Source organism: Nocardia sienata NBRC 100364 (assembly GCF_001613205.1).
Lineage (GTDB): Bacteria > Actinomycetota > Actinomycetes > Mycobacteriales > Mycobacteriaceae > Nocardia > Nocardia sienata.
On record NZ_BDBX01000035.1, the window covers coordinates 56938 to 169890 of the forward strand.

Here is a 112953-nt window from a genome sequence, read left to right on the forward strand (position 1 = left end):
CCGATCCCCGGTCTCGTGGAAGTCACCAGCGCGGTGCTGTCCGCGAGCGACCGGGAGACAGGAATCGAACCTGCTGTTCCCGCTGGTGACGCCGTAGAATTACGGTATCGAACCGCGCACCCGGACCGGCCACTCGGAAGGCAGGTGCACCAATGACGCATCACAATGATCCCCTCGCCGCCGGCATGCATACCGCCCACACCTGGCTGCGGACCGTCGCCGACGCTCTGGGTACCGAAGATCTCGCGTTCGCGCTGCGTGCGCTGCGCGCATGGATGCACACCGTCCGGGACCGGATAGGTGTGCCCAATTCCGCCCATCTCACCGCCCAACTACCCGATTTCCTGCGCGGGATCTGGTACGAGGGGTGGGTCCCGAGCCGGACACCGGGCCACCACGGCGTCGCGGAGTTCGTCGACGAGTTCGCGGAGCGCGCCGGGATCCCGGCGGGTGATGTCGCGTTCACCGCCGGCTGTGTCACCTCCGCACTGGACCGGATGATGTCGCCCGGCCAGCTGGATCACGTCTTCGCCGTATTCCCGGATCGCCTCGGCATCGTGCTGCGCGGCGAGAGGCCGATGGCCGAGGCCTGACGCGTCGCCGCCTGCCCCGAACCCCCGGGTTCAGCGAGCCGAAGGGACGGATATGCGCACCACTTCGAACGAAGTCTGGCCGGCCCTGCGGGTGGACGACTGGGCCGATACCCGCGACACATTGCATATGTGGATGCAGATCGTCGGCAAACTCCGCCTGGCCCGCGCCCCGATGGTCAATCACTGGTGGCAGGTGACCCTTTATGTCTCCGCACGCGGTCTGACCACCTCGGCGATCCCCTACGACCGGGGGACCTTCGATATCGAATTCGATTTCATCGACCACCAGCTGGTGATCCGATCGTGCACCGGCGCGCGGCACCGGATCAATCTGGAGCCCCAGACCGTGGCCGCGTTCTACGAAGAAGTGATGGCCGCGCTGCACGCTCTGGGCATCGACATCACGATCCTGGCCAGACCGGTCGAGGTGGAATGCGCGATTCCGTTCGCCGAGGACACCACGCATGCCGCCTACGACCGGGACCACGCCAATACGTTCTGGCGCCAGCTGGTGGCCGCCGATCGGGTCCTGAACCGGTTCCGCGGGGAGTTCGTCGGCAAGGCCAGCCCCGTGCACTTCTTCTGGGGTGCGATGGACCTGGCCTATACCCGCTTCTCCGGGCGCACCGCCCCACCCCATCCGGGTGGCGCCCCGAACTGCGCCGACTGGGTCATGGTCGAAGGCTACTCACACGAACTGGCCAGTACCGGCTTCTGGCCCGGCGGCTCGGCCGAGGGCAGTTTCTACGCCTACGCCTATCCCGAGCCCGACGGATACGCGCAGACACCGATCCGGCCGCAGGCCGGCTACTACGACGCCTCCCTCCACGAGTTCCTGCTTCCCTACGAGGCCGTGCGCACCGCCGACGACCCCGAGTCCACCGTGCTGGAGTTCCTCCGATCCACCTACGATGCCGCCGCCGACACCGCCGGCTGGGACCGGGAGATCGCTCCGCTGCGCGGCGCCCCGGCCACCACCACTACACCGACTCGGACACCTTGATCGGGGGACGGTCCCGGGATATCGAGCGCGCACTCGGCAAGGCTTTCCCTTTCGGGTGGCACTTCCCTCCCGTTGCGGCCGTCGCCGCCGAGAGGTCGTGGGGCTCAGGGGCATGCCGGTCGGCGGTTCACCGCATCTCCCCGCTCCGACACCAATCCACGATCGACCGTGCCGCCTCGCGGGCCTCGGTGTCGGCGACCAGAACGAGGTACGAGGTGCCGAGATCGTGCAGGCCGTTGATCGCGCATTCGTAGCCGATGCGGTGTGCCACCTCGCGAACCCACCGGATCGCGCGTGTTCGCTCGGCCCGGGTCGTCCGCCCGGCATCACACACGATGAGCAGGCGGCGGGCGGCGAGGGCGGTCGCGGTCGCGGTCGTCGTCTCGCACAACTGGTTCTCGCAGGACCGAGCCTTGGTCGCGCGCAGAAGCAGCCGGAGGCGTGCTCGACCGCCGCCGCACTCGCCGAACAGGGAATTCACCGTCGGCCGATCGATGACGACGACAATCGCTTCGGAGCCGCCCCCGATCCCGGCGGTGATCGGTTGCGCGAGGACCGGGGCCCTACCGCACGGCCACGACCGCGCGGTAGGCGGGCCGACGCGACCCGCCGGGACCCCACAGCGGTGGAACTCCGCGAAGATCGCGTCGAGAAGGCGGGTCGGCGGGCCGGCGACAACCGCCGCCCCGCCGGCTTCCCGATCCGTGGACGGCAGCAACGTGCTGCGCCGAGGCCGCGCATACGTCCTGCCCCTAGGGTTCTTTCTCGTGGCGATCACGGCTGTCGTACCTGTCTGTGTGTGCGAAGGGTGTGCGGGCGTCGAACATCGCCTCGATCCGGGACTTGATCTCGGCGGTGCTGAATCGCGACTCACGGTCGTTTTTTCGGTCCGCGATTCCCGGGGCAGTCATGGTTACTCCTCGAATATAAAAATTGCACGGCTCATCGCCGTGAACTGGGATGCATCGGTTCGGTGCGAAAATATCGCAAGAGAATCCGTAAATAAGCGATAACGGAGGAATTTTCCTTCTCGCCTCACTATTCCCGGCGGCAGACGGCCCTCCGGGACTTCACTCGAATCCTACCCGCCACGAGGGCGGGCAACCGCCAGGCGAGAGGTCGAGAACCGACTCAGCGCTTCCTCTTTCGAACGATCACCCTGGACTGCTCCTGCCGTTCACGCTTCGCTGCCCGGCGTTGCTCCAAGGTCGACGAGGGTTTCTTCAACGATTTCCCACGCGATTTATCAGCCACTGTCGCTCCTTTTCCGAAGTTCCATCCGACCGACCTCGACCATACGTCAGAAAAAATAAAAAGCCAGTCCGGCGGAGCCGGCCGGTGCGACCCACTGCCCGCCGGACTCTCCGGTCGCCGATCTTGCCGCCGCCCCGGCCGGCTCGCGGACCACCGGCGGCGGGCCGGGGCGGCCCGCACCGACGACTACGGCGGCACGCTCGAGGCCCGCGTCCACTTCCTGGCCGCGGCGGTCGCAGCGATCCGCGAAGCCATCGGTCCCGACCCGGCGATCGCGTGCCGGTACTCGCAGTGGAAATCCAGTGACTACAACGCACATATCGCCGCAACACCCGACGAACTCGCCCGCGTGTTCACCCCGCTCGTAGAACACGGCCACGGCCGAAAGGGCCTGCATCCGTCGGATACAGACCCTTCTCGTCCGCGTATGTCACCCTGCGAGCAGCGTGCGGCGCAGGCCCTCGGTGGCGACGACCAGGGCCGGGACCAGTGTCAGGTGCGTGATCGACAGCGCGATCGTGGAGGCGGTGTCGAAGTCGGCGCCGACGGTCATACCGATAGTGGCGACCGCGAGCACCGAACCGGTCACCGCGGCGACGCGCAGCACACCGATCCACCGGTAGGACAACAGCACGGCGGCACCGAGACCGATCAGCATCGGGACCACGGTCATCACGATGATGCCGCCGGGAGCCACACTCTGGACCCGGCCCGCCTCGGTCGTTTCGAAGGTGCCACCGGCGGCCGCCCCGATCAGCCAGACGACGAGGTTGGCCAGGAGCGCGGCGCCGATCGCGCCGAACAGGGCGACGGGACGATTCAGTGCGGGGATGCGGGCGGCGGTATGGGCCGTGGTGGTCGCGGTGCTCATGATGATCTCCTGAAGCTGTGCGGGTCGTGTGGAACCATCCTGAAACCTGAACAAATATTGAGGTCAATACCGCCGGTTCACAGCATGACGTAGATCACTTCTGATACTTCGGTGCCCCCGCAGGTATCCCAGGGCCCGGCGCAGTGGGTGACTAATATTGCGCAGATGTCGTTGCCGAGTGATATGCGTGCGTTCAACCGGTCCGTGGTCGAGAATTTCCGCGCAGGTGGCGGGGAGATCACCATGGACGGGATGCTGAAGGGGGCCGACCTCGTTCTGCTGACCACTGTCGGCAGAAGCAGCGGGCGCCAGCATATCGTTCCGCTCGCGTACCTGACCGACGGTGACGATCGAATCGTGCTGTGGGCCTCCAATATGGCCGCGGCCGAACATCCGATGTGGTACCGGAACCTGGTCGCCGAGCCGCAGGTCATCGTCGAGCTGCCCACCCCGGCGGGTATCGACCTGTTCACCGGCACCGCGCACACTGCCACCGGGTCCGAACGTGAGCGACTGTTCGCGATGCTGGAGAGCCGATTTCCGCATATGGCCGCACATCAGCAGCAGACCGGACGGGAGATTCCGCTCGTGGTGGTGCAACGAGTATCGGGACTGGCCGATCAGGGTGCCGCGTCGGCACCCGCTGTCGATGCGTAGCGGAGTCCGCGCAGCGATGTGGTTTCGCGGATCGCGCCGATACGGCTCGCCGACGACGCGCGAAGTGTCGTAATCAGGCGCCGGTAATCCCTTGTCGTAGCGCAGTTCACGACGGAGGCATGACCTTTCGACTACTCGAGTGGCCGGCCGGCCGCGCCGAGCCGCCGAGAAATGCTCGCCATGATTCTGGACCTGGGTATCCGACCGTTCATGCCATACGGTTCGGTCGCCCTTGCCTGCTACCGGACGCCGGAATCGAATGACCCTCTCGCCCAGACGTTTCCGGGTCGTCGCCGGGGGCCGGTGCAAGCGCAACCCTGAATCGTCGCCGACACCGCGCCGCACATCGCAGGTCGGCCGAGCCCAGAAGGAGTGCGATGTCATCCGCGCGTGGCCCCGCGATGATCGGGTTATCCGTCTTCGGTGTTGTCGCCGTGTGTTGTCTGAGCCTGGTCCTGACCACCGCGCGCGGACCCGCCGCCGAAGTCGGCACCGAGTACGGGGCGGTCTTCACCGAGGTCTCCGGACTCAGCACCGGAAGCGGTGTCCGGCTGGCCGGAAATCGGATCGGAACCGTCACCGCGATCGACGTATCCGACAATGCCACGGCCCGGGTGCGATTCAGCGTCGGTCACGATCGGCCGGTCCTGGACACGACCCACGCCGCAGTCCGCTATCAGAGCGTGCTCGGGCAGTACTACCTGGAACTGTCCGAGTCCGGCCCCGGAGGAGGCGAACTCGCCCCGGGGGCAACCATCCCGCGGGAGCGGACCGCGCCGGGTTTCGATGTATCGCGGCTGTTCGACGGCTTCCGGCCATTGTTCACCGCGCTGGACGTCGAGGAGCTGGGACGGGTGGCGGAGAACGTGGGCCGGGTCCTCCAGGGCGACAGCTCGGGTATCGGACCGGTACTGACGGCTCTGGGTGACCTACTCCAGTACGCGACGAACGAGCATGCCGCTGTCGCGGTGTTCATTCACAATCTGGGCAAGATCGCCACCGAGCTCGGCGGTATCGCCGAACAGGTCGGCGTACTGATCGAGCGGATCGCAGCACTGGTAGGTCTGTTCGACAACGCCGTGGAACTGGTCGACTCGCTCTTCTCGCAGGATTCGAGCCTCGCATCGGAGGGCGGACTTCTCGCCGAACCGGGATCTCCCTCCGAAGACGCCTATCCGGCTCTGCACGAGCAGTTGCGCATCCTCGCTTCTCGCCCCGACCAGCTCGTGGAAGTCCTGTCGCTGAAGCCGGAACTGATCAATGGGTTGAACTCCGACCATCCGGCGGCAAGCTCCGCATCCGCGTCCCCCTGTTCTTCCTGGCCGTTCGCCCCGGCCGTCCTCGCCGGAGCGCAGCATGAGGCGGTGTGCCGATGACGCGCGACCCACGCGAGGTCGATGAACAGCGCGCATCCGGTTCGGTGGCCACCGTATCGGCGTGGGGACTCGCCGCGGCCGCGTTCGTCGTCCTGGCGGTACTTCTCTGCTGGCGCTGGATCTCCGCCCAGGATCAGCTGGACGACCTACACGGCCGCATCACCGATCGCGACCGGGTGGCCGCCGTCGCCGCCGACTACGCGAAACGCTCGCTGACCTATGACTTCCGTAGTCTCGACGCCTTCTTCGCCGGGGTCCGGCAGGGAACGACCGCCGGGTTCTCCAACCGCTACGACGCCGTCGGCGACTCACTCGCGAAGATCATGATCGAAGCCGAGGTCGTCGCCCAAGGTGAGGTCGTGAGCACCGCGGTCGACGCCGTCGACGGTGACAACTACAGCGTCACTGTCTTCGCGACCCAGCAGACCCGTAACGTCCGGCACCCGGAACCGGTCGGCACGTCCACCCTGGTGACAGTGGATGTGCAGCGTGTCGGTGACGAATGGCTCGTCGCCGACTACCGCCCGCACTGAGACACTCGCGCGATTTCCTCGTATCGCGCGGACAGCGCAGGAGTTCGGGCGGCACAGCATCCGGTTCGGGCGTAATTTCCCTCGTCGGTGCCGTCACCGTCTGCCTCGGGGACCCGTACCTGATCCGGTTGCTCATCCGCGATGCTCGGAGGTGGGGAGTGAGGGCTGAATCCTCCGCAGGGCGAACGCGCCGACGACCGCGGCGACCAACCCGATGAGGGAGGCGAGAAAACCGCCGACGATCCCGTATCCGGTGCCGGGTCCGCCCTCGGCGGCGAGCACGACCAGCCCACCGAGCACCAGGCCGGCCATCCCGGCCGCCAGTGCGGCGACCGCCGAGCGGCGTCCGGTGCGGCGCAGGAGTGCGCGGGTGCCGACGACCACACCGACGAGTGCCACCGCGACACCCACCAGGGACCAGAAACGTCCGGCGGTCAATCCGGAGGCCTCCGACTGGGCCAGGATCTGCGAGGTGGCGAACAGGTGACGGACGGGCATGGCGTGCTCCTTCTCCAACGACTGGAATGCGTATCCATCGTCGCCGCCGGACCGGCCTCCGGTCGTCGTGCGCACGCAGGCGTTCCAGGCTGCCGCCGGAGGCGTGGAAACCCGGCCGGAATACTGCGTACGCAGTAGGTGGGATCATCCTGGTGCCCGACTTCCCCCGGTGGATATCGGGATAGGGTGCACCCATGGAAAGGCTCCGGAACTGGGCGATCGCCGGGGGCGTCGCGGTGTTCCAGCTCCTCTCCGGCTTGTCCGGGCCCCCGCTGGGCTGGGTGCTGCTGGTCCTGGGCGGGCTGGCGCCGGCCGCCGCCGGCCGGGCGCCGATCGCCGTGCTGGCCGTCACGGGGTCGACCGCGCTGGCGTACCAGGCTCTCGGGGTGGACGTACCCGCGGTCGCGTTCCTGGTCGCCGTATACGCGGCTGTCCGCGCCGGGCGCTGGCCGGCAGCCGTGGCGGGGTCGGTGGTCATGGTGGCGGCCATGCCCGTGGCGCTGCTGGTTTCGCCGCGCGAACTACTCCTGAACGAGGCCCTCATGGAGTCCCGGGACGTGCTGCAGTTGGCGTGGCTGGTCGCCGCGGGCGCGGCGGGCGAAGCGTTGCGGCAGGCCGAGCGGCGTGCCGACGAGGCCGAACGTACCCGGGAGGAGACCGCGCGGCGCCGGGCCGACGAAGAGCGATTACATATCGCGCGGGAGCTGCACGACTCGCTGACACACCAGATTTCGGTGATCAAGGTGCAGGCCGAGGTAGCCGTCCACTCGGCCCGCCGGCGCGGCGAACAGGTGCCCGAGGCGCTGTCGGCGATCCTGGAAGCCGGGCGCGAGGCATCCCGGGAGCTGCGGGCCACCCTTGCGGTCCTGCGCGACGACCGCCCACCGTCGTACGGACTCGATCATGTCGCGGAGCTGGTGGACCGGGTCCGCACCACCGGACTGGAGGCGACATTGACGGTTGCCGGGCGGCGCACGGCCCTGCCGGTGGCCGTGGACCGGACCGCGTACCGGATCGTCCAGGAGTCACTGACCAATATCACCCGGCACTCCGCCGCCGGGGCCGCCACGGTCCGTATCGATTACCACCCCGGCTCTTTGGTGATCCGGGTCGACGATGACGGTCGAGCCACGCCGGACACCACTTCCGAGCCGGGTGTGGGACTGTTGGGGATGCGGGAACGGGTCACCGCCCTCGGCGGCCGATTGCACGCCGCGCCCCGGAGTGAGGGCGGGTTCACCGTCCGAGCCGAGCTGCCCGTGGAGCGGACGTCGTGATCCGTGTCCTGCTGGTCGACGACCAGCCGCTGATCCGCAGCGGTTTCCGCGCACTGCTGGAGTTGGAGGACGATATCGAGGTCGTGGCCGAGGCGGCCGACGGCGCACGGGGCGTCGAGCTGGCTCGCGAACATCGGCCCGATATCGCACTGGTGGACATCCAGATGCCGCTCGTGGACGGTATCGAGGCGACCCGGCGTATCGCCGCGGACCCGGCCCTGAGCGGGGTGCACGTGGTGATCCTCACCAACTATGGTCTCGACGAGCACGTCTTCGACGCCCTGCGTTCGGGCGCGGCCGGATTCCTGGTCAAGGACATCGAACCGGAGGACTTCCTGCACGCCGTCCGGGTCGCTGCCCGCGGTGACGCGCTGCTGGCGCCGTCGATCACGCGCAAGCTGATCGACCGGTACGTCAGCCGGCCGCTCGGCCCGGACCGGGCTGCGATGACCGAGCTGACCAACCGCGAGCGGGAGGTGGTCGCCCTCGTTGCGCGGGGTCTTTCGAACGACGAGATAGCCGCCCATCTGGTGATCAGTCCACTGACCGCCAAAACCCACGTCAACCGGGCCATGACCAAACTCCACGCCCGCGACCGCGCCCAACTCGTGGTCCTGGCCTACGAATCCGGCCTGGTGATACCGCGCCGGGCGTGATCTCACCCGCTCTCGCGCGCCTCGGACGCCGCTGCCCACACCGCGGCATCCTCGATGCGGCGGTGCGGGCAAAGCGCCGGCCACCGACGGTCGGCGACCCGGAGAACCGTCAGACCCCGCCGCGCACCGCGATGGTGGCGTCGAGTTCCACCAGTGCGCCCTGGGGCAGTACCGGGGCGGGCAGGGCGGTCCGCGCGTGCCGCCCGGCATCGCCCAGTACCGTGCGTAACAACTGGGAGGCGCCCTCGGCGACCGTCGGCTGGTCGATGAAATCGCCGGTACCGGCGATCCAGACATCGAGTTTCAGCACCTTTTCGACATTCGCGAGACCCACCGCGTCGTCTATCCGGGCCAGCAGGTTGAGTGCCGAGATTTCGGCGGCCCGGCGCCCGTCCTCGAGGGTGGCGTCCTCGCCCATGCGGCCCCGCAGGATCTCCCCCGCGGCGGTGCGCGAGATCTGGCCGGAGACCCACAGCAGGTTTCCGCAGCGGGTGGTCGGCTCGTAGGAGTACTTGGGGGCTCCGAGCACGGGGAGCTCGAGGGAGAGCGCCCGGAGGCGTTCGTGCGGGTCAGTCACGGTGGAGCCCTTCGACTACCGGGTAGGCGGCGATCGCCGCCCCCGGGGTTGGTGCCATGGTCATCGCTTGCTCACGATGTAGGTGCGGTCCCGGCCGATGTACCACAGGTCCTCGGTACCGATCGCCGCGTTCTCGTAGCGCCACGGGATTTCGGCGGCGCCGTAGGACCCGATGTCGAGCACATGCTTGTATCCGGGCCGCAGTTCGTTGGCGAAGGATTCCTGTTTGCCCATGAGATGGCCGACATTGCGCTTCCGGTATTCGGTGTTGAAATCCACCTCGGTGCCCAGCATCCCGATCTCGACCATCCGATCCAGATGCGGCGCCAGGTAGTTCAAGGTCCCCTCGTGCACATCCTCGCAGATCACGCCGGGTTTCAGCTGTCCGATGATGCCCTCGCGCACCACATCGAAGAAGAAAGCGTAGGCCTCCTTCGCCGCGGGTGTGCGGGGCAGCGAGCGGGCCATATCGGAGGTGGCGACGACCACCCCGTCGATGACGACGCGCACTCCGGCGTCGAGCTGGATGCAGGTGGTCTCCGAATTGATCGGGAAGTCGACCGGGGGTCCCGGGAACAGCATCCGGTTGGAGGAGTGCAGGTTTGTGAAGTAGGGCTCTATCCCGAAAGGTATCTCGTGGGCCGTCCGGAACTCGACGATCTTGTCGAGGTACACGGCATTGATATCGAGTTCGGTGAACGAGCGGCCCGCGTCGAGTCCCGCCTCGGCCCAGGCCAGCGCCTCCTCGATGGCGAAAACGCTGGCTCGGGCGGCCACCACCTGGAACGCGAGGTCCTCGTGATCGCGAATATCGCGCCAGTGCGCGAGTTCGCGCGACACCGGGACCAGTTCGGCATTGTCGCGCTCGAGCTCGCGGGCCAGTCCGATGCCGATCCACTCGTCCTCGACGCCGGTGCGCGGACCGCGGGCGAGTTCGCGGACGGCGGCACCCACCGACGCGAATCGGCCCACCGGCACCCCGGGGACCTCGGCAGTGTCCTCGGGCGCCAGGATCAGCAACTTCTCCGCACCGGCGAGCCACAGGGCCACCGCTCCGTCCGGTTGCGCGATCCCGGTCACTTCGGTGAAGTTCGGCGGCGCGGCGATCAGCAGCGCGTCGAGGGAGCGGTCGGCGACCAGCGCTCGCAGCGCCGCGAACCGGCTGTCGGTGGTGGCCGAGAACTCGTCGGCCAGACCCGCGAGATGTTCGACGTCGGCGATCAGCCGGCGCGCGGTCTCGACCCCGGTTTCACGCCAGGCGGCGAATCGGGCGAGTACCTCGTCGAGGTCGAGCTCACGAGCGAGGACCGGGGTCGGCTCGCGATCGTCGGCGGTGACGTCCAGGGCGGCGGAGAGCGCGCGGTAGTGGCTGTAGACCACATCGGCTGTGAGATGCACGGGCCCGCCGTCGGCGAGTTCACGCACCAGGACGGTCAACGATTCCGCGGCCGGAGTATCGGCGACCACCCGGGGGTCGATGGTCACCCAGGGGGCGTAGAACTTGATCTGCTCCTTCGGTACCCCGGCCGAGAGCGCGTTGCCCTGCTCCTGCTGGCGGACGAGCAGATACTGCTCCGCGTCGGTCCGCGCGATCAGCGGTGCCACCAGCGGATGGGAGTCGAGGCGGATCGCGGAAAAGAGGAGACTCTTGCGCGCGTCGAGGCCGTAGATATCGGCGACCTGCGCGGTGTCAGCGGTGATGGTGAGCATTTCTTCCCTTCGACTATCTGTTTCGGGTGTCTGCCGGATGCGCACGCGCAGGCCTCAGCTGATCCCGGTGGTGACTCCGATATGGGATTCGATTTCGGTGGTGTAGTCGGAGAACGCGGCCGAGAACCGGTGTTCCTTTCCCCGGGGCCGGGGCAGGTCGATGGTGATATCGGCGACGATCCGGCCCGGGCGGCCGCCGACGACGACCACCCGGTCACCGAGCCAGACCGCTTCGGGAATGCTGTGCGTCACGAACAGGACGCTGCATCCCGTGGTCTGCCAGATGCGCTGGATCTCGAAGTTCATCGAATCGCGGGTCATGGCGTCCAGCGCACCGAAAGGCTCGTCCATGAGCAGCAGTTCGGGATGTGAGACCAGGGCGCGGCAGATGGCGACCCGCTGCTGCATACCACCACTGAGCTCGTAGGAGTAGCGGGTGGCACGGTCGCCCAGGCCGACCATTTCGAGCAGCTCCTGAGCGTAGCGACGCGACTCCTCGGTGCGGGTGCCGCGGAATTCCAGCGGCAGCAGCACATTGTCGATGTTGTTGCGCCAGGGCAGCAGCACCGGGCTCTGGAACACCATCGCGATATCCTCGACGCCGTCGCTGATCGGCCTGCCCTTGACCAGGATCTCGCCCGCGGTCGGTTGCTGCAGGCCGGAGATCGTTTTGAGCAGCGTGGTCTTCCCGCTCCCGGACTGCCCGACGATCGAGACGAACTGCCCGGGTTCGACCTTGAAATCCAGGCCCTCGAGCACGGTGTTGTCGTGACCGTCCCGGGAACGATAGGTCACACCGACATTGTCGACCGAGATGGCGTATTCGTTGTTCATGTGGTTCTCCGGCTGTTACGGGGCTTGGATGGTCTCGCCGCGACGCACCGGCGCGAGATAGTCATTGCTGTAGATGTCTTCGGGGGTCAGGCCGCTGTTCGCCGGCAGGCCCAGGAATTCTTTCGAGATATCGAGCATCTCCTGGATACCGGTATCGCTCATCAGGCCGAACTGATCCGCCGACTCCCCGTCGCCCCAGTTGAGCGAGCACTGCGCGCGGATGGCGAGTGCGATGGTGGAGGTCTCGTAACCACTCACATGCCGCTGGAAATCCGTCGCCGCGTCCTCCGGGTGATCGCACGACCACAGGAAACCGCGTTGCATCGCCCGATTGAACCGGCGCACCTGGTCGGGGTTGTCACGGAGCTTGTCATCGGAGACGACGATCCCGTTGCCGTAGAGATCGATGCCGATATCGGACCATTTCAGCACCACGGCCTCCCGGCCCAGCTCCACGATGGTGGGCTCATCGGAGATGTACAGCGCGAGGTTGGCGTCCCACTGGCCCGCCAGCAACCCGGGCAGTTTCGAACCGCTCGACGCGTGCACGACGTTGACGTCGCCTTCGGCCAACCCCAACCGGCTCAGCGCGTACGGCCACATCGCGGTCATCGCGCCCGCGCCTTCGGTCGCGAGCGTTTTACCCCGCAAGTCCTCCCATCCCTTGATGCCGTGGTCGGCCAAGCCGACGACCGCATAGGCGGACCTGGCCTGCAGCAGGTTGACCTGCTTCACCGCGGCGCCGCGCCCCTGGCTGATCACGGTGCTGCCGAAGTCGGCGAAGCCGGCATCGACCTTTCCGGTGTCGACGGAGGTCACGGTATTGGTCGAACCCGACCCCGGCATCACCGTCAGGTCGATGCCTTCCGCGGCGAAGAAGCCCCGATCGACCGCGGCGAAGAACGGCGCGTGTTTGGGCAGATATCCCACATCGAGCATCAGGGTCATCGAGTTCTCCCCGCCACCGGCGGCGCAGGCCGGTAGCGCGGCGAGCATCATCGCGCCGATGATCGCGGCGATCTTGCGTCTCGGTTTCCGCATCACAGTCTCCGGTTCCGTGATCACTTCGCGTGGTTCTTCCACGGGACCAGCTTGCGTCCCGCGAAATCGACCAGGAAGAACAGGGCCAACGCGATGGCGGCGAGCACGATGAAGGCCGCGAACATCGAGGGGAGATCGACCTGGCTGTTGGCCAGCAGGATCACATATCCCAGCCCTTTCGAGCCGGCGATGAATTCACCGACCACCGCACCACCCACGGCAAGGGAGATGGAAATCTTGGCACCGGAGAAAATGGAGGGAACCGCGTAGATCAGCTCGATCTTCGTCATTTTCTTCCAGGCGGAGGCCTTGTTGATCCGCGCGAGCTCCTGGAGTTCGTGGGGTACCGAACTCAAGCCGTCGTAGGTATTGATGACCAACGGAAAGAAGGCGATGGCCATTGCCACGAACGCCTTCGATTCGAAGCCGAAGCCGAACCAGACGATGAACAGCGGAGCGAGTGCGACCTTGGGAATGGTGTCGATCGCGACCAGCGCGGGATACAGGAAACTGCGTATCGTGGCCGAATAGTGCAGTGCCGCGCCGCACAGCACGCCCAGCGCGGTGCCGAGCGCGAAACCGGCGAGCGCCTCCTGCAGGGTGACGAAGGTATTGGAGGCGAAGTATTCGGGGCGCTCGATCAATTCCTGGATGGCCGAAATCGGGCCGACGAGCAAGAATTCCGGCGGATCGAAAACGATTACCAGCAGCTCCCAGACGACGAAGAGCCCGAGAATACCGGCGACAGCCTTGACGCCGGTCGCCAGCGAATCACGGCCGGGCATTTTCGGCCAGGACACTGTTCGCCTGCGAGCCGGCACTTCGGGAGTACGCGGGCGGTGCCGGTCCGAACCGATTTCAGAAATTGCCATGGCGGCGGCTCCCCTCAACAGGTCCGCTGGGGAGAGATATCGGGAACGAGCGAGCTGTCATTGGATCCTCATCACACTAGAAGGGACGCGACGAACGATTCCACGCGACCGATTCGGTCGCGCGGGCCTGCGCGACCGGCCGGAGGGCGCCGGCAGCGGACGGCGGCCCGCGAACGGGTCCGCCGCCGGCCGACGCCATCCGCCGAGCGCGGTGTCGTCGCATACCTCGGCCGGCAACCAGGTAGCCGGCACGTCTTTATGGGCCACCGGGCGCCGGAAGCGCTCGATCGCCGGGGTCCCGGCCGAGGTGGGCCGGGAATTCGTCGCGGCCGGGAAGAGGCCGCTGTCCACCGTCGCGCGACCGATCCCGGCCCCGGTGGGCCATCCGTCGAACACAATACGACCTGTCTGTTCCCCCGGAATCGGCAGCAGCGCCGCGGTAGGAGGCCCGGAATCCGCCCCGGCCCTGCCCGGGCCGGATTCCGGTCCGGTCCCCGGATCGCCCGCCGGGCGGATCCGATAGCGAGGGGTCACGGGCGTCTCCTTCGGAGTCGACACGGGCGGTGTCTCGGTGGCGGTATTCCGGATAGCAAACCGTTCGCTAGTGGTTTGGACCACAGTAAAAACCCGATGCGATTCCTGTCCAACACTGTTTTCGCATCTATTGATACCTATCTTGGATCTGGATTCCTTTCGAATCCGCCTGCCCTCCCTTGCGCCACCGGCTCTGACCGGACGCAGCGCAGCCGGCCCGGCCCCTGGGGTGCGGCTGGACCGACACGGGCACCCATCTCCCGGTCCGCCCGGAGCAGTCGGTGAGAGCTCACAAACCCCGACAACTACGACGAGCCGCGGCCGCCGGGTACGGTGACATCCGCGCGCCGAGCACGGTGCGGTATTCCTGCTGAGAGATAGGGATGTGCCCGATGACCTCTACCGCCGAGAAACTGGCCGACCTGCGTAAGAAGCTCGAGCTCGCGCAGGAGCCGGCCGGAGAGGCGGGGGCCGCCAAACGCGCACGTAAAGGCATACCGTCTGCCCGCGACCGCATCGAAATGCTGCTGGACCCGGGCACCTTCGTGGAGATCGGCGCGCTCGTGCGGAATCCGGCGGACAAGGACGCCCTCTACGGCGACGGGGTGGTCACCGGACGAGGTCTGGTGGACGGCCGGCCTGTCGCCGTGTTCTCCCACGACCAGACCGTGTACGGCGGCACCATCGGCGAGATGTTCGGCCGGAAGGTCGCCGCGATCATGGACCTGGCGGGGCGGATGGGTTGCCCGCTGATCGGTATCAACGACTCCGGCGGCGCGCGCGTCCAGGAGGCCGTGACGTCGCTGCGCTGGTACGGCGAGTTGGCGACCAAGATGGAACCGCTCTCGGGGGCGGTACCGATGGTCTCGCTGATCCTGGGCAACTGCGCGGCCGGTGCGGTCTACCAGCCGATCTGCACCGATGTCGTGGTTGCCACGAAGAGCGCGCACATGTTCGTCACCGGCCCCAAGATCATCGAGGACGCCATCGGCGAAAAGGTGGACATGGAGGAGCTGGGTGGTGCCTACAACCAGGCCGCGTACGGCAATATCCATCATGTGGCCGAGGACGAGGAGGCCGCTTTCGCGTGGGTCCGCAACTACCTGAGCTACCTGCCGTCGAGCGCTGTCGAACTGCCGCCGATCGTGAACCCCGGGCTGGAGCCGGAGGTCACCGAATCCGATCTGACGCTGAACACGCTGGTCCCCGACTCGGACAACGCGGTCTACGATATGCACGACGTGCTGTTGCGCATCTTCGACGACGGTGAGTTCCACGAGATCGGCGCGGCCGCCACCAAGAACCTGATCACCGGTTTCGCCCGCGTCGACGGCCGCCCGGTGGGTGTGGTGGCCAATCAGCCGACCGTACTGGCGGGCGCGCTCGACGCCAAGGCCGGCGACAAGGCCGCGCATTTCATCCACATCTGCAACGCCTTCGAGATCCCGCTGGTGCTGGTGGTCGACACCCCCGGCTTCCTGCCCGGCGTGGAACAGGAGAAAGTGGGTGTCATCAAGCGCGGTGGCCGGTTCCTGTTCGCCTACGTGGAGGCGACCGTCCCCAAGGTGACCGTGGTGGTCCGTAAGGCCTACGGCGGCGGGTGGGCGGTTATGGGCGCCAAGGCCCTCGGCTGCGATATCTACCTGGCGTGGCCCACCGCGCGCATCGCGGTCATGGGAGCCGAGAGCGCGGTGGGTCTGACCCAGCGCAAGGTCCTCGACGCGACCCCCGAGGACCAGCGCGGCGCACTGCGGCAGCAGATGATCGACTTCTACAACGCGACCGTCGCGACCCCGTGGATCGCGGCCGAACGCGGCTACATCGACAGCGTGATCGAGCCGTCGGCCACTCGCCTGGAGCTGCGGCGGGCGCTGCATCTGCTCCGCGACAAAAAGGTCATCCGCTACCCGCGCAAGCATCACCTGCTTCCGCTGTGAAGCGGTTCCGGGCCGGCACCGGCCCGGAACCGGTCGAACCTCGACGCGCACCGCGCTGCCGTCCGAGCGCCGGATCCGGGACGTGGCGCTGGTGGCGTGTTCGCCCGGCCGGCCTTCGATCGAGCCGGTGACCGACATCGAGGGCGAGCAGGGCAAAGTAACGAACGCGCATCGGCGAGCGAAAGACGCAGTAGCGCACGCATTCCAGAGCGGCGCATGGGATTCGGAAGGCGATCCGTACGTGGATGCCGTTCGAAGACCAGGACCGACAACTGAGAAAGATCGATATGCCTGGCTTCCTGAAATACATTTTGTGGCTGAACATGCTGGGCATGCTCTCCGGTTGGTATCACTGATCCAGCTGCGGCGAAGCGGTATCCGATGGTGAATTCCATCGACGGCGAGTAGATGACGCTCTCTCGGGCCGGTCGGCCGCCGCGGATCACCACCGCCCCGCCGGCCGGCCCGCGCCGGGCCGGGCATCGCGAAACCCGATGACACGAAAGGCGGCCGGTTCGAACCGGCCGAGAAGGTCCGCGACCGGCGTCCGGGTGTCAGCCGGCGGCACGCAGTGGTGCGCCGACACGGTGCAGGTGACCCAGCGCCTCCCGGTACGACGCGAACAACCCCGTCTCGTGGTAGGGCACGCCGATTTCGCCGCAATAATCGCGGACGATCGATTGTGCGCGAGGTAGGTTCGGGGTCGGCATGCTCGGGAACAGATGGTGTTCGATCTGATAGTTGAGCCCGCCGAGAGCGAGGTCGGTCAGGACGCCACCCCGCACATTACGTGAGGTCAGCACCTGCCGGCGCAGGTAGTCGGGGCGGTCGTCACCGGTCAGGGTCGGCATGCCCTTGTGGTTCGGGGCGAAGACGCAGCCCATGTACAGGCCGAACAGCGCCTTGTGGACGATGAGGAACGCGACAGCCTTGTCCGCGGGCAGGACCGCGAAGACCGCGGCGAGGTAGGCGGCGAAGTGACCGACGAGCAAGGCTCCCTCCAGGGCACGCTGCTTCATCGATCGATTGCCGAGCGCTCGTAGCCCCGCCACATGGAGGTTCAGGCCCTCCAGCAGCAGAAGCGGGAAGAACAGATACGACTGCGCCCTACCGATGAGACGGGGTAGCCCTCGGCTCGCCCTGGCCTGCCGTTGGGACCAGAGCAGGATGTCGGGAGCGACATCGGGGTCGAGTTCCTCATGGTTCGGGTTCGCGTGATGGCGGGTGTGTTTGTCCTGCCACCAGCCGTAGGCCAGGCCTACCCCGGCGTTGCCGACGACTCGGCCCACGATTTCTGTGGGCCGCCGTAGCCGGAAGACCTGGCGGTGTGCGATATCGTGCATGACGAGTGCGACCTGGGCGCACGTCACGGCCATGAACGCCGCGACCCCGAGCGTCCACCACGAGTCGCCGACGAGGACGAACGCCACCCAGCCGGCCACGAACGCGGCCCCGACGAGACCGAGCCGGATCGTGTAGTAGAAGGGGCGCGGGTTCATCAGTCCGGCGTCGGAGATCCGGCGCAGCAGGCGAGCGTAATCACCGCCGTCGCCGCGCCGCGATGATCGGGAAGATGATGCTGGAGTCAGGGCCGGGGTCGTCATGCAGAAGCTTTCTGGTAGATGAGCCGGAGACGCCACCTGCCCGACTTCGATACCCGCCGGTCGACTCATGTGCAGAGATCCGGCCGGCATCGCCCGATCTGCGGGTGACGTTTGCGTTCCAACCGAAGCTATCGACCGTTTTCTCGTCGCAGGTAGACCCGTGGTATGACAGTCGATCGCACTGCGGTGTGAGATCTTCTGTTCCGGGCACACCCGCCGAGCGCCGCGCGGGTGTCCGTGGTCGATGAATACGCGCCGGGCGTGCGGCTCGACGCGCGCCGACCATCGCAGCCGGCCGAGCCGGTCCCCCGATCAGATGGGAATGGTCGCGTCACCGGATTGGTCACCCGGCGACCCCGGGTCGGCAACACCGGTGCTCCCCTCCGCCGACCGGGGCGGTTCGATACCGGGCGGACGTCGGAAACCGGCGAAATTGCCGAGTTCGCCTGCGCCGTCGGCCATCACCTCCGCGATCGGCGTCAACTGCCCCTTGATGATGACATCCACGATGCCCCCTTCCGGATTGCCTTCCTCGGGTTGCACGCGTACCACGGCCGATCCGTTGTCGAAGGTGATGAGGTCACCGCTGGTCAGGTCACTCGGGGCGACCGTTTCCAATGCCCGCTCGTCGAGCCACTCGGAGTCCGTACCGGCGTAGGCTGCCTTCCCATCGGTACCATCCTTGTTGTTGTACGCCGCTTCGTAAGCCTCGGTGACGCTCGGCCACACCCACTCGGTGACGCGGTCCCCCTTCTCATGGGTGTACTGGATACGTCCGTCCTCGTCTCGCGCCTTTTCGCCGGCCGGAGCCACCGTCCGCGGTGCGTTCGTGTCATCCTGCGGTCCGGGATCCGCCGTCGCTGTCGCCTCACCCGGCAATTGCTGGACCGCAGGCGTGGCGACCGCCCGTTGAGCGGGCTGCGAGGCCGCCGGTGGACCTCCCCGTGGCTGACCGGAATCGTGATACCGGTCGCGATCGAGTTCCCGGTCCGCCTCCGAACCGGTATCACCGAAGCCGGGATCCTGCAGATTCGACAGCATCGAGTGCATCAGCAGACTGGAAGGATCGAATTGTGGCCCCCCGCCGAGCGGAGCCGCCGCAGCGAGCCGGTCCGGCCCGATGCTGTTCTGGGCCGGTACGTTGTCCTGCGCGCGGGAGATCTCGGCTACGGAGTCGTCCGACGGGTCGCCGCGGGAACCGAGGTCCGAGACGAGGCCTGTGTCGGAGCCGAGGCCGGGATCGGCACCGGTAGAACCTGTGGCTGCCACATCCGCAGGAGTCGAACCCGCCGCGGCACCCCACGAAAGGGAATCCGACACGGGCGCTTGGAAACCCGTATTCGCGGCAGCAACTTGCGTACCTGCGGCCGGGGCCGCAGCAGCAACTTGCGAACCCGAACGCTCCGAGCCCGAACCCTTCGAACCCGTATCCTTCGAACCCGGGTCCTCCGGGGCCGAACCCTCTTCCTTCGAACCTGAATCCTTCGAACCCGCACCGTTCGAGCCCGTATCCTTCGAACCCGGGTCCTCCGAGGCCGAACCCTCCTCCATCGAACTCGAATCCTCCGAACTCGCGTTCGAGTCCGAGTCCGAGTCCGAGTAAGCGTCGATGGCGTACAGGCCGGCGCCCACTGCGACTGCGCCGACAGCAACGGCACCAACAGTCTTGGCGGTCCGGCCGGCACCCGAACCATTGCCGGCTCCCGACCCTGAGCCAGCCCCCGCACCCGCACCCGAACCAGCCCCCGCACCCGAACCAGCCCCCGCACCCGAACCAGCCCCCGCACCCGAACCAGCCCCCGCACCCGAACCAGCCCCCGCACCCGAACCAGCCCCCGCACCCGAACCAGCCCCCGCACCCGAACCACTGCCACGGGCAGGCTCATCGCGGCGCCGACCGGCATCCGGATCCGCACCACCACGCCCACCAGCAGCCGGCTCGCCCCCACGCCGACCGACATCCGGATCCGCACGATTGCGGTCAGGGAGGCCCGGCTCCTGCATGGCCACTTGTCGCTCCGACTCCCTATCCCGGCGTGCCTGTTCCGCCTCCTCCCTGGCCAGACGTTCCCGCTCCAGGCGTGCCTGTTCCCTCGCCTCCCGATCCAGGCGTTGCTGCCGCTCTTCCTCGAGGCGTGCCTGTTCCCTCGCCTCTCTCTCCACGCGTTCCCGCTCCTCCGCGTGCGCATGGGTGTGCGCCGTTTCCCGTGCCGTGTCCAGGCGTGTCTGCTCTCTCGTCACGTCGCGCTCCAGCCCCTGGATCTCTCGCGCCACCCTTTGCTGTTCGTTCGTCAGCTGTTCCGCCATCCAGTGCGCGTTGTTGCGCGCCCCGGCCAGATCCGGCAGCACCCTTGCTTGCTGGTCGCTGTATCGGCCTTCCAAAGGCTGCCATCGCGGCTGGGCTCTCACACCGCTCCCGTCGGCAACGGCCGGGGTGGTGTCATTCCACTCCCTTTGCTGTTGTCTGCGCAGCTCATCCCGTCGTGCCCGGAGTTCGTCCCGTTGTGCCCTCAGCTCCTCCAGGCCTTGTCTTCTTTCGTGCACCCTGTTCTGCGCGACTCGCAATTCCGCGATATCGCGCTCGCTGTGGTTCGGCACCCAGTCCCGGTCAGCGATGAGCCTGTTCATCGCGGCCGTGAGCGCCGAGCATTCCCGCTCGACTCGCGCCAGCTTCGCCCTGAGCCCCCGCGCCTCCGGGAAATCACTCAGCCGCTGCGCGAGCGTCCACCGTTGCCGCTCCAGCTCTCGCAGCGAATCCCGAATCCTCAACTCGTCGTGCAGGTCGGCGAACGGCGTTGACACCGAATTCGCGTCGGCCAGGTCCGGACGTCGACCGAGTGCTGCTCGAACCTGCGCTGCGTCGTCGGCGTTTTCCAATCGTGAGATACGCCTGTCCAACAGGCCGCGCCAAGGGCGTGTCAGCCCCTCCGCCAGATCGCTGGTCACAACAGTCAGCCGTACCGGCAGTTGTGCCAACCTGCTTCCTATCGACACAGGCTGCCCACCGATCCAGCAGACCTCGCTTCCGGCAGCGTGGTTCGGCGGCGTATCCGCTCACGCGATCTACGCGATGCCCCGCCGTGGTCCACACCGATTTCGTCCGATCCGGCAGCTGGACTCGGGATCGAACAGCGATCGTCCGAAATACGGTTCATATCAACACTTCCTGTACTGATATCGCTGTTCTCTGGTCGTGCCGGAACCTGTCAGGTGCCGAGAGTACCGACGTGCTCGACAACGGGGATGCCATACGGCGCAATCGCACACCACCTGTAGTGTCGACCGATACAGCTTTCCCCTGGTTGTCGACCGAACAACGCTAGCCGAATCGCGGCCCGCTCCTCAACAATGGGAATGTGAAGCCGGGTTGACCTGCCCTGCGACCGGTCCCTGAGCGACCAGTCCGTTCGATCCGGCCGCGTACCTGTGCCATGCTGGGATACGGACGAAAGGGATCGACCGTGGTCATGGGAATGGTGTTGGGCAATAGCCGCTTCCGCGCTTCGACGTGGGAGCGATCCGGCCTGTCGACTTGCTGATCAGCGGCTGATCCCTGCCGTACTCCCACGTCGAAGCGTTGCCGCCCGCAGGCACCTTCGCATCCCCAGGAGTACATCATGTCCACGATCACTTGGACCGAGCACGGATCGTCCTTCACCGCCCGGTGGCATTCCGAGAATTCCACACCCGCACCCGAACACGTCGTTGCAGTGGACGATCGGGTCACCGCGAAGACCGCGTACGGTCTGGCGAGATCAGGTACGGGTCTGCTCTGGCGAGGCGATTTCCACAATGCCCGCCGCCTCATGCGGGCCGTGGATCGCCGCCGGCAACGCATTCCTCGTTCCACGTCTTCGGGAAGCGACCCGGCCGCTCTCTTCTACGGGCACCGCGCCGAACGAGCCGAACGAGCCGGACTGCTCGGCAGGCTGTTGGTGGTGCTGGAACACGACCACTCGCTGCTGTTACGGCGCGCACCGGACGTACGGCCGGCTTGCGACCACGCGTACGGTGGCGCCCCGGGTGACCCGGTGAGCAGCGAGCGGATCTGTGTGGCGCTGTCCGAACTCCTCGGCGTCCTCAGCGCCCACCAATGGCATCGCCGGGGTGTCGACATTCCCGCGCTCGGCGCGCGCATCCACCCGGACTACGGCGTCTTCTCGCCGGTTCGCGGCGAGTACATCGATCTGGTCGACCGCGCGGCGTTCCCGGCGGGAGCCGCACAGCCGCTGGTGTTCGACATCGGGACCGGCACCGGGGTGCTCGCCGCCGTCCTCGCCCGCCGGGGCGCCCGGGTGGTGGCCACCGATATCAATCCCCGCGCGGTGACCTGCGCACGCGCGAACATGCGCCGGCTCGGCCTCACCGACCGCGTGCGGATCGCCGAGGCCGATCTGTGGCCGAGCGGGCGAGCCGATCTGATCGTGTGCAACCCACCCTGGCTCCCCGCGGAGCCGACCTCCGCCCTGGAGCTGGGCATCTACGATCGCGGATCCGATATGCTCCATCGCTTCCTGGAGGGCCTCCCGGCCCATCTGACCCGGACCGGCGAGGCGTGGCTCGTCCTGTCGGATCTCGCCGAGCGGCTCGGACTACGGACGCGCGAGGAGCTTCTCGCCCGCATCGCGGCCGCCGGGCTTCGGGTGGCGGGCCGCCACGACATCGCGCCGCGGCATCCCCGGGCCTCGGATACCACCGACCCGCTGCACGAGGCGCGGCGGTCCGAGGTCACGTCGCTGTGGCGGCTGGTGCAGAAATTCCGAACCCCGCCGCCGGCCCATGGCTCCTACCTGCACACTGAGTGCGGAGCTGTGCGGGATTCCGGTCACCGCGCACTCCGTGTACAGGTGAACGAGAGGGATCACTTATGTCCGAAACCATGACCTCGGGTCCGGCCGTCCCCGACGGCCGGCCACCGACCACCGAATCGACGTCGCCGGCGGCGACGCGCCGCGCGGTCTGGAACACATTGCGCGGATCGTCGGGCAATCTCGTCGAGTGGTACGACGTCTACGTCTACACGGTGTTCGCCTCGTACTTCGAGAGCCACTTCTTCGATTCCGCGGACAAGAACTCCACCGTCTACGTGTACGCGATCTTCGCCGTCACCTTCCTCATGCGTCCGGTCGGCTCGTGGTTCTTCGGCCGCTACGCCGACCGGCGCGGCCGGCGTGCGGCGCTCACCTTCAGTATCTCGCTGATGGCGGCGTGTTCGCTGGTGATCGCGCTCGTGCCGGGACGCGAGACGATCGGCGTGGGCGCGGCCGTGATCCTGATCCTGTGCCGGCTGGTGCAGGGGTTCGCGACCGGCGGCGAGTACGGTGCGTCGGCCACCTATATGTCCGAGGCGGCCACCCGGGAACGCCGCGGCTTCTTCTCGTCGTTCCAGTACGTCACCCTCATCGGTGGTCATGTGCTCGCCCAGCTCACCCTGCTGGTGCTCCAGGTGTTCCTGGACAAAGCGGAGATCTCCGATTACGGGTGGCGTATCGCCTTCTTCATCGGCGGTGTGGCCGCGGTCGTGGTGTTCTGGTTGCGCCGGAGCATGGACGAATCGCTGACCACCGAACAGCTCGACGCGGTCCGGCGCGGTGAGGATTCCGAATCGGGCTCCCTGCGCGTACTGCTGGCCGAGTACTGGCGGCCGCTGCTGGTGTGCTTCCTGGTCACCATGGGTGGCACCCTCGCGTTCTACACCTACAGCGTGAACGCCCCGGCCATGGTCAAGACGGCCTTCGAAGGTCAGGGCATGACCGCCACCTGGATCAACCTCACCGGGCTGGTCTTCCTCATGCTGTTGCAACCGGTCGGCGGGCTGATCAGCGACAAGGTGGGCCGCAAACCCGTCCTGGTGTTCTTCGGTATCGGCGGCGTCCTTTACACCTGGTTCCTCATCACCTTCCTCCAGGACGCCACCTCGGTGGCGGCCACACTGGTGGTGACCTGTGTCGGCTATGTGCTGCTCACCGGCTACACGTCGATCAATGCCATTGTCAAAGCCGAATTGTTCCCCTCGCATATCCGGGCCCTGGGTGTCGGTGTCGGATACGCCCTGGCCAATTCGGTGTTCGGCGGTACCGCCCCGATGATCTACCAGGCCGCGAAGAACGGCGGGCAGGTGCCGTGGTTCATCGGGTACGTGACGGTCGTCATCGGGATCTCGCTGGTCGTCTATCTCTTCGTACTGAAGAACAAGACCGAGACCGCGCTGGACAGAGAACAAGGGCGCGCATTTCGGTAATCCCGCCACACCCGCGCACGAGGCGCGCACGCCGGTGGTAATCCGCCTCGGCCGCGTAACCGAGCGGCTCCCGTCGTCGACGGGGGCCGCTCGGGGTACCGGCGCGCGAGCGGTCACCCGGCCCGGTTCTTCCTGTTCAGAGAGGCAGTCCGTTCTCGAGGAACTCCAGTGCCTCGTCGACGACGGCGTAGATGTCCTCATTGTTGTCGATCGCGCGCAGGTAGGCCATCACTGCTACCCCGGCTATCGCTCCGGTCCAGTACCGGATGCGCGGATCGTCCGGTTCCCGGCCGGTCCGCCGGGCGACGGCTTCGATGAACGGCGGCAGATCCGTCTCCACCTTGTGCGCCACGGCGGCACGCAGTTCGGGCACGGTGGCGATGAGTCTCATCCGAGTGGTCTCCACCGCGGCCAGGTCTACCTGTGCGCCGGCGAGTACCGCGAGCAGCGCGTTGCGCGCGGCCTCGAGTGGCGACAGATCGGCGGGCTCGGCGAGGAACTTCTCCAGGAAGAGGGGGTCCACGCGGTCGAAGAGCACCGTATCCGGTTTGGTGGGGAAATAGCGGAACAGCGTGCTCGGCGAGACCTCGGCGGCCGCGGCCACCTCCTCGAGCGTGGTGTTGGCGTACCCCTTCTCCCGGTAGAGGCGCAGTGCGTGATCCTGGATGGCTTCACGCGTCCGCTTCTTCTTGAGTTCTCGCAGCCCGCCGGTACTCATGGCTTCATCCTGCCGAACCTTCCGCCGGCACAACAACGCGGTGGTGCGCGTCGGCGTGGTCGGGCACCACCGCTACGCGCAGCTTCTCCCCTTCGACGTCCGGATTCGGCAGTATCCGGTCCAGCCACGCCGGCAACCACCAGGCCTTGTCCCCGGCGAGCGCGAGAACCGCCGGCACGATGGTCATCCGCACCACGAAGGCGTCGACCGCGACCGCCGCCGCCAGTGCCACGCCGATCTGCACGATATCGCTCGCCTCACCGGTGGCGAACCCGGCGAACACACTCACCATGATGATCGCCGCCGCGGATACCACGCGCGCGCCGTGGCCGAAACCGGCACGGATCGACGAGGTCGCCGAGGCGCCGTGGACGTACTCCTCGCGCATCCGGGTCACCAGGAACACCTCGTAGTCCATGGCCAGCCCGAATACGACGCCGATGATGAAGATCGGCAGCATGCTCACCACGACGTCGGTATCGCGGATGCCCAGCCATTCCAGATGACCCCACTGGAAGGTAGCCACCAGGACCCCGAAGGTCGCCGCCACGGTGAGCAGGAAACCCATCGTGGCCTTCAGCGGTACGACGATCGAGCGGAAAACCGTCATCAGCAGCAGGAACGAGAGACCGACCACCACCAGCAGGTAGATCCACAGAGCGTCCGCCATCCGGTCGCTGAAGTCGATGATGACGGCGGCCGTTCCGGTGACCGCGATCCGGGCGCCGAACGCGGCGACGCTGTCGGCGACACCGCCGCGCAGCCGCTGAACCAGTTGTTCGGTCTGCTCGCTGTCGGGACCGCTGCGCGGGACGACTCCGATGATGACCGTGTCGCCGGCCGGGTTGAATTCCGGCGGTGCGGCCATGGCGACCCCTTCGGTTCCGGCCAGGGCCGCGTGCACCCGTCGCGCGGCGTCCTCGGGCTGCGGCACGCCGGTGAGATCGGCGACCACCAGCAGCGGGCCGTTGAATCCCGGGCCGAACCCTTCCGCCACCGCGTCGTAGGCCTGCCGCTGCGTCGAATGCTCGGGGTAGGTCCCCTGGTCCGGAACGCCGAGGCGCAGGTCCAGCGCTGGAAGAGTGAGGACACCGAGTCCGAGAAGCGCGACGATCAGTGTGGTCACCGGCCGCCGGGTGGTCAGCGTCGCCCAGCGCTGCGCGAGTGTCCGCCGGCCGGTCGCGGCGGGCGGGGCACCGTCGCTCGATTGCCGGCGCCGGCCGCGCGGCAGTACCCGCCGCCCGGCGAACCCGAGCAGCGCCGGCAGCAGAGTGAGGGCCACCAGCACCGCGACGACCACGGTCACCGCGGCGGCGACCCCCATTTCGGTGAGCAGTCCGATACCCACGACGCCGAGCCCGAGGAGCGCGATCACCACGGTCAGGCCGGCGAAGAGAACGGCGGATCCGGCGGTGCCCACCGCCCGGCCGATCGCCTCCGCGGGGTCGGCGTCCCGGGTCAGCTCATGGGTGTAGCGGGAGACGATGAACAGCGCGTAGTCGATGCCGACGGCGAGACCGAGCATGAGCGCGAGGATCGGGGTCGTGACGCCGAGGTCGAGAAAGGCGGTGGCCGCGAGGATTCCCAGCAGGCCTACCGCCACACCGGTGAGCCCGGTGACCAGCGACATCCCCGCGGCGGCCAGCGATCCCAGGGTCAGCACGAGAACCACCGCGGCGATGAGCAACCCGATGAGCTCCTTGCTCACATCCGGCATCAACTCCATCACATCGCCGCCCACCGCGACCCGCAGGTCGGCCGAACCACTCCGTTCGACCAGCTCCATGAGCTCCTGACGGCTCGAATCACGCACTGCCTCGAAGGACACCGCATAGGTCACCTCGGCGACGGCGATCCGCCGATCCGCCGAGATCAGACCGCTGTCGAACGGGGACCGCACCGCCGCCACCTCGGCGGCCCCGGCGGCGGCGTGGACCACCTCGGTGATCTGCCGGCGCGAGGCGGGATCGGTCACCGTGCCGTTCTCGGCGACGAAGACGATCTGGGCGGACCCACCGTCCAGTGGAACCTCGGCGAAACGCTCCGCCAGCAGATCGAGAGCTTCCTGGGATTGCGTGCCGGGCAGGCTGAAGGATGTCGCGGACGGGGAGGCCAGGGTGGCGGCCCCCACCCCCAGGACGGCCACGAGTAGCACCCAGAACAGGAGCACGAGTCGTCGAGCGCGAAAACTGAACCGCCCGATCCGATACAGCAGGGTCGACATGACAGCCTCTCAAAAGTGATAGATACTTTCTTTTGAGAGTAACTATCACTTTCTGATGAGGCAACGCCGCTCCGGGCCGAACCCGCCGTCCGGCCTCCCGCGGCCTTCACTCCCGGTGAGAGCGCCGTGCGCGAGGCCGGGCGTGTACTCGACGCACTCGACAAGGCCCGGATTCATCGCAACGGAGCCGTCCGGTTGGAAGGACAGGTGCTCGATGAAGCGGTCGCCGTCGCGGCCCGCGCGTTCTCGCGCAGGTGAGTGAGCTTCGGCCGGACGGTCCCCACCTCTGGTAGGACTCCCGGACACACCCCGGCGACGGCGGCGATTTCTCGTCGCCGGGGTCGGCTCGCACCCGGCGACGGCCGCACGGGATTCGCCATACGGAGCGGTACATCGAAGGCCGCCGACCTGGTCCGCGAGGACGTGCACGATGTCGGGGTGGACAGCCACCAGGTGGCCCGGATCGACAGTGATGGTCCTACACAGCGCCGACCGGCCGACGAGAACAGACCACCTTCGAAGCACCCGGTCGAGCGTGTGCTACCTCACCTATGGGGCGCGGCGGCCGGTTCTGTGGCATGCTCGAAGGCGAGTACGGGTTGTTGCAGTGATCGCTCGGCTCACAACAGGAAGTAAAACAAAAGTATGTCGCAAGGCAGTGTGAAGTGGTTCAACGGCGAAAAGGGCTTCGGGTTCATCGCGCAAGACGGTGGCGGGCCTGACGTTTTCGTCCACTACTCCGCAATTTCCGGCTCCGGCTTCAAGTCCCTCGACGAGGGACAGCGTGTCGAGTTCGAGATCGAGCAGGGCCAGAAGGGCCCGCAGGCTCAGAGCGTCCGCGCCATCTAGGAGCCGACAAACACAGAAACCCGCGCCACGGCGCGGGTTTCTTGCTTTCCGGGCACCCACACCGAAGCCGACCGCGGCGAACCGAGCCCGGACCGCGACTGCGACCGGATGGTTTCCGCCGGTCGATGCCGATCTCGAGACAACGCCGGCAGCGCACCGAGGTACGCCGCCCGGTAAACGGGTGCGCCGGTATCCGATCCAGCGACAACCGGCCCCTGTGGCCGGGCGTCTTCGCCGGCCGGGACGGCGACCGTGCGAATGTGGTCAATCCTCTTCGGTGAGCTTGGCGTTGAGTTCGCGGGCCTCGGCGAGCTGGTCTTCGAGGGTGATGATCCGGCACGCCGCTTCCAGGGGCGTGCCCTGGTCGATGAGTTCGCGGGCGCGGGCTGCGATGCGCAGCTGGTAGCGGGAGTAACGGCGATGCCCGCCCGCGGAGCGTTGCGGGGTGATCAGTTTCGCCTCGTCCAGGCTGCGCAGGAATGCTTGGGTGGTGCCGAGCAGGTCCGCCGCCCGGCCCATGGTGTAGGCGGGATAGTCGTCGTCGTCGAATTTCTCGTCAGCGGTGGGGGGTTCAGAAATTGTGCGATCTCCAGACGCCGAATGGCCCCGGCGCCAGCGGCGCCGGGGCACTGAAAGGGGGAATTACTTCGTCTTCCGACATGTAACCGATACGTCGGCGATCACCCGGACCACAGATCCTCATGGGTGACCCGATGGGTGACCCGACGGGCAACGCCTCCCTTCTCCTCATTTTCTCTTTCCGGGCAACTTCATCGTGCTGCCCGGCGGGCGGTAGGACCGTCGTACTTCCCGGTCCCTTGGCCGCGCCCGCCGGTCTTACCTCACGGGCAGTTCCATTACCTCCCGTGCCGTTCGGACACTTCCTTCGCTACCAACGACAAACAAGTTACCCCACATACTCATGAATGTCTACTATGGCCGCTGCAGATTTTCTGAATAGTCGAACGCGCCCGACCCGCCGCACATGGTCGTTGCCGAGCATCCGGTCGGAGTCCGGCGGGTTGCACCGGTCCCTTGATGGAATCTGCCAGGCAGTCACCCCACCCAGAGCTGGTTGGAGGCTCCGCCACTGCCCTCACGGCCGACACCGACGCGCCGACCGGATGCTCCATCGCCACGCCGCCGCACCCTCCCGCATCAAGTGCTGCGACGACAGGGTGAACTCGAACCCATCCTCGGCCCATATCAGGACAACGGACAAGATGTCCTTTTCGGGGCCCACCGTTGCCGATCATCCGATGCGCACTCGGCAGCGCACCCCACGACGTGTGCCGGGCAGGTGGGCGCGGTTCGGACTCCTACGATGCGGGATCGGTGGCCGCATCCCACAGGCGCGGGCATAGCGTAGGTCACCGCGCAGCTCCTCTCGGGTGGGTTGTTCGGGTCGGAGGGCGGAAGCCGATCCGGCCGGGAGCCTATTGCGCCGTCGGCATCTCCGGCGCCGGATCTTGTCGACCCACCCGCGGACTTCGATCATCCGATATACGCTGCGCAGCCCCGCTCCACGGTGTGGGCCGCGCCGGGATACGAGGTTGGGGCGCCGTCGATGCGCCACCGTGGTGGGGCGGTGTCTCCGGGTTGCCATGTGCGACGTGATTCTCGACGATGTGGGTCCGGTCGTCCGATGGCCGCCGATCGTTCGGGGCCCCGCCGTTCCGGCTCGCAGTCGGTTTGGCACCGATCCGGCCGGAATCGGGGCCTGTAGCCGTGGCCGATCGTCCGCCGACTTCGGCGATATCGGAATTCGCCGGTTGCCGGTCCAGGTCGGTCGCACTGAGCCCGAGCAGGACCGCCGTGTCACGGTCCACGAGGTCCACGGTGAGCCCCAGAGCCTCGGTCAGCTGACGGCGCATCGCTTGCACCTGCACCGTGCCGACCGGCGCCACCGGTCCGGCGGCCGCCGAGCGCTTCAAGAATTCTGCGGCTGTGTCGATGAGACGACCGAGCCGCAGCGAACCACTCTTCTGGGCGACCTCGCGCAAGATGCCCAGCGGATCGTCCTCGAGCAGGTGAGCGAGTGGACCCGGAGAAAGCCCACCGAAGAGCCGGGTGAGTTGATCGGACAGTTCTTCGTCTCGCTCGGCCAGTTCCTCCCGGACTGCAGCCAGGCTCTGGTTCTCCGCCCGGGCCGGGACAGCGTCACCGAGCAGAGCCGCGGTGTAGTGATCCAGCCAGAGCCGTGCTCCGATCCACTGCACGATCTCTTCGACCACCGTAACGACCAAATAGGGTGCCAGTACCCCGCCGGGGATCAGCTGCTGGACGGCGGATAGCGCCGCCAGCAGGGGGCCCGGAACCACCGCATCCGGTTCCACATCCAACAACTGTGCCATTTCGGCGCGCGCTCGCCCCGTCTGCAATCCGGCCCGCAGCTCTCGCAGTACAGCAGCGTTGGGCGAGTGGGAGGAATCCCCGGTGCGCCCGCCGGATGCTGCTGGACCGGTCCCCTGGGGAGCACGGGCAGCCGACTGCTGGACCGAACCTGTCTCGGTACCGTCGAGGAGTCCTCGGCGGTGGGCCTCCAAGACCAGTGCCAGTCTGCTGCCGACCTCGAACTTGCCGTACAACTCGGCCATGAGCCGTCGCCTCGCGCGAACACCCAGCCCCAGGTCCGCTGCGATGGTCTCGTTCGACCTGCCTTCTGCCACAAGCCGGAGAGCATGGATTTCGATCTCGGACAGCTCGACCGTACCGTGAGGTTCACCGTCGTTGTCGAGCACACCGGCGCGCACTGCTGCCAGAACTGTCGACACCAGCCCTCGGGTGCGGAGTCCGCGCTCTGCACGAGCGAAGCAGCCGCTGACCGTGCTGGGCCGGACATCGAGAACTGCCGCGGTCGATTCGACGGAGTGGCCCAGCATGAACAGATGCAGAACTGCGGTCTCGAGTTGCCCCAATCCGGCGCCGGGATGATTCGCCATATGTCGGAAGACTTGCAGAGCGCTCGGCGACACCGCTGTCGTACCGTCGAGACCGACGCCCGGTAGGTCCTCGACCAGCAAGCCCAGCATCTCGACCTGGGTAGGTGACAACTGCAATTGCCCGGCGGATCGGCCCGGCCGCGCCGTATTCACGCCGGTCGCACCGTCGAGCTTCGAGTTCAGCCGCACGAGTAGCCGGTTGACCTGTTCCGAGGTGAGCTCGAGCAGGGCGCCGAGCGAGCGGGTCGGTGCGCCCTCGGCCACTGAGGCCAGGCCGGCAACCAGGCGCACGATATGCACCTCGACCTCGGACAACTCCGGATCGGTATTCGCCATGTCGTGGCCTGTGTACCGGACTGCCGCCTGCCCGGGCTCGGACCGGTGGGCAAGATCCGGGCCGACAGCCGCGTCATCGGATGATTCGGCCCCCGGCATCGCGGAAGCCTCCGGCGCCGACATCGTGGATGGTCGAGTCGTAGCGGCCGCAGCGGCAAGCGCCGGGTTGAATGCCGAGGGCGGGCGACGCACCTGCGCCTCTTGTTCATAGGCGTAGGCCATGGCCAACAATGATGCCTCGGAGAACGCGGTGCCGACCAGGGTCATACCGTAGGGCTGGCGACCGGCAGGGTCGTATCCGATCGGCACCGTGACGGCCGGGTACCCGGCTCTGGGCGCGATCACATAAGAGTAGAAGTGGGGATACAGTACGGCGTCCAGCCGGTTTCCGGTGAGCGTGGCATCGAACACGGCTCGGTAGGTGGCCACCTGGAGATCACGCCGGGTCAGGTACTCGGCGTATGCCGCCGGGTCACCCAGATCGATCGCTGCGGCCTGCTCGAACAGTGTTTGACCGTATCGGATCGCCCCTTCGTCGGCGTGTTCGATGTTGACTCGGATCAAGTCGTGGAGTGTCCGAATCGGTGCATCGGCCGGGAGCCGGGCGAAATAGCCCTCCAATGCCGGCTTGAACTCGTCCAGCAGAATTCCCGTGCCCAGCGCGGCGACATTGCCGACCGGCACGAGGGTCGCGCCTCGCGCGCGCAGAACGGTCTGGGCTTCAGCGAACAGGGCGAGCACATCGGCCGGTGAGGCCACCCCGGACAAACCTCCGGGAATGTGGGTCACCACCCCGATGCGCTTGCCGCGCAGAGCCTCCACGGAAAGTCCGGCCACATAATCGTAGCCCGCGACGGCGGCACCGGCCGCGGTTGCCGGGTCTTCCGGGTCCACGCCGGCCAGCACGGTCAGCATGGCCGCCGCGTCGGAGACTGTGCGCGCCATAGGACCGGCGCTGTCCTGGGTGACCGAAATCGGGATGGCACCGGTGCGGCTCGTCAAACCAACCGTCGGTTTGACACCGACCAGCGAGTTGAACACGGCCGGACTGATAATGGAGCCGAACGTCTCGGTGCCCACCGCCACCACCGCGAGCCCCGCCGCGACCGCGACAGCCGAGCCGCTGCTCGAGCCGAACGGATCCAACTCGGGGCCGTAGGGGTTGCGCACCTGTCCACCGAGCGCGCTGTAACCGTTCGGCATTCCGTCGGTCACGAAGTTCGCGAATTCCGTCAGATTCGTCTTTCCGAGGATTACCGCTCCCGCTTCGCGTAACCGAGCCACCAGAAACGCATCACGGGTGGGATAGGAATCACGCAGTGCCAGCGCACCTGCCGTCGTCGGCATACCCGCGACGTCGATATTGTCCTTGACCAGTACAGGAATACCGTGCAGCGGCCCACGCACACGGCCCGCCGCCCGCTCGGCATCCAACCGCGCCGCGTCCTGCAATGCTTGCGGGTTCACCGCCCGGATCGCGTTGAGCCGGGGCCCGCTCTTGTCCAAGGCCTCGATCCGGCGCAGGTATTCCTGGACCAACGCGACCGAGGTCGTTCGCCCGTCCTCCATCGCCTGCCGCAGCATCGCCACATCGGCGATCTCCAAGTCGAGAACAAACGATCCGCCGGGGCGACTGCCGATAGCGCGCTTGCGGTCCCCGCTCGCCTCGTCACTCATCGCGGCTGCCAGTACTCGACCATCCAATCCCTCGGACGCCTGCAGTGCGGCACCGTTGTCGGGCGGGGTCTCGACGTATGTGTCGGAAACCGGCCTCTCCGTCGGTTTGCTACCGATCCGGTCGGTCTCCCGCACCGTCGGCATACTGCGTTCGGCGCGCACCTCACTCTCTCCGGGCGGGCCGTCGAATTTACGGGGGAGGCCGGGGGTCTGGGCGGTGTCGAGGGTGTGTCCGGGCCGGGCGGTCAGGCTTCCGGTCTCGGCGGTGAAGTAGGCGGCGAAGAATTTATCGATGGCGGGGTTGTAGGCGGGTTCCCAGTCGTCGATGTGGAGGGTGCGGGGAATGCCGGGCTCCTGTTCGATGAGCGGGTCGGTGACGAACAGGTGGCCGGCGATGTTCGTGATGACCCACAGGTGCGCCTCGACAGTGTCGACAGCGGCGACAACGGCGGTATTGCCGTCCCGGGCCAGCAGCTTGTTCTTGATTGCCGCGATCGGGTCGGTATCGCCGACCGGACGCAGACGGCCCTGGATGGCCTCTTCCGCGGTGTCGGGGTCGGTGAGGTGGTCGGCGGGAATGACGGTGTTGTCGCTACCGTAAGCCCACAGGGTGGCGGCGGCATGAGCGACGCAACCGATAACGCGCAGCGTGATCAGTGCGTCGGCGATCGCATGATGTACCGGTGTGTTCCCGGTCAGCTGCGCCGCCAGTTCACCGATCCGTGCCGCATCCGCGGCCGTCAGTTGCTCGTGGAAGCGGCCGAGTGCCGCCGCGGCTTCGGCGAGTGGGGGATGATCCGGCCGTCGCTCGGCCGCATACCTGAGCGCCTCGGCCGCCGCGGCGAGCTGATCGAAACCGGTTGCTGTGCCTTCACTGCCGGTCAGGTTCCGCCGGCCGGCCGTGACCAGTTCTTCGACATAGTCGGCGGTGGCGGCGGCGAGGTTGTGAGTGGCACCCTGGCGCGCTCTTTCGTAGCTGATAGTGCGGCGATGCAGTCGCCGCAAAGCTTCGGTGGCGGCGCCGGCGGCGACGATGTAGTCGTCACCGTCCGGGCCTACCACATTCTCCTCACCAGGGTCCCGCGGACCGATATCCTGCACTTCGGCCACGATGAAGCTCGGCTCGTGGAACTCGCCGTTGTGTAGGTTCTGGTAGGCGAGGGGAAGCTGTTCGCGCGCCGCGGCCGGACTCCACTGTGGTGGCGAGGGGTCGTCGACATGTGCCAGTTCGAACAGTGCTGTGCTGAGGAGACCACGGTATCTGCTCAAGGACAGTTCGCGAAGCAGGCGGCGGAGTTTATCGGCGGTTGCGGACTCGCGACCGTCCGCCCAGCGGATTGACCTGGTCAGCTGAACCGATGCATCGGCCACTGCGGCAAGATCGGGCAATCGCGGGGCGATCTTCGTGAGCGTCTCGGCGATGTGCCCGAAAAGCATCCACGCTGTGTCGGCATGGAAGCTGAAACTGCAGAGTTCTGCCGCGGTATCCAGGGCCGCCCAAAGCTGCTCTCGGACTCCGGTGGCCAGATCACGGTCGGTCATGGGTTCCGCGGCGGTGGTGATTGCGTCCAGCCCGGTGGTTATCCGGTTCGCGGAGCGGAGCAGTTCGAAGGACTCCGGCGCGATGTGGCGATGTGCGCGCAGCATCTCGTCGGTATCTGCGCCGCCGGGTACCCACAATTCGTCGAGGTGGCGAAGTAGATCTTTTGCGCTCGAAAGATGGTGGTCGGCCGGTCGGCCGTCGAGCGTCGGCTCCCCGGGGTCGGCATTCGACAGCAGGCTGAGGGCGCGGATCGACTGCCCAGTTCCGCCGATCCGGATTGCGATATCGCTGACCTGTGTGGTGAACGCGGTAAGGGCTCTGAGGTCGGCCTGCCCTTCGGTAAGGATGGCGACACCGCTGAACAACGTATCGGTCGCGGCGGCGAGCGCGGTGGCTGCTGCAGACCAAGCCCGCAGCTCCTCGCCGAAGTCGAAAAGAGCGACGTAATCATGGATTTGGCGGCGGAGGCGGCGGATCCGGTGACTCAGGGAGCGTGCGACCGCGAACAGCAAGCGAGTCGAGTCGGTTATCTCGGTGACCGGTACTGCTTCCCCACGGCGCAGGCGTAGGAGCTGTCCGTCGAGCCGGGTGCGGACCGGATCGAGCAGGGCGATGGCTTCCGCGTCGGTCAGGCGTTCCAGCCGGTTCGACAGCTGGTCCGAGGTCGACTCCGGTAGATCGACAACTATCGGATGGGTGTCGATCAATTGATCGCCGCCGGCCGACTCGTCCGGGGAAGCCGGGCCGGAACCGGAATCCGATCCAGAAGGAAGCAGCCCGCCCTGCGCACGCAGGTCGGTCAGTATCCGGTCCAGCTCGTCGCCGACGTCACCGCCCGTCCTCATCTGGACCAGGGTCGTTTCCGCAATACGTTGGGCTCGAAGGTAACCGGCTCCCACTTCCAACTCGTCGGCCAGCATCGTGTGTAGCTTTCCGACGAATTCCACGGCCTCTCCGAGGTTCCGGTGCGGCAAACGCTCGGCGACGGTGCGCAGATCGTCGCGCAGCCGGCCGATCAGTTCGACACCGGCGCCGACATCGCGGGTTCGAGTCAGGTAGTACCTCGCGACGCTGATCATTCCGGCCAAGTGGGTTGCCGCCGCGGCGGCGAATTCCGCATCGGTGCCGTTGCGGGCCCGGTCGAAGGACGCCGTCCGGGCTGCGTGGGTGCGGACGGCCGCCGCGAGATCTTCTCCCGGCCGCTGGGCTGCCCGGAGCCAGTCATCGATGTACTGGGCTCGGCCGGTCAAGGAGGTCGCGCGCGTTTCGGGCATCGCGAGCTGGTGACCGGCCGCTTGCACAGGTGCGTGATGCGTGGCGGACGGTTCGGCATCACCGGGAGCACTGTCCTCGATACCCCAGGGCACCTCGGCGAACAACCGTTGTGTCATCTCGGCGGCCCGGTGTGCCCGTACGACGAAATCGTCCAAGGACCTGGGCCAACCGGTGTACCGGTCCGGATCATCGAGAGTCCCCAGACCGTTGACCACTGCGTCCGCGGCGGCGGCCATGGACCGGAAGAGGGGGAGGCGGTCCAGCAGGTAGCGGGCGGTGCGGAAGAGAGTCGCGTAATCGGTGCCGGAGTCCGTTTCGTCGAACCGGAACCAGAGCTGATGGTTGAGCGCAGACAATGAGCGCAGCGCCGTCACGAGATCGCGGCCCGGGCCGGGGTCGCCGGCGCGCAGCCTCTGAACATACCCGTTGACGGTGGCAGTCAAACCGTCGAGCAAGCGGTGCGCCTGGTCTTCGGGCAGGTCACGGACCCGGGCCAGCAGGTCCGCGATCGAGGCGTCGCGGGAATCGGCAATCCATCGACTCACCTCGGGGGAGGCCGAAGCGGGCCGAATGTGCTGTGCGGTAGGCGGTTCGACGGCGAGACCACTGTCCGCGAGCGAGAGTTCTGCCGGTGGTGCGTTGGTGGCAGTGCGCGGTGCGGGTCTGAACGGTGGGGTACTCCATTGGGCAGCAGGCGGTGTTGTCGGAGAGATAGCCGCCAGCGGCCGACGCCTCACATCGACAGTGTGCCCTGGTTCGAACCTCCCGCCAGGCCCGGTATGCCTCCAGACCAACATGGATAGCGCATAGGCAGCCCACCATCCGTTGTCGGCGAATCTGATCTGCCCCACGGTCAGGCGCCCGACTGCGGCCGCCCGCGCCAATCGCACCGTATCGTGCACAACCCGCTGGACCTCGAAGAACTCGGTGAGTACCAATCCCCCGGGCAGCGCCTCGGCCAGCGGTTTGCCGACGATGTGGTTGATCCACTCATTGTCATAGGCACGGATCCCGAACCGCGCCATCTCCCAGTCCACCGCCCGCATCTCGGTTTCGGAGATAACCAGCCGGCCGTCGACGAGCGTGAACAACAGATTCCCGGCGTGTGGATCGCCGTGGATGATCTGGAACTGATCCCGATCCAGATACCAGGACTTCGCCACGATCGCCTCGAACGGATCCTCCGGCACCTCCAACCGGTCGAAGATCGGCCCGAACTCTGCCCGCAGCGACTCCCAGAGTGTGCGCTTCTCCGCCACGAGCCGGCGGATGAACCGCCCGGGGTCGCCCTCACCGGCCGGGACGCGACGCAGCTCGCGCTGAATCTCCGCGATGCCCGCTCGCAGCTGGTCGATGGGGATTCCGGACAGGTCCGCGACGTTGGTCGTTTCGTCGAGAAAGCTGTGAATCTGCACGGTGGCCCGGCTGCCGTCGGGAAGTTCCACATCGTGCAACACCCGGTACACGCGTGGAACGTTCTGCACACCGTGCCGCGCCAGCAGTTCGAGGATCTTCCATTCGGCGGCCACGCGTGCATCCATACCGTCCCCACCGGATTTCGCGATCCGAACCATGAACCGGCCGGTTTCGCGGTCGCCGACCGGAATATTGAGGTTCCAGCTGCCCGCCATTGCCGCGGGCACATCAGCGAATGCGGCGTCGATCATGCGCCGCGCCGTGCCCTCGTCGAGTTCGACTCCGTCCTCGCCACCGAGGAAGCGATACTCCTCTCTCGGAAGCAGCCCTGAAATCTGCGGCACGGCACCGGCCTCCGTAACCGGCGCTTCGATGCCGACGACATCGGTCTTGCCGCTCGATTCGGACGAGCGTGCCGCGGCGATTGCGCCCGCAAAGCGCGTGAGTGCCTCCTTCAGGTGGCCGTGGTCCGGAGTGGAGGGCTCCTCTCCATGCCAATAGGTGCGCGTCAGCAACTCGGCCTGTTCTGGTTCGAGGGTGGCCAATGCGCTATCCCACTGTTCGCGAGTCGCCTGCTCTACGGCCTCGAGCCAAGCATCGGGAATATGTAGGCCCCGGTCCGCGGCGGTTGTCGGGTAATCGGCCAGCTCGACGAGCTTGATCAGGACCGCCTGCCGCCACCGGGCGAAGCGAACATGCTGTACCGCGGCCACTTCGGCGTCAGCGCGTAGCCGCTCCGGCGTGGCGGTCGGCTGTCCGGCCACGGCCGCGACGATAGTACGTGCGGTAGGGAGGTCGCCGACAATCCGATAGATCTCGTCGACCAGCTGTTCGTCCGGTTCGAGCAAGGCCCGCGCGCGTGATCCGGCCCGCCCGTTGGCGCGTGCAGATCCTGTACCCCGCTGATCGTCGGCGAAGAACTCCGAGGGGTCGTCCGGCCGACCGGGCCGGGCACCGATCGTGCCCGGTGACCGGCGGCCCGGCCCGTCCTGTGCGGGGGCAGCGGACGGCCGGGTGAGTGGTGCGCCTACGCCGTGACCGTCCGACCCATCGTCGGGGTCGTTCCCGGTTGGTCGGCCAGTGATTTTGCTGCCGCGTTGCGGCCGTGGCGCTTTGGGATCTTCGGGGGAATCCTTGTTCAGGTCCTCGCGTGTTCCATCGGGATTATCGATCAGCTGGTAGACGAAAATCTTCTTCGCATCGGCGAAGTCCTCATCGAATTTCTCGGCGGTCCGGACGCGGGGGATTTCATCGTCCTTGTCCACTTGGTTTATATCGTAGAAGACGGTGGTATCACCAGCGATTTCGGCAAGAATCAGATGCATCTTCTTCTTGCCGTAGTCGACGAGAATGTAAGTCTTGCCGTCGGCATTCTTATCGGCGATATCGACGACCTCTTTTTTGACATCATCAATCTTCTTGGCGTCGATTACGATGGGCCGGGCGCCGTCCACCAGTTTCTCGAATCTGGACAGGTCGTCCTCTTTGCCGATTTTTGCTCGCAGATCGAGAAAATCTCGGAGCTTTTCGAGTTTGTTCCGGTCGTCATATGAGTTGCGGTTCGGGTCGGGAATCAGGGTAGCGATTTCCGCTGTGCGGTCGAGGCACTCGTCGTCGCGTCGTTGGTTGACACGGGGAGACATACGGCGTGGGCCGAGGATTTCGAGGTCGTCAAGTGGTACCGACAGGTTGCGGTCGGGCAGGGCGAGGGGTGAGAGCTTGCCGTCGACGCGTTCGAAGCAGGCGATATAGGCTTCGGCCCCGTCGATGTCCTCGATCGCGCGGAAAGACGGTTTCCATCGTTCGCGGGTGCGAACCCGCGGTACGCGCTGGTCGTCGGCATTACGCTTGTTCGGCTTCCGGAGGTCACGGTTGTCCGGTTCGGGGACCGTGACGTCGAAGATTGTGGCGCCTTCGCCACCTGTGTCGGTGATGAGGGAGGGCCGGACATCGTCGCCGTCGACGACGAGGAGAAAGACGGTATCGACCCGGTTGTTCGGATCTTCGACGAGGTCGAGGACGTGAGCGAGAGGGTCGACGGTGTCGGGATCGAGGTGGGTTTTGGTGAATTGGGTCAGGGCGGCGTTCTCGTTGGTCGCGGAGTCGGGCGTGATGGCCGCTCGGAAATCTCGTACAGTATTTCGACCTTGTTTCGGTTCGGTCGCATTGTCGAGGCCGAGCGCGGTGGCGACTGCGGCGACCTGGTGGATGCCGTCCAACATTTTCGACCGTCTGCGTCGTCGAGAGTAGGAATCGGTGGCGCTCGCGATGGTATATGCACCGAGTGCCGAGCTGACGGCAATGCCCATGGATTGGCCCCCCATCAGCGCAACTGCGGCACCGCTGAGCCCCCAACCCAACTTATGTGCAGCCTGCGTCTGCACCTGGCTGACGCCGCTCGCCGCTGCGAAATGTTTTGCCGGGATAGATTTTCTGGTGTAGGCATTGAGCGGTATCCCGGCAGCACCTTGGACTATCCATCCGGCCGCAAGTGCTGCCGACGACAGAAAGACGCTATCCGACGCGGCCAATACGACCGAGGCTCCGGTCAAGGCCGTCATTCTCGTGAGGCGAAATGTGTTCAAGCTGAATTTTTGCAGCCATCCATCCGGCACTCGGTTTCCGAGCAGGGCAGCGCTGGGAACCAGTGCAAAAGCCGCACCCTGCTGGAATCCGCTGAGACCGGAACTGAGAACCAGGTCCGTGAATTGTATTCCTTGTATTCCCAAGTACAGATTGGTGACCATATAATGCACGCTGATTCGCCGCTGTTCACGGGGGCGGTAACGTTCTCGAATGCCGTTGGATACCGAATTGCGCAGTGCGCGCGCGATCGTCTCGTCGCTATTTCGAGTGGGCGCATTATCCGGCATATGCTTCAGTGAAGCCAAATTCTGGATACTGAATGCCAACCCCAGGGCCGCGGCCGGCCAAGTGTCGGCAATCAGCAATAACGGTGCGGCGCTTTGCGATATAATTCTGGGGACGTTCATTTTGAGGTTGTTGAAGCGGGCCACCGCGTCTTGTGAGCCTTCGAACGCCACTTTGAAGTACTTATTGGAGGCGGCGTTGTACACAATGCCGCCAGCCATTGTCAAGGCAATCGATCCGGCAACTACAGGGACGGTGTACGAAGTGTCGGCGGCCAGGGCGCCGGTCGCGGCCAGCCACCCCAATGCAGATGTGATACCACCACCGGCCATCAGCTTCTTCCGTGAGTAGTTGTCGGCCATATATCCCGCGATCAGTGGACCGACAAACGCCGGTGCACTCGCGCCCATCATGATCCAGCTGCCGGATTCCGCTCCCATTTCATTCACCATGTACAACATGAATGTCGCGCTGCCCACATCGGCACCGACCGCGTTCAGGAACTCGGCGCTCATACGACGTCGAGCATCGGCGTCGGTGCGAAACAACTGTGATAGCGATTTGCTTTTTGTATCGTCCTCCTTGGTTCCGGTGGGTTCGGCATTCGAGAGATTCGCCTCGGCGGCGGGTACCGAAGTGCTCGGCGATATCGCCGAATTCCCCGATTGTTCGGGATTCTGTGCTTGCTCGTCCGGTTGTTCGGGTTTCGGGGTGGCGGCCTGCTCTGCTTCCTGATCCGGGGACGGCTTCTGGTTTTCGGGTTCCTCTTGTCCGCCCAGGGGGCCGCCGCCACCGGTGGCATGCAGGACCGCGAGCTCTCTGATGTCGGTGGTCAGTTCCGCTGGGCGGATCCTGTCGTCCAAGGGACGGTCTTCCCCGGTGGGGTTGCGACCCCACTGCGTCTCGCGATTGTTTGCCCCGGGGCCCGGTTCCTCGGACCGTGGCCTCGCACCGATGCTGTCGGAGCGCGGACGCCCTGTGGACTCGTCGGGCAATGATGCGGTACGTGCGTCGCCAGGCGTGCCGGTCTTCGCTCGGCTCCAGGGCGACTGTGCCGCCGGATCGGGTGTTTGTACCCGATTCATCGTCCGCGGCCGGTCCGCTGCCGGCCGGGAGGTATTGCCGCCCTGCCGCGGTGCCGGTGCCGAGGTCTGCTCGGCTCGCGTTGGCGCGGCGGCGTTCTTGCTCTTGCGGGCACGCTCCTCGGCATGCAGTGCGGCCAGGCGGCCTCGGTCGGAATCCCCGACCTTGCGCCGCGCATCGGCCAGCACTCGTCGTACCTCGTGCTCGGACATGCCGGAATCGGCGGCGATCTCGGTATGGGTTCGCCCTTGCCGCACCTGTCGCAGGACAGCTGCCTCCGTCGGGGACAAGCGCTGTGCGAGCGTCTCGTCGCGGCTACGTCCGGCGGTCGTATCGGATATCGATGCGGCGAGCCGGGCGAGAGCTTTCTCGTCGAACGTATCGAGCACGCCCACGATTCGCGGCATGGCCGTGACCAGAGTGGGCGACCCGATATCGGGCAGCGCACGGTTGACATGCTCATCGACCGTGCGGGGTGAGAGACCGAACATCCTCGCGATTTCGCCTCTGGTGCGTCCGCGCGACAAATGCGCGAGCACGACGATCTGGCGCGGCGTCAGCCGCTTGCCGAGGTCGGCCAATGGCGATCGTGGCTGCACCAAACCGCGCCGCGCGGCTTCGGCGGCGATCAGATAGCGCTTGTTCGCGATGCCGAGCGCCGCGGCCACCTCCCCGACATACTTCGATGCCTGCTGCCCACCCAGTGCCTCGGTGATCCGCGCGTTGTCCCACCCATCGGTGATCCACCGCAGTACCCGCAGGTGGTCCCCGCTCAGTTGCGGTTCATCAGCGGCATTTCGGCTCGGCGTGGACGCGCCGGTCACATCGTCGGGGTTCACAGTCTGGACCGATGCCCGCTCGGTGGCCTCCGCATCGAAGTATTCGGCCGGCTGGGCGGTGGGGCGGGGATCCTCGGTCGACGGGCCGGTCGTGGGCTCCGCCTGCCCGGGTCTACCCGTGGTCTGCGCATCCGCCGCCCGCCGCTTGGTTCGCGACCACGGAGAGTGTGTGGGCCTCGCGCCGATGGCAGGATCGGTGGGCTCGTCGGACAACTCTTCGACCAAGATCCGCCCGGACAGATCGATGTGCACCCGGCGCACCGCGGCGAGGCCTCCCTGCCGACGGACATCCGCCGCCCCCTCGGTCGCGTCCAGGTAATCCTCGGCACGGGTGAAGAAAACGACAACATCGCCGCGGCGTTGCACGCCGTTCGACGACTGGGCGATCTCGGCGATCGCCAACTGTTCCGCCGAAGCCAGGGCCTGCCGCAGTTCTGCGGCTATCGACGCCTCTGCCTCGTTGATCCGCCGCATATCCGATGCGGCGACCTCGGTCCCGGCATTCCTCGGCTCGACGAGACCCAGCACAGCCGCGCCGCCCTCGGTGCTCAGCTCGTCGCGAACCGCCTCCAGTCGCCGCATGCGCTCGTGGGCCAAATCGCCCACGTTCTGAATCTGTCGTGCCAGTTCGCCGGTCGGGACATGAGCATATTCGGTGAAAAACACCCCTGACGGACTGTCGGCCGGGCCGGTGGAGTCGGGGTCGATGCCGAAGGACAGGCCGCGCTGCCGATCGACCAGGCGCGCGAACTCGTCCATCGCGAAAGCCACACCGTCGGGGACCTTGGATGATTCCGGCCGGGCGCGCGCCGCATGCGGGGCGGCGTCCGGCTGGGAGCGCCAGGCTCGCGCGAGCTTTGCGGCCGGGCCGTCGACGGCAATCGACGGACGCGGCCGCGACGGTGCCGGAATCGGGCCGCGATCTGCGGCTCGCCGCCGCGCAACCTCGTTGCGGCGGTGGGCGTCACGCCAGACCTCGACCGGTGAAAGTCCCCGCAGCAGCGCCTGCAGGGCATACGCGGGATGGGTGAAGTCCGCAGGTGCGGCGGCGCCGAAAGCGAGGCCGGCCTCGGCGATCGCTTCGGCCGGGTAGAGTACGCCGCGGTCACCCAGGCCCGGCATCGGCCAGCCGTCGGGTCCGAGTGCGGTCTGCTTGTGATGGGCCATATCGCGCAGGATTGGGGCATGCCGCCTCGGGTCCCGAGTGATCTGTTCCGACCACGTTGCGAATAGTGCCGACAACGGATACTTTCCGTTCGGATACGCGCGCTCGAGCCCGGACAGGTCGATGTCGAATCCAGGCTTGTCCTTCGGTTGGTTCAGCCAGTGCTGGAACGCTTCGTAGATGTCATCGTCACGGTTTCGCTTCTTCTTTGCTCTGCTGTAGCCGGGCAGCTGGTCCAGCCAGTCTTCGAAACTGGTATCGGCGGATATTGCCGGGAAATCGCCGAGGTTCGCCGAATCCTCATCCGTCCACGTCCCGAACTCGGCGTTACGGCGGGCACTCCCGGGGTGCTTCAGGCCCTCGAAATATGTCTGCAGGAACCCGAATGCCCTGGCTCGTCGTGTCTTCAACTCGTCGGAGGGAACCGCACTCGACACCGTACCGTCTCGATGATGTGCAATTTCATGCCGGACCGTCGCGTAGGTTCGGTCGCCGATCGGATCGAGCAGGTAATTCTCCCGCTTCACCCTGGCGGGTTTCTCCCCGGCTCTCGTGTTGCCGGTGACACTCCGCTCGTTGACGAAGATCGTACGTACATCGGGAGCGAATGACGGCCGGAAGGCCCTGCCGTCGACGGCCAACGGCACAATGGCGATCACATCGAAGCCGACATCCCGTCCGGGGGACAGCGACGCCAACAATGCTTTTCGTTCGGCAAGTGACGAATCGATCGTGATTCCGTGCTTGTACAGCTCGAACATCTCGTCGTACTCGTCGATGATCGCGTTGCGGATCGACAGTGCGGAAGCAACCGGCACTTTCTCCAGGCCGACCACGTCGATGCCGTAGGTGTCGAAGATCTCGTGCGCGATGGCGCGGGTGATGCCACGTGCCGTCAGCGGGTCGTAGTCCGGCAGCCGGGTCTCGTGCGCAGCGTGGCTCGCCTCGTCGTCGGGTACGCCGTTTGTACGGGGGGTCGCCGGTGAGGCCGCTTCGGCGCCGTCGGTGATTTGTGGGCGATCCAGTCGAACCTGATGCCAGACCCGTCCATCCGGCAGCGGCTCGGCGGTGTCGAGATCGATGCGGCCGTCCACAGCGGACAGGCCGCGGCGCAGCTCATCGACGGTCAGGCCGGGATCGGAATCGGCAGCATCGAGGCGGGTGTATTCCAGCTGGGCGAACAGCCGGTGCCGACCGTCGGGGTCCTGGGTGGAGGTGAGGACGAAAAGACGGTCCTGGCCGGCGACTGTCATGGTCAGTTCGGCCAGACGCGCGGCCGCGGCGACAATGTTCTCGGGTGCCGGTTTCGAGTCCTCCGCGGGGAGCCCGGCCGCGACCGCGGCGGCCAGTGCGGCAGGGCTCGCTACATCGGCGCCGGAAACGACCAGCTGCCAGCGGAAGCCGCCGTATTCATCGCGCATCTCCAAGGCATGCAACCGAGCATCACGCTCAGCATCCTGCAGGCCGTAGCCCGGGTCGGCCTGCAATCGCCCGGCAATCTCCAGCGCCTTCGCCGCGTGGTCGCGACGCATGTCCCGGTTGTCCGTCGACCGCCCCTCCGGCGCCCGGTCTCCGGTGTGGGGGTGGGTGACCGCGGCGCGCTCGCGCAGGTGATCGATGAGCGCCCGGCGATCGGGAATATCGTCCGCGCCGGACCGTTCGGAGTGCAACCAGCGCAGCACCGCGTCCGGCTCCGACAACGCCTGCATGCCGCGCGGTCCTGCGGGCTCGTGCGCCGGCCTGCTGCCGATCCGGTCGGCGGTGCGTTCCGGCGCGTCGACGGGCCCAACGAGGTAGGCGGATTCCGCGACCTGGTAGCCGTTGAATGTCGTATCCGCCGGATCGACTCGGACCGGGGCCAGGTGCGGGCGGATTCCGTCGAGGTGGTCGAAAAGAGCGGGTCGATTGGTCGCCGCCATACCGCTGCGCTGGTCTATGACGATTGCGAGGCGACGTCCGAGGGCGGCGGCGACGCCGTGTGCCCAGTCGGTGAACGTGCGGTAGAAGTCATCGACGGAGACCTGGTTGATGTAGTTTTCCAACGGATTGAGCCCGCGCACCAAGAGCAACGGCTCACCGGATGTGCTGGTGGTCTCGATGAGAAGGACCGCACCCACCATTCTGGCACGGTCGGGGTCGTCAGGGTTGCGCACCATGATGACGGCCGTCATATTCGGCATCGTCTCGGCAATCGAGCCGTATCCGCCGCCCCAGCAGGCATTGGCAATCTGCCCTGACAGCTCGAGCAGCGGCCCCCGTGTCGGGACGAATCGCAGTGGCGTGGTGTCGCTCGCGACGCCCACTCCCTGCGCGCGGGCTATCGCCTGCTCGAGCGCGATCGCGCTGGTCATCCGGCGGAAGGTGCGGGCGTGTTCGCGTTCCGAGAAATACTGCGAGAACACGTCCTGGTTGGTGATGTGTTCGACGAATTCCCGGACGAGGACGATATCCTCCAGGACAGGCTCGTCCGGATTCAGGTCCCGTAGTCGGTCGATCCATCCCGGATGCTGTTGCATCGCCCAGGCGAAACAGATCGTCCGCAGGTGGTCGTGCAATTCACCGATTCCGGCCAATCGCGCGAAGTTCTGCTCGAAGTCCCGGAGTGAACGTAGTGACGGATATCGATTCGCACTGTGTGCGTCCGCTGCGACGAGCCCCCGCAACTCCTGTGCCAGGGCTCCCATCTTCCGGCGTGCCACCTCGTTCAGTGGAGCGCCATTGGTCAGAGTGCCCGAAGCCAGCGAACGTTCCAGCGTCGTCACGTACTCGGCGATGCCGTCTCCGAGCTCATCGAGCAGATGGGTGATCGGCCGCCGCACGCTGGTCATCGCCGACTGAGCGTCCCGCACATTCTTTGCCAGGCGCGCGTAACGCGCCCGCAGGTCCTCTGTCCATTGCGGAGCCGACGCGGTGCGCAGTTTGGCGACTTCGACCACATCGCTCGGTTGGTAGGCCGTGGGCATCGCAGCGACCCGCCCGTTGGCTTGTGCCCGCTCGTGGTCGGCGAGCAGCCGACGCAGCGAGGGTATATCACCTGGGTTCCACTCGGATATCTCGTAGTGGGTGACGCCCATCAGCAGACCGGCGAGAAAGTCGGAGGAATGAATTTTCGCCAAGGTCTCGCTCGGCAAGCGCGCCCTCGTCACGTCGGCGAGAAAGTCGCGAACGACGGTTTTCAGTTCGGGCAGCACAGTTTCGCCGGTACCGTGCAAGCCGAGTGCTGCTCGCTCTCGACGTCCGTGCTCGCTATCGCTCATGATGGCACGCAGGGAACGCACGAGCTCCTGCGTTACCTCCGGGATCAGATCCATTGCTGTGCGCAGCACCGGCGGTCGCCGTTTCGGGGACAGTGCCGATATCAACTCGATATATCTTGCGAAGGCGAAACTATTGGGATGCTCGATGTAGATATCTTCCACATCCTGCAATTGCTGCGCGGTGAACTTCGCACCGTCGAGGAATCTCGTCGGAATATGGCCGAGTCGTCCCGACCGCAGAGCGGCATCCGCCAGGATTTGCTGGATGGCATCGCGAGAACAGTCCTCCTGCGTGGCCAGGAACTTCCACGCCTGTTGGGAGGACGCCAGCATCGCGCCGCGGACTTCCTCGGCAGTGGGCGCGCCGGATTCCGAATTCCACGCCACATAATCGAGAATCGCCTTCAACAGCAGAGCGTCCAGAGCACCCGCGGGTATATCGGCGATCCGCTGCAGCTCCCGGCGCAACCCGTCGAGATCATCGATGCGCGGATGCTCCAGCCTGCCGCGCGCATGAATCGCGAAATCGCCGTTGTTCGCATCGACCTTCCGCAATGCGGCGCGGGTCTCGGCCCTCGCCAGGAACTCCACCCTCGCGTCGAGTCTGTCGACAGTCCAACCAGGAGTGTGCACGACATCGGACAGGACCTCGGTGCCGATCGCGGTCGTGAGCGCGTCCAGGATCCGGGGATGGGTAGCGAGAGTGAGGCATAGCTGCTGGGTGTGCAGCGGGTCAGCGAACAGATTGGTGCCGCGGGAATCGGTGAAATCTTCGGACATGCGCATGAACTCGGCCCACTTGGCGAGTTGATCGAAGAACTCGACAATATCGTCGTGCTCGGTCGCTGGCCGTGCGGCCACGTCGCGAACCAGACGTTCTACGGCGTCCGTGCCGAGCGATAGCCGGGATCCGAATCGCGCGATTTCCCCGACCGCGTCCGCAGGCTCGGGCACCTCGTCATACGTGCGATAGGCGGGCAGGAAGGTATCGACGAACCTCGGATGCAACCGATCCTTGGTTTCCTCGAACTCGAGTTCACCCTTCGTCAGCCACCGGGCGTCGGTTATCCGCCCCTCCCCGACACCCGCGGCGAAACGCACCGACGCCTCGATTGTCGCGACGCCGTCATCGGTGAGTCTCGCCGAGCCCGTCGTACGCACATTCAACGCCACCGTTTCCGCCGCCGACGGGGACCGCCACTGTCCCGGTAGGCCGTCGTCACCGACGGGTTCCTTGACCACCAGGAACCGCTCGACACCCGTTGCGTCGACATGTCTGACCAGCACACTCCGGGCGTCGAGCCCACCGACGTTCTCGGCCGCGGCGGCCCCGTGCGGAAAGGTCACCCCCAAGGAGCTCGGTGGTGTACCGAAAATCTGCGCCAGATTCCGGTCCAATTGTGCTGTGGCAGCGGCGGTGTCGCTGCCGCCGAGTAGCGGCACGGTGATCTCTGCGAGGCGCTGTGCCGCCCTCATCTCGTCGAGGCATTGCATTCGCCAGGCAAGGCGTACGAGCCGGTCGGCGTCGACGAGTACCCCCGCCTCGGTCAATCCATCCAGCACGGCCGGTAGTTCCGGCCGCAAGGCCGACGACAACGGTTGGCCTGTGACATCACTCAGCCGTTGCGCAAGATCGCGGTACTGCCCCCCGAGCCGGTCTCGATAGCGCCGGTACGCCCCCGCGCCCGTATTGTCCGCCGGTCTGCTGCCGATGCTGTCATTCCCGGCTCCGGTCGGATCTCCCGCATCGGCATGCCCCAGATCCAGCTCTTGGTGGTCACGACCATCGGTGCTCTGGGGCGTCGCGGCCGGAACGGCGGTGGGCATTTCCTGTCCATGCACCGCGGCCAGTGCGAACTCGCTGAAACTCGGTCCCGCCTCGTCGAATTCGAACCACATCGTGGTCGTGCCGTCCGAGCGGCGATCGATACCGAAGCGGTGGGCCATGTAGCGGAGCCGCTCCATGACAACGCTTTCGGAGTATTCGATGAGGGGGGTCGGCGTCACCGGGCCGACGTCGGATACGTCGAAGCGAAGTATTCGAGCCCCCCTGGTTCCCGACTTCGTCGCCGAAACCATCCCGCCATGCCGCGCATGTGTGTACATCGACACCAAGTTCGAACCGAGAGTCTCGGCGGAACGCGCTTGGTCCGCGTTGGCCCAATCGGCGACGAACTGGCGGATATCCGCGTGAGCGGCGCCGATGGCGTGCTGCCGGCCGGTCGAGTCCTGATCAGCGGCCGTGGTCAGCTGCAGTTGGTTTGTGCCGACCGGAGCGGTGCGGTCGGTGGGCGAGTGCGGCCCGCCGGGTTCCTGGTACCCGAGTTTTGTGGGCTGCGCCGGGGAGCGAGGGTCTTTCTGTGCCGCGTAGGTTTCCGGCGTGCCGAGGTGAAGAAGCACATCGGATTCCCACGAGCCGAATCCTCGGTCCGCGCCATACACCTCCGCCAGATCGGTGACGAAGGTTTCGCCCCCGAGGCCGAGGCGGCGTGCGACGTCGTCGACGACCTCCCGTATATCTGGTCGGCCACCCCACATCGCCACGGTGCGGGTGGCGAATCCCGCGTCGGTCAGTCGTTCCGCCAGTGAAATGCCATAGGCGCCGGTGACGCGCGACCACATCCGCTGGTGCCTGGTGAGGTGATCCAGGCCGACCAAGATCGCCATTTTCGCGCCCGGCACCCGCATGGTATCGGTGATGACCTGCGCCATGTGCGATTCGCGTACGTCACGCAGGGGCGACCCCTCCGGGGAGGATGGTTGTTCCACATCGAATGGAACGATGGTGATCCCGGCGGCGGCCATGGCCTTGACCGCGTCGGCCCAGTTGCCGAAGCCCGGACCGCATTGGATCTCGGTCAGGTCGACCTGCTCTCCCGCGTTCAGTGCGTCGAAGACCGGATTCGGAGGTGCTTCGATGCCGTAGTGGGTAACGCCGGCGGCCCGCAATGCAGCCGCCTGCTGCTCGAGGAATTCCCGTCCCGCCGGGTTGGTGTGGGTCTCGCCGAACAGCACGATCTGTGCGTCGGCGACCAATTGGGCCATATTCGCCGGCTGCCGGGCGAGCATGGTGTGTGCCAGCGATTGGATGAGCGGAGGATCCTCGGCGAACTGGTCGGCGAGCGTCGACTCTGCAGCGGCGGTGGACGACGCCTGCGCATCCGTTGTGGTGCCGGGTTGTGCCACGCCGACCGGCCCGCGAGGATCGGTGGGGATCAGAAGCCGGTCGAGTTCACCGACAGCGGCTACAGCGGCTCGATGGCGTTGTTCGGCGGCTGCGGCCCGCTGTTCCAGCTCGGTCGATCGGTCTGCGCTACCGGTCGCCTCCCGCATCAGCGAGGATTGCAGGGGTGACGGATCGAGGGCGCGTGGGTCCGGGTCGTAGGGGATGGTGTCGATCAGCGATCGGTACTGCTGGGAGTAATCCTTCGGTGACGTGTGCTCCAGCACGGTGATCAGCGCATCGAGCCAATCGATCTGTTTCACCAGCGATTCGTACTGCCGGGCCGCCCGCTCGAATTCGCGTTCGTCGGTGTCGTCGACCTCGTCCACATATTGGCCCGCGTCCCGCATGCGCTCGAACAATGCGGCGTACACCAGGTGTACCTGACCGACGACCGCGCCGTCGAGACGGGCGAGCATGCGGACGGCTTCTTCGTGGCGGCCGGTGTCGCGGGCCGCGGCCTCCACCGTGGCCGCGATCGAGCTGACGGTGGAAAGTGCCGATTGCCAGCGGGCTCCGGCTTCGGCATCGGCGCGGGTGCGCGCCATCGCGGCGGCGGCGTCCTCCATTTCCTTGACCGCGTTCGCGAATTCGATCAACTGCCGGGTCCGCTCGGTGGCGGGCGTATTCGCCTGCTCGGCCGCCCGCAGTTCCGCGAGGCGTGTTCGGATATTGGCGACCGGAATCGCGGCGGCCGACGGACCGTGGTTCGGTGACGGTCGACGTGCCGAGTCCTCCGATGGCCTGCTGCCGATGCGGTCGACACCGCTGTCTGCCGGGTTCGCCCGTTCCCGGCTCGTTGCGCCGGAATCCCGGTCGCTCGGTAGTCCGCGGACCGGCGCGTTCGTGCCGTCGAGCGCGGCGCCGGGCTCGTGTGTCAAGGGAGCGAGAACGCCTGCGGCGCGTTCGAAGTGGGCGAAGAACGCGCGGTCCACCCGGGGAAACGACTCTCGGAAGAATTGCTGCCAGGTTTCGCGGTCGCGGATTCGGGCAATGGTTTTGCCGCCCAGGGCGGGATCGGTTATGCGGGGGACATTGGTGTCGTGGACGAAGATGACGCCGTCCAGTTGGGTGACATAGAAGGCGTGCGCGATTCCGTCGCGCTCGACGACGAAGACCGAGCTGTGCCGCGGATTGCCGGGCTCGAGCAGGCTGTCGATTTCACGGTCCAGGCGCTCGGCAAGCGTCCTGTCGGCATCGACGAATTCGGCGAGACCGGTGGTGAGGCCGGTGACGAGGTCGTTCCAGCTCTCCGAGTCCTGATGCGGGATGAGCGCATCGTCGAGTCCATCGGCCCACGCGGCCCGGATGGTCGACCCGGCGCATGCGACGACGTGATCGGGTACGGCATCGGCCGGCTCGTGTGTGGCGGGGCGCAGGAATCGGCCCGTTGTGGTGTAGCGGGTGGTAGCGGGCTTGCGTGTCGTGCTGCGGCTGTGCGTGACGGCGACATCACCGGCAGGAGGTGTCGCATGGAATTCGACCGAATGCTCGATGGTGTTCTTGCCGTTGGCGAAGATGATGCGGCGGACCGCGACCGTACTCTCGGCGATCACGAGCTGCGTGCCGCGGCCGCCCTCCCGGTCCACAGCTTGCTCGTCGGCTGTCCACTTCGGCAGTTTCGCGGCGACGCCCGATGCGATGTCATTGGTGACCGTGAGGTGCACCTGGCGGTCATCTCCGAGACCTCTGATCGCCAGATCGAGGACTTCCTCCGGGGCCAGACCCGCCGACGAGGCGTTGCTGTACAGGTGCTTCTTCGCGTTGGTGACCAGTTCGCTCACCGCGCGCATGATGCTGTCGACTAGATCGCCGGAGATGTCCACATCGTATTCCAGCAACCGTGCCTCGACGGCATTGCGAATCCGGCGCACCTCCCGCTGGTACGGCGGTATCTCTTCGGGCTCGGATTCGCCGAACATCTCCATCAAGCGGTCGAGGTCGATCTCCTCCGAGCTTCGTTCGACCGCCGGCTCGGCGGCCCGCTCCACCGCAACCGGAGTGCGCCCCAGCCGCCACTCGACCCGCACATAGCTGTGGTCCCCCGTGATGTCGACAAGCTCAACGTGCACCGCGTCCGCATCCATCTCGGCCCGGAGAGATATCCGCCCCTGCCCCCACCGAATCGACGCACCGACAGCCGTGGCGATCTCCCGCACGTACGCCGGATCCGACCAACCCTCCAGCAACTCGACGATCTGCCGTTCCACCAGGTCGGCCTGTGCCTCGTTACCGGCAGTGAGGTCGTCGAACCGCAGGCCTGGATCATCCGTGAGCGCCGAAGCAAAGAAGTGGTCCTCGGCGGCATCCAGGTCGATCGGGCCGATCCCCAGTTCCCGGCCGAGGAGCCGGAAAGCGCGTCGGCTCGGGGTGCGTTCCCCGCGTTCGATCTGGCCGATATATTTCTCGGTCAGGCCCGTACGGTCTGCCACATCGGACCGTTGCAGGCGATCGTGATACCTCAGTGCCCTGAACCACAGTCCCTGCTCCGCGGAAGTATAGGCGGCCCGGTCGAGATCGAACCTCGCATCCGGGTAGAACCGTCCGGCAGCCCGAGCTGTCACGTCTGCTTCGATATTCAGTGCGTCGCACAGCGAAAGGAAGACAACTACTCCGGGGGCTCGTTCACCTGCTTCGATCGAGCGAAGGTGGATGGTGCTGATCCCCGCGGCCTCCGCCACCTCCTCGGGTGATTTGCCACGGTCGTAACGGAGCGCTCGGAGCCAGAGGCGTTTCTCCTCCGGAGCGTACGCATCCGGGTCGAGGCCGACCCGCACACCCGGGAAGAACCGGTCGGCGGCCGTATCGATGGCTTCGCGCTCGAGGCCCAACGCCTTACACAACGACAGGAAATCAACTACACCGAGGTCACGCTCCGCCCGTTCGACCGATCGAAGATGTTCGCTGTCGATCCCTGCGGCCTGCGCCAGTTCTTCGCCTGATATGCCATGGTCGTTGCGGTGCGCTCGGAGCCAGAGTCCGCGTTCACCTGCGGCGTATGCGGTTGGGGCGAGATCGGCTGTCGCTCCCGGGAAGAATCGGTCGGCGGCCGTGTCGATGGCTGCGCGTCCGAGGTTCAACGCCTTACACAGCGACAGGAACACAGCGGCCCCAGGGACGGTCGCGCCCTTACCGATCGAGTTCAGATATTTCGCGCCGATCCCGCCGGCCTCCGCCAACTCCTCCCACGACATGTCCCGGTCGTGAAGCATCGCCGAGAGCCAACGCCCCGGCGCGTCGAGGGGGTATGCGGTCGGTGCCAGATCGAAGTCGGCGTCCGGGTAGAAATTATGTGCAGCATCCACGAGTTCGGATCTCGGCACACCCAGCGCCCGGCCGATCTTCACGAAGAGTCCGGGCCGCGGACGCGTGCTTCCCTGCTCGATCCGGCTCATGGTGCTGCGATTGACTCCCACAGCTCTGGCCAGGTCGGCCGCGGTCATAGTCCTGCCGTCACGCCGGCCTTTGTCGTCACGTCGCGCAGTGATCCACGCGCCCCGCGCACGGTTCAACGCATTCGCGGTATTCGGTGACGACGGATCGGCCGAGCTCTCCGACGGCCGACTGCCGATGCTGTCCGGTGTGGATGTGCGTGCCCGGCTGGCCAACCGCTCCGCTCGTTTCGGATGCCAGTAATAGCCGAGCTCCGCGGCCGCCGCGAGAACTCTGCGGCCGCGCGGGGTATCCGCGCCGATCCGGCCGCGAAGTACGGCGCTCACCACCGGTTTGTGCAGGCCGGTACGTTCCGCGATGGCTGCTTGTGTCGGTTGCGCAGCAAACTGTCCGGGGACAAAACGATCGCCTGCGAATCGACCCGGAGTGAATCTGGTCGCGATGAAATACGGGTCGATGGCCTGTTGCAGTGCTGGTGCGAGCGGTTCCCCGTGGGGCGTGTAGCCCAGCCATTGCGCCGCGGCGAGAACTCGTTGCTCCTCCTCCGAATATGTGGGGTCGGTACGGCTGAGGGTGACGTTGACCGTATCCCGATGAACTCCGGCAATTTTCGCGACGTCGGCCTGAGTGGCCGGTTTGGCCAATTCTCGACTGGTGCACTCGAGGAACAGTTCCGCCGATCGTGCGACATGGCGGTGGGGTGGGTGGTTCGAGTCGAATCGCTGGAGGTAGGCGGTCACCTTCTCCCGCGTCAGATCCGCTGGATGCACGTCCATTGCACTGGCCAGGATGGTGCGGAGCGCATGCACATACTCGACGTCGACCTCGCGGCGGATATGCCGCCAGTAGCCGATACGCTCGGCGGCTTCGTGGACCCGGAGCGCGACCTCCGAGTCTGCCCGGATCTCTCCCCGGAATACCTCGCTCACCGTCGACGCCGCCACGCCCGCTGCCTCGGCCACCGCACGCTGGCTGGGTTGTGTCGCGAACCTCGACGGTGTGAATCGGCCCGCGGAGTAGTTGCCGGGGACGAATCTGCGGGCGAAGAACATCGGGTCGACCGCGTACAGCAGTGCGGTCGCAACCGGATAGCCCAGCCACAGTGCTGCAGCCAGGAGACGTTGTTCTTCCTCCGTATACGCAGGTTCGTCCTGGTCGAGGAGCATGGCTGTCCCCCGGTCCACTCCGGCCAGCCGGGCCACGTCCGACCGCGACGGCGTCGCGCTTGCCTCCGACTCGCCGAGTTCGAGGAACAGTTCTGCCAGCTCGACAAATCGGACGAGGTTCGGTTCTGTCGCCATTTCGCCGGCCAGTCGCAGCTCGGTCAGCGGATCTTCCGCGGACGGTATCGCGATCCGATCGTCCTCCCGCAGCGTGAGCAGGCTCTGTAGTCGAGCCATGACGGCCTCGGCCGGGCCCTGCTCCACGCATCGGCCGATCCACCGCATCAACGCTGTCGGATTCCCGTCGGCAAGAAGTCGCTGCCAGCCGCGCCCGTCGAGGAGTTCGAGTGCGGCCTGCGCGGTGCGGACCGCGGTCCGCAGTGAGTCCTGTTGTAGGGCATCCGGGTCGATTCCCAGGATTTCGGACAGCCGGGTGCGCAGGATCTGCACCTGCAGTACATCGAGCGGCCGATCGGGACGGACTGGGTCGGCGTTGTCGGTGACCGATTCGTCCGGCGCAGCGGTGCCCGCGGCAGGCTGTGATTCGAGCGCCCGGGTGGCGTCCCACCACCAGTAGCCGAGTTGGGCGGCGGCAGCGTGGACCTTGCGTCCCCGCGCGCTGTCCGCCGGAATCCGTCCGTTGAGAACCCGGGTGACAGCCGCCCGATCGACACCGGACAGCTCACTGATCTGTGCCTGCGTCGGCTGAGGTGTGAAACGTGCCGAAACGTTTCCGCCTGCCCGGTATGTCGGGGGCGTGAACCGCTGTGCGACGAACTCGGGGTCGATGGCATCCCGCAGCGCGGCCGGAAGCGGCACATCCAGCCACTGGGCGGCAACAAGGACTCGCTGTTCCTCTTCCGTATGGGTGGGTTCCTCACGAGCCAGAACCTTGTTCACGGTTCGGCGGTTCACACCGGCGAGCCGTGCAATATCCTGGTGCGTCAACTGCTGATCCAGCTCCCACCCCGCGAGATCCAGAAAACGATCGGCGAGCTCGGTCAGCCGCACGGTGTCCGGTTCGGCAGCTGCCATTGCCCGTCTACGCAACCCCGCCAGGACCGTCGCACGATCCACAGCGCTCGGCTCCAGACCGAGTATCCTGGCCAGTTCGACACGTAGGGTATGGATCTGGACGAAGTCCGCCGTGTGGGCGCGTGCGTGCCAGAACCCGAGCCGGTCTGCCGCTTCGAGAACCCTTCGTCCGCGATCGGAGTCCGCATCGATCTCGCCCGCGAAGACTGCGCTGACCGTCTTGGTGTCGACCCCGGCCATGCGAGCCACCCGCGCGGTAGAGGGTTGCACCGCAAAGCTTCCGGGAATGAAATCGCGACCGTCGAACCGCGGTGGTTTGCACCGCGTCTGGACGAATTCGGGGTCAATGGCTTTGCGGTAGTCCGCCGGTATCGGGTATCCGAGCCACTGTGCCGAGATGAGCACACGTTGCTCTTCCTCGGTATGGGCCGGTTTGCCGCGGCGTGCATAGCTGCCGAACACATTCGAGACCGTGGCTTCGTCGACGCCGGCCAATCGCGCGACATCGACAGCCCGTGGCCGCCGGTGGGCCTGCGACACGTCGAGGCCGAGGAACAGCTCCGTCAGCGACAACAGGCCCCGGAGTGCCGTTTCGCCGGTGGCTTCCGCGATCACCCGCAGTACCGACAGCGGATCGCCGGCCTCGAACGGTTGCGTCGCACCCCATCCGGCGGGCTCCAGCAGCTGAGACAGCTCGTGCTCCAGGGCATCGCTCGCAACGTCGGGGTTATGCGCCATTCGGCGATGGATCCACGCCATGACATCGCCGAACTGCCCTGTTCGTGCGATTCGGCGCCAGCCCTCGCGGTCCAGAGCGCGCAAGCTTCGTTGCACGACCTCGAGGCGCTCACGGAGTGCGTTTTGCTCCATCGACTTCGGGTCGACGCCCCAGCCGTCGGACAGGACGGAACGCAGGGTGGCAATGCCTTCGATGCCGAGGTCGGCTCGGAAATCTCTGGCCGACGGAGCCGGATCGACGGATGGCGTCCCGAGCGGATCGTGGTCGGTAGCCGTGCCTGCACCCGTGAGGCGGGATAGCAGAAAGACGTGGTGTGCCGGGCGACTGTCCTCGTCCCAGAACTGGAGCAGTCGCTCGCTGTCGGTGGTACCGAAGAACAGGTCGAGCGCCGCGACCAGCGCGGACAGGTCCGACACGGTGGACAACTCGGCCAATCGGCGGAGCTCGCTGGTGGAGTGTCCCGTCCCGCTGTCCGAAACCGCCTGCAAATGCGAAATACTCAGCAGCTGCCGCAGCTCGGCGTCCAGGCGTTCACCCGTGCTGAAAAGCTGATCCCGGAGGTCCGTCGGCACTGAACCGTCGTTTATGGTTCGAGCTGTCGCGGCTTGAATATCGTTGTCCAGCTGGACGCGCTGCCCGATCCAGAGCCCGAGACGGGAGGCAGCTCCCGAACGAACAGCTGTCGCGAGCGCGTCCGGACTCATCGCCCGTAGCTGTGCCTGGACGATATCGAGCGCCTGGCGCACTGATCCGATACGGATCACGCTGGGATCGACGGCAAGCAGTGTGGCGAGGTTCGCCCGGGCATCATCATAGGTGACTCGCAGCTCCTCCATAATCGCAGGAGTTTCCGAAACCCACCCGGCCGGGCTCGGACCGAGCCGCGCGGCGATCGCGTCGCGGGTATTCGCCGCCGAGGTGGCCGCGCGGTGACGCGTGTCATCACGGTTCAGTTCGACCAGCAGCCGCGATGTGGCTTTGATCAGTACCTGTGCCGTCTCCCGGTGGGAGCGCAGGCTCAAAATCTGTGTCATCTCGGTCGGGCGGGCGCCTCCGAAGAACGCCTTTTCACAGTAGATACGCTCCTGGTGCGGAAGCGCCGCGATTGCCCGGATCAACGCCCCGAGGTCGCCGTTCATCGCAGCGGCTACTTGGTCCGGCACTCGCCCGCGGACGGCCTCCAAGAGCTCTGTGTACCGTAGCGAACCCGGAAGCGGGAGTTCATAGCCGACGTCGAATATCGGGCCGCGGGCGAGATATTCGGTCAACTGGCGCGGTACGTGCTGCCGCAGCACGCCGCGGACATTCCCCATCGACTCCCAGACCTCAGGGAGTGCCAGACCCTTCAGGTAGGCAAGCTCGGCATATTGCCGGGAGGCCTCGGGCAGCCCAGCGACCGCCTCGAGTAGTGCAGTCAGATCGCCATCCGCGGCCGACCACACCTCGGCGGGAAGGCGCCACTGCACCGCTCGGGACAACCGGGTGTACTCATCGGATCCGGCAGGCGGAAGCCTATCGGCATCGGGGTGTAGCTCGATCGGGTCTGCCATCCGGGTTGCCAGCATTCGGGGGACGTCGCGGCGCAGCGCCCGAACGGCGACCCGGTCGACCTCGAGTTCGGTCGCAACCCGCCCGAAAGGGAGGTTGTTCAGGTAGAACAGCTGCGCGAAGTGTCGCTGCTGCTCGGTCGGGAGTTGAGCGATCGCGTAGAGCAGCGCCTCGAGATCGCCGGTCATCACCTCTCTCAGTTCCGGGGGCATCTGCTGCTGTACTGCTTCGCGCAGTTGCGCGTACTGAGCCGAATCCGGCGACGGCAGGCCATCGAGCCCGAGCCATTCGTAGGCGATTTCGTCGACCAGGTCGGCGACGGTGAAGTCTTCGTCATCCGCGAGGTCGTTCGGCTCGTAGTCATGGCCGAACTCCGGACCGTCGTGGGGGCGGCTGCCTACCAGCCGGTATTCGTCACGGCGCGGATTGTTCGATACATCCCCAGCGGCACCCGATCGAACCGGTATCGCCTCTGCCGGGCCCGGTCGTCCAACGGGTATCGCATTGGTTTCATCCTGCATGGCCGACGGAACGTCGACTTGCTGGTTTTGTGGCGGAGTCTCGGCGTCGGAGACTTCTGTGCCGGAGCGGGGGACGGGGTTGCCGTCCCGGTCGAATTCGATGGTTTCGAACCGCCGCTTGTCCGGGGGAATCTTGAAGAATACTTCCTGTTCGCGGCGCCATTCATCGAATCCGACGGCCTTGTTCAGCAACGTGCGGCGGTTGCGTAGATCGCGTGGACCGTAGTCGTTGTCGGTGTTGCGGTCGCGTGATGCGGCCAGGTCGACGACGACCAGGTTGGGTTTGTCGACCGAGGTGCTGTCGTTGACCAGCAGCACCATATGGTCGTCGGCCTCGGTGCTGGTGCCGTTGGCTCGGGTGTCTTTCCATTTGTAGACCAGGACGGTGATTCCACCGGGCCGTGTTTTCAGCGATTCGGCGACCTGGTCCAGCGATCCGGCCTGCTGCAGTTCGGCGCCGAATATGTCGCGCACATCGTCGTGGCCGTATCCTTTGGTCCTGGTCCGAGGCACCTGGAAGCGGTCGGCGTTGTCGGGACACAACACTCGCATTCCGGTCACGGCATTGTTGACACAACTGTTGGGACTGCGCCGATGGAACTGCACAACCAAATCGAACAGCGCCGAAAGTGCCAAATAGCGTGACGCGGCAGCAACGATATCGTCGGCTGTCCCGTGATCGACGTCGCTGTCCTGCGTGTCGGACTTCTGAGCAGCGGCATCCCGGGATGTCGCATCCTGGAGGCCGTCACCCGCTGGCTCGGAATGTGCGGTAGCCGCGGCAGTATCGGCGCGCGCAGCCGATTCTGCGGTGTTCGCGGCGGGCAGGTGATCGCCTACCGCTTCACCGAGGATGTCGCGGGCGATACCGGGATTGATGCCGGCGGCGGGATAACCCAGCGCTGCGGCGAGCGCGTCCCTCGCCTCGGTGACTTCGGGATCGAGCATGCGCATACCTTCGGCGCCGTCGATATCCGAGAGCTGTTTACCGAGTTGTTCGGCGAGCTCCCCCCTTAACCGGCCTATATGGATCAATGCGTCTTCGTTGCCGAGAGTTTCTCTGTCCCGCGCCGCCGCGGGAGCGGTCTCGTCGACATGTTGTTTCAGTGCCTCGGCCGCTGCCGGCGCGATACCGGCCTGGTGCAGCAACTCGCGCATCGGGTCGTCGACACCGGCGCGTTCGAGTGCGGTGATCTGATTCGCGACCTCGGGAGCCGGGATACCCAGCAGCCCGGCCAGGCGCGCGGCCCGGTCTGCCGGCCCGTCAGGGCGGGTGAAATCGCGGTCGTTGTCGTACTGCCCGGTGTCGGCCTCGGCGAGGGTGACCAAGCGCATGTTGGGGTCGGTGTAGTGGACGTGGTGCCGGACGAAATCCGCGGTGGAGTGCCGCAGCGCCCGCTGCTGTAGTTCGGGCACCAGCTCGCGGACGGATTGGCGTGCCTCGACCAGCGCGTCGTGGGTCCGGAAGGTGGGATCGGCGGCGTGCGCGGACGCCGTCTGTTCGTAGTGGATAACCGCCTCACGGACCTCGCGCAGGTGCATGGCATTGCGAATCAGCGCGTCCTGGGGCGACATCACCACCTGCGCGCTGCCGAGCTGACCGTTACGTGCCGTGCGATTCTTGGCCTGCTCGTGGATGTAGGATTGCTCCGGCGCCTCGGTCATCCAGACATGCATGCCGCCGATGGCCTTCACCGCATCCGACACCGAGATGTCGACGCCGCGCTGACCCTGCTTGTTGATCACCAGGATGTTGCCCTGCTCGCCGGCCTCGTCGAAAACTCTCTGCAGCTGGGCTTCCCAGTCCGCACCCCAGCCGACGATCCGCTTGGCGTCGACCGCTTCGATCGCCTCGCGCGGCACCCCCGCGCGCACCAGCGCCTCCACCTGCCGGGCGACCAGGTCGTTGCGGTGACACAGGATCTCCTGGAACCGTCCCGCACCCCCGTTCCGCATCTCGTTCGCGTATTCGGCGATCGTGCTCAGCTTGACATGGGTGCTGTCGGCCACATCGGGCTGGCCTTCCACCAGCCGATGCGTCTGTGACCGTCCGACCTCGTGCGCCGGTTCCAGACCGTAGATCTTCTTCAGCACCGGGTTCAGGTCGGTGAGCGTGCCGGACGCACCGGTTACCTCATCGAAGAAGGATCCCTCTCCGACACGGTAGATTTCGACCGAATCGAGGCGTTTGGCGGATTCCGCATCCGCGCGCACCACGATCTGATGGTCCCCGGCCTTCTCCCCTCGGGCCTCGGCCGCGCGGATCTCCTTCGCCTCGATGGCCTGCGCGAGGCTCGCCTTACCCGGCTCCGCGCTCCACCGGGATTCGCTCGAGGTCTTCGGGTTCCGTTGCAACCCGTGCTCGGCCTGATCGATGATGACGATCTTGCCCGCGTCCATTTCGTAGTGGACACCTGCCCGGACGAGAAATTCGGCGTGGGCGGCGGTCTCGAGCCGAGAGGCGCCCATTCCCTCCAGCCAGTTCTGGCCGTTCGGCAGCGCCTCGACCTTTGCCCGCCCCCCGGCAGTGAGCTCGGGCTGACCGTCGTACCAGTACATGATCTCCGGTGTGCCGTCGGCCTGCACGCCGATTTCCTCGGCGATTCGCCGGAGGCCGAAATCTTCGTGCGACAGCGACCCGTCCGCCAGCGCCTCGGTGAGGAATTTGTGCGCGCCGAACACCTGCCGGGCCGTTTCCTCCGGAGCCTTCTGCTCGGGACCTTCGGACAGCAGGAACTGCCGCTCACCGCGGTCGATGATGCCGTCCATCTCGTCGATCAGCACATGCCGCGGTGGCTCTTTACCGGCATTGCACAAATGGCCGACGGTTTCGCCGGTCGCGACCACGATCGTCGGCCGGCCTTCCTTGAACGGCCCGAAGCCGTTCTCCTGATCGGCGCGGAACACGTCGATCCCGAAGTCGGTCATCAACTTCTGATGCCCGGAGTCGCTCAACAACTTCTCATACGTGACGACTTCGCGATTGGCCAGCCCATCGGTCGTTGTCACGAGCAGAACCGAGCCGTGGTGCACCGCGCGTTGTATGGCGGTCGCCATGAATACCAGCGATTTGCCCTCGCCGGGTTTCATCTCCACCGGGCGCGATTTCATCGCGTAGACAGCTTCCGCCTGCTCGACCCGCAACACCATGCCGCCCGGCACCGCGTCACTGACCGTGCCGCGCCGGATGAGCTCCACTGTCGCGAGCATCGACTGGTGCTCATCGCCGCCGTGCAGTCCGGCCTTCAGTACGTCGTCCGGAAGGTTGGACAGACGCTGACTTTCCGGTACATGCTCGGCGGAGGCCTGGTGGAAGTCGATCAGCAGATCGACCGCCCGGTCGCGGTCACTGCGTGGCAGACCGGCGGCTTCGGCGAGACTGTCATGATCGGTGGCCGCAACATTCTGTTCGTCGCGCACGGATGCCGAATGTTCGTCCGCAGCATGGGTGTCAGTGCCGTCCGTCTCGGGCCGGGCCGAGCTCTCAGGTCTTTCCTGGCCGGACTGCTCGGCGGTCGAATCCCGCTGCGCGGTCGCAGGCTCGTCGCCAACCGGCGGCCCATGTTCGGCGCGGGCATCCGGCGATCCCGCATCGCCCTCGGCGACCGGATGGGGGCGCGCCGATGCCTCGTTGCCGGCACCGTCGGCGACCGCGGCGTGTGCTGCGGCCGGAGCACCGGCCTTTTCGGGAACCCCGTCGGCCGGACGCGCGTCCGTCGGGATCTTCGGCGGCGGCGCGGTTTCGCCTGCCGCCTCGACCGAGCGCGGCGCGGACGCTCGGCCGGCAGCGCCCTGCTTGTCCGCCGGTGGCCGCTCGACCGTTGTGGTCGCTTCCGAACGCGGCCGAGCCGCGGCGGCGTCGGACGAGGCAGCGGCCTGCGACCCCGACGATCGACCACCCGCTCCCTCCGACGCTCTACCGGCGGCTCCCTCGGGCGCTCTACCGGCGGCTCCCTCGGGCGCTCGACCACCGGTCGCGGTGGGTGTTCCACCACCCGCGCCGTCGGCCGAAGCCGATGGCTGTTGCCCACTCCGTGATTGTGATTGCGCGGCCGCTGCGTTCCCCGCGACCTCGGCGGGAGCACCGCCACGCTCACCAGCGGTATTCGCGGTCTCCGCAGCCGGTTTCCAGGTCTGCCTTGCGGCCTCCCACGCCCGTTTCGATTCCACCGATATCTCGATCGGTTGCCGAGGCGCCGCGGTATTCGCGTCGTGCCCCGCCGAGATCGCATCGGGCGGCGTGAATGGTGCGCCACCGTCGATCGCCGGCGGACGGGCGCTCTGGGCATATACGCCTCCCGAGAAAGCACCGTTGAGCAGTGGCCCCAGCACCTCCGTGTAATGCTGCGGCCAACCAGCGACCAAGGCCGCCGCACCCAGGCCCGAGATCGCCCCCGCTGTACCATGCACCAAGCCCATGGCCAGACGACTGGTCCCGATTTGGGGGAACACCATCGGAGCGAACCGGCCCGCGAGCATGCCGCCGACCGCTCCGCCCGCGCCGGACACGGCGGCCACCTCGATCGACTTCAGATCGATGCCCGTGGGGTTGGAACCATCCTCCCCGATGATCTCGAGCGCTCTGTCCCCGGTGGCGACCTGTAGCGCCTGCACGCCCACTTCGACACCGACGGGCAGCGCGACCGCCGTGCCCATCCACTTGGCGAACTGCGCCGGCCCCATACCGCTCAGCTGGGCGGCCGCCTTGGCGCCACCCGCCTGAATGGCCCGCTGTAGGTTCGCGCGCATCACGGCGACCTCGGCGCGCCCCTGGACCAGCGTGGATTCGACCGTCGGCGCGGCCGCCACCTGGCCGGCCGGGCCCGACGCCGTGGCGGCGGCCAGCAAACCGTAGATCTTCCACGCCAGGTGGATGCCGAACGTGAACATCACGCACAGCCATTTCTCCGCGTCGTTGGCCGCCGCCTGTCCCTGATCGGCCAGGGCGTTCACATCCTTGCCGAGCTGAGCCGCGCCCTGTCGATAGGAACTCAACGCCTCACGCAACTGCTCGGCCGTCTCGCCTACCGAATCCTCCCGCGCCAAAAGGCTGTCGATATCGGCTGAATGGCCCTCTAGTTCCAGACTGCGGGCACGCAGCTCGGCCACCATCCGGCGCATCCCGGAAATGTCGGCGCCGGGAAGCTCCCCACCGAACACCACCATCTCGATCGGAGTACGCAGGAATCCGGGCAGACATTCGAAGGCGTTGCGTAGCTGCACGACCGGGCTGAACAGCGAACCGTCCATCGCCTCGCCCTACCCCGGTCGGATTGCCGCGGCGACCAGCACCGCATGCAGCAGTCGTGCCTGAATACCGGCCTTCTCGCCGTGCTGGACCACCTCGGCGAACGCGACGCCGAGCGCCTCGTCCACATCGAATCCGCCTCGTTCCGTGGCATTCCCGGTCAACTCGGCACGCCACTCCCGGTAGCCGCGCACCATTTCGGACAGCGCAGGGCGCGGGCGCGGCTGGGTGTCCAGGTACTCCGAGATCAGGACGCGTTGTGCCCGCCGGTGTGCGACACCGCCACCGGCAGCGTCGAAAGCCCGGCCGAATGCCCGCAAGGTGGCTGTGTAGATATCCGGCTGTGTCGTCTCCCCCGTTTCCTCGGTATCGGCGGTGGGGTCCTGCGGGTGTCCGGATGGCCGGGATGATCGGGCAGGTGGCTGCGGCTGTTGTGCGGCGCGCCGGTCGAGGGTTATCGACCGGGCACCGCCTTCGCTGTCCGTCGGCGCCCCGGCCCACCGCACCGTGCCGAGCTCGTCCTCGAGCTCGGCGACCGCAACGGTCTCCAGCACGATCATCGGGTAGTCGGTGAGGACCCGGTCCACCGCGGTCACGAACTCCTGTACCGGCGCGAGCTGAAGATCGGGGGCATCGAAACCCGTCACCTCGACGCCGTGCCGCTCGGCCAATGCGCGTGCCAGCCGTTCGATTGCCGGATCGGCCGGCGACCGCTCGCGGCCGCCGCGCCGATCACGGTCGCGGCCATTGTCGCCGGCCGGTGAGTTCGGTCGTGGTGGGGGACCTTGCTGCGGAGCCTGCCCGGTGTTCGCGGGCCTTCCAGCGTTTCCAGGGGAACCCGGCGTTCCGGGTTGGCCGGGCGTGCGGGGCGGCGTCTCGGTCCCCGGGGCTGCGGCCCGTCCCGCGGGCCCTGCCACGGGGCTGCCGGACGGTCTTCCCGACGTCTGAGGCGTATTACGCGATGGGGCTGCTACCGGCGGGGGTGAGACCGCGGAGGACGGTGGCGGCACCGCCGGTCCGGAACGCCGGCCGGGGCCGGGGGTGCCGGTCGCCTCGTTGCTCACCGGACCGGATTCGGGGCGGGAACGACTCCACGGCGACTCGGACCGTGGTCCGTTGTCCGCAGCGGCACGCCCCGGGGATCCGTCCGGTGCCGGTGCGCTACCGGGCCGGTTGTGCCCACCGGCCGGGAGTTGGTCGGTGCTCCGTGGCCCGCCGACGGGAGAGACCGGCGAATTCTGCTCCGGCGTCACCACGGCCTGATCGGATGGGTTCGGCCAGGGTCCCTCGGCCGGCGATTGTGGGCCGACCGTACCCGCCGGGGGCGACTCGGCGATGCCGGCCGGTCCCGGACCCGGATCCTGGGCGGCCCCGGCCACGCGCGCGGCGCTGTCTATGTCCTGTGCGCCGAAGTCGTTGGCGGCGCTGATGATTCCGGCCGCGTTACTGCGCATTCCTTCCGCCATGGCCTGCACGGTCGAAACCACTTGTTCGGCGCGCGGCGTGAACTGCTCGGCGAAGGTGCGCCCCATATAGTCGTCGCCGAAGCTGCCTTCCGCCTGCTGCAAGCAGTACCGCAGCCCGGCGTGTGTTTGCTGCACCCGATCAGCGATATCGGCCAGCCGCGCGCCACGCTCGCGCAGGTCATCCAAGTCCAGTCGTAGTTCGCCGCTCATCTCCCACCTCGGGCAGATGACATCGGTCCGCCGGTCCGCAGCCGGAACCGGTGCTCGAAATCGGTGATGAACGCCGACAGCGGTACCGACGAGCTCGACCGCTCCACGGCACCATCGTCTGCGACATAGAAGACCGCCCGGTCGAGCGCGATCTCTCCATCCGGCACCGGTGATCGCACCATCCAGCCCACGCTGATCCGCTCGGCCCGCAAGGTCGAGAGCGGGAATCCGGTCGTGTCGTAACCCCGGCTGCGGATGTGATCACGAACCAGGTTGAGTGCCTCCGCCTGCTGAATCCCCACGATGTCACCGGCGACCAGATCGGCGAGCACGAACTGGAACAGGGCGCCGTCGATATCGACCTCGGCGTCCTCGCCCACAACCTGCACGATCGCCGCACGGGTCACCGCCGCGGCCTGCGCAGCCGACACCAGCACTTCGGCGGCATCCGGCGACGGGCGATCCAGTACGCCTGCCACTACTTTCGCCACCGCATCGGCCGTCCACACGGCGGGCAACGCAGGTGCGCATTCCGCCATCGGAGCGGATTCGCCGCGGTACCACTGTCCCTGATCCCACCAGTAACAAAACGACAGCATGCCGGTCATCACGCGGGGGTTGAGCACCGGGTCGGTCACCCAATCCGGCGCTCCGGAAAACAATTTCGGCATCGCGCCGTGCCCGTTGTAGGCGGCTTCCAGAACCGGCGCGTCCCAGACACCGCCCGACAGCACCGCCCGGTCACCGGGCAGCAGTGTCAACGTCGAACCGCTGCGTCCCGAACTTTCGAAGATGCCGACCGATGGGCCGATCCGCGGGCCTCGTTCCGATCCGGCCGCCACGAAGGCCGCGGCCAGCACCGCCCACCGGGCCCACACCACCGCCAGATCCGGCAACTCGCCGATCACCGGGGTTGCCTGCACGCCCGCACTCCGATCAGCGCGCACGCCGTCCGCGGCCGCGCGCGGTGACCTCGATTGGGGTTCACCGCGTCCGAGGTAGGCGGCCAGCCACACGGGGAGCCTGCTACGGGGATACCGTTCCAGATCCGCCAGATACGCCTGCGGCGCGAACAATTGCTCACCGGGAAACGGCTCCGCGCCCCGATCGGCGACGACCTCGGCCCCCTGGGTATCGACGTGCACCACCAGCCGCCACCACGGCCCGTCCTCGTCGGCGGCAAACAGGTCCCGATGCCGGCGCACCAACTCCCACGCCGCATCCGACACCTGACACCTGACCGGGTGGTCGCCGTCATCGGCGAGGAACAGCGCCGATTCGGCGACAACGGTCATCGCGAACGCGGCCTCCAACCTGCGGCACCCGTCCGGCGCGAGCTCACGCAGCTCAGCGACGATCTGATCGGCCAGCTCCGCGAGTTCCGGACTCCCGGACCTGATCACAGCACACTCCCACCTCAGCGGATCTCTGCCCTGCAAGCCGGTATGCGAACCTCGACCCGGAGAGCGTTGTTCGGCCGTCAGGATCACACTCGGGTGGTAGATTCCCGCAACCCGGGCGCGAGCGCAACCGACCTCTCTTGCCAGCCATGGCAAGGGCGCCGATGTGCAACTTATCGCCGAACCGCTTACACCCCCTGAACGGCAAGAGATACGTATCCAGCCCGACCAATAGCCGTCCGGAATGGTCGGGCGCTACCGCGTGGGTCCTCACGGCATGACACCGGCCGCCCGTGTCGACTCGGTATCGGTCGCCACGTTGTGGGCATACAGCGCGCGGTATGCGTAGTAGTAGACGAACCATTGTGCGCCCCAAGTGGCGAGTGCGGCTGTGTAGAAGATCGTGCGGTTCTCGTCGTCGAAGGAGAATGGGAAAAAGTCGTAGGTGATGGCGATGGTGGACGCCGCTGCGGTGACCGCGCCTGCCCGGATGGCCGGCAGGGAACTGAAGGACCCGGCCAAATTCGCGCAGATCCTCGCCGATCGGTTGACGCATACGCTCTGACCGGGCCGGAGGCCGCGGCACGCCCCGCGGCCTCCTCCGGGCTCCGTCAGTGACGATCGCAGAACGCCTGAATCTCGATGGGGCCAATGGGATGCGGTGGCCTCGAGCACCGGCAACGATTGCGCTCCGCCGGGGCGGCCCGGCGGAGCTGACCGGCGCAGAATCCGAACTCCCTCGGACGCGAAAGATTTCGCCAGGACGCTCATCTGCGGTTTGTAACCCGTCAAAGGGTAAAGGCGATGGATCATCCGGAATACGCGAACCGTGTTCTGGATAGGAGATCGATCATGTCGACTACCATTGCGGCGCACCGTGGATTGCGCTACACCTCGCTTCGGATCGCGCTGCTCGGCGCGCTGTTCGCTGCCCCCGCCCTGGCAGTGGCACCGGCATCGGCGGAACCAGGGATCGGTTCGATCACGACGCACCTCGCCCCCGTCTCCGATGACTATGACTCCTCCGGCTACGACCGGTGGGGGTATGACCGCCACGGCTACGACCGGTGGGGTTATGACCGCGATGGCTATGACCGATTCGGTCGCGATAACCGCGGTTACGACAAGGAAGGTTTCGACCGGTGGGGTTATGACCGCGATGGCTATGACCGCGCCGGCTTCGACACGTGGGGTTACGACGAGGACGGTTACGACGAGGACGGTTACGACCGGTGGGACTACACGCGCGACGGATGCCGTATCGACGGCAACGATCAGAAGTGGGCAATCCGCCGGATCTGCGATGCCTGGCGGGCACGCGTGGCGGCTGCCGGCCCCGGCGCCGACCGAACCGGCCTCCTGTAGTAGCCGCACCTGGAAGGCGAAAGCCCGCCGCCCGGCTTACCGGCCGGGACGGGCGCTGCCCCGGGGAGGATCCCCGAACTCACCGAACGCGTATACGGCATCACGGCTTCGGCCGACGGGAAACTGAAGGGTCCGGCGAGGTGTCCGCTATCGGAATCGTCTGTGTGACAGTCGGTTCCGCTCCGATTCGGGCTGTAGACGGCCGACCCTCGACTGGTTGGACCTGCTGCTTGTATAGGAAATCCGCAGAGCGGACCACCGCGATATAGCGCGACAGACCCCAAAGAGTGCGACAGAATCACGACCACAGCTCAGTCCGAGTCCGACCAGCCAAGCCGCTGGCCTCGCGGTGACGGCAGAGGGATGTCCGAGCAGACACATTCGACGCGCGTAGCGATACTTCAGCCTTGCCACGTACATCAGCGGGCGGCAACTGTCATGTACACCGAGCACAGCCAGCCCACTCCGGCACGAATAGCCATTCAGTGATCGGAAACACAATCTGTATATTTTGCTAGCCTGACCAGGCCCTCTACGCCAATACACCCCATTTTCCACTCCGAACGAGGAGCGGCTTGCCTGCCGGACGGGATGACCTCAGTGTCGAATCCATGAGTAGCGCGATTGCAGCTGGCCTGCTGTCCTTCCTGGTTGGTGTCCCCGCCTCCGTCGCGGTATTGGTGGCTACCGTCGGAGCTGTGTTCCATCGCGACCGCGAGCATCGAAAAACCGCAGTGGCAGTTCTTCGAATCCTTCTGCGACGGAGCCGTTGATGGAATCGGGGGTTCCTCGCGGAATGGGCCTCACCACAAAACTCCGGCGCCGCGAGCGGCTCCACTGGCTTCTGTCGGTTATCGCCGCGTGCGGTCAAATCGAGGTGCCACGACTAATACGCGGTTCAGCGCCCTCCGATGCGCCCGCCACCCTTCAGCGCTACGAACGTTACCTTGACGAACTAGTCCAGCTCGACCTGGTGTGGATACACCGAGAACGACGAGGAGTCCGCATCGCCAGCGCAACCACCCGGGGCCGCCGCGCGCTCGCACGAATCCAGGCCATCGAGTACCCGCCTCAACGCCCGCATGTCGGCTAGCTGCCGAGACGCTCGCCGGTGCATGACACACGACTCCGAACTCGCAGCTGGTTCACGAGTTCGAGATTGCGCCGAACCCACCTCTCTTACGGCAGCTCCTTCCCTTACCCGTTCCTGCTTCGGGACAACCGGATGCTGCAGTATCTGATCCACAAGGCCCAGTAGATGGAAACCGTGGAAGGACGACCGCCCTATCTCTGGCTGGCTGTACACGCCTGGTACGAAGGCGCACTACAGACACTGGCGGACCTACCCGACCTGCCACAATGACACCCGGTCCCGGACATACACCCGGATCAGGTCACACTACTTCACTAACAGGATGACGGCAGAACCATCGTCAACACCATTTCGGGACCAAGTCCGGGGATAAACGGGGGGTTGGTCAGAATAAAACAAGTCAGGCCCGGTACTAGACCGGGCCTGACTTGGGGTTTCAAGTGGAGCTAAGGGGACTCGAACCCCTGACCCCCACACTGCCAGTGTGGTGCGCTACCAGCTGCGCCATAGCCCCGGATGTCTGCCGCCGGTTCCCCGGCTGCCTGAACGAAGTTACACCACGGGGAGGCCGGGCACCAAATCGCCTGGATTCCGGGTGAACGTCGAGGTCACGGCGCCAGCCGCTGGACCCACTCGGGCTCGTTGACATCGATCTTGGTGGTGCCGTCGAACACACTCGGGGTGGCCGCGGCGCCGTCGAGTGCCGCGGACAGGTCGTCGAGGGTGGCGGCGGCCTGATCGGTCACCTGGCCGCGGCGGGCGCCGCCGGTGATGCAGTCGCGGGCGGGTTGGGTGGCGCCGGATTCGGTCGCGATGGTGAGCAGTTCCTCATCGGTGAGCTCGGAGCCCTCGTCGGGCTGACGGGTGGTGAACAGGGTGTCGTGAAATTCGGAGTAGGCGACGCCGGAACCGGTGTCGGCGACGCACTGGAGGGCGGCGATGGCCCGGGTCGAGTAGTCGCCGCTGGAGGATTTGGGGTCGAGGAAGTTCACGAAGCGGTAGTGGACGGCGAGCTTCCCCTCGTCCAGCTTCTGCGCGATTTCCTGGCCGTAGAGGGTTTCCAGGGTGCCGCAGGACGGGCACATGGGGTCTTCGTAGACCTCGATAGTCTTGGGGGCCTCGGGCCGGCCGAGCCGGACGCCGCCGTCGGCCTGCAGGGCGGCGGTGACCGCCTCGTTGCGCACCGTGCCGTAGCCGTCGTTGCGCACCTCGGCCTGCTGGTTGCCGCCCCAGCGGTAGGCGAACACGACGATCAGCGCGATGAGGACCAGGGCCAGCGCGCCGAGGGCGTAGGTGGTCCGGTTGGACATCGGCCGCGGGGTGTAGTCGGACGGCGAGTTGCTCACGCGACCACTCTGCCGTATCCGGGCGAACCGGTCACGCGCGAATCGTTCCGGCCCGGGTCAGGTGCGGTTTCCCGAGCCGCTCTCGGCGGTCGCGGGACCGGGACCGGCGCTATCGGTGTGGTCGTCGCCGGAGGTCTTCGCCACGGAGACGCCGGAGCGCTCGGCTGTAGGGCCGGGTTCCGGTGCGGCGGGAGCGCGATCCATCGGTTCGGGCACGATCAACCAGGCCAGCGCGGCCACGGCGAGCAGCGAACCGGTGACGGCCAGGCCGGCGCCGTAGGACAGCCGCTGGGCGATGGCGCCGACCACGATCGGGCCCAGAACCGTCCCCAGGTCCTGGGACATCTGGAAACCGGCGAGCATGGTGCCGCCGCGGGCGCGATTGCCGATGATATCGCCGACGGCGGCCTGCTGGGCGGGGGTGAGCAGGCCCGACCCGATACCGGCGACGAACGAGGTGACCAGCAGCCAGGTCAGATCCGGAGCCAGGCCCAGGCCTGTGGTGCCGACCGCGCACACGAGCGCACCGGAGATCAGCAGCGGGCGGCGGCCGTAGCGGTCGGACAGCCGCCCGGAGAAGAACAGCACGGTCGCGTTACCGGCCGCGAACACGGTGAGCGCGACACCCGCCATCCCGGACGGCTGACCCAGTACTTCGACCACCAGCAGCGGGACGAGCGCCATCCGGACACCGAACACCGCCGCACCGCTGGCGAAGTTGGAGAACAGTGCCGCCCGGTACTCGGGGCGCGCGAGCCCCTGCCGGAAACTGACGGTGGCCACATCGCGGCCGGTATCGGATTCGGTGAGGCGGGTATCGCGCAGGTTGAAGTAGACGACCGCGACGGCGAGCAGCAGCGCTACGGCGTAGATGAGGAACGGGGCACGCAGACCGAAGCCGGCCAGCGCGCCGCCGATCAGCGGCCCGGACAGACCGCCGATGAGGAAACAGGTCGACCACAGTCCGGTGACCCGTCCCCGTTCGGTGGGCGGGGAGAGCCGGATCACCAACGCCATCGACGAGACGGTGAACATGGTCGACCCGACCCCGCCCAACGAGCGCAGCACCATCAACTGCCAGTAGGTCTGGGCGAAGGCGCTCGCACCGGTGGAGATCGCCACGATGAGCAGGCCGACCAGGTAGATCCGCCGCTCCCCCAGCAACTGCACGAGCCGACCGCTGACCGGCGCGAACAGCAGCCGCATGGCGGCGAAGGCGCTCACGATGGCAGAGGCGGCCGCCACGCCCACACCGAAGCTGAGCGCGAACTGCGGCAGCACGGGGGAAACCAGGCCGAACCCCATCGCGATACAGAAGGCGGCGCCGATCAGGACCCATATCTCGCTGGGTAGCGGGGGTTTGCCCGAGGTGTTCACACGCCGGCGGGCCGGGAGCAGACGCCGGAGTCCCGGCGTTCGCGGCCCGGCCTGTCCACCCGTTCCGTGCGCACTCCCGGATCCGGGTCGATCATCTGCCAGGGCCTCACCACTCACCCAGGCAGTCAACGCCGGGGTGGACCCGACAATTCCCCGCGCCGGCGTGGGGTTCACCGGGCCGGTCCGGGGCGCACCGCCCGGAACGCGGCGGCGCGTGGGCGGTCCTCAGCCCTTGGTCGCTACCGGCCGTACGCCCCGGCTCTCCGTCCTATCCTGCCTACGCCCCGGCTCCGGCCTCCGCCCGACCGACCCGGTCCCGCCCGACCGGCCCGGCTCCCGGCTGTCATCCGTCGATGGGGCTTCGACCCGTAGGCCTCGGCCCGCCCGGGTTCCCGGCTGCTACCCGGCGGCCAGGACGCGCCCGACCATTTCCCGGGCCGCCTCCTGCACCTGCGCGAGGTGTTGGGCGCCGTGGAAGGACTCGGCGTAGATCTTGTACTTGTTCTCGGTGCCGGACGGCCGCGCGGCGAACCAGGCATTCTCGGTGCTCACCTTGAGTCCGCCCAGCGCGGCGCCGTTGCCGCGGGCTCGGGTGGCGATGTCGGTGATGGGTTCGCCTGCGATCTCGTCACCGGTCACCTGCTCAGGGCTGAGACCGGCGAGGAGTTTCTTCTGTTCCGGCTCGGCGGGAGCATCGATGCGGGCGTAGGCGGGACTACCGTAGCGGCGTTCGAGTTCGTGGTAGCGGGTCGAGGGGCTCTGCCCGGTGACCGCGGCGATCTCGGCGGCCAGTAGGGCCAGCAGGATGCCGTCTTTCTCGGTGGTCCACACGGTGCCGTCCATCCGGAGGAACGACGCGCCCGCGCTCTCCTCACCGCCGAAGGCGAGGCTTCCGCTGAACAGCCCCGGGACGAACCATTTGAACCCGACCGGCACTTCGTACACGTCGCGGCCCAGCACACTCACCACCCGGTCGATCATCGAGGAGGTGACCGCGGTTTTACCGATCTTGGTGAGTGCGTCCCAGCCCCGCCGGTTCGCCACCAGGTATTCGATGGCCACCGCGAGGAAGTGGTTGGGGTTCATCAGGCCGCCGTCGGGGGTGACGATGCCGTGCCGGTCGGCGTCGGCGTCGTTCCCGGTGGAGATGTCGTAATCGTCACGGATGGCCACCAGCGAGGCCATGGCGTGCGGAGAGGAGGGATCCATCCGGATCTGACCGTCGCTGTCGAGCGTCATGAACCGCCAGGTGGGGTCGACACTCGGATTCACCACTTCGAGGTCGAGGTCGTAGCGCTGCCCGATCTCCTCCCAATAATCGACGCTGGCGCCGCCCATGGGGTCGGCGCCGAGCCGGATCCCCGCGCCCCGGACGGCGTCGAGATTCAGTACCGCGGGCAGGTCGGCGATGTAGTGATCGAGGTAGTCGTAGCGCTGCACCGAGTCCATCGCCCGGGTGAGGGGAGCGCGTTTCACCCCGGCCAGGCCGCCGCGCAGCAGTTCGTTGGCGCGTTCGGCGATGCTGTCGGTGGCGCCGGTATCGGCCGGGCCGCCGTGCGGGGGGTTGTATTTGATGCCGCCGTCGCGCGGGGGGTTGTGGGACGGGGTCACCACGATGCCGTCGGCCTGGGCCCGGGCGCCGTCCCGGTTGTGACGCACCACCGCGTGACTCAGCGCGGGCGTGGGGGTGTAGCGGCCGCGGGAATCGACCACGGCGCCGATATCATTGCCGGCCAGCACTTCCAGGACTGTCGTCCACGCCGGTTCGGACAGCGCGTGGGTATCGCGGGCGAGATAGACCGGTCCGGTGATGCCCCGGGTCGCCCGGTATTCGACGACGGCTTGGGTGATGGCCAGGATATGTGCCTCGTTGAAGCTGCCGTCCAGACTCGAACCGCGATGCCCGGAGGTACCGAAGACCACCCGCTGAGTGGGTTCGCCCGGGTCCGGCACCCGGCTGTAATACGCGGTCACCAGCCCCGGAACATCCACCAGATCGCCGGGGCGGGCGGGCCGTCCGGCTCGATTGTGGGCCATGCTCGGGTCTCCCTTCGTGGTCGGCCGCACGCGGCTGGTCATCGTGATCACCGGAGCGGCCCCGCGGCCGCGAGAGATACCGCGACGAGACCGATCCCGCCGGCGCGCACAGTGCCGCCGAACCCGTGCGTGCGGACGCGACCGGCCCTCTCGTGGCCGGGGGCGCCCGCGGCGGCGAGCGCGCCACGGGATCCGGAACCCACACCTGCCGGTGCCGTCCGCATCATGTCCGCCTCGTCCCGGGCACCCTGTACCGCGGAGCACACAATGTTAACCGTCGACGCCCTCTGGGACAGAGGGGAATCGACGGCCGCGATACCGGTGCGGGCCGGTACGAACCGAACCGGCGTACCGGGTATCTCACCGGCGACCGATCTCCCCCCGATCATCGCGCGTATCCCGGGCGTACCACCCCGGCCGGTGATCCGGACCTTCCCGACACCATCATGACCCGACCCCTCTCGCTCGTACCGTACTGCGTTCAGCTCGTGCCGTACTGCGTTGCCCCGCCGTGCCTTCCGGCCACCTCACCGGGCGGCCGTACCGGGCCGCGCCGACAGCAGGTACCGGCACGCCACCGCTCGGCGCATCCCCGCGCCGGCGGCTCCGGTCCGAGCAGTGTACGAACCCGGCCCGGGTTACCGGAAACGGTGGTGAACCCTGCCACTCGCGCGGCACCGGTAACCGCACGGGCGGGCCTAGGCAGGCCTCGATCCCGGTGACCAGCACTTACCGTCCTATCGGGAGAAGGGGGCCGCGCGCGGTGGAATCGTCGAATCCCCGGCCCCCCAACCAGTCCCGAGAGCTTCTCGCGAACTCCGCAGCTCCGGTTCCAGGATTCGGCCCGGGCGCCGGCCGGCGCGCCCGACCGCTCGGCTTTTCCGCGGTCCCGAAGCCCGACCGGCACCGGCGTTCTCACGATGCGCCGATCGCGGATACGGTGGCGCACCGCGCTTCGGCGGCCGCTGCGCGGACCGGGTGCGGTCGGGGGCGTGCTCGGGTAGCAGTAGCGTGCGCGGCCCTCCGCCTGCCGCCGGAACCCCTGGCCCGATTTCTCCACGCTTTTTCCCCATCGAGCGCACTCTTACCCTAGAGTTGGACGAGTGACCAATTTATGGGTGAACTGGGCCGGTGATCAGCAGTGCACACCGGCCCGCCGGTGCGCGCCGCGCGATCACGCGGAACTGTCAGCCGAACTCGCTCGCGCTACCGAGGCCGGGCACCGGGTCCGCGTAGCGGGTTCGGGTCACTCGTTCACAGATACCTGCCTCACCGACGGCGTTCTGCTCGATCTGTCCAGGATGGACCGTGTTCTCGACGCGGACCCGGCGACCGGCCTGGCCCGGGTGCAGGCGGGGACGACCCTGGCGGCGCTCAACACCCGGCTCCACGAGTACGGCCTGGCGTTTCCCAATCTGGGCGATATCGATGTCCAGACCATCGCCGGCGCCACCGCCACCGGCACCCACGGCACCGGCGGGCGGCTGCCCAATATCTCCGCCGCCCTGCACGCGGTGGAGCTGATGACGGCCGACGGCCGCGTCGTCGAGCTGAGCGAGGAGTCCGATCCACAGGCCTGGCGCGCCGCCCGGGTCGGGCTGGGCGCCCTGGGCGTGGTCACCGCGTTCACGCTGCGACTCGTCCCCTCGTTCGTCCTCGAAGGCGTCGAACGCCCGGTTCCGGTCGACGAAGTACTGGCCGACCTGGACTCCTATATCGACGGCAACGACCATTTCGAGTTCTACATGTTCGCGCACAGTCCGATCGCCATGACCAAGCGCAACAACCGCGTCGATCTCCCCGCCGCGCCGCGACCCGAACTGGTCGACTGGTTCGCCGATGTCCTGCTGTCCAACCACACCTTCGACGCGCTGTGCCGGCTCGCCCGCCGGCGGCCCGGACTCATTCCGTGGATCCAGCGCGGCGCCGCCTACGCAGGCAGCTACCGTCGCCAGGTCGATCGTTCCTACCGGGTGTTCACCAGCCCCCGGCTGTTCCGCTTCACCGAAATGGAATACGCGATTCCACGGGAGCATTCGGTCGCGGCGATCAGGGAGATCAAAGCGACCGCGCAGCGTTTCGACAGCCCGATGCCGATCGAAGTGCGCTGGGTGGCGGGCGACGACGCGTTCCTCTCCCCCGCGGGCGGGCGCGCCACCTGCTATATCGCGGTGCACCAGTACCAGGGCATGGATCACGAGCCCTTCTTCCGCGCGTGTGAGGCGATCTTCGACCGCTACGACGGCCGCCCGCACTGGGGTAAACGCCACTATCAGACAGCGGAGACACTGTGCGGCCGCTACCCCGACTGGGACCGGTTCGCGGCGGTGCGGCGGCGCTACGACCCCCAGGGCCGGTTCGCCAACAGCTATCTGGACCGGGTACTCGGCCCGGTGTCAGCGACCGAGGATGCGGTCGACCAGCTCGGGTAGCGCGGTGCCGATCGGTTCGCGCACAACCTCGGTCGCGAGCGAATCGTAGGGCGTGGGTTCGGCGTTGACGATGATGAGATCGGCACCTGCCGATACCGCCCGCCCGCACAGCGAAGCCGCCGGCTCCACCTGCAACGAGGTACCGACCGCCAGGAAGATCTCGGCCGTCTCGGCGGCCAGTGTCGCCTTGATCAGCGTGCGGTGATCGAGGGCCTGGCCGAACATGATGACATCGGCTTTGAGGACTCCCCCGCAGGCCGGGCAGGGCGGATCCGCCTCACCGGCGGCCACCCGCTCCAGCGTGGCGGCCATGGTGGCGGTGTAGTCGCACTGCACGCAGACGACGTCGAACATGTTGCCGTGTATCTCCACCACCCGCTGGGGCGCGGACCCGGCACGTTGATGCAGCCTGTCGATGTTCTGGGTGACGATGGTGAGCGCCCGGCCGGCCCGTTCGAGATCCACCAGCGCGCGGTGCGCGCCGTTCGGTTCGGCCGCCCACGCGGGATTGTCCCGGCGGGCGAGCCAGGATTTCACGCGCAGCGCCGGATCGGCCAGGTAGTGGTCGTAGGTGGACAGCAGTTCGGCGATGGGATCTTCGGTCCAGACCCCGCGCGGCCCGCGGAAATCGGGGATACCGCTGTCGGTGGAGATACCGGCGCCGGTCAGCGCGGCGATCCGGCCGGTGCGCGCGTACCAGCCGGTCACCGGCGCGCCTCCGGCCGGTTGCGCGCTGCGTGGGACAGCGTCACCCGAGGGGTTGGATTGCACATGTCCCCGAGCTTAGGCAGCGAACATCGCACCCGGCACGGGTCCATCTACAAACAGCCGCCAGTTAACTAGCAGCAACCATTAACCGTATTCCGATCCGGCTTTCGAACGCCGCATAACCCGGCGGTCGCGATAATCTGCCGTAAACCGACCTCAAGACTTTTAACAGGCAGTTTTACCGAAAGATCACGAGTTCATCGCGCGATTCCGCGCTTTCGCCCACCCTGCTGTGATGGCCGTCTCTTGATTTGCTGGGTGGTATCCAGGAGGAGATTTCTCCGTTACCCTTGACACATCCAACCGCCACCGAAACGGAGGTTCTGCCATGGCTCGCCACCGCATTCCCCGTCCGGCGGACTCGCGGGTCGGATACCATATTTCAAGCACTTACGGCAGTCACGGTTTGGTAACCCGCCCTGCCGGGTATACGGAAGATATGACAGCACTGCGCAACCGACCCACCCGGATCGCCGGTATGGAATGGGGCACCGCACTGCTGGCCTTCGCCACGTGCCTCATCTTCAGCACCAGCATCGCCGCCATCACGCAATCCTTCACGAGCGCACTGCTCGCCACCGCCAGCATTCTCATCGGCCTCGGCATCACACTACGGATCCTCAGATAAGCTCGCCGACCCGAAATCGCGTGCCCCGCCCGCGAATATCTGCCCGCACGGCTAGTCTGCGAGCATGGTATCCGGGGACGGGTCCGACGACACCATCGGCGGAGACGGGGGCGGTTCCCCCGGCGAGCCCGCCGACGGTCCACCGCGTAGCCGGAGCGCAGACCCGGCGGTCGACAGCGGCTGGCTCGATCGCCGATACCGGCCGCATCCTCCCGGCAGGCCGCGGCTCTCCACCATCGCGCTGATCCTCGCCTTCGCCGCCGTGCTCGTTCTGTATCTGCTCCTGCAACCCGGCTGACCAGCGACCGGGAATAATCCGATTGCCGCGGCCGCTTAAGGTTGTCGTTATGAAGGAGAAGGGGCGCAAGGTCGTCGCGACCAACCGCCGGGCACGGCACAACTACACGATCCTGGACACCTACGAGGCCGGGATCGCGCTGGTCGGTACCGAGGTCAAGAGTCTGCGTGAGGGCAAGGCCTCATTGGTGGACGCCTTCGCGACCGTGGACAACGGCGAAGTGTGGCTGCGCGGCCTGCACATCCCCGAGTTCAGCCACGGCACCTGGACCAACCACGCACCGCGCCGGGTCCGGAAACTGCTGCTGCACAAACGGGAGATCGAACGCCTGGTCGGCAAATCGCGCGAGGGCAATCAAACCCTCGTCCCGCTGTCGATGTACTTCTCCGACGGCAAGGTGAAGGTGGAACTCGCCCTCGCCAAGGGTAAGCAGGATTACGACAAACGGCAGGATCTGGCCCGGCGGACCGCCGAACGCGAGGTCACCCGTGAGATCGGCCGCCGTATCAAGGGCATGCGCTGAGCGGACCCGGCGGCACCCGGAAAAGGGAATGAACCACGGTGGGTCAGGTGTTAACATGACTAGCCCGGTAAGGTGCCGGGACGTACGGGGCTGAACGGTTTCGACTGCGTACGTAGATTCAGGGGAAGCGTGTCGGTGCAGGCAAGAGACCACCGTAAGCGTCGTTGCAACCAATTAAGCGCCGATTCCAATCAGCGCGAGTACGCTCTCGCTGCCTAAGCGATAGCGTCTCTGTCGGCCCGAGGTTCGCCCTCGGCTTCGGTGCCGGCATCAGCTAGAGGGCTCACCGCGCGACTCGGTCGCGGAGTAGTGCGGGACATCCAACAGCGACTGGGATCGTCATCCCGGCTTGTTCGCGAGACCGGGAGATCCGAGTAGAGGCACAGCGAACTGCACACGGAGAAGCCTTGATGAAACGGCGGAGGACCCGGGTTCGATTCCCGGCAGCTCCACAGAAGGCCCCTCACTTGCCCAGCAGGTGAGGGGCTTTTTTCATCCGCTGATCACCCGCAGGTTGGGCCGTGCGGGCACATTTTGGGCACATCTCGCCGCGGCATTGCGGAATCCTGCGCCCATCCGATCGGCTACGCCGTCGAGGTCGTCGTCGAACAGGTGCCCGTAGTTATCGAGCGTCATCGTCGCCGACTTGTGCCCGAGCTGGCGCTGGATCGTCTTCACATGCGCGCCGCTGGCGATCATGAGCGACGCCGCGGAGTGGCGCAGTTGGTGCGCCGTCACGCGCGGGAACGTTGCCGGGCCGTCCGGCTCGCCGTCCTCGTCAAGCGGGATCGACGCCATGACGCAGCGGCCTACCGCCTTGGTGAACCAGTGCGTGGTCGTCGGGGGCCGGATCGGCCCGCCATCGGACGGCCGCGACCACAGGAGCCCCACGGGGTCGCGCTGCGCCGCGACGACCGGCGCCAGGAGGTCGGCGACTTCGGCAGGTATCGCAACCGATCGCAGCTCCCACGTCTTCGGCGTGGTGATCACCGTCCGAGAGTTCACCTTGGACGCCGAACGCACGATGTGAATGCGACGCCGCCGCAGGTTTACATCGCGCGGGCGTAGTGCCGCCATCTCGCCCCACCGCAGCCCCGAGTACGCGAGCAGCATCACGATTTCGTGGCCCTTGCTGCACTCGGCGGCGAGGGCGGCCACCTGGTCGTGCGTGAGGTAGACGTGATCAACCGGCACTCGCCGCGGGAGCGGGACACCCGCGGCCGGGTTCGCCGGTATCCGGCGTTCGTCGACAGCCTCGCTCAGGATCGACGACAGCACGCCGTGAATGTCGGCGACCGTCGACGGCGCCCGGTCAATGCCGGCGATGCGCGCGTGAAGCTCACCCACTCGCCCCTCCCCACGCCGGGCGAGAACGGGACTGTATGGCAGCGAGGGGTTGGCTCCCGGCCTCCTTGCCCCGAAGACCTGCCAGCGCGCGCCCACACGGACACCCTCGGCCGGAGCTCCACCGGTCGGGGGTGTCCGTGGTTCAACATCACACACACGAGAGGACGAACGTCATGCCTGTTGTCAGACCGTACGGATTCGAGGTCACCCGCCGGGGAAGCCGCACCTACGTAGTCGCCGGCGCCAAGGTCGGCGGCCGGAAAGTGCCAATGGTCGTCATACCGGTTCCCCCGCAGCGCCGGGGTAAGTAGCTGCACACCAGACACCCCACCCCTCGAAATATCCAGGGGTGGGGGTGTAGGTGACTCCGGTGGCAGTCATCTCTTTTTTGTACGGCCCCGAAAAATGGGTGCAATTTACCCTCTGAACTGACCGGATGCCACAAATTGACGTGCGGTCGGGTAGCGGTCGCTACTCGGATTCGACCTTGTGCCAGGTCCCGACACCCGGGGGCGTTTTCCCACGCACCCGGACCATATGCTCGACCGTCTTCGCTGTGTAATCCGTGCCGGTTCCGACCATGAAGTCGGCCAGGCCGATGCTCTCGCCGCTGCGCAGATCCCGCACGACGCGGGTGTCGTTGTCGTATTCGATGCCGGATTCAGAAAGGTCGAGTTCCCACCAAGGCTCGAGTTCAAATGTCATGGCGTGGAACGCTACCGCCACCGGGCCGCAGCGTTGCCCGAGTTCGCGAACGTCGCTGGCCGAGGTCTCAGTCTCCTGATTGCCTCTGGTCGGTGTGACTGTGCCGCACTTAGCCTGAACACATGGACCTTGGGGAGCGGCTACAGAGTCTGAGGAAGCGGCGCGGATTCACCCAGCGCGAGCTTGCCGAGGCGGCCGGGGTGTCGCTGTCGCTCATCCGCAAGATCGAGCAGGGGGAACGTGACGACGCCCGCATAGACACTCTGCGCCGCTTGGCGGTGGCCTTGGGTCGGCCGCTGGCAACCCTTCTGGGCCCGACACCCGCACCACCCGAGCCTGCGGCCGGGGCCAATGTGGCGTTGTGGGCCCCCACCCGCGAAGCCCTCACATCCCCAACCGATGATGCCGAGCCAGCGCCCGGCCTCGAGGCGGCACTCGCGCACGCTACCCGGCTGTACCACGACAACGAGTACGACCAGCTCGCCCGGGTGCTCCCGCGGTTGGTCCGCGAAAGCCACACTGCGGCACCGTTGCTGCGTTCGCGGGTGCTGCAACTGGCTGGTTCGATCCTGATACAGACGCGGCAACCGGACTCGGCACGCCTCGCGTTGGACCACTCGCTATCCGACGCGGAATCCACCGGCAATGTGCTGGACGCGGCATCCGCGGTGATCACACTGTGTTGGTTGCTGATTGTCGAACGACGATTCGACCAGGTGCGGAATCTGGCCACTCGGTGGGCCGATCGGGTCGAGCCGCGGTTGTCGGTTGCTACCGGCCGCGAGATTTCCACTTGGGGCTGGCTTCTGCTGCGCGGTTCGGCCGCGGCGGTGCGCGACAACCGGCCCGATGAAGCCGAGGACATGATGCGTCTCGCCGCGGCCGGCGCAGTCGCGATGCGGCCCGAACGCGCCCCGTATCACCAGTACTGGACGACGTTCGACCCGGCCACCGTCGCAATGAAGCGGGTAGAGAACGCGGTGATAGACGACCGGCCCGACCTCGCGCTACGGCTGGCGCGCGAGATCCCGCCGGACCTCCGCCCGACATCGGACAACCGCAACCGCCATCTCCTGGACGTGGCCACTGCCCAGCTCGAGCTACAGCGCTACGACAACGCGTTCGAGGTCCTGGCGAAACTGTCGTGTGAAGCTCGACCGTGGTTCGTCGAACAGCGATCGGCCGGTGACATCCTGAGCCGGATCATCACCAAGCGCCGCACGCTCACTTCTGAGATGCGCGAGCTCGCCGACATGATCCGACTCGAATACTGATGTGGCACTTCGGTTCCCTACCTCCTGAAAGTGCCATAGCGGCACGACCGGCCCCTGTACAAGGCTTCTCACCGGCCCCACCGCCGGGCTGACCTCCCCGGCCCCGGCGGTGGGTGCAATCCAATGGTGGGCCGGGGATGCAGGGGTGAACAGTGGTCGGGGAACAACCGCGCGCTATCGCGCTGATCCGCAGAGACGCACACGGTGACGGTGTGGACGTGTACAAGGTCGCCGAGCGCCACGGCTACCGACTCGTGTGGACGCTGCGCCTCGATACCGGGCCGCTGGCATCCGCTCTCATAGTGGCCGGCGCCATCATGGAGCACGCCGCCGCCGCGGTCATAGTGCCGTCGTTCGAACACGCCGACTCGGTGCGTCACGCGATCACCGAACACGCCGCGCTCGTCACGCCGATGTGCGTCTACTTCCGCGGGCACCGCTGGCCGGTCGTGCAGCTGTGACGGGCCACGATATCGCCCTGGTGCTGCTCGCCCTTGGGCTCGCCGGGCTCACCGTCGCGCTGTTCCGGGCGTAGGCGGATCGAACATCCGGGCGGTTTTGGGCACATTTTGGGCACAACTCGCCGAGATACCCTGTGATTGAGGGTGAACCAGCGCGACGTATTTATGCAGTTGGAGGCCATATCGACCTCACTGCCAGCCCCCTAATCCGGGTTCGATTCCCGGCAGCTCCACAGAAGGCCCGCAGGTCACCGACCTGCGGGCCTTTTCCTTGCGGCGGTACGGGCCTACCGTATGACGGCACCGGCCGCCTGCGGCCACCGTTGATACCCGGCAGCTACTCCCGCCCGGCGCGCAATCCGGCCACCACCAGTGACCCACCGGCCAGCGCGACGGTCGCGGCGACGAATGCGAACAGGGTGACGCCCGCGGCGAAACCGAGACGGTCGCTGAGGAAGCCCAGGGCCAGGATCAGCAGGCCCGCGAAGGCATAGGCACCGATATTGAGTGCCGCATTGGCCTCGGCCAGCCGACCGGCCGGGATATCGGTATTGAGCAGAGCCAGTCCGCCGAGCATTCCCGGACCGTAGGCGAACCCGGCCAGCACCGCGGCGGCGGTCAGACCGGCCACCGATGAGGTGTCGACCGCGACGACCAGAGCGGCCACGCAGACGATCGTGCCGGCCACCGAGATCAGCAGCAGTCGACGCACCGGCAGGCCGCGCAGGGCGAACTGACTGCCGGTGGCGACGGCGAAGGTCAGACAGGCCAGGGCACCGGCGACGATCCGGTTGGTCGTGCCGAGCAGTTCCGACAGCAGCGACGGCGCCAGCGACAGCATGAACGCCGTCGTGGTCAGCGCGGCACCCGCCACGGTGACGGCGACGAGCAACGGCCGCCGGTTCGGGCCCGGCACCCGGGGCACCCGGATCCATGCCGTACCGCCGCGAGCGCCGCGGCGCGGAATCGGCACCAGCGCCACGATGGCCAGCGCCACCAGCAGGAACAGCGTTTCGAGCAGGAAGACGGTCACGGTCGGGCCGGGCACGGTTTCCGAGAGCACCCCACCGAGCAGCGGGCCCAATCCGGTTCCGACCGCGATTCCAACGGCACCGGCCAGCGCCGCGGACCGGGTGCCGGCCGGGCCCGCGATATCGGTTACCGCGGCCACTCCCGCGGACACCATGGCGCCGCTGGCGATACCGGTCAGGGTGCGCGCCACGAACAGGGCGAGGGTGCTCGGCGCGGCGGCGAAAAGCAGCCCGGCGACGATCGCCAGCACGAGCGCGGGTACCAGCACCGCTTTTCGGCCCAGCCGATCCGAGGCGACTCCCGAGACGAGGAGAGCGAAGGCCATACCGGCCATGTAGCAGCAGAACACCGCGGTGAGAGTGCTCTTGCCGAAGCCGAATTCGTCCTGCCAGAGCACATACAGCGGGGTGGCCGCATTCGCGAGGCCGAAGACCGCGGCGATCGGCCAGGCGGCCGACCAGATACGCAGGTGGGTGCGACGCTCCCCCGGCGGGTGGGCAACGAGGGCGGCGGTGACGGCCATGGTGCGCTCCTGACTCATGTACGAGTTTTCTCGAACAAGTACGAACAGAGTCGAACTGTAGCATCAAGTACGATAATTGTCGTACTGGATATCGAGCCGAGGAGAGCCGTGCCGGATACCACCACTCCGCCGGGCCACACAGATACACCCGGCGAGCTGCTTCCCGAGCCCACGCGCGCGGAACTACGCCTGGAAACCGTGCTGGCCGCACTCAGCGACCCCATGCGACTCGCCATCGTGCGCGCGTACTACCTCGACTCGGGTGGCGTACCGCAGGCGTGCGGCTGGTTCCGGATCGATCGGCCGAAATCGACGCGCACCCACCACTGGCGGGTACTCCGCGAGGCCGGGTTGATCCGACAGTGGCAGCACGGCCTGGAACGCCGCAATGTGGTGCGCGTCGAGGATCTCGAGGCGAGATTCCCGGGCCTGCTGAACTTGGTCGCGGACTGGAAGCCACCGAACTGACCGGTAAGAATTCCTGTTACCCATCTTTTCTGTAACTCATCGTCCCACTAATGTGTATCATCACAGGTGCCGGTGCACCGCCCGCCGCGACGTGTCGCCGCTGGTACCGGCGACGATCGAGGAGGATCGATGAGGCTGTTCGGCAAAGCCGCCCCCACCCGGGCCACCGATCCGGGAGACATCGCGTTGCACGCGCGCGATGTGCGCTTCGACTGGGCCGAGATCCCGCTGCACTGGATGACCGCCGAACCCATCGCCTCCCATGTGATGAATTCGCTCAACCTCCTGCTGCCCGAAGGCGAACGCAGCTTCCTGACCACCTTCGGCGAGGCACTCCCGTTTGTGCGGGACCAGAAATTGCGCGAGGACATGCTCGGTTTCATCGGCCAGGAGTCGATGCACGCCGAAACCCATGCCGGCTCCCACGACATGCTGCTCACCGCCAACGGTATCGATCCGCGGCCGTTCCTGCGGCAGGCGGAATACCTGTTCCGCAAGACCGTCGGCCCCCGGCAGAGCACGCGGACGCGGGCCGGGCGCCAGCAATTGGTCGACCGGCTCGGGGTCATCGCCTCACTGGAGCACTTCTTCGCTTTTCTCGGCGACTGGGTGCTCAACAGCGAACTGGAACGGTTCGACGCCGACCCGCGCATGCTCGATCTGTACCGCTGGCACGGCGCCGAAGAAGTGGAACACCGGAATGTGGCCCACGATGTCGCCGAATACTTCGGCGTGGGCTATTTCCGGCGCGGCGCGCTGATGCTGCTGGTCTTCCCGTCGTTCCTGGTGCTGCTGGTGCGCGGTACGAAATATCTGGTGTTACGGGACCCGTCCCTGCCCGATCTCGGTTATCCGCGGCTACTGATGCGAATCTTCGGCGCGATGCGGCGCGGGGCGCTCCCCGGGGTTCCCGCCCTGCTGATCAGTGCGCTGTCGACGTTCCGGCCGGGATACAGCCCGGAATCGGTCGGATCCACCGCGCAGGCGGTCGCTTATCTGGCGCAGTCGCCGGCCGCTCGGGCGGCCTCGTGACCGTCGCCGGCTCCCGTCCGGCGGCGTCACTTCCGCTACCGGACGATCTGTACGGCAGACCGCGTCGCGACCGGACCCTGCGCCTGCTCGACGTCGTGGTGGGCGCCCGCATGCGCTGGACCGCCCTCACCAATCGGCGCGAGCCGGCATCGCGCGCGGACGACGGGCGGATCGGTGTCCGCGTCGTCGAGCGCCGGGTTCGCGCGCACGACGACGAAGTGGTGAGCCTGCGGCTGGCCGCGGCCGACGGCCGGGATCTGCCGAGGTGGCGGCCGGGGGCACACCTGGATGTGGAACTGCCCTCCGGGCGGCTGCGTCAGTACTCGCTGTGCGGGGACCCGGCCGATACCCGGACCTACCGGATCGCGGTCCGGCGCATCCCCGGCGGCGGCGGAGGCTCCGAGGAGGTACACCGGGCGTTGACCGTCGGGTCCGCGCTGGTGGTGCGGGGGCCGCGTAACGCGTTTCCGTTCGCGGTACCCGGGCACGGATCTCCGGCCACGCGGCTGCGTTTCGTGGCCGGAGGTATCGGCATCACACCGATCCTGCCGATGATGCGACTGGCCGATTCCCTCGGCATCGACTGGACGGCGCTGTACACCGGCCGTACCCGCGAGAGCCTGCCCTTCCTCGACGAAGTCGAGCGTTTCGGCGACCGGGTCACTGTGCGCACCGACGACCGGTCCGGGCTGCCCGCGGGTACCGAACTGGTAGCGGGCGTGCGCCGGGGCACCGCGGTGTACTGCTGCGGTCCGGCGCCGATGGTCGGCGCCGTCGCCACCGCCCTGCGCGGGATCTCCGGTGTGGAATTGCACTCCGAACGATTCTCGGCACCGCCGATCGTGGACGGTGTGCCGTTCGAGATCGAATTGGCTCGCAGCGGCGAGGTACTCGCCGTCCCGGCCGACCGGTCCGCCCTGGACGTCCTGCTCGCGCACCGCCCCGATCAGCCGTACTCGTGCCGTCAAGGCTTCTGCCGCACCTGCAAGGTACGGGTGCTGTCCGGTTCACCGGACCATCGCGATTCCGTCCTGTCCCCGGCCGAGCGTGCCGCCGGCGATCTGCTGGCGTGCGTATCGCGCTGTGCGGGTGCCCGTCTGGTACTCGACCTCTAGTATTCCGTGAGCACCGAGGAGTAAGCGTGATCGAATCCGGCAACGAACCCACCACGACCCGGCGCACGGTGCGCAGCGGCGCCTTCGACCTCGCGGTCTACGAATACGGCGACCCCGCCGCCGAAACCGTGGTGCTGGTACACGGCTGGCCCGATACGCACCACCTGTGGCGCGCAGTGATCCCGGAGCTGGCCGGGCGATTCCATGTGGTGGCCTACGACACCCGAGGTCACGGGGCTTCCACCCGCACCGGCCGGGTCGCCGATTTCCGGCTCGCGGAACTGGCCGCGGACTTCTTCGCGGTCGCCGACGCGGTCAGCCCGGACCGGCCGGTCCACGTGCTCGCGCACGACTGGGGTTCGGTGCAGGTCTGGGAGGCGGTCTGCGAGCCGCGAGCGGTCGAGCGCATCGCCTCGTTCACCTCGGTCTCCGGACCCAACCTCGACCACCTGGGCAAATGGGTGCGCGACCGGCTCGGCCGACCCAGCCCGCGCAATATCTGGCAGCCGTTCACGCAGTTGCTGTCCTCGGCCTATACCGGGTTCTTCATGACACCGGGTCTGCCGCGGCTGGCGTTCGGCCTGCTCGCCACCGAACACCGCTGGCGCCGGGTCATCCAGATCATGAACGACACCGCGCCCTCGACGATATTCTTCGCCCCGACACTGAAGCGGGATATGGTCGACGGCCTGCTGATCTACCGCGCGAATATTTTCGCGCACCTGCTGCACCCGCGCGAACGCACCACCGACGTACCGGTCCAGCTCATCGTCGCCGGTCGCGATATCGCGGTGCGGCCCGCCGGTTACGACGATACGGGGCGGTGGGTCTCGCGGTTGTGGCGCCGCGATATTCCCGCCGGGCACTGGATGCCGTTCTCCCATCCGGGGCTGCTGGCTTCCGCCACTACGGAATTCGTGGACGCGCTGCGCAACGGCGAGGTGACCGCGGGGGTCACCGCGCCGAAGGCCGACGGGCGGCCGGCGCGCCGGTTACGGGCGGTCCGGCTTACCGGCACGGACTGATTCGCGCCGGACCCGCTCACGAGGCGGCCGACGGTGCGGCAGGTCCCGGGGCGGCGCGACAGAAGCGCTCACCCCAGATCCGGATATGCTCGACCATTTCCGGAGGCTCGAGGATCTGGAACTCGGCGTCGAGCGATCCCAGCGACAGGGCGGGCCAGTCCAGCGAATCGGTGGTCATCGAGACCCGGCAGCGGCCTGCGTCGATCTCCTCCACACTGCCCCAGCGCCCGAGACGCTGCCGGACCGACTCCGCCGGGGCTTCGACCAGTGCCTCGATCCGATGCAGATGCGGCATATTGTCCACGCCGGAGCGGACGAACTCCGCGGCGTCCGCGGTGGGCAGTTCCCTCGGGCGGAAACGGGATCCGTCGCCCGCCGGATCGGTGAGCCGGTCGACCCGGAAGCTGCGCCAATCATGGCGGGTCAGATCGAATGCCACCAGATACCAGCGCCGGCCCAGGGCGACCAGGCGGTGCGGTTCGACGTGCCGAACGCTTCGGCGGCCGTCGGCGGCGGTGTAGGTGAAACGCAATCGCTCACTGTCGCGGCAGGTCAGGGCTACCGCGGCGAGCGCTTCGGGATCAAGGGCGGCAGCGGAGCGACCGTCACCCCAGTCCGCGGGCACGGTCATGGCCCGGATCGCCTCCACCCGCTTGCGCAGCCGTGGCGGCATCACCTGCACCACTTTCGCCAGCGCCCGCACCGAGGACTCCGCAACGCCTTCCACCATGCCCTGCATCGCGAACTGCAGGCCCACCACCAGTGCCACGGCCTCGTCGTCGTCGACCATCAACGGTGGCAGCGCCGCCCCGGCGGCGAGTTGATAACCACCGTCGACACCGCGTTGCGCTTGCACCGGATAGCCCAGGTCGCGCAGGCGGTCGATATCGCGCCGCAGGGTCCGCGGCGAGATTCCCAGCCGCTGCGCCAGCTCGGTACCGGGCCAGTATTTGTGGGTCTGCAACAGCGACAGCAGGCGCAGCGTCCGCGTGCTCGTATTGGCCATACCGTCGATTGTTCTCGAATTGCGGTCGGTTTGTGGCCGCTGGCGCGGATTCGCGGAAAGCCGAGGAGAGCGCGGAGCGGTCATGGTGCCGCCCGCATGTTGTTCAGTGCGTTCCGAGCGCACGCAGTGATACGCCGGTGATGGTGTCGGCGAGGATCGACCCGTCGGCGTGCTTACGGCCGTAGACCATGATCGGGGCCCCCTCGGCGATGGCCTCGATGGTGGTGGCGATCAGCACATAGATCTTGGTGTGGTCGTCGGTGTGCACGACCATCTCGGAATGATTGATCTCGCTCTTGATCGTGAGCGTGCGGCCGTCATTGGTCAACACCTTCCCCCAGGCGAAGCCGGCTCCGATATCCGGGGATTTCGGGGCCGGCGCCTCGGTCTCGCGGGGTGCCATGGTCGAGGCGGCGATGGCCGAGGTCGGGGCGGCGGACTGGTCGGGATCGGTTGTCCGCCCGAGGTAGAAGAATGTCACCGCGAGCAGGACAGCCATCCCGAGACACAGGCCGAGCAGCGCGTGACCGCCGACGGGAAGAAGTTCGCGAGGTTCGGGCTCCGGGCCGGACCACGAGGGATTCGCGGGCTCGGGGGGCGGGGCCGCGTAATGGGTTCCGCGAGTGCGCGCCTCCGGAGGGGCCGGCCCGGGCGCGGGGTGCGCCGCCGGTGGATCGGGCACCGCCCGCCGTCGGCCGCCGTCTACACCGGGTTCCGCGGGCCGGTTTTCCGCTGGGACGGAGGTAGCGGGGAAATCCGTGGACTCGTGTCCTTCCGGCCCGGGCTCCGGGGGCAGGGGTACCGGCGACGGCCCACTCGACGCGGCGCCGGGCACCTGGCCGGGCGGACACTCCGATAGGTCGTCCTCGCTGTCGGATGCGACGTCCTCACTCCACCTGCCGTCCCCGAGGCCGGAGCCGTGCGCGGCGGTTCCGAGTAGACGAACCGATTCGAGCGACCCGGCAATCGCCGGGCGATTCCGAGGTGCGCGGTGGGTCGCAGCCCCGATAACCCCTGGGTCCAAGCTGCCGAAATGCTCGGCGAGCAAGCCTGCGCGGTGGCGTGATTGCGACCACGGAGTGCGCTTGCTGGACATACTGCCAGGTTAGGGCCTCTGTCCAGGCCCCTATCGTCACTGACGGGAGGGATCATGGGACGAAAGCGATTCTGTCGCAGCGGCTTCCGCCTGTCCATGGCTCATCCGGCTGCCAGGACCTCGAGAACCTGCTCTCCGTAACGTGCCAGCTTGTTCTCGCCGACGCCGTTCACCGTGCCCAGTTCCCGCAGATCGGCCGGTTTACGAGCGGCGATATCACGGAGAGTGGCGTCATGGAACACCACGTACGCGGGCACACCCTGCTCCTTGGCGGTATCGGCCCGCCACTGCCGCAGTTTCTCGAACAGCGCGGTATCGGCGGTATCGAGATCCGCGGGCGCGGCCCGGCCGGATTTCGCGCTGCGCGCCGCCCGCGCGGGAGTGGGCCGTTCCGGTTCACGGCGCAGCGCGACGGTGCGGCCGTCGAAGAGGACGGCTTCGCTGGCCTCGGTCAGGGTGAGCACTCCGTAATCGCCGTGGACCGCGAGCAGCCCCTGGGCCAGCAACTGCCGGACCACCCCGCGCCACTGGGTATCGCGCAGATCGGTCCCGACACCGAACACACTGAGTTCGTGGTGGTCGTACTGCTGCACCTTCTGGTTCTTCTTGCCGAGCAGGATATCGATGAGATGACCCGCACCGAAGCTCTGCCCGCGCTCCCGTTTCAGGCGCAATACCGCCGAGAGCAGTTTCTGCGCGGCGACGGTGCCGTCCCACGATTCGGGCGGGTTCAGGCAGGTGTCGCAGTTCCCGCACGGCGGGGGCGGCTGACCGAAGTAGGCCAGTAGCTGGGCCCGGCGGCAGTCGACCGTCTCGCACAGGGCGAGCATCGCGTCCAGGTGCAGCTGCAGCTGACGGCGATGCGCTATATCGCCCTCGGAGGTTTCGATGAGTTTGCGCTGTTGCACCACATCCTGCAGGCCGTAGACCATCCAGGCCGTGGACGGCAGCCCGTCCCGCCCGGCACGCCCGGTCTCCTGGTAGTAGCCTTCGACCGATTTGGGGAGGTCGAGGTGGGCGACGAAACGCACATCGGGTTTGTCGATACCCATCCCGAAGGCGATGGTCGCTACCACTACCAGGCCCTCCTCCCGCAGGAAGCGCGCCTGGTTCTCGGCTCGGGTGCGATTGTCCAGACCCGCGTGGTACGGGACCGACCGGATGCCGTTCTCGGTGAGAAACGCCGCGGTCTTCTCGACGGAGTTGCGGGACAGGCAGTACACGATGCCGGCGTCGCCGGGATGCTCGGCGCGCAGGAATTCGAGGAGCTGGCGATCGGGCCGGTTCTTCGGTTCGATGCGGTACTGGATATTGGGCCGATCGAAACTGGCCACGAAGCGCCGGGCGCCGCCCAGATCGAGCCTGGTGATGATCTCGTCGCGGGTCTTCTCGGTGGCGGTCGCGGTGAGTGCGATCCGGGGCACGTCGGGCCAGCGTTCGTGCAGTACGGACAGCGCGAGATAATCGGGCCGGAAATCGTGACCCCATTGCGAGACGCAATGCGCCTCGTCGATCGCGAACAGCGCGATCCGCCCCCGGTCGAGCAGCTGGGCGGTGGATTCCATGCGCAGCCGCTCCGGCGCGAGATACAGCAGATCGAGCTCGCCGGCCGCGAACTGCGCCTCCACGGCCCGGCGCTCGTCCGGGAACTGGGTGGAGTTCAGGAAACCGGCCCGCACCCCGAGCGCGCTGAGCGCGTCCACCTGGTCCTGCATGAGCGCGATCAGCGGCGAGACCACCACCCCTACGCCGTCGCGGACCAGCGCGGGAATCTGGTAGCACAGCGATTTGCCGCCGCCGGTGGGCATGAGCACCAGCGCGTCGCCGCCGCCGATCACCTGATCGACGATCGCGCGCTGTTCACCCCGGAAACTGTCGTAACCGAAGACCCGGCTCAGAATCCGCTGTGCCGCATCGGGTTCGGCACCGGACTCGACAGCGGGCACGGTCGGGGCTTCGGGGGCTTCCACGCGGCCCATCCTACGAGCACCGCCGGACAACCCCGGGGGCGTCCGGCGCGGGTGCCGAGGTGCCGCGCACAGTTGCGCACATGTGGATTTCCACCACGGCGCCCCGCCGGTACCGTGACCACGCCCACGCCGGCCGCGCAGTCCGGCGATACCGCTCCGGATCACCTAGGTTCTCCGGTATGACATCCAGGACACGATCGTGCGCTCGATGGGTATCGGTCGGCGCTGCGGCGGCAGCGGTGGCATGGCTCAGCGCGGTGCCCGCGCCGGCGCAGGATTTCCCGTCCCGGTGCGCGGACGGCTGGCAGGCGACCACGATCGTCGAGGGGGTCGGCAATCTGGAGAACCTGGATTCCGACGGGGCCGGTGGCTTCTATGTCACCGGCCTCGTCGACGGCTATCTCGCCCATGTTTCGGCCGACGGGAAATTCGAGAAGCTGGTCACCGGGCTGCAGCATCCGGCAGGCATTCGAGTGGCCGGGCGCTCGGTGTACTTCCTGACCGGCGACGGGGTGACCGACCCGCCGGGCACGCTACAGCGCTACGACCTCGATACCGGCGCGGTGACCGTGCTCCGCACCGGGCTCAACGGCCCGAACGGCCTGCTGTTGCTCCCCGACGGGGACCTGCTGATCAGCACGATCGGGCTTTCCCGGCCGCCTACCGGAATCGCCCGGTACCGGCCGTCGACCGGCGAGTTCACCGAATCGTGGTCGCCGCTCCCGCTGACCAACGGCCTGGCCCTGGCTCCCGGCGGGGAGTCGATCTACACGGGCAATCTGACCATGCGGATCTTCCGTGTCCTCTTGCGTTCGCCCGCCGACGCCCAGGTGGTCGCGGGGCCACCGAACCTGCTCACCGTGCCCGACGATATGGAGGCCACCCGCGCCGGTGACCTGTACGTCGCCGATCACGGAGTCGGCGCGATCTACCGGGTGGACCCGGCCACGGGTTCCGGATGCGCGATCATCACGGGCCTGATCAAACGGCCCGACCCGGTCCGGACTGTGCCCGATGGCACCACGTCGGTGCGGATCGCCCGCGACGGTGAGTCGTGGGCCCTGTTCGTGACCGGGATGGACGGGGCGTTGCGGCGGCTGCGCCCGCCGCCGGATATCGACCTCACACCCGCCGACGCCACTCGGCGCCGATAAGTACTGGCCAGTTCAGCAGCAGTTTCCGGAAATATCCGAACCTGCGTGAATTGAGGTCGGAAAGTGGCCGCCAGGGGTCATATCGTGCTTTTCGAACACAAATTCCACCCCGATCCCCGACGGAAGGCGATGACCTTGAGCGAGAACTCCACCCTCCCCCGGACCGACACCGCCGCGACCCTGTCCGGCGAACGCGCCGACCTGCTGGCCGAATTGCGCGCCGCGCGCTTCTTCCTGCGCTTCACCGCTCGCGAGCTGACCGACGAACAGGCCGCGGCCCGCCCCACTCCCAGCGCACTGTGCGTGGGCGGCCTGATCAAGCATGTGACCGGTGTCGAACGCGGCTGGGTGGATTTCTTCGAGGAGGGCGCCGCGGTCTCGAAGGATTTCGCCGATATGACCGCGGCGGATTTCGCGGCGCGCGACGACGAATTCCGCATGTTGCCCGGCGAAACGCTCGCCGGGGTGCTCGCGGCCTACGAGGAGGTGGCGCGGCGGACCGACGAAATGGTGGCCACCCTGCCCGACCTGGACGCAAAGTGCCCGCTCCCCAAGGCCCCCTGGTTCCGGGAGACCCACTGGTCGGCACGCCGGGTGTTTCTGCACATCATCGCCGAGACCACGCAGCACGCGGGTCACGCGGACATCATTCGTGAGGCGATCGATGGCGCCAAAACGATGGGCTGACGGGCGGGCACCACGAGATGCCGCCGCCGGCTCGGCAGCAGCACCGTCGGATGGGCGATGCTCCAGCCCGCGCCCGCACAGACGAACTCCTTGATGCGGGCGGCGATGCGTCCGGTGACGACGGTCGATGTCGGCTCGTCGGCGGGGGTGACCCGCTGGATGATCCCGTCGCGGCGGCCCAGGCTGATGCACTGGGTGACATAGCCGATCGTCGTCTCCGGAACCTCCCGACCGGTCAACCGCGCGGCCAGAGCGTCGGCGGCCTGCCACGCCATCGGGCTCGCCGTGGCGCAGGACATCCGCAGCGGCGCACCCCCCACGCCCTTGGCGTACGCGGCATCACCGACGGCGTAGACCTCGGGATGCGAAACCGACCGCATGGTGGCGTCGACGACGATGCGGCCGGTCTCGGAGACCGCGAGCGTGGTGGCCGCCGCGAGGGGGTGCACGGTGAACCCCGCGGTCCACACCGTCACCTCGGCTGTGATCCGGCCGCCACCGTGGAGGTCCACACCGTCGGCCGTGACTGCGGTGATCTCGGTGTTCTCGTGCACCGTGATACCGAGCCTGTCGAACGCGCCGTGCAGATGACGCCGGGCGCGGTCGCTGAGCCAGTCACCGACCCCGCCGCGGGCGGCTACCTCGACCGCGAGGTCGGGGCGGGCCTCGGCGATCTCGGTGGCCGCCTCGATCGCGGTCAGGCCGCCACCGGCGACCAGCACCTTCGCTCCGGGGGTCAACTCCTGCAGGCGGGCCCGCAGCCGCAACGCGGCCTGTTTCCCCGCGAGACCGTGCGCGTACTCTGCGACGCCCGGCACGCCGTTGTCTGCGGCGATGCTGCCGAGGGCGTAGACGAGGTTGTCGTAGGTGAGGGTCTCGGCGCCGTGCGTATCGGCGAGATCGACGGTCCGGCGTTCCACATCGACCGCGGTGACCCGGGCAGTCCGGACCTGTACGCCGCTACCGGAGAACACCTCGCGCAGGGGACGGCGGGCGAGGTCCTGGCCGGCCGCGAGTTGGTGCATGCGCACCCGTTCGACGAAGTCGGGGTCCGCGTTGATCACAGTGATCTCGACATCGTCGCGGTGCAATCGCTTGGCCAGGCGGCCGGCGGCGATGGCTCCGGCGTATCCGGCGCCGAGGACCAGGATGCGGTGTTTCATGGCGGGCTCCTATCCGATTGCGATCACTTCCTGAACCGGACAGCCCCGCGATCCCTGACAGATCGGCATTGTGAGGTGGGTCACCACTTCGCGGCGAGTGGGAGATGGGGGCCGGCGGCCTCCCATTCGCCAGCGAGATGCGCCAGCTTCTCGGGCGCGACCTGCACATGCAGGGCGGCGATGCCCGCAGGCGCCATTTCGAGGCACAGGGCGCCGTAGACCCGGCCGCCGACCTCGATCACGATCGCTGGATCGCCGTTGAGCACAGCCGCGAAGAATGTGAGATCGGCGCCGACCATGGCGCGTTTCGCGCCGGTCGGCCGGAACAGATTGCGCAGGTAACGAGCCACCTCGGCCGCCCCCACGACCGGGGTCCTGCGGGCCGGAACGGTACCGCCGCCGTCGGCCACGCTGACGACATCGCCGGTGAGCAACCGGACCAGCGGCTCGGTCTCGCCGCTGAGCGCGGCAGCGAGGAACTCCTCGGCGATCCGCCGCGCGGCCACCGCGTCGACCTCGGTCCGGGACCGGCCGCCGAGGTGCTGCGCGGCCCGCCGGTAGATCTGCTGGCAGTTCGATTCGGTGAGCTCGAGGATCTCCGCGATCTCCCGATACGGGTACCCGAACGCCTCACGCAGCACATACACCGCGCGCTCGTTGGGGGTGAGCCGCTCCATCACGGTGAGCATCGCCAGCGAGACCGACTCGCGCTGCTCGGCGGTCTCGGCGGGACCGAGCATCGGGTTCCCGGCGAGGACCGGCTCCGGAAGCCACTGTCCGACGTAGGTCTCCCGCCGGGCCCGCGCCGAGGTGAGCTGGTTGAGGCACAGGTTGGTGAGCACTTTCGTCAACCATGCCTCCGGCGTCTCGATCCGCTCCCGGTCCACCGCGTGCCACCGCAGGAACGTTTCCTGTACCGCGTCCTCGGCGTCACCGGCCGACCCCAGCAGCCGGTAGGCGATCGCCTCCAGGCGGCCCCGGGCGCCCTCGAAGAGCTCGGCCTCATGCGTACTGAGCGACATCAGCCCATCGTCGGTCATCGGCGCAGTCGGCGTCCACCGGCGCGGTTCGTAGCGCACGCGGCCCTGCCCCGTCGCGGCGCCGGCCGGGCGCGGCAGTCGCGGCTCAGCCGCGGAGGCGGAGCAGAACCTGTTCGTGCAGCCGCCCGTTGGAGGCCACCGCGTCTCCGCCGTGCGGGCCGTCGCGACCGTCGAGGGAGGTGAAAGTGCCACCGGCCTCGCGGATCAGGATGTCCAGCGCGGCCAGGTCCCACAGCGACACCTCCGGCTCGGCCGCGATATCCACCGCCCCCTCGGCGACCAGGCAGTAGTTGAAGAAGTCGCCGTAACCGCGAACCCGCCACACATCGTCGGTGAGGTCGATGAACTGCTCGCGCAGACCGCGGTCGCGCCAGCCGGACAGGCTGGAGAACGCGAGACTGGCGGAACCGAGATCGGAGACCGCGCTGACGGTGATGGGCTGCGGCGCACCGGGGTGGAAACTCGACCACGCGCCCTGCCCCGCCGCGGCCCACCAGCGGCGGGCCAGCGCGGGCGCGCTCACCACACCGACTACCGGCACACCGTCTTCCAGCAGGGCGATGAGAGTGGCCCACACCGGGACGCCGCGCACGAAATTCTTGGTGCCGTCGATCGGATCGATCACCCATTGCCGGCCGGTGAACTCGGCCGTGCCGCCGAATTCCTCCCCGAGGACCGCGTCCTCGGGGAGGCCGTGTCGCAGCATCCGGCGGATCGCCTCCTCCACGGCCAGATCGGCATCCGATACCGGAGTGAGGTCCGGTTTGGCATCGACCTTCAGGTCCAGCGCGCGGAAGCGTTCCCGGGTGATCGCGTCCGCTTCGTCGGCCAGCCGCAATGCGAGTTCGAGGTCAGAGGAGTGAGCAGCCACACCCGAACACTATCGAGTCGGTCCGGGCGCGGCCGCGCGCCGTGCCGTCACGCGACCGTGGCCGGCCCGGCCCTTCAGACCGCCACCGCGCGGGCCGCCACCAGAGCCTGGGCCCACCAGTGCAATCGGTCCAGCATCACCTGGGCCGCGGCCTCCGGTTCCGTGGGCGCGAGCAGCTGCCCGTCCTCCCCGAACAGCAGGTAGTAGCGAGGGAAGGAGACGTACTCGCGCACGGTGTGGGCGTCGAGCTCGTTGAACACCTGGCGCAGCTGTTCGATGGCGAGCAGCCCGCCGCTGGCCCCGCTGTAGCCGACGAACGCGATGGCCTTGCGCTGCCACTGCGTGAAATGCCAGTCGATGACGGCTTTCAGCGAGGCCGGGAAACTGCGGTTGTAGTCGGGGGTGACGACGACGAACGCGTCGGCGGCGGCGAGCCGTTCGGTCAGGTCGCCCATTCCCGCCGGACGCGGCGGGTTCGGCTCCATTGCCGGGGGAACCGCCGGCAGCGCGAGCGGGATCTCGGCCTCGGCCAGGTCGATGACGTCGATCTCGAACCCTTCGTGACGGGCGGCCTGCGCGGCGATCCACGAGGCGACGACCGGCCCGAAGCGGCCTTCGCGGACGCTGCCGACGATCACCGCAAGGCGCAGGGGCGTAGCGGACATGGTGTGCTCCGTTCTTCTTCGAGCGGCCCGGCGGCCGCCGGAATCGAATCTGCCGTCCCGGGCGCCGCGCTGGGAGACCGCGCCGAGAGTGGTACTGCCACGGCCACCCTGTGCGGCCGGCCCGCCGCTACCGTGGGACCGTGAGTGAGAACGAGATGGGCCTGTTCCTGCGCAGCAGGCGTGACGCGGTGACACCGGCCCAGGTGGGGTTGCCCACCGGGGCGCGCCGCCGGGCGCCCGGACTGCGACGGGCGGAACTGGCCACGCTGGCGGGGGTCAGCGTGGAATACATCACCCGTCTCGAGCAGGGCCGGGACCGCAATCCCTCGCCCCAGGTCCTCGCCGCGCTGGCCGACGCGCTCGGACTCACCTCCGCCGAACGTGTCCACCTGTACCGGCTGACCAAGGCCGATACCGGGTTCAACTGCATGGGCCGGGCCCGCCCGGGTCGCGAGATCCGGCCGACAATCCGGGCGCTGCTCGATCAGCTCGAACCCGCGGCGGCGGTGGTGGTCAACCGGCTCACCGAGGTACTGGCCTGCACCGAGGGCTACCGCAGGTTGATGGAGTCGACCGGGGCGCTCGATGGTGAGCACTGGTCGAATCTCGCTCATTTCGCTTTCACCGATCCGCGGGCCCGCGAGGTCTACCCGGATTGGGATCATCTGGCCGACCATCTGGTCGCCACCCTCAAACAAGGCCCCTTCCGCGCCGATCCGGAGATCGCGGCGCTGGCCGACCAGCTCACCATCACCGCGGGTGCGGCGTTCACCGATCGGGTCGCCACGGTGCCCAATCTGCCCGCCGCCACCGGGGTGACCCGGATGGCGCACCCCACGGCCGGGACCTTGCGGCTGGCTTTCGAGACCCTGGACCTGTTCGCCGACGACGATCAGCAGCTGATCGTCCATCTCCCCGCCGACCCGGCGACGGCCGCCGCCCTGGACCGGCTCGCCGGCCACCGCCCCGGCAACCTGCGGGCCGTCCCGAGCTGACCCGCGGCGACCGCAGGTGGCCTCCGCGGGCCGCGCGATGCACCACGATGGACAGTCCTAGTAGCCTTGAACACCGTGCATCCAGACGTGACCGCCGACCTCGCCGAACTCGACGCGACCCTCAAGACCGTCGAATCGGTCCTCGATATCGAGGAGCTGCGCCGCCGTATAGACGAGCTGGAGCACCAGGCCGCCGATCCCGAACTCTGGAACGACCAGGATCACGCGCAGCGGGTCACCAGCGAGCTCTCGCACGCCCAGGGCGAACTGCGCCGGGTCGAGGAGTTACGGCAGCGGCTCGAGGATCTCCCCGTGCTCTACGAACTGGCCGAGGAAGAAGAAGGCGAGGCCAAGACCAGCGCACTGGCCGACGCCGACGCCGAACGGGCCGCACTGCACACCGATGTGGAGGCCCTCGAGGTCCGCACCCTGCTGTCGGGCGAGTACGACAAACGCGACGCGCTGGTCAATATCCGCTCCGGCGCCGGCGGTGTGGACGCGGCCGACTGGGCCGAGATGCTCATGCGTATGTACATCCGCTGGGCAGACCGGCACAAGTACTCGGTCGAGGTCTACGACACCTCCTACGCCGAGGAAGCCGGTATCAAGAGCGCCACCTTCGCGGTCAAGACGCCGTACGCCTACGGCACCCTCTCGGTGGAGATGGGCACGCACCGGCTGGTCCGGATCAGCCCCTTCGACAACCAGGGCCGCCGCCAGACCTCCTTCGCCGAGGTCGAGGTGCTGCCGGTGGTGGAGACCACCGACCATATCGAGGTCCCGGAAACCGATATCCGGGTCGATGTCTACCGGTCCTCCGGGCCCGGCGGCCAGAGCGTCAACACCACCGACTCGGCGGTGCGGATCACCCATATCCCCACCGGAATCGTGGTGACCTGCCAGAACGAGAAATCGCAGCTGCAGAACAAGGTCTCGGCCATGCGGGTGCTGCAGGCCAAACTGCTGGAACGCAAACGGCAGGAGGAGCGCGCCCAGATGGATGCGCTCAAGACCAACGAGGGCGCGTCCTGGGGCAACCAGATGCGGTCCTATGTGCTGCACCCGTACCAGATGGTCAAGGATCTGCGCACCAACTACGAAGTCAACAATCCCTCGGCGGTACTCGACGGCGATATCGACGGCTTCATCGAATCCGGAATCCGCTGGCGGATGAGTACAGTGCTGCAGGAGAGCTAGCGGCGCCGATTCCGGGTGGTCGCGGGCTGTTTCGGTGATGCACGGGAGAGCAGGTGGTCTGATGCATGCGGAGGGGGCGCAGGCCCTGGCGCTGTCGCTGGCGGCATCCTCGGAGGTCACCTCGTGGCTGCGGTCGTCCGGCCTGGAGATCGTGCTGCTGATTCTCGGGGCGATGTTGTTCGCCCGCTTCGCCACCTACGTGCGCGACCGGGTCACCCAGAAGATCGATTCGGGGTTCCGCGGCGGTGACGCGCTGGTCCGCTCGGAGGAGGCCAAGCACCGGCACGCGCTGGCGCAGGTGCTCACCTGGGTGGTACTCACCGTGGCCTATGTGCTGGTCGCCATGGAGGTGCTGGGGCGGATCGGGTTCTCGATGTCGGGCCTGGTCGCACCGGCCGCAGTCCTGGGTGCCGCGCTCGGTTTCGGCGCCCAGCGCATCGTGCAGGACATCTTGGCCGGGTTCTTCCTCATCACCGAACGGCAGTACGGGTTCGGCGATGTGGTGCGGATCGCGGTGACCGGTATCCAGGATCCGGCCGAGGGCACGGTCGAGGATGTGACGCTGCGGGTCACCAAATTGCGTAATCCGGACGGTGAGGTGATCACCGTCCCGAACGGCCAGATCGTGAAAGTCACCAATCTGTCCAAGGATTGGGCCCGCGCGGCCATCGATGTCCCGGTCTCGGCCAGTGCCGATATCATCCGGATCAACGAAGTGCTGCACGAGGTGGGCGGCCAGGCCTACCAGGACCCCCGCCTCGAACCACTGCTGCTCGACGAGCCGACGGTGATGGGCGTGGAGGACCTGACCGTGGACCAGATGAACATCCGGATGGTCGCCCGGACGCTGCCGGGTAAACAGTTCGAGGTGAGTCGCGAGCTACGGGTGCGTGTGGCCGCGGCCATGCGCCGGGAGGGCCTGAATGCGCGCCCGTAGATCGACGCTCATCCTGGCGTGCGGCTGGGTGGCGACCTTCGTGCTGTACCTGTTCGTCAAACCGGACCAGATCGCGCCCGCGAAACCGGCGCCCGCGCCCGCCGTACCCGCCGTCCATCAGGTCCCTGCGCAGGTGATTCCCGTCCGGTAGCGGTTGCGACACGGCCCGCGCGCCGCTTCGTTATCGAATGGTTACACTGTCTCCTCGTGATCACCCTGCGCAACGTCAGCAAGTCGTATCCGACCGCTACGCGACCAGCGCTGGAAAACATCAACGTCCATATCGACAAGGGTGAGTTCGTCTTCCTCATCGGTCCGTCGGGTTCGGGTAAATCGACCTTCATGCGGTTGCTGCTCAAAGAGGAGACACCGACCGCGGGTGAGATCTCGGTCGCGGATTTCCGGGTCGACCGGCTGCCGGGGCGGAGGGTGCCGCGATTGCGGCAGCGGATCGGGTGTGTTTTCCAGGATTTCCGGCTGCTGCAGCAGCGCACCGTCGCCCAGAACGTGGCGTTCGCCCTGGAGGTGATCGGGAAACGCCGGCAGTTCATCGACCGGACCGTGCCCGAAGTGCTCGAACTGGTCGGGCTGGGTAACAAGGCCGACCGGCTGCCCACCGAACTGTCCGGTGGCGAACAGCAGCGGGTCGCGATCGCCCGGGCCTTCGTCAACCGGCCGCTGGTCCTGCTGGCCGACGAACCCACCGGCAACCTCGACCCCGAGACGAGTTACGAGATCATGCTGCTGCTCGAGCACATCAACCGGATGGGCACCACCGTGCTCATGGCCACCCACGATCCGTTGATCGTGGACGGTATGCGCCGGCGGGTGGTGGAACTCTACGAGGGCCATCTGGTCCGCGATCAGGCCGACGGCGGTTACGAGGTGCGCCGGTAATGCGGGCGGGATTCCTGTTCGGCGAGGTCTCCGAGGGGCTGCGCCGCAATGTCACCATGACCATCGCGATGATCCTGACCACCGCGGTCTCGCTGACCATGCTGGGCGGCGGTCTGCTGGCGGTGCGGATCGCCGACAAGACCGAGCAGTACTTCCTGGACCGGCTCGAGGTGCGGCTGTATCTCACCGAGGATGTCTCCGCCACCGATCCGGACTGCGTGAACGATCCGTGCCGGACCCTCATGGCCGATCTCGAGGCCGTCGACGGCGTGGAGAACGTGCAGTACCTCAACCGGGACGCGGCGGTCCGGGAGGCGAAGGAGAAAACCTTCAAGGACCAGCCCGAACTCGCCGAATACGTGAGCGAGACGCCGCTGCCGGCCTCACTGCGGGTGAAGATGACCGACGCGTCGCTGTACCCGACGATCTACGAGCAGTTCTACGAGCGGCCCGGCGTCGGCATGGTCCGTAATGACAAGGACATCGTGGACCGGCTGGTCAGCCTGTTCGACGGGCTGCGCAACGCCGCGTTCGGTATGGCACTGCTGCAGGCGGTCGCGGCGCTGCTGCTGATCGCGAACATGGTGCAGATCGCGGCCTTCACCCGGCGTACGGAGGTGAGCATCATGCGCCTGGTGGGCGCCACCCGCTGGTATACCCAGCTGCCGTTCCTGCTGGAAGCGGTGGCCGCCGCGCTGGCGGGCGGTCTGCTGGCCACGGTGGGCCTGTTCGTGGCCCGGCCACTGGTGATCGACCGGGCACTGGGCGATCTGTTCGCCAGCAATGTGTTCCCGCAGATCACCTTCGACGACATCTTCACCACCGCGCTCATGGTGATGCCGGTCGGCGTGCTGTTCGCCGGTCTCACCGCCTACGCGACCCTGCGCTGGTACGTGCGGGAATAGCCGTCCGGAGGCCGCGGCCTCGGGCGACGACAACTCCCACCCGCGGCGACTCCGGCGACCGAGAACGCCCGCCCCGCACCGCGGGGCGGGCGTTCTGGGCTTCACCACCTGCCGATTCCGCGCATGCGTCCGCGCACCAGGACGTAAGGACCACTCGACGCCTTTCTTACTCCGCAGTAAGATAGCCTTACTCCGCAGTAAGAAAACCGGGGTCCGACCCTCACCCCCGCGCGAGAAACAGGTGATCATGAGCATTCGAGACAGCGCTACCGAGCGGCGGTCGCCGGGCGGCGTCCGCCAGGAGAACGGGGTGGGCCTGCACCAACCCAAACGGGACTGGATGGGCGCCGCCATGCGGGTCATGTCCACCATCACCGGTTCGGAGCTGGCCGAGAAGTACAACCTGCGCAAGCCGATCGACCGGGTCACCTACCAGAGCACCAAAACCGGATTCCGCACCCTCGGCGCGGCGACCCGCGCCTTCAACAAGGTCGCCGGCGGTGGCGCGCCCAAGCGGCTCCCGGACAACGAGTCCAAGACCAAGGACTATTTCGACCTCACCCCCACCGACGAACAGCAGATGATCGTCGAGACGGTGCGTGAGTTCGCGGCCGAGATCCTGCGCCCGGCCGCGCACGACGCCGATGAGGCGGCCGCCGCGCCGGCCGATCTGCTCGGCCGGGCCGCGGAACTGGGTATCACCCTCATCAACGTGCCCGAGGAGCTCGAGGGCGCGGCCACCGAACGCGGTGCGGTCACCAATGCGCTGGTCGCCGAGGCGCTCGCGCACGGCGATATGGGTCTGGCGCTGCCGCTGCTCGCGCCGAGCGGGGTCGCGGTCGCGCTGTCCCAGTGGGGCACCGACGCCCAGCAGCAGACCTATCTGCCGGCCTTCACCGGTGAGAACGTGCCCCAGGCCTCCGTGGTCATCAGCGAACCGCGCGCCCTGTTCGACCCGTTCGGCCTGCAGACCAAGGCGGTACGCTCCCCCAGCGGATACCGGTTGAACGGTGTCAAAAGCCTGGTCCCCGCGGCCGCCGACGCCGAGATCTTCGTAGTGGGCGCCGAACTCGACGGTCGCCCGGCCCTGTTCGTGGTGGAATCCGATGCCAAGGGCCTGTCGGTGGAAGCCGATCCGAGCATGGGTCTGCGCGCGGCCGGGCTGGGCCGGTTGGTTCTGGACAATGTGGCCGTCGCCGCCGACGCGATCCTCGGTGAAGGCGATGCCGCGCAGCACGCGGCCGACTACCGCGATGCCGTCCAGCTCGCCCGCCTCGGCTGGGCGTCGCTGGCGACCGGCACCGGGCAGGCCGTACTGGACTATGTGATCCCCTACGTCAACGAGCGGGAAGCCTTCGGCGAACCGATCAGCCACCGGCAGGCGGTCGCGTTCATGGTCGCCGATATCGCCATCGAACTCGACGGTCTGCGCCTGGTCACGCTGCGCGGCGCCGCCCGCGCCGAACAGGGCCTCACCTTCGCCCGCGAAGCGGCGCTGGCCAAGAAGCTGGCGGCGGACAAGGGTATGCGCTTCGGGCTGGACGGCGTGCAGTTGCTCGGCGGCCACGGCTTCACCAAGGAACACCCGGTCGAACGCTGGTACCGCGATCTGAGGGGTATCGCGGTCGCCGAGGGCGTGGTGCTGGTCTGAGTTCCCGGCGTCGTCACAGCTTTTTTCCCAGGAGACTTTCATGATCAATCTCGAACTTCCCAAGAAGCTGCGGGCCAGCGCCAACCAGGCGCATCAGGTGGCCGCGCAGATCTTCCGGCCCATCTCGCGCAAATACGATCTCGGCGAGCACGAATACCCGGTGGAACTCGACACCATGGCCGCCATGGTCGACGGGCTCAGCGATTCGGGCACGCAGAAGATCAGCGGGGCCAGCGGCGGGCGCTCCGACGACGAGAAGCCCTCCACCGATGTACTCCTCAACGCCAACGGCGGCAATATGTCGGCGCTGCTCAACGCCCTGGAAACCTCCTGGGGCGATGTCGGGCTGATGCTGTCCATCCCCTACCAGGGGCTGGGCAATGCCGCTATCGCCGCGGTGGCCACCGACGAACAGCTGGCACGGTTCGGCAAGGTGTGGGCGTCGATGGCGATCACCGAACCCAGCTTCGGATCCGATTCGGCCGCGGTCACCACCACCGCCGTCCTCGACGGCGACGAATGGGTGCTCAACGGCGAGAAGATCTTCGTCACCGCGGGGCAGCGTTCCACCCATATCGTGGTGTGGGCGTCGGTGGACCGCAGCCTCGGCCGCGCCGCCATCAAATCGTTCGTGGTCCCGCGGGACGCTCCCGGTCTGTCGGTGGCCCGGCTCGAACACAAACTCGGTATCAAGGCCTCCGATACCGCGGTGCTGCTGCTGCAGGACTGCCGGATCCCGAAGGACAATATCCTCGGCAGTCCGGAAGTGAACGTGGAGAAGGGTTTCGCCGGGGTCATGCAGACCTTCGACAACACCCGCCCCATGGTCGCGGCCATGGCCATCGGCGTCACCCGCGCCGCGCTCGAGGAACTGCGCGCCATCCTCACCGACGCGGGCATCGAGATCTCCTACGACACCCCGCCCAACAATCAGCACGCGGCGGCGGCCGAATTCCTGCGGATGGAGGCCGATTACGAATCCGCCTATCTGCTGGCATTGCGGGCGGCCTGGATGGCCGACAACAAGAAGCCCAATTCGCTCGAGGCGTCCATGTCCAAGGCGAAGGCGGGCCGTACCGGCACCGATGTGACGCTGAAATCGGTCGAACTGGCCGGCGCGGTCGGGTACTCGCAGCGGCTGTTGCTGGAGAAGTGGGGCCGGGACTCGAAGATCCTCGACATCTTCGAGGGCACCCAGCAGATCCAGCAGCTCATCGTGGCCCGCCGGGTGCTGGGGAAGACCAGTGCCGAACTGAAGTAGGCGGGTAGGAGGAGAGAAACCGGTCCGAGTCGCCGGCATGGCCCGGGCCGGTTTCGTCTCTTCGGCGCGAGCGCTTTTCGCCGCAGCGGTTCTCAGGCCGCCTGCAGACCGTCGTCGGCGGGATGTTCCCGGATTTCGACCGCTTCGTACACGACCCGGCGCGCGCGTTCGTGACCGGACAACTCGCCCGGCGCCCCACCGGCCCGGAGCCGGGCGCGCGACCCGCTACGTCGACGTGTCGTCACTCCCGGGGTCCTGCGCGAGCCTCATGGATACGAGTTCGGTGAATCCGGCGCGGCGCGCGAATCGCACCTTCCGGCGCTTGTACACCGTGAAACCGAGCTTGGTGTAGACGGCGAGGGCAGCCGCGTTGCTGTCCTTGATGTCCTCGAGGACATATTCGCGATACTCGGGTTGCGCCAGCAGATGACGCAGCAGCGCGGTCGCGACGCCCCGGCCCTGATGAGCCGGTTCGGTGGCCACGAATCCGATCTCGGCCAGTCCGGGCCGGGCGCCGTCGGAGGGGCGCATGAACCATCTGCGGATCACGGTGTAGCCGAGCAGACCTCGTACCGGACCCAGATGCCGCCGGATCTCCCGCCATTGCGGCGCGAACAACGTCTGTTCACCCTCGGTGAGCGAGGCGAGGCCGGCGGGCTCCCCGTCCACGAGCGCGATATAGAACCGTTCGAGCAGCAGCATGTGCTCGAACGCGTCGGCCAGCTTGCCGGTGTCACGGGAGAACGCGACGAAATCTCCGGAGAAACTGCGCACGTAGACCTCGGTGATACGGCGGCGGTACCCCTCCCCGAGTTCGTCGCCCCGCTGCACCACGACTCTCGTCTCGACCATCCACTCCGCTCCGATCTGCCCGCGTCCCCGGCGGTTCGACACTACCCACCGGCGCACACACCGCAATCGCCGTCGGCGGTCCCATTGCTCGGCTACCGCTCCAGGAGAGCAGGCGGGCCGACGGGCCGGGGCCGCGTCGCGACGGCGGAGGTCACCACCGACCGATCCGGCCGTCCGCCGCCAACCGGATACCGAACCGCGACCGGCCGCGCGGCGGTCCTGGACACCACCGGGAGCGAGTGACAGTGTTTGTTCGATCGGAGCTATCCGAACGGCGCCGCGGGATGCCCGCTCCACCCGGCTTCCGGCCGCGCCCGTAGGAGTGCCACCCCGCCACACCCGCACCGAGTCACTGAGCAGTACCCCGGATATCGAATCTGCAAGGAGACTGGCTATGCGCACAACAGTTCTTGTCCGTCGACTTCTCACCTCCGCGGTGGTGACCGCCGCGACCACCGTACTGTTCACCGGGCACGCGACGGCCGAACCCACCGAGGTCGATTGGGCTTCGGCCACACAGGCCCTGCATACCGCCGCGGCCGGTGACCCGGCCGCCGAACGGGCGGTGTCCCGGGTACTCGGCGACGCTCGGGTCGCCGCGGCCAACCGGGAGGCCGCGCTGCCCGCGCAGCCGTTCCAGATCCCGGCCGAATCCACCGTGGGACGCGGCGGCGGTCCGGGAACGTACGGCTCGGGCCTGTCGCTGGACATCGACGGCTTCCGGTTCGCGTTCTTCGGCGGACCGGGCACGATCGCCCCGGACCAGACGGGCGCCCGGCTGGATGTCGTGTGGCTCAACCTCAACAACGGCCGCAGCGGAATCGAGCAGCTGACCGAGCATACGGACATCATCGCCGACACCACCATCCGCACCCGGCCGATCGATCCCGGCCCGGGCCTGATCGTCGCCGCGGTGTACGGCAACCTGTGGCACCGCTGGCCGGTACCGGTGAGCCCGGAGCATCCCGACGGGTTCCAGTATGTGCGCGGCGACATCACTTTCCCGTCGCTGGGCTCGGTCTACAACTGATCCGACGACCGAGCGAGCCGGTGCGCGCGCGGGCGTCGAATATCCGGCACCGCCCGCACCGGCCACCGCACGGGCGCGCGCGAATGTCTTTTTTGTCCGGACCGTACGTTGTGAGCGATTACACTTTCACTGCTACCGTGGCCACCGATATGCCGTTAGGAATCGCTAGGTCGAGTGCCGACGCGAGTGATCTGTGGAGGTGTTCGAAGGTGAACCTGGCGCACACGCTGGAAGTCGTCAAGGCATACGGGCTGCTGCAGTCCAGCGGATTCATCGATCTGAAGAATCCGGGGGAAACACTGCGGACTCTCAAGGACTCCAAGACCTACATCCCGCAGGCCACCCTGCTCATGCACTCCGCGCGTATCGCGCCGGACGCGCCCGGCCTGGCCGACGAACGCGGTGAGCTGACCTACCGCGAGCTGGACGAGCAGTCCACCAAGATCGCGCACGGGCTGCACGCCGCGGGGATCACCGAGGGCACCGTGATCGGTATCCTCGCCCGTGACCATCGCGGCCTGATCCTGTCCATGGCCGCCGCGGGCAAGCTCGGCGTGAAGATCGCGCTGATGAACACCGGTTTCGCCAAACCGCAGTTCGCCGAGGTGTGCGAACGGGAGAAGGTCAAGGCGGTCCTGCACGACAGCGAGTTCCTGGGCCTGCTCGACGCGCTGCCCGCGGATATGCCCCGCTTCCTCACCTGGGTCGACGAGGGCACCGAGATTCCGCAGGGCTCCCGGACACTGGACCAGCTGATCGCCGAGAACGGCACCGAGCCTCTGCCGGTACCGGCGAAACCGGGTGGCTTCATCATCCTCACCAGCGGTACCACCGGTCTACCGAAGGGCGCGCCGCGGGAGAAGGCCAGCCCGGTGGCTACCGCGCAGTTCCTGGACCGGATGCCGTTCCCGAAACGCGGCACCGTCGTCATCGTCTCGCCGATCTTCCACAGCACCGGTCTGGGTACGTACCTGGTGAGCATCGGCCTCACCAACAAAATCGTCACGCGGCGCCGGTTCGATGCCGAGGCCACCCTGAAGATGATCTCCGACCACAAGGCCCAGCTGCTGGTCGCGGTGCCGACCATGTTGCACCGGATGGTGGAGCTGCCCGCCGAGGTCCGCGCGAAGTACGACACATCCTCGCTGAAGGGGATCATCCTGGCGGGTTCGGCGCTGTCGCCGGAGTTGTGCGTCAAGGCGACCGAGACCTTCGGGCACGTGCTGTACAACCTCTACGGCTCCACCGAGGTCGCCATCGCCACCGTGGCCCAGCCGGCCGACCTGGCCAAGGCGCCCGGGACGGTCGGCCGCCCACCGCTCACCTGCGATGTCCGCCTCTACGACGACAACGACAAGCCCGTGACCGCGAAGAACGTCACCGCCCGGATCTTCGTCCGCAGTGGCGCGCCCTTCGAGGGCTACACCGACGGCCGGCACAAGCAGATCATCGACGGCTATATGTCCAGCGGCGACGTCGGGCATTTCACCGAGGACGGCCTGCTCATGGTCGACGGCCGCGACGACGACATGATCGTCTCAGGCGGGGAGAACGTCTTCCCGCAGGAGGTCGAGAACCTGCTGCTCGAGCGCGAGGACATCTTCGACGCCGCGGTGGTCGGCGTGGACGATGTGGAGTTCGGGAAGCGGCTGCGCGCGTTCGTCGTCCCCGAACCCGGGCACACTCCGGACGAAGCAGAGATCAAGACCTACGTCAAGGAGAACCTGGCCAGGTACAAGGTGCCGCGCGAGGTCGTCTTCCTCGACGATCTGCCGCGCAACCCGACCGGCAAACTGCTGCGCCGGGTGCTGGTCGAATACGAGGTCTGACAACCTTTCTCGACGGGAAACCGGGAATCCTCACAGTAATGTCCCGGTTTCCCTACTGTCCGAGACAATCGGATGGAAGTCCCCGCGACGGTTGCTAGGGTTGGCGGTGCACAGGAGTTCGAGGAGGTAACCGCCGTTCCCGGCGGTACGCCGCGGAAGGTTGTCGCCGATGACATTGTCGCTGCCCGGCCCCGTTCGCAGAGCCGGCGATATCGCCTTGGCCGTGAACGTGATGCGCAAACGCGGCCTTTTCGATCCGTTGCGGCTCGACCACGCCGTCCGATCGATGAGCAACGCGACCAAGTACGGCCCCTTCGCCGGTGTGGTCATGCACGCCGTGCAGACCCGCCCCGACTCCCCCGCCATCGTCGACGAGGCAGGGGAACTCACCTTCCGCGAACTCGACGACCGCTCGAACGCCTTCGCCCGCGGCCTCACCGAACGCGGCCTGCGGCCCGGCGATGTGGTCGCGGTCCTGGCCCGCGACCACCGCGGCATGGTGCTGAGCATGCTGACGGCCGGCAAACTCGGTCTGCGCGCGGTCCTGATGAACACCGGCTTCGCCAAGCCGCAGTTCGCGGACGTGGCCGAACGCGAGAAGATCAAAGCGGTGCTGCACGACAGCGAGTTCTTCGACCTGATGAGCGCCATCCCCGCCGAGATCCCGCGAATCCTCACCTGGGTCGACGAATCCGATGAGGCCGACCCCGCGATCCCGACGGTCGAATCCGTCTCGGCGGGGCAGTCCACCGCACCGCTGGCAGCACCCGCCAAACCGGGTGGGACGGTCATCCTCACCAGCGGTACCACCGGCACACCCAAGGGCGCCCCGCGCGACAAGGTCAGCCCGTTCATCACCGCCCAGTTCATCGACCGGGTCCCGCTGCCGACCGACGGCACCATGGTGATGGCCGCGCCCATCTTCCACGGCACCGGCCTGTCCCAGTTCTCCCTGGGCCTGGCGCTGGGCAACCGGGTGGTGTTCCAGCAGCGCCGGTTCGACCCCGAGCTCACCCTGGCCAATATCGCCCGCTACCGGGCGGATTCACTGGTCGTGGTGCCCACCATGCTGCAACGCATCCTGGATCAGCCGAAAGAGGTGCTCGACCGCTACGACGTCTCCTCGATCCGGGTGATCTTCGCGGCGGGTTCGGCCATCCAGCCCGATGTGGTGGTGCGCACGGGCGAGCACTTCGGCGATGTGCTGTACAACCTGTACGGCTCCACCGAATGCGCGGTGATCACCGTGGCGACGCCGCAGGAACTGAAGAAGTCGCCGGCCACCGCGGGCCGGGCGCCGGTCGGGGTGCGGATCGGCCTCTACGACGAGAACCGCAGGCGGATCACCGCGCCGAATGTCACCGGCACGATCTTCATCGACAACCCGCACGCCTTCAAGGCCTACACCGACGGGCGTACCAAGGAGACCGTCGACGGCATGATGTCCAGCGGCGATGTCGGGCACTTCGATTCCGACGGCCTGCTGTTCATCGACGGCCGCGACGACGACATGATCGTCTCCGGCGGCGAGAACGTGTTCCCGCAGGAAGTGGAACACCTCATCGCCGAACGGCCCGATGTACTAGAGGCCGCGGTGGTCGGCGTGGACGATCGGGAGTTCGGCAAACGGCTGCGCGCGGTGGTGGTCCCGGGGCCGGATTCGACACGCGACGCCCAGGAGATCAAGGACTACGTCAAGGCGAACCTGGCACGCTACAAGGTCCCGCGCGAGGTGGTGTTCCTCGACGAACTCCCGCGCAACGCCACCGGGAAACTGCTGCGGAAACCGCTGACGGAGCTCGAACCCGGCGACTGAACTCCGGGCCCCGCAGCAGGCCTGGCCGGTTATCGGCTTCGCCGCAGGCAGGGCGGGTGGTCGGATATCATCCTCTGGTGCGTATCAGGTTCGGTTCCACCCATCGGGTGGACCATCTCGGCGCCGCCCGCGTCCGCGGTGCGGCAGCCGGCCTGATTTCCGGGGCCGTCTCGGTGGCCGCCCACGGCTGGGCGGAGCCGACGAGCTCGCCGGATGGGACGGCGGTCGTCCTGCTGGCGCTGGCGTCGGCGGCGGTCGGCGCCCTGGTCTCCGGATCGCGTCCGCTGCGCACCGGAACCACCGGACTCGCCGTGGCACTGACAGCCGGGCAACTGCTCGGCCATCTGAGCCTCGGTTGGGGTTCCGGACATCTGCACCACGGTGATCTCCAGCTCACCCCCACCATGCTCGCGGCGCACTTCGTCGTCGCATGCGCCGCGGCGGTGGTCGTGCGCGGCGCCGAATTCGCCTACCGGGTCGCCGGGACCGCCCTGGCGCGCCTGGTACCGGTCGCGCCCCGGCCGCCGGCCCTCCCGGATCCACCCCCGCTGCGGCTACTCCATCGTGACCGGGTCGTCGCGTGGATTCTCGCCGCCGATACCGGCCGCACCCGGGCACCGCCCCGGGCCGTCCTGCTCTGATCTCCCACCCGGCTGTCCGGCCGGGCGCTGTCTCTCGCTGCGGTGACCCCGCGCGCCGGCGCCCGTGGCCCCGCCGGTTTCCCTCAGCGCGGCGGCCCGTCCCCTCGGCGCGCGCCGCGTCCCCGCGCACCCGCCTCTTCCGGCCGGGTGCCGGGCAAGCACAGGACGCAGGTAACACCCATGAGTACCACCGAGGTCCCCGCGGGGCCCGACAGCGCTGCCCCGGCGACCAGTTCACCGCGACCGGGCAGGGGTGCGTTCCGCGCGCTCGCGCTGCGGCTGCATTTCTACGCCGGCCTCTTCGTAGGACCCTTTCTCCTGATCGCGGCGGTAACCGGCGGACTCTACGCCGTCGCACCCAGTATCGAATCCTTCGTGAACCGGGATCTGCTGTTCGTGGATTCCCGTGGGCCCGACCGGCCGCTGGCCGAACAGGTGACCGCCGGGACCGCCGTCCGGCCGGACCTGACGCTGGTGGCGGTCGCGCCCGCCCCGGCACCCGGCGAGACCACCCGGGTGCTGCTGCACGATCCCACTCTCGGCGAATCAGAGCGGCGTGCCGTATTCGTCGACCCGGTGACCGCGCGGCCGGTGGGCGAATCGGTGGTGTACGGCAGTTCCGGTGCGCTGCCGTTCCGGGCGTGGGTGTCCCAGGTGCACCGCCACCTGCATCTCGGCGAACCCGGCCGGTTGTACTCCGAATCGGCGGCCTCCTGGCTGTGGCTGATCGCCGCGGCCGGGCTCGTCCTGTGGATCCGGCGGGTGCGCGGCCGGCGGCAGCGCGACGGGGCGCGGTGGCTGTTCGTCCCGAACCTCGCGAGCGCGCGGGAACGCCGGCTGAACTGGCACGCGGTGGTCGGGGTGTGGATTCTGCCGGTGGCGCTGCTGCTCTCGGCCACCGGTCTGACCTGGTCGGCCTACGCGGGCGCCAATATCGAGACACTCCGGGAGAATCTCGGCTGGACCACGCCCGCCGTCGCGACCGCGCTGTCCGGGTCGGTGGCGCCGGCCGATAGTGGGCACGGCGACCACCACGCCGGTCATCCGGCCGACCACTCGGTTCCGGCGGACCGGATCCAGCAGCTGGATCGGGTACTCGCCGCGGCCCGCGAGGCCGGAGTCACCCGCCCCGCGGAGATCACGGTCCCGGCGACCGACGGGACCGCCTTCGCGGTGAAGGAACGGCGGCTGCCGGGCACACTGACCGCCGATGCCGCGGCCGTCGACGGCGCCACCGGCATCGTCACCGATCGGATCCCCTACTCCGAGTGGCCGTTCATGGCCAAAATGGCCAACTGGGGCATCCAGCTCCATATGGGCCTGATGTTCGGCCTGCTCAACCAGTTGCTGCTGCTGGTGGCGGCGATCGGGCTGGTCACGGTGATCGTGCGCGGATACCTCATGTGGTGGCAGCGCCGCCCCATCGCAACGGCCCGCACCTTCGCGGTGGGTAGGCCACCGCGCCGCGGCGCACTGCGCAGGTCGGCGGTTCTGGCGGTCCCGGTGCTCGCCGCGGCCGCAGTGATCGGCTGGTTCGCTCCGGTATTCGGCCTGAGCCTGCTGGCCTTCCTCGTGGTCGACATCCTCGTCGGCGCGCTGCGCCGCGTGCGGCCGGCAGCCTGAGCGAGCAGGTCCGGTGCCGCGGTCGCCCCGGCACCGGACCTCCTCGACCGACCGAACCCCCTCAATCGGCCGGACCTTTTCCACCGACCGGCCTTCTCAACCGACCGGGCCGGCTCCCGGGCCGTGCCTTCTCAACCGACCGGGCTTCTCAACCGACCGGACCCGCTCCCGGACCGGCCACGGCCTCGATGGCCCGCGCGTCGCGAAAACCTATGCCGGCGAGGCGTTCCCGGACCTCCTCCTCGACCCGACCGGCGGCAGCGGTATCGACCAGGGCGATGATGCTGCCACCGAAACCACCACCGACCATCCGCGATCCGTGGGCGCCGGCCGCGCGGGCCGCGTCCACCGCCGCGTCCAGTACCTCGGTGGACACCTCGAAATCGTCACGCAGCGAATCGTGTCCCGCATCGAGCAGCGGACCGATCTCGCGCGGGTCGGCACCCGAGCGCAACAGGTCCGCCACCGTGCGCACCCGGTCGTTCTCGCCGAGTACATGCCGTGCCCGCCGGTACAGCACCGGATCGGCGAGTCCGGACAGTTGCCCGGCGTCTTCGATATCGCGCAGTGAGCCGACCCCGAGCGCCGCCGCGGCGGCGGCGCATTCGG

Annotated in this window: 72 protein-coding genes, 1 tRNA gene, 1 other RNA gene and 1 pseudogene; 40 read left to right on the forward strand and 35 right to left on the reverse strand. The window is 67.3% G+C overall.

All coding sequences use genetic code 11. From position 1 onward, the window contains the following. The first annotated feature begins 152 nt into the window (after positions 1–152). Together NS4_RS19220 and NS4_RS19225 are read left to right on the forward strand one after the other, a co-directional pair. Positions 153–593, forward strand: coding sequence for a DUF2267 domain-containing protein (locus tag NS4_RS19220; protein WP_063060916.1), 441 nt, complete (start codon positions 153–155; stop codon positions 591–593). Positions 594–645: 52 nt separating this feature from the next. Beyond that, a complete protein-coding gene (locus tag NS4_RS19225; protein ID WP_063060917.1) occupies positions 646–1596 on the forward strand; it encodes a DUF5996 family protein in 951 nt (316 codons plus the stop codon). Between the two features lie 127 nt (positions 1597–1723). On the opposite strand, the gene NS4_RS19230 is transcribed toward NS4_RS19225, so the two are convergent. Both NS4_RS19230 and NS4_RS19240 read right to left on the reverse strand, forming a co-directional pair. Further along, positions 1724–2314, reverse strand: a complete 591-nt coding sequence (locus NS4_RS19230; RefSeq protein WP_063060918.1) for a hypothetical protein — start codon at positions 2312–2314, stop codon at positions 1724–1726. Between the two features lie 966 nt (positions 2315–3280). Further along, positions 3281–3721, reverse strand: a complete 441-nt coding sequence (locus tag NS4_RS19240; protein WP_174552110.1) for a DUF6069 family protein — start codon at positions 3719–3721, stop codon at positions 3281–3283. 165 nt (positions 3722–3886) lie between these two features. On the opposite strand from NS4_RS19240, the gene NS4_RS19245 reads away from it, so the two are divergent. The 3 genes from NS4_RS19245 (at position 3887) to NS4_RS19255 (ending at position 6287) form a co-directional block, all read left to right on the forward strand. Then, on the forward strand, positions 3887–4378 hold the full coding sequence (locus NS4_RS19245; protein WP_063060920.1) for a nitroreductase/quinone reductase family protein: 492 nt from the start codon (positions 3887–3889) through the stop codon (positions 4376–4378). A gap of 377 nt (positions 4379–4755) precedes the next feature. After that, positions 4756–5754 carry an MlaD family protein gene (locus NS4_RS19250; RefSeq protein ID WP_084487506.1) on the forward strand — a complete coding sequence of 333 codons (999 nt, stop codon included), beginning with the start codon at positions 4756–4758 and terminating at the stop codon, positions 5752–5754. Then, positions 5751–6287: a hypothetical protein gene (locus NS4_RS19255; RefSeq protein ID WP_063060922.1), complete on the forward strand. Its 537-nt coding sequence runs from the start codon at positions 5751–5753 to the stop codon at positions 6285–6287. The genes NS4_RS19250 and NS4_RS19255 overlap by 4 nt, the downstream gene beginning before the upstream one ends. A gap of 132 nt (positions 6288–6419) precedes the next feature. On the opposite strand, the gene NS4_RS19260 is transcribed toward NS4_RS19255, so the two are convergent. Continuing rightward, on the reverse strand, positions 6420–6785 hold the full coding sequence (locus tag NS4_RS19260; RefSeq protein WP_063060978.1) for a DUF6223 family protein: 366 nt from the start codon (positions 6783–6785) through the stop codon (positions 6420–6422). A 194-nt stretch (positions 6786–6979) separates the two neighbouring features. On the opposite strand from NS4_RS19260, the gene NS4_RS19265 reads away from it, so the two are divergent. Together NS4_RS19265 and NS4_RS19270 are read left to right on the forward strand one after the other, a co-directional pair. Further along, the gene (locus NS4_RS19265; protein WP_063060923.1) at positions 6980–8062 is read left to right on the forward strand and encodes a sensor histidine kinase; all 1083 of its coding nucleotides are present in this window, start codon (positions 6980–6982) and stop codon (positions 8060–8062) included. Then, positions 8059–8718, forward strand: a complete 660-nt coding sequence (locus tag NS4_RS19270; RefSeq protein WP_063060924.1) for a response regulator — start codon at positions 8059–8061, stop codon at positions 8716–8718. The genes NS4_RS19265 and NS4_RS19270 overlap by 4 nt, the downstream gene beginning before the upstream one ends. Before the next feature lie 109 nt (positions 8719–8827). Here NS4_RS19270 and NS4_RS19275 read toward each other — a convergent pair whose 3' ends face one another. From NS4_RS19275 to NS4_RS19295, 5 genes are read right to left on the reverse strand one after another with little or no spacing between them, the layout of a single operon-like run. Further along, the gene (locus NS4_RS19275; protein WP_063060925.1) at positions 8828–9295 is read right to left on the reverse strand and encodes a RidA family protein; all 468 of its coding nucleotides are present in this window, start codon (positions 9293–9295) and stop codon (positions 8828–8830) included. 60 nt (positions 9296–9355) lie between these two features. Then, positions 9356–11005 carry a M24 family metallopeptidase gene (locus NS4_RS19280; RefSeq protein WP_063060926.1) on the reverse strand — a complete coding sequence of 550 codons (1650 nt, stop codon included), beginning with the start codon at positions 11003–11005 and terminating at the stop codon, positions 9356–9358. Positions 11006–11059: 54 nt separating this feature from the next. After that, a complete protein-coding gene (locus tag NS4_RS19285) occupies positions 11060–11839 on the reverse strand; it encodes an ABC transporter ATP-binding protein (RefSeq protein ID WP_063060927.1) in 780 nt (259 codons plus the stop codon). A 15-nt stretch (positions 11840–11854) separates the two neighbouring features. After that, positions 11855–12880, reverse strand: coding sequence for an ABC transporter substrate-binding protein (locus NS4_RS19290; protein WP_063060979.1), 1026 nt, complete (start codon positions 12878–12880; stop codon positions 11855–11857). A 20-nt stretch (positions 12881–12900) separates the two neighbouring features. Further along, the gene (locus NS4_RS19295; protein ID WP_157106127.1) at positions 12901–13665 is read right to left on the reverse strand and encodes an ABC transporter permease; all 765 of its coding nucleotides are present in this window, start codon (positions 13663–13665) and stop codon (positions 12901–12903) included. 1013 nt (positions 13666–14678) lie between these two features. Here NS4_RS19295 and NS4_RS19305 point away from each other — a divergent pair. Continuing rightward, positions 14679–16223 carry an acyl-CoA carboxylase subunit beta gene (locus NS4_RS19305; protein ID WP_063060980.1) on the forward strand — a complete coding sequence of 515 codons (1545 nt, stop codon included), beginning with the start codon at positions 14679–14681 and terminating at the stop codon, positions 16221–16223. 554 nt (positions 16224–16777) lie between these two features. Here the strand turns inward: NS4_RS19305 and NS4_RS19310 are convergent. Together NS4_RS19310 and NS4_RS32300 are read right to left on the reverse strand one after the other, a co-directional pair. Then, on the reverse strand, positions 16778–17827 hold the full coding sequence (locus tag NS4_RS19310; RefSeq protein ID WP_063060930.1) for a fatty acid desaturase family protein: 1050 nt from the start codon (positions 17825–17827) through the stop codon (positions 16778–16780). Positions 17828–18139: 312 nt separating this feature from the next. Beyond that, entirely contained in the window at positions 18140–20773 is a 2634-nt protein-coding gene (locus NS4_RS32300; RefSeq protein WP_157106128.1) for a coiled-coil domain-containing protein, read from the reverse strand. Positions 20774–21444: 671 nt separating this feature from the next. Here NS4_RS32300 and NS4_RS19330 point away from each other — a divergent pair. Beyond that, positions 21445–22710, forward strand: coding sequence for a methyltransferase (locus NS4_RS19330; RefSeq protein ID WP_084487507.1), 1266 nt, complete (start codon positions 21445–21447; stop codon positions 22708–22710). Beyond that, entirely contained in the window at positions 22707–24068 is a 1362-nt protein-coding gene (locus NS4_RS19335) for an MFS transporter (protein ID WP_157106136.1), read from the forward strand. Before NS4_RS19330 ends, NS4_RS19335 begins: the two co-directional genes overlap by 4 nt. A gap of 136 nt (positions 24069–24204) precedes the next feature. Here the strand turns inward: NS4_RS19335 and NS4_RS19340 are convergent, their stop codons facing one another. Both NS4_RS19340 and NS4_RS19345 read right to left on the reverse strand, forming a co-directional pair. Beyond that, positions 24205–24786, reverse strand: coding sequence for a TetR/AcrR family transcriptional regulator (locus tag NS4_RS19340; RefSeq protein WP_063060935.1), 582 nt, complete (start codon positions 24784–24786; stop codon positions 24205–24207). 4 nt (positions 24787–24790) lie between these two features. Then, entirely contained in the window at positions 24791–27010 is a 2220-nt protein-coding gene (locus NS4_RS19345; protein ID WP_063060936.1) for an MMPL family transporter, read from the reverse strand. Between the two features lie 126 nt (positions 27011–27136). Between NS4_RS19345 and NS4_RS33675 the strand changes: the two genes are divergently transcribed. Next, positions 27137–27268, forward strand: a complete 132-nt coding sequence (locus tag NS4_RS33675; RefSeq protein WP_281219837.1) for a hypothetical protein — start codon at positions 27137–27139, stop codon at positions 27266–27268. Positions 27269–27655: 387 nt separating this feature from the next. Further along, positions 27656–27859: a cold-shock protein gene (locus tag NS4_RS19350; RefSeq protein ID WP_039825274.1), complete on the forward strand. Its 204-nt coding sequence runs from the start codon at positions 27656–27658 to the stop codon at positions 27857–27859. Between the two features lie 264 nt (positions 27860–28123). Here the strand turns inward: NS4_RS19350 and NS4_RS19355 are convergent, their stop codons facing one another. From NS4_RS19355 to NS4_RS19365, 3 genes are all read right to left on the reverse strand, one after another. After that, complete coding sequence (locus NS4_RS19355) at positions 28124–28378, reverse strand: MerR family transcriptional regulator (RefSeq protein WP_084487508.1); 255 nt, start codon at positions 28376–28378, stop codon at positions 28124–28126. A 917-nt stretch (positions 28379–29295) separates the two neighbouring features. After that, complete coding sequence (locus tag NS4_RS19360) at positions 29296–63135, reverse strand: amidase family protein (protein ID WP_063060937.1); 33840 nt, start codon at positions 63133–63135, stop codon at positions 29296–29298. Positions 63136–63144: 9 nt separating this feature from the next. Further along, entirely contained in the window at positions 63145–63780 is a 636-nt protein-coding gene (locus NS4_RS19365; RefSeq protein ID WP_157106129.1) for a hypothetical protein, read from the reverse strand. An 840-nt stretch (positions 63781–64620) separates the two neighbouring features. Between NS4_RS19365 and NS4_RS32980 the strand changes: the two genes are divergently transcribed. After that, positions 64621–64797, forward strand: coding sequence for a hypothetical protein (locus NS4_RS32980; protein WP_218020372.1), 177 nt, complete (start codon positions 64621–64623; stop codon positions 64795–64797). A gap of 8 nt (positions 64798–64805) precedes the next feature. Here NS4_RS32980 and NS4_RS19375 read toward each other — a convergent pair whose 3' ends face one another. Both NS4_RS19375 and NS4_RS19380 read right to left on the reverse strand, forming a co-directional pair. Next, positions 64806–66212 carry a hypothetical protein gene (locus NS4_RS19375; protein WP_157106130.1) on the reverse strand — a complete coding sequence of 469 codons (1407 nt, stop codon included), beginning with the start codon at positions 66210–66212 and terminating at the stop codon, positions 64806–64808. 267 nt (positions 66213–66479) lie between these two features. Further along, the gene (locus NS4_RS19380; protein ID WP_063060940.1) at positions 66480–66731 is read right to left on the reverse strand and encodes a hypothetical protein; all 252 of its coding nucleotides are present in this window, start codon (positions 66729–66731) and stop codon (positions 66480–66482) included. 282 nt (positions 66732–67013) lie between these two features. On the opposite strand from NS4_RS19380, the gene NS4_RS19385 reads away from it, so the two are divergent. Further along, positions 67014–67574: a hypothetical protein gene (locus tag NS4_RS19385; RefSeq protein ID WP_157106131.1), complete on the forward strand. Its 561-nt coding sequence runs from the start codon at positions 67014–67016 to the stop codon at positions 67572–67574. A 1534-nt stretch (positions 67575–69108) separates the two neighbouring features. On the opposite strand, the gene NS4_RS19390 is transcribed toward NS4_RS19385, so the two are convergent. The 4 genes from NS4_RS19390 to pgm all read right to left on the reverse strand — a co-directional run bounded on the left by NS4_RS19390 (position 69109) and on the right by pgm (position 73427). Continuing rightward, a tRNA-Ala gene (locus tag NS4_RS19390) sits at positions 69109–69181 on the reverse strand. 94 nt (positions 69182–69275) lie between these two features. After that, entirely contained in the window at positions 69276–70013 is a 738-nt protein-coding gene (locus tag NS4_RS19395) for a DsbA family protein (RefSeq protein WP_369690222.1), read from the reverse strand. Between the two features lie 57 nt (positions 70014–70070). Then, entirely contained in the window at positions 70071–71318 is a 1248-nt protein-coding gene (locus NS4_RS19400) for an MFS transporter (protein ID WP_084487512.1), read from the reverse strand. A 471-nt stretch (positions 71319–71789) separates the two neighbouring features. Continuing rightward, the gene (pgm, locus tag NS4_RS19405) at positions 71790–73427 is read right to left on the reverse strand and encodes a phosphoglucomutase (alpha-D-glucose-1,6-bisphosphate-dependent) (RefSeq protein WP_063060984.1); all 1638 of its coding nucleotides are present in this window, start codon (positions 73425–73427) and stop codon (positions 71790–71792) included. Between the two features lie 1103 nt (positions 73428–74530). Between pgm and NS4_RS19415 the strand changes: the two genes are divergently transcribed. Further along, on the forward strand, positions 74531–75859 hold the full coding sequence (locus NS4_RS19415) for a D-arabinono-1,4-lactone oxidase (protein WP_063060943.1): 1329 nt from the start codon (positions 74531–74533) through the stop codon (positions 75857–75859). Here NS4_RS19415 and NS4_RS19420 read toward each other — a convergent pair. Beyond that, the gene (locus tag NS4_RS19420; RefSeq protein ID WP_245665548.1) at positions 75824–76630 is read right to left on the reverse strand and encodes an SIR2 family NAD-dependent protein deacylase; all 807 of its coding nucleotides are present in this window, start codon (positions 76628–76630) and stop codon (positions 75824–75826) included. The two genes, NS4_RS19415 and NS4_RS19420, sit on opposite strands and share 36 nt — an antisense overlap. 436 nt (positions 76631–77066) lie before the next feature. Between NS4_RS19420 and NS4_RS19425 the strand changes: the two genes are divergently transcribed. From NS4_RS19425 to ssrA, 4 genes are all read left to right on the forward strand, one after another. Next, positions 77067–77255, forward strand: coding sequence for a hypothetical protein (locus NS4_RS19425; protein WP_063060945.1), 189 nt, complete (start codon positions 77067–77069; stop codon positions 77253–77255). 64 nt (positions 77256–77319) lie between these two features. After that, entirely contained in the window at positions 77320–77553 is a 234-nt protein-coding gene (locus NS4_RS19430; protein WP_063060946.1) for a WLR motif membrane protein, read from the forward strand. A gap of 49 nt (positions 77554–77602) precedes the next feature. Further along, positions 77603–78076 (forward strand): SsrA-binding protein SmpB, encoded by a 474-nt coding sequence (gene smpB, locus NS4_RS19435; RefSeq protein WP_063060947.1) that lies wholly within the window; start codon positions 77603–77605, stop codon positions 78074–78076. An 86-nt stretch (positions 78077–78162) separates the two neighbouring features. Next, positions 78163–78531, forward strand: a transfer-messenger RNA (tmRNA) gene (gene ssrA / locus NS4_RS19440). Between the two features lie 37 nt (positions 78532–78568). Here the strand turns inward: ssrA and NS4_RS19445 are convergent. Further along, positions 78569–79423, reverse strand: a complete 855-nt coding sequence (locus NS4_RS19445) for a tyrosine-type recombinase/integrase (protein ID WP_063060948.1) — start codon at positions 79421–79423, stop codon at positions 78569–78571. Between the two features lie 471 nt (positions 79424–79894). Continuing rightward, the gene (locus tag NS4_RS19450; RefSeq protein WP_063060949.1) at positions 79895–80128 is read right to left on the reverse strand and encodes a hypothetical protein; all 234 of its coding nucleotides are present in this window, start codon (positions 80126–80128) and stop codon (positions 79895–79897) included. Positions 80129–80250: 122 nt separating this feature from the next. On the opposite strand from NS4_RS19450, the gene NS4_RS19455 reads away from it, so the two are divergent. Next, positions 80251–81402, forward strand: a complete 1152-nt coding sequence (locus NS4_RS19455) for a helix-turn-helix domain-containing protein (protein WP_063060950.1) — start codon at positions 80251–80253, stop codon at positions 81400–81402. 152 nt (positions 81403–81554) lie between these two features. Beyond that, positions 81555–81863, forward strand: a complete 309-nt coding sequence (locus tag NS4_RS19460) for a hypothetical protein (protein ID WP_063060951.1) — start codon at positions 81555–81557, stop codon at positions 81861–81863. Between the two features lie 337 nt (positions 81864–82200). Here the strand turns inward: NS4_RS19460 and NS4_RS19465 are convergent, their stop codons facing one another. Continuing rightward, positions 82201–83436 carry an MFS transporter gene (locus NS4_RS19465; protein ID WP_218020373.1) on the reverse strand — a complete coding sequence of 412 codons (1236 nt, stop codon included), beginning with the start codon at positions 83434–83436 and terminating at the stop codon, positions 82201–82203. A gap of 90 nt (positions 83437–83526) precedes the next feature. Here NS4_RS19465 and NS4_RS19470 point away from each other — a divergent pair, with 90 nt between their 5' ends. The 4 genes from NS4_RS19470 to NS4_RS19485 all read left to right on the forward strand — a co-directional run bounded on the left by NS4_RS19470 (position 83527) and on the right by NS4_RS19485 (position 87058). Next, positions 83527–83886, forward strand: a complete 360-nt coding sequence (locus NS4_RS19470; RefSeq protein WP_063060952.1) for an ArsR/SmtB family transcription factor — start codon at positions 83527–83529, stop codon at positions 83884–83886. Positions 83887–84015: 129 nt separating this feature from the next. Then, a complete protein-coding gene (locus NS4_RS19475; protein ID WP_063060953.1) occupies positions 84016–84918 on the forward strand; it encodes a metal-dependent hydrolase in 903 nt (300 codons plus the stop codon). Next, complete coding sequence (locus NS4_RS19480) at positions 84915–86033, forward strand: PDR/VanB family oxidoreductase (RefSeq protein ID WP_063060954.1); 1119 nt, start codon at positions 84915–84917, stop codon at positions 86031–86033. The genes NS4_RS19475 and NS4_RS19480 overlap by 4 nt, the downstream gene beginning before the upstream one ends. Before the next feature lie 26 nt (positions 86034–86059). Further along, positions 86060–87058: an alpha/beta fold hydrolase gene (locus tag NS4_RS19485; protein ID WP_245665550.1), complete on the forward strand. Its 999-nt coding sequence runs from the start codon at positions 86060–86062 to the stop codon at positions 87056–87058. Between the two features lie 16 nt (positions 87059–87074). Here the strand turns inward: NS4_RS19485 and NS4_RS19490 are convergent, their stop codons facing one another. From NS4_RS19490 to recQ, 3 genes are all read right to left on the reverse strand, one after another. After that, positions 87075–88064 (reverse strand): helix-turn-helix transcriptional regulator, encoded by a 990-nt coding sequence (locus tag NS4_RS19490; RefSeq protein WP_063060955.1) that lies wholly within the window; start codon positions 88062–88064, stop codon positions 87075–87077. Between the two features lie 103 nt (positions 88065–88167). Beyond that, complete coding sequence (locus NS4_RS19495) at positions 88168–88563, reverse strand: hypothetical protein (protein WP_063060956.1); 396 nt, start codon at positions 88561–88563, stop codon at positions 88168–88170. Between the two features lie 698 nt (positions 88564–89261). After that, complete coding sequence (gene recQ, locus NS4_RS19500; protein WP_063060986.1) at positions 89262–91130, reverse strand: DNA helicase RecQ; 1869 nt, start codon at positions 91128–91130, stop codon at positions 89262–89264. 179 nt (positions 91131–91309) lie between these two features. On the opposite strand from recQ, the gene NS4_RS19505 reads away from it, so the two are divergent. Both NS4_RS19505 and NS4_RS19510 read left to right on the forward strand, forming a co-directional pair. Then, positions 91310–92284, forward strand: coding sequence for an NHL repeat-containing protein (locus tag NS4_RS19505; RefSeq protein ID WP_063060957.1), 975 nt, complete (start codon positions 91310–91312; stop codon positions 92282–92284). A 129-nt stretch (positions 92285–92413) separates the two neighbouring features. After that, entirely contained in the window at positions 92414–92971 is a 558-nt protein-coding gene (locus NS4_RS19510; RefSeq protein ID WP_063060987.1) for a DinB family protein, read from the forward strand. On the opposite strand, the gene NS4_RS19515 is transcribed toward NS4_RS19510, so the two are convergent. The 4 genes from NS4_RS19515 to NS4_RS19530 form a co-directional block, all read right to left on the reverse strand. Next, entirely contained in the window at positions 92920–94134 is a 1215-nt protein-coding gene (locus tag NS4_RS19515) for an NAD(P)/FAD-dependent oxidoreductase (protein WP_063060958.1), read from the reverse strand. The genes NS4_RS19510 and NS4_RS19515 overlap by 52 nt on opposite strands. A gap of 80 nt (positions 94135–94214) precedes the next feature. Continuing rightward, a complete protein-coding gene (gene sigJ / locus NS4_RS19520) occupies positions 94215–95174 on the reverse strand; it encodes an RNA polymerase sigma factor SigJ (RefSeq protein ID WP_245665552.1) in 960 nt (319 codons plus the stop codon). An 85-nt stretch (positions 95175–95259) separates the two neighbouring features. Continuing rightward, the gene (gene hisN, locus NS4_RS19525; protein WP_063060959.1) at positions 95260–96045 is read right to left on the reverse strand and encodes a histidinol-phosphatase; all 786 of its coding nucleotides are present in this window, start codon (positions 96043–96045) and stop codon (positions 95260–95262) included. 74 nt (positions 96046–96119) lie between these two features. Continuing rightward, entirely contained in the window at positions 96120–96710 is a 591-nt protein-coding gene (locus NS4_RS19530) for an NADPH-dependent FMN reductase (protein WP_063060960.1), read from the reverse strand. 140 nt (positions 96711–96850) lie between these two features. Between NS4_RS19530 and NS4_RS19535 the strand changes: the two genes are divergently transcribed. The 8 genes from NS4_RS19535 (at position 96851) to NS4_RS19565 (ending at position 104553) form a co-directional block, all read left to right on the forward strand. Then, entirely contained in the window at positions 96851–97705 is an 855-nt protein-coding gene (locus NS4_RS19535; RefSeq protein ID WP_063060989.1) for a helix-turn-helix domain-containing protein, read from the forward strand. Between the two features lie 75 nt (positions 97706–97780). Continuing rightward, complete coding sequence (prfB, locus tag NS4_RS19540; RefSeq protein WP_063060990.1) at positions 97781–98902, forward strand: peptide chain release factor 2; 1122 nt, start codon at positions 97781–97783, stop codon at positions 98900–98902. A gap of 61 nt (positions 98903–98963) precedes the next feature. Further along, positions 98964–99839 carry a mechanosensitive ion channel family protein gene (locus NS4_RS19545; protein ID WP_063060961.1) on the forward strand — a complete coding sequence of 292 codons (876 nt, stop codon included), beginning with the start codon at positions 98964–98966 and terminating at the stop codon, positions 99837–99839. Beyond that, a complete protein-coding gene (locus NS4_RS32305; protein WP_157106132.1) occupies positions 99826–99990 on the forward strand; it encodes an Rv3103c transmembrane domain-containing protein in 165 nt (54 codons plus the stop codon). Before NS4_RS19545 ends, NS4_RS32305 begins: the two co-directional genes overlap by 14 nt. Positions 99991–100046: 56 nt before the next feature. Then, positions 100047–100736: a cell division ATP-binding protein FtsE gene (gene ftsE / locus NS4_RS19550; RefSeq protein WP_063060962.1), complete on the forward strand. Its 690-nt coding sequence runs from the start codon at positions 100047–100049 to the stop codon at positions 100734–100736. Further along, a complete protein-coding gene (gene ftsX, locus NS4_RS19555; RefSeq protein ID WP_030523455.1) occupies positions 100736–101641 on the forward strand; it encodes a permease-like cell division protein FtsX in 906 nt (301 codons plus the stop codon). Before ftsE ends, ftsX begins: the two co-directional genes overlap by 1 nt. Before the next feature lie 241 nt (positions 101642–101882). Next, positions 101883–103292, forward strand: a complete 1410-nt coding sequence (locus NS4_RS19560; protein ID WP_157106133.1) for an acyl-CoA dehydrogenase family protein — start codon at positions 101883–101885, stop codon at positions 103290–103292. A gap of 40 nt (positions 103293–103332) precedes the next feature. Beyond that, positions 103333–104553 carry an acyl-CoA dehydrogenase family protein gene (locus NS4_RS19565; protein WP_063060963.1) on the forward strand — a complete coding sequence of 407 codons (1221 nt, stop codon included), beginning with the start codon at positions 103333–103335 and terminating at the stop codon, positions 104551–104553. A 92-nt stretch (positions 104554–104645) separates the two neighbouring features. Here NS4_RS19565 and NS4_RS32310 read toward each other — a convergent pair whose 3' ends face one another. After that, complete coding sequence (locus NS4_RS32310) at positions 104646–104798, reverse strand: hypothetical protein (RefSeq protein WP_157106134.1); 153 nt, start codon at positions 104796–104798, stop codon at positions 104646–104648. Then, positions 104779–105405 carry a GNAT family N-acetyltransferase gene (locus NS4_RS19570; protein ID WP_063060964.1) on the reverse strand — a complete coding sequence of 209 codons (627 nt, stop codon included), beginning with the start codon at positions 105403–105405 and terminating at the stop codon, positions 104779–104781. Before NS4_RS19570 ends, NS4_RS32310 begins: the two co-directional genes overlap by 20 nt. Before the next feature lie 394 nt (positions 105406–105799). On the opposite strand from NS4_RS19570, the gene NS4_RS19575 reads away from it, so the two are divergent. The 5 genes from NS4_RS19575 to NS4_RS19595 all read left to right on the forward strand — a co-directional run bounded on the left by NS4_RS19575 (position 105800) and on the right by NS4_RS19595 (position 112344). Next, positions 105800–106435 (forward strand): hypothetical protein, encoded by a 636-nt coding sequence (locus NS4_RS19575; RefSeq protein ID WP_063060965.1) that lies wholly within the window; start codon positions 105800–105802, stop codon positions 106433–106435. Positions 106436–106584: 149 nt separating this feature from the next. After that, complete coding sequence (locus tag NS4_RS19580) at positions 106585–108264, forward strand: acyl-CoA synthetase (RefSeq protein ID WP_084487516.1); 1680 nt, start codon at positions 106585–106587, stop codon at positions 108262–108264. Positions 108265–108433: 169 nt separating this feature from the next. Further along, positions 108434–110080 (forward strand): acyl-CoA synthetase, encoded by a 1647-nt coding sequence (locus NS4_RS19585; RefSeq protein WP_063060967.1) that lies wholly within the window; start codon positions 108434–108436, stop codon positions 110078–110080. A gap of 77 nt (positions 110081–110157) precedes the next feature. Then, complete coding sequence (locus NS4_RS19590; RefSeq protein WP_245665554.1) at positions 110158–110721, forward strand: hypothetical protein; 564 nt, start codon at positions 110158–110160, stop codon at positions 110719–110721. Positions 110722–110901: 180 nt separating this feature from the next. Continuing rightward, positions 110902–112344 carry a PepSY-associated TM helix domain-containing protein gene (locus tag NS4_RS19595; protein WP_063060968.1) on the forward strand — a complete coding sequence of 481 codons (1443 nt, stop codon included), beginning with the start codon at positions 110902–110904 and terminating at the stop codon, positions 112342–112344. 148 nt (positions 112345–112492) lie between these two features. On the opposite strand, the pseudogene NS4_RS19600 reads toward NS4_RS19595, so the two are convergent. Continuing rightward, positions 112493–112953 (reverse strand): annotated as a pseudogene (locus NS4_RS19600) (galactokinase); the annotation flags it as partial.

Bases quoted from the DNA above. Each gene is read 5' to 3' on its own strand.
- NS4_RS19245 (WP_063060920.1), top strand. From the start codon at position 3,887: ATGTCGTTGCCGAGTGATATGCGTGCGTTCAACCGGTCCGTGGTCGAG.
- NS4_RS32305 (WP_157106132.1), top strand. From the start codon at position 99,826: ATGCGCGCCCGTAGATCGACGCTCATCCTGGCGTGCGGCTGGGTGGCG.
- NS4_RS19385 (WP_157106131.1), top strand. From the start codon at position 67,014: ATGGATCATCCGGAATACGCGAACCGTGTTCTGGATAGGAGATCGATC.
- NS4_RS19260 (WP_063060978.1), bottom strand. From the start codon at position 6,785: ATGCCCGTCCGTCACCTGTTCGCCACCTCGCAGATCCTGGCCCAGTCG.
- NS4_RS19545 (WP_063060961.1), top strand. From the start codon at position 98,964: ATGCATGCGGAGGGGGCGCAGGCCCTGGCGCTGTCGCTGGCGGCATCC.
- NS4_RS19495 (WP_063060956.1), bottom strand. From the start codon at position 88,563: ATGGCTGTCCTGCTCGCGGTGACATTCTTCTACCTCGGGCGGACAACC.
- NS4_RS19595 (WP_063060968.1), top strand. From the start codon at position 110,902: ATGAGTACCACCGAGGTCCCCGCGGGGCCCGACAGCGCTGCCCCGGCG.
- smpB (WP_063060947.1), top strand. From the start codon at position 77,603: ATGAAGGAGAAGGGGCGCAAGGTCGTCGCGACCAACCGCCGGGCACGG.
- NS4_RS19455 (WP_063060950.1), top strand. From the start codon at position 80,251: ATGGACCTTGGGGAGCGGCTACAGAGTCTGAGGAAGCGGCGCGGATTC.
- NS4_RS19350 (WP_039825274.1), top strand. From the start codon at position 27,656: ATGTCGCAAGGCAGTGTGAAGTGGTTCAACGGCGAAAAGGGCTTCGGG.
- NS4_RS19425 (WP_063060945.1), top strand. From the start codon at position 77,067: ATGACAGCACTGCGCAACCGACCCACCCGGATCGCCGGTATGGAATGG.
- NS4_RS19310 (WP_063060930.1), bottom strand. From the start codon at position 17,827: ATGACGACCCCGGCCCTGACTCCAGCATCATCTTCCCGATCATCGCGG.
- NS4_RS19575 (WP_063060965.1), top strand. From the start codon at position 105,800: ATGCGCACAACAGTTCTTGTCCGTCGACTTCTCACCTCCGCGGTGGTG.
- NS4_RS19280 (WP_063060926.1), bottom strand. From the start codon at position 11,005: ATGCTCACCATCACCGCTGACACCGCGCAGGTCGCCGATATCTACGGC.
- pgm (WP_063060984.1), bottom strand. From the start codon at position 73,427: ATGGCCCACAATCGAGCCGGACGGCCCGCCCGCCCCGGCGATCTGGTG.
- NS4_RS19285 (WP_063060927.1), bottom strand. From the start codon at position 11,839: ATGAACAACGAATACGCCATCTCGGTCGACAATGTCGGTGTGACCTAT.
- NS4_RS19565 (WP_063060963.1), top strand. From the start codon at position 103,333: ATGATCAATCTCGAACTTCCCAAGAAGCTGCGGGCCAGCGCCAACCAG.
- NS4_RS19510 (WP_063060987.1), top strand. From the start codon at position 92,414: ATGACCTTGAGCGAGAACTCCACCCTCCCCCGGACCGACACCGCCGCG.
- NS4_RS19295 (WP_157106127.1), bottom strand. From the start codon at position 13,665: ATGCCCGGCCGTGATTCGCTGGCGACCGGCGTCAAGGCTGTCGCCGGT.
- NS4_RS19255 (WP_063060922.1), top strand. From the start codon at position 5,751: ATGACGCGCGACCCACGCGAGGTCGATGAACAGCGCGCATCCGGTTCG.
- NS4_RS19345 (WP_063060936.1), bottom strand. From the start codon at position 27,010: ATGTCGACCCTGCTGTATCGGATCGGGCGGTTCAGTTTTCGCGCTCGA.
- NS4_RS19530 (WP_063060960.1), bottom strand. From the start codon at position 96,710: ATGTCCGCTACGCCCCTGCGCCTTGCGGTGATCGTCGGCAGCGTCCGC.
- NS4_RS19515 (WP_063060958.1), bottom strand. From the start codon at position 94,134: ATGAAACACCGCATCCTGGTCCTCGGCGCCGGATACGCCGGAGCCATC.
- NS4_RS19585 (WP_063060967.1), top strand. From the start codon at position 108,434: ATGACATTGTCGCTGCCCGGCCCCGTTCGCAGAGCCGGCGATATCGCC.
- NS4_RS19490 (WP_063060955.1), bottom strand. From the start codon at position 88,064: ATGGCCAATACGAGCACGCGGACGCTGCGCCTGCTGTCGCTGTTGCAG.
- ftsX (WP_030523455.1), top strand. From the start codon at position 100,736: ATGCGGGCGGGATTCCTGTTCGGCGAGGTCTCCGAGGGGCTGCGCCGC.
- sigJ (WP_245665552.1), bottom strand. From the start codon at position 95,174: ATGACCGACGATGGGCTGATGTCGCTCAGTACGCATGAGGCCGAGCTC.
- NS4_RS19330 (WP_084487507.1), top strand. From the start codon at position 21,445: ATGTCCACGATCACTTGGACCGAGCACGGATCGTCCTTCACCGCCCGG.
- NS4_RS19475 (WP_063060953.1), top strand. From the start codon at position 84,016: ATGAGGCTGTTCGGCAAAGCCGCCCCCACCCGGGCCACCGATCCGGGA.
- NS4_RS19340 (WP_063060935.1), bottom strand. From the start codon at position 24,786: ATGAGTACCGGCGGGCTGCGAGAACTCAAGAAGAAGCGGACGCGTGAA.
- NS4_RS19305 (WP_063060980.1), top strand. From the start codon at position 14,679: ATGACCTCTACCGCCGAGAAACTGGCCGACCTGCGTAAGAAGCTCGAG.
- NS4_RS19570 (WP_063060964.1), bottom strand. From the start codon at position 105,405: ATGGTCGAGACGAGAGTCGTGGTGCAGCGGGGCGACGAACTCGGGGAG.
- NS4_RS19505 (WP_063060957.1), top strand. From the start codon at position 91,310: ATGACATCCAGGACACGATCGTGCGCTCGATGGGTATCGGTCGGCGCT.
- NS4_RS19355 (WP_084487508.1), bottom strand. From the start codon at position 28,378: ATGGGCCGGGCGGCGGACCTGCTCGGCACCACCCAAGCATTCCTGCGC.
- NS4_RS19400 (WP_084487512.1), bottom strand. From the start codon at position 71,318: ATGGGGTTCGGCCTGGTTTCCCCCGTGCTGCCGCAGTTCGCGCTCAGC.
- NS4_RS19450 (WP_063060949.1), bottom strand. From the start codon at position 80,128: ATGACATTTGAACTCGAGCCTTGGTGGGAACTCGACCTTTCTGAATCC.
- NS4_RS19225 (WP_063060917.1), top strand. From the start codon at position 646: ATGCGCACCACTTCGAACGAAGTCTGGCCGGCCCTGCGGGTGGACGAC.
- NS4_RS19290 (WP_063060979.1), bottom strand. From the start codon at position 12,880: ATGCGGAAACCGAGACGCAAGATCGCCGCGATCATCGGCGCGATGATG.
- NS4_RS19335 (WP_157106136.1), top strand. From the start codon at position 22,707: ATGACCTCGGGTCCGGCCGTCCCCGACGGCCGGCCACCGACCACCGAA.
- NS4_RS19265 (WP_063060923.1), top strand. From the start codon at position 6,980: ATGGAAAGGCTCCGGAACTGGGCGATCGCCGGGGGCGTCGCGGTGTTC.
- NS4_RS19430 (WP_063060946.1), top strand. From the start codon at position 77,320: ATGGTATCCGGGGACGGGTCCGACGACACCATCGGCGGAGACGGGGGC.
- NS4_RS19250 (WP_084487506.1), top strand. From the start codon at position 4,756: ATGTCATCCGCGCGTGGCCCCGCGATGATCGGGTTATCCGTCTTCGGT.
- NS4_RS19240 (WP_174552110.1), bottom strand. From the start codon at position 3,721: ATGAGCACCGCGACCACCACGGCCCATACCGCCGCCCGCATCCCCGCA.
- NS4_RS19360 (WP_063060937.1), bottom strand. From the start codon at position 63,135: ATGGACGGTTCGCTGTTCAGCCCGGTCGTGCAGCTACGCAACGCCTTC.
- NS4_RS19465 (WP_218020373.1), bottom strand. From the start codon at position 83,436: ATGAGTCAGGAGCGCACCATGGCCGTCACCGCCGCCCTCGTTGCCCAC.
- NS4_RS19580 (WP_084487516.1), top strand. From the start codon at position 106,585: ATGCCGTTAGGAATCGCTAGGTCGAGTGCCGACGCGAGTGATCTGTGG.
- NS4_RS19220 (WP_063060916.1), top strand. From the start codon at position 153: ATGACGCATCACAATGATCCCCTCGCCGCCGGCATGCATACCGCCCAC.